This window comes from Paenibacillus pinisoli, from assembly GCF_003605435.1.
Taxonomy (GTDB): Bacteria; Bacillota; Bacilli; order Paenibacillales; family Paenibacillaceae; genus Pristimantibacillus; species Pristimantibacillus pinisoli.
The window spans coordinates 114,551-225,644 of sequence record NZ_QXQB01000008.1; the positions used below are offsets into that span (position 1 = coordinate 114,551).

Sequence of the window (111,094 nt, forward strand, 5' to 3'; positions counted from 1 at the left end):
ACTGGATTGTTGTCATCATGGTGCTTAGCAGCGTCATATCGTACTACTTCTACTTCGGACTGATCCGGCAGATGTTCATGCGAAGCAGCAACGGGCTATCCCCAGGTGCAGACTCGCTCGACTTCGATGCGGAGGAAGGATATCCTTCCCGCACACCCGGCTCTCCTTCGCCGCTGGCGCTGAAGGAGGCCGAGGCCGGGCAGATCGAGACAGCCGCGGCAGCTGAGCAAGCGAGCACAGAAGCAGCTGAGCCGGAAGCGGGAGCGTCCCCTTCCGCTCCTGTCTCTGGACTGGCGGACGGCGTCATACGGATCCCGTGGCCGACCGGCATAGTTATCGGCGTATGCGCGCTGCTCACGCTTGGACTGGGGATTATGCCCGGGCCGCTTATGGAGCTTATCCAGCAAGTATTCAGTTTCCCTCTGCCATCGCATTAATTCCTCATGATCTGCAAGCTCTGGCTCTGCGCTGCCCGGTTACCTGCCGGGCGGCAGCGAGGCGCCGGAGCTTTTTTTGTTTCATCCGGCGGCCAGCCGGGTAAGGAATATAGGGCGACGGACTTATATGGGAGACTTCTTGCGAATGGTATATCTATCCATAGCGCTGAGCCCTTCGGTATGCTTGCAGATCACCTGCGGGCAAGGGAGAGCTTTATGCGGGTATCGTCCGTTCTCTATGCCCTTTTTTATGACCAATAAGAAGGGAAAACGTATTCGTTCAACGAAATATTAATGAAATACGTTTCAAAGGCAGAATATAATGAACATAGACTACCAAAACGATGCAAAAAAGAAGCAGGATCAGCAGAACGCCAATCCTGCATCTCATATGAATGGCGCGGCTGCAGCGCGCGCCTGGCCCAAAGCGAAGCGCCTCGTCCGCGGAAGAGGCGCTGACTGTCTTGCGCTTCTGACGCGCAGAGGGCTGCGCCGCGCGTTCCTCGCGCTGCTGCTCGGGAGCATCGCGCTCTGGGGCTTATCCGCCCCAGGCGCCTCTGCTCCCGGAGGGGGCCCGCCGGCCGGCTACGCGCAGGCGTCCGGCGCGGCAGCGCTGGCAGAGCAGCCGCAGAGCTGGCTGCTCAAGTGGTCGAGCCCCGAGCTCGCGCATGAGCTGAGCGGGGTGGAGATTATCCGCCGCCAGAGCGAGGCGGCGGTGGATGTCGTGCGTCCCGCCAAGGATGCGGGCGGGGAGCTGGATGATTGGCTGCGCCGCGTAAGCAGCGCGCCGGGGGTCGAGTATGTGCACCCGAACCATAAGGTGCAGATGCTCTCCAATTCCGGGGACTCATCCGATTCAGAAGAGGATGAGAACCAGGAAGACCAGGACCAGCAAGTTGAGCAAGCTGCGAAGACTCCGGCGGAAGAGGAAGAGTATGCGGCCGTATCCAAGGATGCCGGCGCGAAGACCTCTTCTTCGCTTACGACAGAATCTCCGGCGGCCAACGAGCCGCAGGCTTCTGCCAAAGCTGCGCCAGTCAAGGCGAATGATCCGGAGCTGTCGAAGCAAAGCCATTTGGCGCAAATCGGTGCCCAGAAGGCTTGGGAGACGGTAAGAGAGCATACCGGAATTACAATTGCGTTAGTTGATACGGGTGTAGACCTGGATCATCCCGATCTGAAGGACAACTTGGTGCCCGGCGTCAACCTCGTCGATTCGAAGAAGCAGCCTGATGACGACAACGGTCACGGAACAAGTGTAGCAGGCGTCATTGCGGCGAAAGGAAATAACGGAATCGGAGTAGCGGGCATCCTCTGGAATGCCAAGATTATGCCGATCAAAGCGCTGGATGAATGGGGCGACGGAACGGAGCAGGATCTCGGCGAGGGCATTCTGTATGCGGTCCGCAACGGTGCGAAGGTGGTGGTGCTGTCTGTTGGCCTCCACCGGTATTCTCCCTATATGCAGGACATCGTGAATTATGCAGAAAATAACGGTGTGCTTCTGGTAGCAGCGGCAGGCAATGACGGCGTGACATTGGGAAGCAAGGCGCATGTCAAATATCCGGCTGCATACCCTACTGTGCTTGCAGTGGGCGGGGTGAAAGCTGACGGCCAGCCGGATCCGCGGTCCAATCCCGGTTCGGAGTTGGATCTTCTTGCGCCGTGGAACGTATATACCACTGGGGTGAACGGCACCTATAAGAAGGAAGAGGGTTCATCGATGGCGGCTCCGCAAGCCGCCGCCGCAGCGGCGCTCGTAATGGCTCAAAACCCTGATTTCAAGCCTTATCAAGTAAGAGAGCTGCTACGGCAGACGGCAAAGGATATCGGTCCCAAAGGAGCGGATTCCACCTCCGGATACGGCATCTTGCAGCTGGATAAGGCCGTTACGGCGGTCTTATCCAAGGATGGGCATGAACCCAACAACAGTATCGGAGCAGCTGCGACATTCCCCTTGATGAGCCAAATGATCGCGGAGCTTGAGTCGGCTAAAGATCAAGACTGGTATGTCATTGACGTGCCCTATGACGGAAAGCTTACGATTTACTACAAAGGAATGCCTGAATCGGGGCAGGCTGTGCCGGTTGTACGATTTACGCATTATGCAGGCGGCAAGCAGTTATCTAGCACCGATACGAAGCTGTCCACCAAAACGATGGACTTCGATGTGAAGAAAGGCAAGCAGTACATACAGGTGCAATACGGAAGTCCGGAGGAACGTAGGGCGCTTGCTTATTCCCTGATGTCCTCCTTCACGATGAGCCCGGATCCGTATGAGCCGAATGACCGCTTGGCGAATGCGTTCAAGCTGCAGGCGAAGTCGCAGACGATTACAGGCTCCTTCCACCAGACGGCTGACCGCGACTGGTTCGCCGTTACGTTCAAAGAAGACGGCAAGCTCCAGCTTACGCTGGAGGGAAGCACCGCCCGAATGGACCTTGGCCTCTCTATCCAGCGGGAAGGCGGATCGCTTACCTTGTATGACGAGAATGGGGAAGGCATGAATGAATGGACGCCAGTCATGTCGGTAACGCCCGGAACGTATTATATCAGGGTGCACAATGCAATATCGCTGGAAGCAAGTCCTACAGTAGGCACTTATAAGCTGAGACTTGATTACAAACCGGAGCTTACCGATCCCAATGAGCCCAATGACAAAAGCTACGAGGGGCTTCTCATGAATCCGGGAACGGAATACAAGGGTGTCATTCACAGTACATCAGACATTGACTGGTTCCAGTTCCGCATGCCCAGCTCCGGCATTGTCCGAATGAATGTCGGAGACGTACCGGCGGATGCTTCGCTGAAGCTGGAGCTGTATGACAAGCGAATGACCCGTGTAGCCCTTGGCACTACGGGCTCCGCTGGAAAGCTGCAGACGCAGGAGCAGGTGCTCCAGACTGGCGTGTATTATGTGAAGCTGACATCCAGCAAGGCATTCACGAACCAGTATTACCGTCTCTCCTACCAGTCGGAGGAGCTGATCTCCGGGTTCCGGGACATTAAAGGACACTGGGCAAGAGATGAAATTACTGCGATGGCGGGCAGCGGCATTGTGAACGGTACGGGCAACTACCGATTCCAGCCCGAGCGCAATATTACGAGAGCGGAAGCGGTAGCGATGATTGTCAAGGCTTATAAGCCGCTGACCGGCACTGTCGTGACCAAATCATTCTCGGATGTAAGCAGCAGCCATTGGGCTAACGATGCCATACGCAGGGCAGTTCAACAGGGTTGGGTGAACGGGTTCCCGGATGGAACCTTCAAGCCCGACAGGCCGGTCACGCGGGCGGAGATGGCTGTGATGATCGGGCATGCTGAGGGTATAGCCGCACGAATACCGACCTCCCGTCCGTTCCAGGACGTGTCGCAATACGAATGGTACTCCGCCATGCTTCATGCCATGAAGCTGGAGGGCAAGCTGAAGGGCGTCGAGCCGAACCGCTTCAAGCCTGAAGGCAATGCGAGCAGAGCCGAATTCACCGTATTGCTGTACCGTTATTACAAGGACTAGGACAGCATTAGCTGCTGCCTGAGGAGGAGCTATGGGAAACAACGATGTAATGGGCGATTTACTCCGGATAAACGGGTTAACGGGACTGTTTTCGATTGTGGTAGAGCTGCTCAGCATCCTGCTTGTATGGATGCTGATTCGGGAAGTGAAGTGGGAGACGTTTTTTCATTTTCCCAACAGCCGAAAAGCGCAGGTGCTGAAAATCGTGTTCACCGTTGTACTGGGGCATATGTTCGCTCAATTTATATTGCAATATTGGAATTACACTGTCATGCTGAAAACCTTTGTCGAATAACAACAGCGAAACATGTTAACAATGGGTAATACCATGCTGCGTATTTTGTAGAAATTCGTCGTCTAAAAGGGATGTTTCTGACCCATTGCAAGGATGAATTTTTCCTTAAAGTTCAAATACGCTGCAAGTTTCCGCCAATTAGGCATGAAAGAAAAAACTGGAAAGAATTTAACCCTTGTCGATTATTGCGGCATAATGTTAAGATGAAGGTTAGTAATGCGATCGAAAACTGTCTAATTATTGAAATTGCTATTCGCGGAGGGAACACAAAGATGACTAAAATTATCGTCCGCGGAGGCCAGCGTCTAACGGGCACGGTCCGCGTAAGCGGCGCCAAAAATGCAGTGCTCCCCATTCTTGCTGCCTCATTACTAGCGACGGAAGGAGACAGCGTCATCTGTGACGTTCCCCTCCTCGACGACGTTATGACGATTCAAGACGTGCTCGCTTCACTAGGAGCGCAAATTTCTTATAATAATGAAACCATGCGGGTATCCGCACCTCTAATTTCGTCCTTCGAAGCGCCTTACGAGCTCATTCGCAAGATGAGAGCTTCTTTCCTGGTTATGGGTCCATTGCTGGCCCGTATCGGAAGGGTAAGAATCTCGCTTCCAGGCGGCTGCGCCATCGGCACCAGACCGATTGACCAGCACTTGAAAGGCTTCGAAGCGATGGGCGCAGAGATTACACTCGGCCAAGGCTTTATTGAGGCGACTGCGCCGACAAGGCTGAAAGGCGCCAAAATTTATCTCGACGTGGCAAGCGTAGGCGCTACGGAGAACATTATGATGGCTGCTGCGCTGGCCAACGGCACGACAACGATCGAAAATGCGGCGAAGGAGCCGGAGATTGTGGATCTGGCCAATTACATCAATGCGATGGGCGGCAAGGTCCGCGGCGCAGGCACCGGCATGATCCGTATTGAAGGCGTCGAGCGCATGAAGGGCGCGAAGCACAATGTCATTCCTGACCGTGTAGAAGCGGGCACGTATATGATTGCTTCCGCGATTACAGGCGGAGATGTCTTCATTGAAGGAGCGATCGCCGATCATCTGACACCGGTCATCTCCAAGCTTCAGGAGATGGGTGTGGAGATTACCGAGAGCGACAGCGGCATCCGCGTGCGCTCCAGCCAATCCTTGAAAGCGGTAGACGTCAAGACGCTGCCGCATCCGGGCTTCCCGACAGACATGCAGTCCCAGATGATGGCGCTGCTTCTTGTATCGGAAGGTACGAGCGTTGTGACGGAGACAGTATTCGAGAATCGCTTTATGCATGTGGAGCAATTCCAGAAGATGAACGCGAGCATCAAGGTTGATGGACGCTCAGCGATTGTAACCGGCGGAGTGCCGCTTTCGGGAGCGAAAGTGTGCGCCACTGATCTTCGCGCCGGCGCGGCTCTGATCTGTGCCGCGCTTCGTGCAGACGGAGAGACGGAAGTAACTGGCTTGCATCATATCGATCGCGGGTATGTGGATATTACAGGCAAGCTGGCGTCGCTTGGCGCCAACATCTCTCGCGAGGAAGCGTCGGAGAGTGTAGCCGCTGCACAAGCGATCAGCAAATCAGCCGATTCCGCAGCTTACAAGCGAGAGAAGGAAGTTGCTGTACTGAAGGTTCAGCCGACTTGGGCTTAACAGACCGAATAGAAAATCAACACAAACGGGAGATTTCCTTATCGCCGGAAGGCGGAGGGAATCTTCCGTTTTTTTGCTGCGGAGAACTGCATAGTTCTTGGTCCCGTAAGCGGCATTCATTTAATAGGCCTGCCAAAAAGGAGATTAGAGAAGCCTCATTTTGCTTCTATCCTACTAGACATCTTCATAGACTGTACTATCAGGACGTGGACAAGAGACGTCCGTATAGAAGCGCGGGCAAGGAGCTACAAGGCTCCACGCGCAGGGATGGAGGGAGGTCGGCAGGCTAAGCATGGCAGCAGGAAAGCTTGCTAGAATCGGATTAAGTTTGCGTAGAAGCAAGGATTGGTGGATTGTATTTGGCATTGGTGTGCTGCTCGGATTTACGATATTCGGAATGAGAGGAATGATCATGGCTTCCAGCTCCGCGGCAATTGAGAGAGGCATGTCAGCCGAGATCCGGCTGCCGGGGGGGATTCCCGAATCGGTGGAGCCCGTTGCGCGTACAAGCCATAACGAAAAGCCTCGGCCTGCCGTACAACAGGTAGAGGAGGCGCCTCTTCCATCAGCTCCGGCTGCCCAGCCAGTACCGGCAGGTGAAACGAAGACGGATTCGGCAGAGCTGGCGGTTCCGGCCAAAGGGGTACTCGACCATCAGCGTGTACGAGTCTACCTGACGAATCGGAAGAAGGTAGAGAGCGTTCCGCTTGAGACTTATGTGACGGGCGTGCTCGCAGCAGAGATGCCGGTTGACTTCGAGCTGGAAGCGCTGAAGGCGCAAGCGATTGCGGCCCGCACTTATATTGTAAAGCGTTTATCCTCGGGGGAGACAGCTAGCGAAAGGGCCGATGTGCTGGATACGGTGCAGCATCAGGCGTATCTATCAAAGGACGAGCTGAACAAGCGCTGGAAGGGGCAAGAGAAAAGCGCCAATCTGGCGAAGCTCAAGCGGGCAATAGATGAGACGCGCGGGTTTATTCTAACCTATAAGGGCGAGCCGATCGAGGCGGCGTTTTTCTCTACCAGCAACGGATTCACAGAGAACTCGGAGGAATACTGGACACAGTCGCTCCCATACCTGCGCAGCGTGGCGAGCCCATGGGACGAGGCGATCTCTCCCCGTTATGAAGCGGAGACCTCCTTCTCCAAGAAGGAATTGCTCCGCGCCCTTGGACTTACGGGAAAGGCGGCGGGTTCCAAGCTCTCTATTAAGGTGACACAGCGTACCGAAGGCAACCGGATCAAAGAGGTCGTCGTCAATGGCCAATCTTTTAGCGGAAGGGAAGTAAGAGAGAAGCTTGGCCTTGCATCCTCCCACTTCAGCTGGAAGATCAAAGAAGACGAGATTGTGTTCGTCACTTACGGGCTCGGCCACGGCGTCGGCATGAGCCAATGGGGAGCCAACGGCATGGCGCAGGAAGGCAAGCTGGCGACCGAAATTCTGATGCATTATTATACCGGCACGAAAGTGGAACAAGCTTCGAAGCTTCCAATTCGGACAACCTCTTAAAATTTGATATGCCTCACGTATAAACCTAGCAGATGTGGCAACAATGGCTAGTGAGGTGATATCAATGAATGATCAAAACCACGACAAACAAAAGCAAAGACCAGAGGAAACTCCCAAAAACTCACTGGGAGGAGCGTCTGCCGCGAAATCTAGCAGCGGACTGAAGAAACTATTCGCAAAGCGTTGGGTTTCTCCAGCAATCTTCATGGCTGCGGCGGCAATTATCGTAACCTTAATGTGGATCTATCAGGGATCTGATCCGGCGAAACCGACAACGGGCCCGGACAACTCTACTGAGGTCGCACAAGGGGAGCAAGGCGAAGGTCAGGTTACGCCTGAGGATGACGTTGACGTCGTAGCTATCGCCGAGGATATGAAGTGGCCGGTGGCGAGCAAGCAAGGCCTGCAAGTGGAGACGAAGTTTTATGATGAGAAAGCTAGCGAGACCGACAAGGAAGCGGCGCTTATCCAGGTCGGAACCACGTACTCGCCGCATACGGGCATCGACTTCGCCGATCCGAACGGCCAGCCGTTCGACGTGCTGGCAGCGCTGGACGGCAAGGTAACGCGTGTGGAGCCGCATCCGCTGAATGGCAATATTATCGAGATCAGCCATGGCAACGGCCTCGTAACGGTGTATCAAAGCTTGACGGATGTTCAAGTGGAGGAAGGCGACGAGGTAACCCAAGGCGCGGTCATCGCTCAAGCGGGCCGCAGCGACCTGGAACGCGATCTCGGCATCCATCTGCACTTCGAGACCAGGCTGAACGGCAAGACGGTTAATCCGACCGAATACATTTCCGAATAATTCGGTGCGGCAGGCAAAAAAGCCGAAAGCTGCGACAGGCGGGGGACAATTCCCCCGCCTGTTTTGTTTTTTTCAAAAATTATTGCCTTTCGGGGCTTGTCACGCTTGGACATAAAGAATATCTACCCGCTCCACTCATATAATGTACCAAACTATCTCGAGTAGGGAGGCGGGAACGTGCACGATTACATCAAAGAGCGAACCATTAAAATAGGCCGTTGCATCGTGGAGACGAAGCATACGGTGCGAACGATCGCCAAAGAGTTCGGCGTGTCCAAAAGCACGGTGCATAAGGATTTGACCGAACGGTTGCCGGAGATTAACCCCGACCTGGCAGACCAGGTGAAGCACATTCTCGAATACCACAAGTCGATCAGACACCTCAGAGGAGGCGAAGCGACTAAAATTAAGTACAAGAAAACAAGCGCGAAGAAACGGGAGGTATTGGCTGCCGGGAAGGCTTGACGCCTCGGGGATGAATTCCTGATTTTTTTACAAAGCGTAGAGGATTTTTGTCCTTTTTGGCGAATAATGTTCGTTAGGGGTTTTTCCTGTTTTGGGAAAACAGTAATGGAACGTTATGATCATTATTATTCGTTGGGGGACTTAAGCCTTATGCTGAGCAAGGATATCGGAATTGATCTTGGGACAGCCAATGTGTCTATTCATGTGAAAGGGAAAGGCGTCGTGCTTGACGAGCCATCTGTTGTTGCCATTGAGAGCGACAGCAAGAAGGTGCTCGCTGTCGGCGAGGACGCGCATCGCATGGTCGGGCGTACACCCGGCAATATTGTGGCTATCCGGCCGCTGAGGGACGGCGTAATCGCCGATTTCGAGATTACGGAAATTATGTTGAAAGCGTTTATTGACCGCGTGGACGGCCGCAAGTGGTTCAGCCGTCCACGTATCCTCATCTGCGCCCCAACGAATATTACATCCGTGGAGCAGAAGGCGATTCGCGAGGCTGCCGAGCGCAGCGGCGCGAAGGAAGTCTATTTGGAAGAAGAGCCGAAGGCTGCTGCGATCGGAGCAGGCATGGACATCTTCCAGCCTAGCGGCAATATGGTCGTAGACATCGGCGGCGGCACGACAGACGTGGCCGTTTTGTCCATGGGCGACATTGTAACGGCATCTTCGATCAAAGTCGCGGGGGACAAGTTCGACGACGCTATCATGAAGTATATTAAGAACAAGTACAAGCTATTGATCGGTGAGCGGACAAGCGAGGATATTAAAATCAAGATCGGTACGGTATACGATAACGGGCGCCAGGAAGAGATGGACATAAGAGGCCGCGATATGGTATCCGGTCTTCCTCTGACGGTAACGATTCGTTCGAATGAAATCCGGGAAGCGCTATGGGATCCGGTCATGTCCATCGTGGCCGCAGCCAAATTCGTTCTGGAGCAGACACCGCCGGAGCTGTCGGCGGATATCATCGACAGAGGCGTCATTCTGACAGGCGGCGGAGCGCTGCTGGACGGGCTGGATGCACTGCTGGCGGACGAGCTGAAGGTGCCGGTGCTTATCGCTGAAGACCCGATGCATTGTGTCGTGAAAGGGACGGGCATCCTGCTCGACAACCTGGACAAGCTTAGAAAATAAGTCCCTATTTCAAAGGACAAGCTTTCGCAGGTAGGCCGCCATAGGGGGGCGGGCCGAGGCGGAAATGAGTCTAAGGTCATAGGCAAAGGCTATTCAGAGGGCTTCGCGTTCAACCGATAATAGAGGATAGAGATCACGTACCGGTATATACGAAGCCATGTTTACTATGTAAACATTAAGAATATGCTTTCGATGTCATGTTTGCTTCACAAACATTTTAGGAGGAACCATCATGCTAAGAGGACTATATACGGCAGCATCGGGCATGATTGCCCAGCAGCGCCGTCACGACACGGTGACGAATAACATCGCCAATATCCATACGCCCGGCTACAAGCAGACCAACGCGGTTACGCGCTCGTTCCCGGAGATGCTTCTGTCCTTGACAGGTGTGGATCAGGCGGAGCGTGCGACTGTCGGACGATGGACAAGCGGGGTATTCGCCGAGGAGAGTCTGTCGATCCACCTGCAGGGCGATCTGACGCAGACGAATCAGTCCTCCGATTTTGCATTGATTTCCAATATTGAAGTGGACGGACTTGCCTTTGACGCATCGGGCAAAGCGATTGGCCCTGATGGCGCGCCGGTATTTCAGCCGCAAGCTTTCTTTACTGTCCAGGATCCGAGTGGCGAGATCCGCTATACAAGAGGCGGCAAGTTCACAGTCACTGGTGACGGCTTCCTGATGACGAGCGACGGTTCGAATGTGCTCGGCACCAACGGAGCGCCTATTCAGCTTCCGGCGGGAGTAGGACTCGACAGTCTGATTCTGACGGACGGCCAGCGTTTTGTGGATAGCAACGGCAATGATATCGGAGCGCAGCTGCTGATTACCCGAATCGATAATCCGAACGACTTGGTGCGAGAAGGCAACGGCAACTTCCGCTTTGTGGATGGGAGAGGACAAGCCCAGCCAATCGCAGCGGATGAGCGTATTGAAGTCAGACAAGGCTATGTGGAGCGCTCCAATGTGGATTCCGCTCAGGCAGCTGTAGATCTGATGGCTGCACTTCGCGCCTATGAAGCCAATCAGAAGGTCATTCAGTTCTATGACCAGAGCTTGCAGAAAGCGGCTAATGAAGTAGGACGTGTAGGCTAGACCATCCGGACAAGCTAAGAGGAGGAACTGCGGAATGAATGCATCCATGATCAATGCAATGGTATCGATGAACGCGCTTCAGCAGAAGTTGGATATCATTGCTGACAATGTAGCTAACGTCAATACAGTAGGCTACAAGAAGAAGGAAGCGACCTTCGAGGATCTGCTTAATAATGTCAAGAGACAACCGGGTACATTTGATCAGCCGGGCCGGCTGACTCCGCTTAATTTCAATCAGGGCTGGGGCTCCAAGCTAACCATGATTCAGCCGAATTTGTCCCAGGGACCGATGAAAGAAACAGGCGTACCGACGGACCTCGCCATTGAAGGAAATGCGCTGTTCGAGGTGCAGGTTGACGGTGCGGGCAACCGCGCTTATACGCGCAGCGGGGCCTTCCAGTTGACGATGGCGGCAAACGGTGATACGATTTTGGCAACGGAAAATGGCTATCCGGTTATTGCAAATATCCCTGACGGCAACGGAAATATCGTCGAAGGGAATATTGTGTTGCCTGCCGGCTACAAACTCCGTGTCGATGCTGACGGCACTGTGCTTGGCGTATCTTCTGCCGGCACAATCAATCTGGGCAGCATCAAATTGCTTCAAGCAACCCGTCCGGCTGCGCTGACAGCAGTAGCGGATAATTTGTTCGCGATTGCGACGGGCATCAATGTAGACGATGTGGTACAGGAGATTGCTCCAACTCTGGATAATCGGGTCGCTTTGCGCCAAGGCTATCTGGAGCAGTCCAACGTCGAGTATGTGGATGAAGCGACGGAGCTTATCAATGTTCAGCGTGCTTATCAATTGGCAGCTAGAGCTTTATCATCCAGCGATACGATGATGGGCCTTGCGAACACGATGCGCGCGTAGGAACGAATGAAGGTGATAGGTATGGCCGATGATCGAATCCCCGCGAGCCGCAGAGATTTCGAGAACGGGTCCATGAGGAAAGAGGGCGACGAGGGAAGAACTTTGCGTTATGGCTCCATGAGCTCCACGCTTTCCCGTACGCAGCGGCATGGCGGCACTCCGCCCGGTTATTCGGGAGAGGCTGCAGATCCGATAAAGGAGAAAAGCCGCAAGCCCGCGCAAGAAGAGTTGGATGAGGAAGATGAAGAGAGGCACAGATTCCCGAAGTGGGCGAGAATTGTCTTCTGGATGCTGCGCAAAAGCATCGTGCCGGTCGTTATGATTGTCATGCTGCTTGTCGGACTGTATGTAGGCTTCGTTTATTTGGGCCATGGCTCCAAGAACGATGTATTCGAATGGACGACTTGGCGTCATCTCTATGACCTCATCTTCGCGGAATCCTAATCATATATGCTGATAGGCCAAGAGAGCTTGTTCAACCAGTATCTGCGCTGAGTGAACGGCTCTTTTTTGTTTGCGGCAAAGAAAAGAAGCCCCGATATCGGGGCTTCATTAAGTTGGTTGCTTGCATGCTTAGTAGTGATAAGGCATCATACTCGATTCGCCTTGGACAGCATCCTAAGCCTTTGGAGCGACGGAACTCTTGATGAAGAGTGACATGATCAGCGCAATAACGGCGAAGACCAAGCCAAGCTTGAAGGAACTGTTCACGCCGACGCTCAGCGAGTTGGCAAGCTCGACCTTGGACGTCGGATCGGCTACACCCGCCAGATAGTTCTTCTGGCTAGTGGTCATCACGCTGATGAAGAAGGCGATGCCGATGGCGCCGGAAATTTGCTGCAAGGTGTTCATAATAGCAGAGCCATGCGGGTAGAACTTAGGCGAAAGCTGGTTGAGGCCGTTCGTCTGAGCCGGCATCATGATCATGGACATGGCGATGCTCATCGTAACATGCAGCAGGATAAGGGTGCCTTTGCTGGTGTCGAGCGAGATCTGGGTAAAGAAGTACATGACCACGACAAGGATAGCAGCGCCTGGGATGACGAGCGCGCGCGGCCCGAATTTATCGAACAGCTTGCCTGTAATCGGGGACAGAAGCCCGTTGGCGATGCCGCCGGGCAGAAGGACAAGTCCCGCTGCGAATGCGGTCAGCAGCATCCCTTGCTGCATCAGGATAGGCAGCAACAGCAACGTCGAGAACAACGACATCATCACGATGATGATCAGCACAGTTGCGAAAGAGAACATAGGTGCCTTGAACGCCCGCAAGTCGAGCATCGGAACTTTCGACACCAGCTGTCTCCAGATGAACAGGATAAGAGCGACGCCGCCGATAATAACAGGCAGATACACACGCTCGCTGGACCAGCCGCCGTGGCCTTCACCGAGGCTGCTGAAGCCGAATACGAGTCCGCCGAATGCGACGGTCGACAGCAGAATGGATAGGATATCAACTTTTGGCTTCGTAATGGTGGACACGTTCTTCAGGAAGACTGCTGCGAACAGAATCGAGAAGACGGCAAAAGGCAGCACCAGATAGAACAGCCAGCGCCAATCCAGCGATTCAAGAATAAGTCCCGACAACGTAGGACCGATAGCCGGAGCAAACATAATAACGAGACCCATACTGCCCATTGCCGCACCGCGTTTCTCAGGCGGATAGAGCACGAGAATGGTGTTCATCATAACCGGAAGCATAAGCCCGGTACCGAGTGCTTGAATAATACGTCCGATCAGCAGCACATAGAACTCAGGCGCGAGTGCGCATACAAGCGTGCCGATCGAGAAAAGAGTCATTGCGCCTAAAAACATTTGTCTGGTCGTAAACCACTGCACCAAGAGTGCGGATACCGGAACCAGGATGCCGACTACGAGCAGATAACTGGTCGAGAGCCATTGAACCGTTGTGTAATCAACGTTGAAGTCGATGCTTAGATCTACGAAAGCGATGTTCAGCAGCGTTTCATTCAGAATGGAGAAGAACGCGCCGATAATCAGGGAGATCAGAATAGGCAACCGTTTAATATTGCCCAGATCTTGCGGTGCCGCGTTAGCTGCGGCTGCTGATGTATTCATAATTGCTTTAACCCTCCAAATCCATATCCATTTATTCTTTATTTAGTTTTTCCTCTAGTCCCTTGCTCTAATCCCGTAAAGTAAAGCGTCTAGCGCTACACGATAAAGCCGAATCGCTTCCTCGAGACTCAAATCGCGCGAGGAGTCGCCAAGCCCGCGGAACATGCCTTCCAAGATACGGCCAAGATCAGAGGTGTTAACCGGCCTGAATTCTCCAGATTCAACGCCCCGCTGAATCAAGCTTTGATAAAAAGCGCGATTCTCCCCCGTCTTGATGGCGATTTGGCGGCAGCCCTCTTCGCTCTTGCCCCAGGCTTCCTCAAAAAATTCTCTAGCCGCCCTGTTCAAGGGATGATGGAAGCCGCGTTCCAGTCCGGCTTCGATCATGCCGTTCAGCATATCCGTTGTGGAGTCGTATAGCTTCTCCTGTTCGGCCCATAGCGCTTTCCATTCCGCCTCGAATTGGTCCAGCAGCGTAAGGAATAATCCTTCCTTGCTTTTGAAGTGATAATAAATATTGGCCTTGCTCACTCCGGTAGCGGAAGCAATGTCTTCTATAGAAGCGGCATGGTAGCCCCGTTGCGAGAACAAGATGTTCGCAGCTTCTACAATTCGCGATTTCGTCTCTTCGCTTTGCGTTTTCTTTTTGTTCAAGACGCCTCTCCTTCCTTAGGATCTGACCGTTTGAAAAACATTAACTGAACGGTCAGTCAGTATTTTAGCACGGCGGTTCGTTTTGTGCAATTCCTTTCTTATCTCGGGCTCCAGGCGGTGTTTGTTTTCATTTTGGAATAGGTAGTTTATAATAGTTGGGAACCATGGTGGGACATTCCGCGGGACTAGGAGGATTGTGAACGTTGCGTTTGAATTTGCCCAATCTGCTGACATCATTGCGATTTGTGTTGATTCCTGTCTATATTGGTATATTTGTCAGCGGTCACATGATTCCGGCCTTTCTCGTCGTGGTCGCTGCCGGAGTGACGGATGTGCTGGACGGCTATATTGCCCGCAAGTACGGACAAGTAACGACGGTAGGCGAGATGCTTGACCCTCTGGCGGATAAGCTCATGCTGATTACCGTCATATTATCGCTGCTGCTGACAGGCCATATTTCATGGTGGGCCGCAGGAGCTATGTTTTTGCGCGATCTCGGGATGATCGCGGGAGGGCTGTTGACGCATTTTCGAGGAAAACGAACTGTGCCTGCCAATTGGATGGGCAAGCTGACGACAGTGATGTTTTATTTTGCGATCATGTTTATTTTCTTTCAAGCGCCATTCGCCCATACATACTTATGGATCGTCATTGCGTTTTCATTCGTAACATCTTTTGTGTATTTGGCGTCTTATAAGAAGCTGAACCGAGAGGTTGACACAACAACAAAGCAAGCCTAACAAACAGAAAGAGGCTTGATCCCGAACGCTTCAGGTCCGGTGGTCAAGCCCCCTTATCTTAACCTCCATAATCTGCAGTTTATGAAGGATAGGACTAGTTTCGCTTAGATAAGCCTGTTTTATACTTTGAAATATTGAAGGGAGTTTCTATGATGCTCGATATTAACCAAATTCAAGAAATTATTCCGCATAGACCGCCATTTTTGCTGATTGACCGGATATTAGAGGTTGAGCCTGGCGTTCGCGCAGTAGGGCTTAAGAACGTCACGATGAACGAACCGTTTTTTACCGGACATTTTCCAGGCTATCCGGTTATGCCGGGCGTCCTGATTGTAGAGGCGCTGGCTCAGGTTGGTTCCGTCGCCATGCTGATGGTGGAAGCGAACAAAGGAAAGCTGGGCTTTTTCGCAGGGATTGACGGTTTCCGTTTCAGAGATCAAGTGAAGCCAGGCGACACGCTTATTCTTGAAGTCGAAATTACGCGGCTCAAAGGGCCGATCGGCAAAGGTAAAGCCACTGCCAAGGTAGGGGACAAGGTCGTCGCTGAGGGCGAGCTTATGTTTGCGTTATCCGATCGTACATAATGCCGCAAGCTGAATAACGATAGAATCCACTGACAAGGGAGAGGTAGTCGAGGGTGAGCCAACTGACGAATGATGGCATCCAGGCTCGTTACGAGTCCTGGCTGAATGATCCTGTAATTGATTCGGCGACAAAGGAAGAGCTGCGGGCTATTGCAGGGGATGTGAAGGAACTGACCGACCGTTTTTATCGCGATCTGGAATTCGGCACAGGCGGGCTGCGCGGCGTAATGGGAGCCGGCACGAACCGGCTGAATGCTTATACGGTAGGCAAAGCGACGCAAGGGCTTGCGAACTGGCTGCTGGCTAATCGTACCGAGGGGAAAGAGCTATCGGTCGTGATCGCTTATGATTCCCGCAATAATTCCGCAGATTTTGCCCTGGACACGGCTCTTGTGCTTGCCGGCAACGGCATTAAAGCTTATCTGTTCAAGGAGCTGCGTCCTACGCCGCAGCTGTCCTTTGCTGTGCGCGATTTGCATGCTTCAAGCGGCATAGTCATTACGGCCAGCCATAATCCGCCTGAGTACAACGGCTACAAGGCGTATGGCGCAGACGGCTGTCAGCTGATCCCGGAGGATGCCGAGCAGGTCATTGCTTCCATTGCTGCCATTGACAGCTTTGGCGCAATTAAGCGAGCTGGCAGAGATGAGGCGGAATCGGGCGGCTTGCTCGTATGGCTGGGCGAAGATGCGGACCGCCGGTACACCGAGACGGTCGTAGGCGAGAGCCTGAACCGCGAGCTGCTCCAAGGAGAGCTGGGCGAGCGGTTTGGCATCGTGTTCACACCGCTGCACGGATCCGGCAACAAGCCTGTCCGCAGCGCGCTGGCGGGCGCCGGCTTCAGGAATGTGCTTGTCGTGAGTAGGCAGGAGCTGCCTGACGGCTACTTCAGCACGGTCAAATCGCCGAATCCGGAAGAACGCGAAGCGTTCGAGCTGGCTATGGCGCTGGCGAAGAAGGAAGCGGCGGATATCATCATCGGGACGGACCCTGACGCTGACCGGATGGGTGCGGTCGTCAAAGACGGCAATGGGGAATATGTCGTGCTGACGGGCAATCAATCTGGCGCTTTGATGGTGCATTACAAGCTCAGCACCTTGAAGGAGAGAGGATTGCTTCCGGATAACGGCGTCGTGATCAAGACGATTGTGACAAGCGATATGGGGGCGGATATTGCCCGTTCATATGGAATGAGCGTTGAGAGCACGCTAACCGGCTTCAAATATATCGGCGAGAAGATGACGGCTTACGAGAAGAGCGGAGAGCGCTCTTTCTTGTTCGGCTATGAAGAAAGCTACGGCTATCTCTCCGGCACATATGCGCGGGATAAGGATGCGGTTGTCGCTTCCATGCTGATTAGTGAAGCGGCCGCTTATTACAACAGCCAAGGAAAAACCTTGTATGACGTCCTGGAAGAGCTCTACGCAAAGTTCGGCTATTATTTGGAAGGACTTGAATCCCGCACGCTCAAAGGCTTCGACGGTGTGCAAAAGATTGGCGCAATTATGGGGGACTGGCGTGCTAACCCTCCTGAAGATATTAATGGGACTCGTATCGTATCGGTGCAGGATTACGGAATGGGCCTGGATGGACTCCGTCCTGAGAATGTGCTCAAATACAAGCTTGAGGACGGTTCTTGGTTCTGTCTGAGACCTTCCGGCACGGAGCCCAAAATCAAAATATACTTTGGCGTAAAGAAAGAGTCAGCGGATGCTTCCGCTTCGGCGCTTCAGCAATTGCGGCAGACGGTGATGTCCCGAGTGGACGGACTGGCTTAACAAGGAATAGAACGGAGGATTAACGTGCTCATGCGTTGGCAGCGTTGGAATCGGAAAGCGAAGCTGTGGCTGTGGGTCATTACGCTTATTGGCGTAGTGGCGGCGATGCCTCTTGGCATATCGCGTATGGCGATGGAAAACTCAGCGAATACGGTCGAATATGTATTTGATCATCGGGATATAGTGGAGGTTGCAGAGCTTCGTCCGAATCCCAAGCAATTTTTGAACGAGAAGGTGGATTTGCTCAAGGAATCGGGCATTACCACAATGTCCGTCTATGAGAGCTCGCTGAAGGAGCTCATGCAGGCAGGCAGACTGATGTACTACAATGAGAAGGACGCCGCTTTGCTGCAAGGCAAATTGCCGAATGAGCGGGTTAACTATACGTATGTCCTGTTTAACGGTCCCGAAGAGGAAGAGAAGATCGGTCCGCTTATCCGCGATGCATACGGCCGGATGCAAGTGCCGGTCCGCAATTGGTCGTTCGACGGACGGAACGGTCTGATTATCGAAGAATCGCTGACTGCGGCTCTGCTGAAAACGTTCGACTTCGATCCGATGACGATTGAGGAGCTTACGGGCAAGGGCTTCCACATCCTGCCTCGCTTCTCGGACCGCGTCGTGCCATACGATGCGGAGCGCACGGCGGCACAGCTGGAACGGCTTAAGTCGTACGGTGTGACTCGCGTGCTGTTCGATGGAGAGAAGGCGAAGGGCGTATCGGATCAATCGGCGCTGCACAGCCTGGAGAGCTTCGGCGAATTGCTCAAGCAGTACGACATCGGTCTGGTTGCCATCGAGAATTTGAAGAAGCCGCAGCAAGGCATAAATAAACTGGCTTATTTGACAAACTATAATGTGACCAGACTATATTCCTTATCTCCTGAAGACAGCATCGAGATGACGAAGGAAGGCATTGTTGACCGTTTCTTGCTTGCCGCAAAGGATCGCAATATTCGGATGTTCTTCCTGAATACGATGAATCAGGGCAGTGCGGATACAGGCTTGCTTAATCACTCGGTAGACAAGCTTGCCTCTGCGATGACGGGATCGAATGGCATAGTCGCACAGCTAGATGAAGCAGGTTTCCCGTCCGGACTTGCTCAGCAGTTCTCCTATGAGAAGCCTTCATGGGAGAAACCGGTTCGCGGCATTGTCGCTTTGGGTGCGATAGCGATCATTACATTGCTGGTTAGCGCATTTATCCCGCATGTATCGATTCTGGTCTTCCTCTTAGGCCTGATCGGCTCCGCCGGCTTGTTCGTGCTGAACAGCTCGCTTATGGAACAAGCGCTTGCGCTTGGCGCAGCAGTGAGCGGGCCGACTCTGGCGCTGATTTGGGTGATGAACCGGATTTATTCCCGTACAATTGGCGAGCGCCGCATGGTTGGCGGCGAAGAATGGACAGTCGGCAATGGCGGGCAGGAAGCGGAGACGCGGACGCAATGGGTATTCCCGAGCGTGTCGATCGGCCGCCGGATTGGCATTGCGCTGAACTGGTTCATTGTCGCAACCTGCATCTCGCTGACGGCAGTTCCGCTGGTGTTCGGCTTGCTGAACAATATTACGTACAGTCTGGTGCTGGAGCAATTCAGAGGCGTCAGCGTGCTCCATCTGGGGCCAATCGCACTGGTTGCGCTCTATATCTTGCTGTATGAAGGAAATGAGGGACGGGGCGTTATGGGACGCGCTGCCAAGCTGCTTCGCCAGCCGATTCTGGTCAGCTGGATCCTTATTGCGGCTGTCGTGGGCGCGATCGGCTTCTATTATCTGTCCCGTACTGGCAACTCAGGATCCGTATCCTGGATCGAGCTTATTATCCGCAATTGGCTGGAATCGACGTTCGGCGTCCGTCCGCGCTTCAAAGAGTTTATGCTCGGCCATCCGCCGCTTCTGCTTGGCCTGTTCCTCGCGATTCGTTATCGCGCGGCTTGGGTATTAATCATTGTGGGCGCGATCGGACAGCTGACGATGGTCAGCACGTTCACGCACATTCATACGCCGCTGTACATCTCGATTGTACGCACGCTGCTTGGCCTGGGCGCAGGTCTTATCATCGGCGCGATCTTCATCGCGGCTTGGATCGTATTGGAAGGAGCATGGCGCAAATGGCTGGCACCAATGATTCGCAAATATTCCGCATAGCCATATCCGGATATTACGGCTTCCGCAACAGCGGGGACGAGGCGGTGCTTCGTTCGATCCTGCTGGCGCTGAAGGAAGAAGGAGACAAGCAGGGCGTTACCGTCCAGCCGATCGTGCTTAGCGCCGATCCGGCATGGACGGCAGCGTTGTATGGCGTAGAGTCCTTCCACCGGATGAAGCCGGGCGAGGTGCTCCGCGCCCTCCGCAGCTGCGACGGTCTGATCAGCGGCGGAGGCAGCTTGCTTCAGGACGTGACGAGCGGAAAGACGATTCCGTATTACATCGGCATCATGAAGCTTGCCCAGTGGCTGGGCAAGCCGACCTTTGCCTATGCGCAAGGAATCGGACCGATCAACCGCCGCTCCATGGATTCGATGATCCGGAGCGCGATGCGCCGGAGCAAGTATGTGTCGGTGCGGGATGCCGAATCCGCCGCTTTGCTCGGGCGGATCGGCATGCCGCTGGACCGGATCGATGTCGTGCCCGATCCGGTTATGGGGCTGCCGCTGCCGGAGGGTTCACGTGCAGCGGAGCCTCGCGCAGACGGGACGCCGCCGGTTATCGGCGTCTCGCTGCGCCGCTGGCGCGAGGACGGCGCCGATATGGCGCGCGCCGCCGAGGCGCTGGCCGCGCTGTCGAAGCGCAGGCCGGTTAGGCTGCGCTTCTTGCCGTTCCATACCCCTTCCGACCGTGTAACGTCGGAAGAGGTGATGGAACGGCTGAGCGGCCGGCTCGGCGAAGGAAGCTCCGCCGAGCTGGCATCGCCCGGCGACGACCCCCAGGCGATGCTTCTGGAGGTCAGCCGCTGCGACGCTTTGTTCGGCATGCGCCTCCATGCGCTGATCTATGCCGCCAATCAGCAAGTACCGATGCTGGGGCTGTCGTACGATCCCAAGATCGATCAATTCATGAATCGATTGGAGCTGCGTCCGATCGGCACCACGGAATCGCTGGATGCCGAGGCGTTCGCTGATGCGGCGTGTGCCTTGCTCGACGCGCCGGAGGAGTGGCGCATCAAGCACGGACCGGCTATCGAGACTCTAAAGCAACAGGCAAAAAATCCCGCGCAACAAATCTTACAAATATTGCGTCAATATAGATCGAGGTGATTTCCTCATGTCGAAACAACTGCCAACCGTGCCGATATTCGGCGTGCCGTTCTCGAAAATGAGCATGGACGAGACGGTTCATTATCTTACAGAGGCTATTGAGGATGGGCGCTTGACGCATGTCATCACAGCGAATCCGATTATGGTCATGGAAGCTTTGGACAAACCAGAATTTGCTGCCGTGTTACGCAAGGCTGACCTGATCGTGCCGGATGGCGCGGGGGTTGTATGGGCTGCCAGGACGGGAGGCAATCCCGTCGCTGAGCGAGTGGCGGGCTTTGACCTGATGCACCGTCTCATGGAGCAAGGAGAGAAGCGGCGCTGGACCGCTTATTTGCTGGGGACAACCCAGGAAGTAATCGAGTCTGCTGCCGAGAAGCTGCAGCTGCAGTATCCGCAGGTGCGGATCGTGGGCTGCCGCAACGGATTTTTTGGCCCCGATCAAGATGAGGAGATTGTGGAGGAAATCCGCAAGCTGAAGCCTCATCTGCTGTTTGTTGCGCGCGGAATGGAGAAGGAAGCCTGGAACGCGCAATACAAGGAACGCCTTGGCGTGCCGTTTATTATGGGTGTCGGCGGAAGCTTTGACATCGTATCCGGCAAGCTGAAGCGTGCTCCGATCCTATTCCAGAAGCTTCGCCTCGAATGGCTGTATCGCTTATTTCAGGAGCCTTCCCGCTATAAGCGGATGCTTGCGCTGCCGAAATTCGTCGTGAAAGTGCTTCGCAACAAAGAAAACGTGACAAAACCTAGTCCTGAGGCGCAATAATGTCGGTATTTTCATGAAAATTGGTTGAAAACGGTGTTGGTAATTCTTTTTCGAACGGAGTATAATTCACTTCGGAGCAAATGGTTTGCTTAGAGGCGGCTGCTGCCGCCGAATAAGGCGCCGTTTCCCGGTGAAATATAAGCAGAGCACACGCGCATGGCGAAGTCTGCTTATGTTTTCAGAAAAGGAGAGTTGTACACATGCCAGTTGGCTTCTTGTATACGATGGGATTTATTATCGCTCTTTTATTAGCGCTTGCCATGACGCCGCTCGTGAAGAAATTTGCGTTCAAAGTGGGTGCCATTGACAAACCGAATCACAGAAAAGTACATACGCGCATTATGCCGCGTCTCGGAGGACTTGCCATTTATATCGCTTTTGTGGGGGCCTTCCTGGCGGTATCTCCATTCATTCCGGATGGACTGCTTCGCCCCCGCGATGTGAACATGATTAATGCCTTGCTTGTGGGCGGCACCATTATCATTATCCTTGGCGCGTTGGACGACCGCTTCGAGCTGTCGGCCAAGGTCAAGCTTCTCGGCCAAATCGCCGCTGCCTGCGTCGTCGTATTCGGCTTTGATGTACGGATCGATCTTGTGAACATTCCGTTCGGCGAGACGATGCAGCCAATCGCGGAGTGGATCGGCATCCCGCTGACGATTCTGTGGATTGTCGGCGTAACCAATGCCATCAACTTGATTGACGGCCTGGACGGACTCGCTGCAGGCGTATCCGGCATCTCCATCGCGACGATTGTTGTGATGGCTACTCTGATGGGCTTCCAGCCGGTTATCCTGCTGAGCACCTTGCTGCTTGGCGGCATTATCGGATTCCTGGTATTCAACTTCCACCCGGCGAAGATCTTCATGGGCGACTCTGGCTCGCTTTTCCTGGGCTTTAGCCTTGCGACCTTGTCCATGCTTGGCTTCAAGCAGGTTACGATCGTATCCTTCGTTACGCCGCTGCTCATTATCGGCGTACCGCTGTCGGACACCTTCTTCGCGATTGTGCGCCGCTGGGTGAACAAGAAGCCGATTTTTGCGCCGGACAAAGGACATCTGCATCACAGGCTGCAGGACCTTGGCTTCAGCCATCGCCGCACCGTTCTGATTATCTGGGGAGTAGCCGCCATCTTCGGCATCCTGGCTATTGTCCAATCCGCAGTCGTACAATCGAGCGCGGCTAACTGGATTACCTTTGCGGTCATATGCTTGCTCATGTTCTTCTTGCAGATTGGCGCCGAACTGACAGGCATTGTCGACAAGACGAGACGGCCGCTCATCAACTTCCTGGCCCGCATCGGCGTACGCATTGCGAAGGTCGATACCCAGCAATCACGCGGCAAGTAACAATTGCACTTATACGGTTAGAGCCCTGCCTCCTTCGGGATGCAGGGCTTTTTTTCCACAAGCGAATTTAAATTTCCGAGGGTATCGGAATTTAAATTCAATTTGGCGATAAAACCATCCTTTAAACGCGGTCGCTCATCCTGAATTGCCTCGATTGAGGTTTTCTCATGTGGCCCTGTACCCTCTCTCTAGGAGTATTAGCCTAATTGCGCCAGCAATTTACCAGTTCATATAAACATCTGCGTTTGGCCCGCCGATAAAAAACTTACAGAACTTTTCTTGGATCAGCGCGTCTATAACAGGAAGAGAGAATATCTGACTATGGAGGAAAAGGGAGGAACGAATATAAGTCAGTCATCATCCTTTGGACAAGCTATCCAATGACTATAGCCCTACTTCTGGCATGATCCAAGTAGTCCAGCTGACTTACCATGCAGCTTAAGAACAGATTCGCATAAAGGAGGAACACCGTTTTGAAAAGAGCATTATCACTAATCTTGACGTTTGCGCTTATCGTAACGATGCTGCCAACATACATGGCACCGCAAACGGCAAACGCTGCAGGAGCCTACTTCCTGTTCCCGAATGAGAATGACACAAGAGCCAACGCAAGAATCGTCTCTACCAAGACTATCCAAATCAACGGTACTATCAACGGCGTTGTCGGCAGCTCCATCAGCTACAATGTCAAGCAAGTAACGTCCACTGGACTAGAGGAAATTCTGAATACGACAGAAGAAATTACAACGGGGATCACAACAACTGGCGATAACCGTATCTCCATCAACAGCCTTATCCTATTTCCGGGCATGAACAAAATCACGCTGAAGGGCATCGCAGGTTCATCGATCGTTCAGGAATCGATCTATATCGAATACCGTGACAATCCGATGCTCTATGACCTGAAAGTCACGTTCGAGAATAAGGATTACGATATGAAGGAAACAGAGCCGACTATGCTCTATTCCACTACTCCGAATGTTACCCAGCAAGGCCAGATCGTCATTACTGGCCGCGCGCCTAACGCGACCAAGGTCACGATCGATATTAACGGCCGCAGCTACGACTTCAACGTGTCGACCGGCAACAACAACAACCGGTTCAGCACCTCGCAGCTGACGATTGACAAAGGCATCAATATCATCAAGTTCAAAGTGCATAACGGCGGCCAGATTGTAGAAACTACACGGCAAGTGGCGTTCTATAACGGAGAGGTTACCTATTACAACCTTAAGATTAGCAATGGCACGAAAGAATCCAATTTGCAAAACAATATGGATTTCTCGACAGGATCGGTTACGGGCATCAACATCTCCGGTACAGCTATTATCCCTTTGCCAATCTATGACTTAAACAACGTTCTTGATCCGAACAATACGATCACAGATAACCTCCAAGACGCACTGAAGGATCTGCTTAAGCTGGAAGTGCAGGGAGGAGCGATATTGGCTCCAGATGAAGTCTCTTATTCACCAACGGACATTGATGCCACGACTAAATTCATAACCGTTGATTTCAAGTATGAGAATATTGCTGGTTTGGCATTTGATACCAAGAAGAACATTCGCTTCAAAGCGCCTAATTTGAGGGTATTTGACTTATCTCCGTGGTACGGCTTTACGCTAAGGGACAACAATCTGGCGTATATCCAAGATATCAACTATTTGACGGGTTTCGATAGTTCAATGACCACGGCTGATGCTAGCAACAACGCTGTAGCTAGAAATAAGAGCCGCGTATTAAGCCTGCAAAGTACAGATATTCCTAGCGGTGGAGTAGATGTATACTCCGTTCCGATGGGTGTGGAATTATTGATTGGCAATTATGAAACCCTTGTTGACAGTAATTTGTCGAATCTTAATAATTTGATTGGCAAAATTAATGTGAATACGATTCCAGTGAACCCTACGAATCCAGTTGTGTATAAGCTCGTGATGGAGGAACTTGCGCCTAACTCGGTCACACCGCTGGCGCAGCTTGTGACTCAAAATGTAAATGGTGAGCAGGTTTCGTTCCTTCGCGTGTTTTTGGAGATTCAAAAATTGCCGAGCTCCGGCTCGAACACGATCACGTTCCAATTGACTGGAACGGGAGTTACGAATGAAATCAAAAGCGTTGTTGCACGTCTACTATATGGTCCTTATATGAAGTTCGATTCCATCGTGGACGGGATGGACGTGAAGTTTGATACAGTCAACGGCACGTCAACCAGCCTGTTAAGTCAGTTGGGGAACTTTAAAGGTCAATTGTTCAATGTCGTAAATGATAGCGAAATTAAATATTCAGGCGCGGGCCAATCTGTCTTCATGTATATTAATAATGTCGCTATAGATTTGGCAGCAGATACGACGACTCCAACCAAGTTCCAGGCTACTAATAGCGATGACTTTATTGCTGGAGTTTTGAACAAAGCAGGAAGCAATACGGTTAAATTTGTTTTTATTTCAAAAAACAACAACTATGAATATACGTTAAGGTTTAGTATTGTACCAACCAATCTGCCAACAATTCCGGCTCCTAATACAGACGGTGTGTACCCGTATACAAAGGGCCAGTGGCCTCCGGTTTCGACGGATGCCAGCTTTAATAAGCAAGGATCCGTGTATACAACACGGGAAGCTGATTTTGATGTATATGGCACATTTGGTTTTGTAGATTTGGGCTCGGTAGCTGGCAGCGTAGAGTCGAGATTAAGCGAAATAGGCAATCTTCAGGACTATATTGTCACCATTGATTCCCCTAACTGGAGCAGCCCTGTCACCTGGAATTTGGGTCAGGAATTTACTCTGGTAGACAAGAATAGAAAAACATTAACTAGGGATGGCAGTGACGGAGGACCGCCATACGTAATCAATTCAGGGAACAGACCGCCATCAGCGGATGCAAGAATATCCTTTTATTACGACATAGATGCACGAAGCTTTTTCTTTACCATTACGGGTCAAACGATGCCTTCTGACGGAAGTACGATGGTTTACGTAATGTCGGTTTTCAATGCTGGCGTCAACGGGCCTCGTGCAACGTATCGACTGGAAATCAATCCGATTTCGATTCCGTACAGCATCAAACTGCCTGTCAAGGAAGAAATGGTTACCAACCGTAACTTCGTAGAGGTTATCATTAGCTCGCCAGGAGCAGATTCCATGGTCATTGGAAAGCAAAAGGCGGAAAAAGTAACCTACATTGACTATGGAGCGAATGAGAATGATAAGATGCACGTTGAGGCTTTCAGAGCTGTGGTGAAAGACTTGCGTGCAGGACGGGAAACCAAGATTCCATTCACGATTACACGCGGCGACGATACGATCAAGCAAGAGCTGACTGTCAAATATGTGCCGACCAACATTCCTGGCGCTCAAATGATGGAAACCATGTCTTCATCGCATAAGCTGTTCAATAATGCGCTGACATTGACCTTCAGCAAAAACACGCAATTGATCAGACCTGACTATAATGCATCTACCGGTCATGCTACGCAAGTATACAATGGCAACGACCTTCTATTTGCAATAGCGAATCCGAATGACGGCATCGTGGACAGGCATCTGTACGAGGGCCAGGCGCCAAACTACTCTGCTACAAGCCAGGCAGCGGGTAATCTTCATATTGGCTACCGCTTCCAGGATGAAGCAAGACAATTCATTAAAGCAAGTCCGCTATTCTGGATTGATGGCGGCTTGGCTGATAATCCGGACCCAAGCAGTCCAGCGTTCGATCCGATTAAAACGGGCCAGGACCCATTCCCGTTCCCGAATATAATGAATAAGTATACCGATAACTTTGCGGCGCGCTGGGGGCAATTTGACCGTGAGTTGGTACCAAGTACTCCAGGCAAACTGACGCTTACTTATGACTCTAATGTCGTTCAAAGCGCAGGAACGACCATTACCGTATTCCGCTTTGATCCATATAACAGCAAGTGGGAGAACATTGGCGGGGTTGTAGACGAGAAGAAACGCACCATCACTGTTCCATTTACTAAGTTCGGTTACTACGTAGCTGTAAAGCTGACTCGCGGCTTCAACGATATTACGGACCATCCGTATGCCCGTGAAGCGATGGAAGCGATATTCTCGAAAGGTATTATGAATGCGATTGATCCCGTTGGCATGTTCGGCGGTGACCGCTATGTGACACGCGGCGAGTTTACGCGTATGATTGTAAGAGCGATGGACCTGCCGCTTAATTACAAAGGCGATCTGCATTTCTCTTACTACCCAGAGACGATCACCAATGCCAACCAGTCGAGCTCCATCTATGACTACCGTTATATTGAGACAGCTGCAAGGGCAGGTATCGTCAACGGCAAGCGTCCGGGCTTCTTCGATGAAGATGTGGAGCTGACGCGTCAGGAAGCGGCCGTGATACTCGCCAGAGCGCTTCAATTGAAACTGGAGCCTGATTCGACGAAAGCGAAAAAAGCATTGGACGGTATCTTCAAGGATTCCGGCACATTTGATTTCTATTCGATTCCGGCGGTTCTGGCCATCCAGAAGAAAAACTTTATTCAAGGCAAATTGATTAATCCAGCCAATCCGAAAGAAGGATCTGTATTCGATCCGAGAGCAAGGCTCCTTCGCAGTGATGCAGCCATTATTATGGCCCGCGTCATGAACGATATGAAGAAGCTGCCGAAGATATACAATTAATGACTGTGCTGGAAGAGGGGTTGGCGATACGCCAATCCCTCTTTTGTGCAAAGTTACGAAAATTTTCAGCAACCATGCGCTATAAAGCTTGTACGAGAATAATAGAGTGTAATTTTATCCATGGAAAATCTTTTGCATCGACTCTGAGAATAGAACAAGCTATACTTACAACGTGATAAGGACGCGGCTTGTATTAGAAAATACTCAGAAAAATTTTTCTTAACGAAACGCAACTTTTCACAACGACATACGTTTAAATACATGACGTTATCAAGAGGCCGCTGTTATTTTAAATGGAATGAATTCACAAGTTCCTCTTTACGGTACGGGTAGCCCATTGTATAATGTTATAGTGATGCAGCTAGTCTAGCATCTATTCTCTCATGGTTTACAAGTTTCTACGACATGAGATTACATAGGGTTGATCATGCGTAGACATCATTTATACAATTACTGCTCTACTCTGGGAAGGGGGTGACATCGGCTATGAGGGAAACGAGCAATTCACTATCCAAACAAAACTCTCAACAACCGAAGCAATTTAGAGGAGGAGAAAAAAAGGTTATGAAGAAAAGTTTATCCCTGTTAGTTGCGATCGCAATGGTATTCTCCATGTTCGCAGCTGTAGCATCCGCAGCAGAGAAACAAACTGCTGGTGAGTACCTGCAAGAAATCGGCGTTATCAAAGGTAACCTGGAAGGCAACCTTAACGAAGACAAAGAATGGAAACGCGAAGATTTGACAGTTCTGCTGTCCCGTCTTCTGGGTGTAGAGAAAGCAGCTTCCGAGCATGCTAACACTCACGAGTTCACAGATGTAACTAACTCGTTCTACGACGGTTACATTTCCTGGGCTAAAGAAGAGAAATTGATGGAAGGCAAAGGCAACGGCAAATTCGGTTACAACGATCCACTTACTAACCAACAATTTGCAGCAGTTGTTCTTCGCGCCCTGAAAGTCGAAGTTGAATACGCTGACGTTCCTAAAGTAGCTGTTGAAAGCAAACTGGTTGCTGAAGACACTGACTTCGCAGCTAACGCTCTTCGCGGCGTAACTTATGACGTTATCGTTAAAGCTCTGAACACAGAAGTTGCTGGCACTGGCAAGAAACTGGGCACAATCCTGGGCCTGAAAGGTTTCGAAGTAACTGACCTTAAACTGGTTAGCGCTTCTGCTGTAGTTGCTAGCGAAATCAAACTTAACTTCAACACTAAAGTAGCGGCTATCGACGCTAAAGACGTAGTTGTTACTGACAAAAACGGCGCTGAAGTGTTTGTAGAAGAGGCTAAAGCTGACGGTGAAACTGTAACTGTTAAACTGGCTGCTACTCTGACAAACGACGCTGAGTACACTGTACATGTTGCTACTGCAAAAAGCACTGAAGGCAGCGAAGTGAAGGATGCTTCCGCAACATTCACTTACAAGAAGTCTGCAATTGCTTCTGTAGCAATTAAAAACACTACAATCGCAAGAGGCGATGATGTAGAGTACATTGTTAAAGACACGGCTGGCAATGATATTACTAAAGATTTTCCTTTGAGCGCATTTGAAGTTAACTCTTCCGATCTTTCTGTTGTTAATGCTTCCCTTAATGGTGCCGGAATTGGCAAATCCATTGTTGTTATTTCTGTACCAGACAGCGCAATTACTACAGGTAACGTAGTAGTAACAGTTAATGAAGCTACTGCTTTGGTATTGGAAACTCTTCAAGTGAAAAATGCTGCCGATGAAACTGTAGCTGATAACACATTGTATACTAATACAAACGGTTATAAAGTAGTTGCAGAAGCTAAAAGACAAAATGGTTCTGCCGTTACTGGCGCAACTTATTCATTCGTTTCCAGAAACCCATCCATTGCGGTAGTTGATACAAACCATAATGGTACACGTGAAGCATCTATTATTCCAGTACAAGCAGGAACTGCAACAATTGTTGTAACTGCTACAGTTGACGGTGTAACAGTTTCTAAGACTCTTCTTGTTACTGTAAAAGCTGAAGCTAAACTGGCTGGTCTGAAAGTTGACAAAACTACAGTTGTTCTTAAAGACGCTAATGGTCTTCCTGACAGCGTAAATGTTACACTTCTTGATCAGTATAACGGAACATATAAAGGTGCTGCTAACAGTGTTGTGACGCTTGTTTATGACAAAGTAGATGCTCAACTTAATGCTACAGCAACTGGTGATGCTCCTGGTGCTGTACCAGTTGGTGGTACTAAGTACACTGTTGCTAAAACTGCAGTTGATGGCGTAGCTTCGTTCCAATTCACTGGCTTGGTAAAAGGCAACTTCACAGCAACAATTACTATCACATTGCCAAGTGGCGCTAAGCAAACTCAAAGAATCAGTGTAGTTGTTTCTGACCAAACTGTAACAAACGGCTATGTTGTTGAGGCTGTTGACGGCTTGAAACTTGATTCCGCTACACATACAGATCCAGGCAAACATTTTGGTAAAACTTCTACTGATGTAAAAGTATTTACTAAGAATGCTGCAGGCGCTAAAATCGCTGAAGTAACTCTTGGTGTTACTTTGAACTCGCAAAAAGCTCAAGACAGCATTCTGCAGTTCCCTACTACTGATTCCGTAGCTCCAATTCCTGGAAAAGTAGGTAAAGAGACTGTTAATGTAGCTGTAAACAATGTAGTTGTAGGAACATTGACATTCGAAGTTGATTATTCTTCTGCTACTATCATTAACAAGGTTCAAGTAAACAAAGCTTCCATCAGCCTTGCTAAGAATACCGACTTGATGAATGTTCTATTCAGCACAAGCACTACTAACGGTGCGATTTCTCTGATTGACAAATACGGAGCTATCATCACTGCAAATGCAGCTGTTGGTGGTAACGTTCAAATCCTGTCTTCTAATTCTACTATTGTAACTAACGATGGTAATCTGGTAGCTGGTGCAACAGGTAAAGTTGTATTGACTATCCAAATCGAAGGTAAGATTTACACAGTTAACGTTAACGTTACTGAGTAGTCTTCACCAAGAAGAGGCATCCTTCCTAACGGAAGGGTGCCTTTTTATTTTTATTCTTGCCAATTTGAACGAAACATTTTATAACCTCCATACGTCTTTATATATAATACATACCAGGAGGTTGGAAATGGTAACTAAGAGAGGCTTTAACACACGAATAATCGTGGTTTTTGTAGTGTTATCTTTAATGGTACAGTTGTTCTCATCCATGTCTGCACATGCAGCACCTAACGTATCAATTGATTTATCGAATAACGTAAAGGTTTCATTATTTGATGCTCAATTGGCGGCAACGGAGAATGGTCAAGTGGCCTCATTTACGTTGAAAATTGACAACAAGTCTAATTCCAGTCTGAATTTGCTGGACTATTGGGCGAGAATTAAGGGAACAGAGGGCAAAAAATATATCACTAAATTAGTAACGTCCGATGTAAAAAAACCAACTGTGCCAGCCAATAATTCAACCTATCTTACCTTCTATGCTCAAGTGGATAAGTCCGCCACGATTTCAACTCTATCCATCGATTTTCTGAAATGGGATTTCTCTAGACCCAATTATGAATCAGTTGTTGGCAACCTTAAGCCAGGCAACAATGGCACTATAACATTAGGCCAAACACAGAATTCACGTCTTAATCAAAACTTGTTGGGCATTAGCCTGAAAAAATACACGATGTACGAGGATAGCAAATATGCATATGTAAATATGGAGCTAAATATTACGAACTCGTCATCGCTTTTGTTGAAACTTGATGATTTGCAGTATCAGGTTACAACCAATTCAAAGCAAATCCTTAGCGGTACAGCGGGATATAAAGACTTGTCTTTAAAAGCTTTCGAAACAAAGCCTGTTACAGTGGGCGTTGCCATTCCTCGTGACAAATGGGATAACAATATGACGCTGCAAGTGCTTGGAAGCGAAGGCGGAGAGTCGAATATATTGTTGCCATTAGCGAACATTGTATTGACTAAGCTAAAAAGCACAGCCGCCCTTCCTGTGAACAAGCCTAATACTCTAAACATTAATGGAAATTCATTAACGATAGAAGCTGGCGAAAGCACGGTATCCGAGCTGGAAGGCAAAACAGAAATGACGAGTACGGTTACCATCGTCAATAATGAGCCTAATGCGATTACGCTTCCTTCTCTTTCTTTTTACGTGAAGACTAAAGAGGGACTGCTGTATCCATTGCAAATCGAGAAGACGGAAGACGTAACCTTCTTGCCAAAAATGAAGCAAGAGCTTAAACTAATTGGACAAATTCCGAACAAACAAGTGCTTGGAACCAGTCAATTGGTATACTTCTTGAAGAATGAAGAGACCAACATCAAGAGCTTCCTGGGCAACTTTGCAATTAAGCTGTCTAACGGAGATCAAGAAGAAAATACTTCTAATGCTTCTAAAGAAAAGATCTATAATGGTCTCAAAATTGAGCAATTGTCGATCCAAAGAACTCCAAATAATCTTAACGATCTTATCGTTGCGGAGTTTAAGGTGACCAATACGTCAAAAGTGGCTAAACCTATCTTGAATATTGAAGGCAACTTTGTACTGGACAAAGTTCAGCTCAAAGAAAACAGTAAAATCAAGTCGCTGGATTCCACTTTAGTATTAGCGCCAGGACAAAGCTACCGCTTTATCGCTTTTACCACTATTCCGTATACTCAAGTTGTTAAAAACTATGGTTTTAAAATGACAGAGGTTACGGCAGATTCGAAAAAGAACTCCATTCATACTTTCAGTGTAGATAATATTTATAATGCCAGATTATTAGCTGAAAATGAGGAGTATCAAATTGAAACAGTCGGCAAGCGCGGAAGTGTAAAGTTCTTGAATTCCAGCCTGTATGAGAGCAGCAGCACAAACTTAGTCTATGCTGAGCTTGAGTATGTGAACAATGAACAAAGAGCAAATGCGGTAACCTCATTAAATGGTTATTTGAGAAATAAAAAAGGCGATATTATTGATCTAAAATTTGAAAGCTACGAGCATCCAATATTGCCGAGCGACCAATTAATTATGGCAACTTATGCAACATTGCCGCGCAACTTCTCCATGGAAGGCTTGGAAATTTTCTTCGGAGAAGCAGTGACAGTAGCTGAAGGAATAACGGCAGCTGTTAGTCCAGTGTATACAGACAATGTGAAGTTGACTGCTGAACCGAAAAACAACTTTGTTTCGATTCCGATTCAACAGTACCAGCTGAGCATTAGAGATATTGGAGCTTATATCATGTCTTCGGACAGCTTCGCTGCAGATACCATTGAACTTCAATTTGAATATGATTTGCTGCTCAATGAAGGTGCTCCGAACTATACGACCGACCATACTATATTGGTTGAATTTGATGATATGAGCAATCCGCGTTTTAAATTCTCGCAAGAATTTAAATTAGGGGAACTTGAAAGTAAAGATGATAATCTTGTACTTGGCAAAGGCTTGGATAAAACATTCCGGTACAAAAATAATTCGATTGGCAGCAAGCAATTCGGTACGTTCCAATTGAACATTTATGATGTATATAAAGGTCATAAAAAACTCATCGCAAGACGAACTCTAGATATGGGAACTATAAATAAGTAGTCAACTCGTCTAGCATAGTCTTTATAATTCTAGTATCCTATGATTAGGATACTAGACATGAGGAGTTGTAAGCAGTGAACATGAAAGTGTTAAAGGTAACAGGTGCAGCGGTACTTATAGCGGCTGGAGTTGGAGTCGGCATGATTATGGCGAAGCCGCTTGAAGCAAACTCAGCCGTTACGCCAGGCACGATTGAAGATCCTGTCGTAACCAAGAGCTACGTAGACGAGCAGATTGCCAAGCTGAACGGCGGCGGCAATCCAGGCAATAATAACGGGAATTCCGGCGAGGCAGGCGCCAGCGTCAAGCTGGAGGTCGTAGAGGTGCCGGTAGGCAAGACGCTGATGGCTTCAGCCGGAGCCGAAGTGGTCGTGCGTGTAGGCAAAGCAGTCGCTTACAGCTCGGACACGAACGGAATCTCGGATCTGACCGGCGGTGTGGATATCAAGAGCGGCAAGGACGTGCCGACGAATCACTTGATATGGTTCCCTCGCGATGGACGCGGCATTAAAGGACATCCCGATGAGACGAATGTGCTGACCGTTCTGGTGAAGGGCAATTATACCATCAAATAATGAAGCAAGATCAGCAGGCTATTCCAAGCGATTGGGATAGCCTGTTTTGATATTAAGCCCAACATTTCTTCCTTACATGCTATAAATTTCTCCAAATTCCATAAGGTTATACGCTTGAAGCCATGAAGACGGATGCACAATAGAGGTGTAAACCATTCCTCACGGAGGTGCATATCGATGAGCCGTTCCAATAAAGTAGTTGTTCCCAACTGTAAAGCCGCACTTAACCAAATGAAATACGAAATAGCAGCAGAATTCGGGCTTATGTCCGGTGGATACTCGGCCAATGGGGCTGATACTGAATTTGCAGGCGAGCTGGGCGCTGTATCGGGCCAGAGCGGCAGCGTGCATTGGTCGGGCCTCTCCACTCGGCAAGCAGGTTCTGTCGGCGGAGAGATCACACGCCGTCTTGTCGCGCAGGCGGAGCAAGTGTTAAATGGAGGCTTCCAGCTATAATTGGCAAAGTAGGCGTCCATTGACACCAAGCGACATTTTCGGTATCATAAATTTTTAGAAGAAGAGTTGTCTAACAACCTTTTCCTTCGTGGAAAAGGTTCGTTTTTTGTGTAGAACAATCGCACTTATTCAATACTAAGGTTGTAGGAGGTTGATATGGATGTCGGTTAAAGGACGCCACTTATTCACATCTGAATCAGTTACGGAAGGGCACCCGGATAAGATTTGTGACCAAATCTCGGACGCCGTTCTGGACGCATTCCTGGAAGCAGATCCTAATGCGCGCGTAGCGTGCGAAGTTTCGGTAGCAACAGGTCTTGTACTTGTTATTGGCGAAATCAGCAGCCGTGCGGATTATATCGATATTTCGGCGATCGCACGCCGTACGATCAAGGAGATTGGCTACACGCGCGCGAAGTATGGCTTCGACTCCAGCACTTGCGCCGTTCTGACTTCCTTGAACGAACAATCCGCTGACATCGCTCAAGGCGTTAACGCAGCGCTTGAGACTCGCGACGGCAAAGACATGAAGCTAGAAAATGAAGATATCGGCGCAGGCGACCAAGGCCTGATGTTCGGCTTCGCGACTAACGAGACGCCTGAGCTTATGCCTCTTCCAATCGCTCTGTCGCACCGCATCGCTCGCCGCTTGTCCGAAGTGCGCAAGAACGAGACGCTTGCATACCTCCGTCCGGACGGCAAAACGCAAGTAACGATCGAATACGTAGACGGCAAGCCTGTTCGCGTAGACACGATCGTTGTATCGACTCAGCATGCGGAAGAAATCACGCTGGAGCAAATCCAAAGCGACATCATGGAGCATGTCATTAAACCGGTTGTTCCTGTTGAGTGGCTGGATGAGCAAACCAAATACTTTATCAACCCTACTGGCCGCTTCGTAATCGGCGGTCCTCAAGGCGATGCTGGTCTGACAGGCCGCAAAATCATCGTTGATACTTACGGCGGCTACGCTCGTCATGGCGGCGGCGCATTCTCCGGCAAGGATCCTACAAAGGTTGACCGTTCCGCGGCTTACGCTGCACGCTACGTTGCGAAAAACATCGTTGCGGCAGGCCTGGCTGACAAATGCGAGATCCAGCTTGCTTACGCCATTGGCGTTGCACAGCCGGTATCGGTCAATGTAGACACTTACGGCACAGGCAAAGTGTCCGAAGAGAAGCTGGTTGAGCTAATCACAAGCAACTTCGACCTTCGTCCTGCAGGCATCATCAAGATGCTTGACCTTCGCCGCCCTATCTACGCTCAAACAGCGGCTTACGGCCACTTCGGACGTACAGACGTGGATCTTCCATGGGAGCGCGTAGACAAAGCCGAGCTGCTGAAAGCAGGAGCTGGCCTGTAATACCGATTGGAAAATAGTAGGCGCTAATGCGCAACATATAAGCCGTTTCACCCGTCATTTTCTATTGATGGGCGAAACGGCTTTTCTTTATGGATTGACTATAGGGCTAACGGCACAAAAAACAGCCAGAACCTAACATTTTCATGCATCCGAACCGAAAAATAAGGTACGAGTGTATATTTGAGGAGTGAACATTATGTATCGTATGCGCAAGCTGTCCTTATTTCTATCTATCGCTATGCTGCTCCAATTCGCCTTGCCTGGCTGGTCGTCTTCAGAGACCGTTATGGCAGCGCCGGGAGGGCCGGTTGTAACAAGCTTCTTCCCTGCCAAAGATTTGGACAACGTGCCGCTGCGCACGAATTTGCGCTTGACCTTCGACGAAAATGTCAAATTGGGCGCATCTTCTACAAGCGTCTCTATATACAAAACGGAAAACAATGCGCTTGTTGAGAGAATGGGCGCTACGAGCGGCCGAGTGTCGGTTTCCGGCAATCAGGCTACGATTACCCCGACCAGCCGCTTAGAGCTGAACACGGAATATTATGTGCTTGTTGACCAAGGCACATTCGTCAATGTCTCCAATGGCGCGTCTTATACCGGCATTCAGAATGCGACGACTTGGCGTTTCCGTACGCTGCTCGCGGAGGACAACACAAGACCGCAATACATATCCCGCGCTCCGGAAGGCACTGACGTCTCCATTACGGAGCCGATTACAATCGTCTTCAGCAAGCCGGTCTATGCGGCAAGCGGCGACATTTTATTGCAATCGACAGAGGACAACCGCTATATCCCTGTGACCTCATCAAGTGTAACAGGAAGCGGAACATCCGTTATCACGATTATGCCTGACGGCGCTTTTATGCCGAATACGAATTATCGCGTGACGATTAGCGCCAGCAACTTCCAGGACCCGTCGGGCAATACCTTTGCCGGTATGAACTGGACGTTCACAACAGGCGCAGCGCCTGTCAATCTGGCAAGCAGCAACCCGTTTACGCCAGCGAAAAACGCTACGCTTGTGCCGACCACCACGGAGCTGACGATTCGCTTCGATCAACAGGTGCAAGCCAATGCGAACAAGTATATTGAGATTCGCAGAGTAAGCGACAACGTGGCTGTGCAGCGCATTCTGGCTACGTCGACCGCAGTTCAAGTGAGTGTGAACAGCGTAACGATCAGACCAACGGCCTTGGCGGCAAATACGCCTTATTATGTTTGGATTGAGCCGGGCGCTTTTTCGAGACCGAACCCGAATGCCAGCCAATGGTTCTATGGCATCAGCTCCGCAACGGTATGGAATTTCACGACAGGCTACGGCAATGATACGACGCCTCCGAGCGTAACGACTTATTCGCCGGTTCGAGGCGGATCATTGACGAATATGAATGGCAAGCTGACGTTAACCTTTAACAAAGAAGTTTATTTGAACAGCGGCGATATTGAGATTCGCCATTCTGCGAGCGGCACGCTCTTCCGTACGATCCCGATCACATCGACGCGTGTGAAGGGTGCCGGTACGAAGGAGCTGACCATTGACGCAACCAGCTATGTGTCCGCCAGCGATCCTGCCAAGTCGTTCGTCAACAACACGAGATATTATGTGACGATCGGCAACCGTGCGATTCGAGACGGCGCAGGCAATTTCTTCGGCGGCCTCTCCGGAACGGGCGGCTGGACGTTCATCGCGGCACAGGACGACAAGAAGCCGAATCTGGTGAGCTTGACGCCAGCAAATAATGCAAGTGTTGTAGAGGTTAATGCTGAATTCAAAGCTACATTCGACAAGCCTGTCATGGTTTCGACGGATCCGCTCAAGCAAATCAAATTTATAACGAAGGTTCCAGAAGGCTATCGCACGATCGTTGCTACTTACGACATTGATCCGAAGGACAATAAAAGCATTATTATTGATCCGGGCCGGTTCGCGCTTTCCTTGAATACCCGTTATTTCGTAAATATTGATGAAGGTGCTGTCACCGACCTGTCGGGCAATGATTTCGCAGGTATTCTGAATGAATATCAGTGGACCTTCCTGACAAGAGGGGCGGATACAACGCCGCCTGCAATCTCGAGATCAGAGGTTAGCGGTTCAAATATCCGTCTTGTGTATAACGAGCCATTGAAGGAAGACTTGAAGCCTTCTCCAGCCAGCTTCTACGTCACGGTGGCAGGACAGCCGCGCAACGTAACGGCTGTGAAGGTTGAAGGCAATATCGTCTTTGTGACATTGGCGAGCAATGTCAATATTAATCAAAAGGTGACACTATCGTATACGAAGCCTGGAAATCCGCAAATCCGGGATTTGTCGGATAATGCGGCAGATAGCCTAAATAATCTCAATATCTCGAATGGCGCTTCGAGCACGAATCCCGTCATCTCAAGCGCTACAGCTTCGGGAACGACAGTGACGCTCAAATTCAGCGAAGAGCTGACGAAGCCGCATGCTTATGCGTACAGCCAGTTCACAATCTCGGTAGGCGGCGTTAATTATAGCGCCAATACATTGACACAGAGCGGCAATACGATTACTTTGACCCTGTTCAGCTCGATTCCAAGCGGCCAACAGGTGTATATCTCTTATAGCCCGATCAGCTACCCGCTCGTGGGCGTATCCGGCAACAATGTGACAGCTTTCAGCAACTATCTGGCCAACGGAAGCGGCAGCGGCGGATCAGGAGGCACAACTGGCGCACCTCAGATACAGAGCGTTGCGGCTTCAGGCAATATGGTAACGATTCGTTACAATCGGGCGCTTAATACAACGACAACACCAGGTTCCTTCCAGTTCAGCGTGCAAGCGGACAGCCAAGCCAAATCGGTTACGAACGTATCGCTATCTGGAGATTCCGTTATCCTGATGCTGAGCTCCAGCATTTCGAGTCCGTCGACCATGCGGGTATCCTATTACGGGACAAGCACCACAACGAAGGATATCTACGGCAATGCCGCGGGATCGTTCAACAACCTGTCGATTTCGAGCGGAACAGGCGGGGGCAGTACGGACAGCATCTCCATGATCGGAGCTATTCTGAAGGGCAATCAGCTGACGATTTCCTTCAGCGAGGCGCTTGATCCATCGTTCGTGCCTTCGAATAACTTCTTTGTCGTCAGAGTCAAAGATTTGATTCGTGTCGTGACCGGCACTCGTGTGACCGGCAATACGGTCGTACTCACACTGGATTCTGCAGCTAAGGTGGGCGAAAAAGCGGAGGTTTCCTACCTGAGCAACTCGAATGGACTCCGGTCCATCACGGGTAAAACAGTCAATGTGTTCAACAACGCCAATGTGGCCAACCAGACGACGATTCTGGACAGCTTGACTGGCGATTATGAAGCTGCCGACGGCGGCGGTGTAGGCATCCTGCCGTCTGCATCTAATATCACCAGCGATATTTCTCCTGCGGGAGTATCGGCCAACCGCTATACGCTGGTCGGCGAGAAATTTATCGCAGCCGTTACGACGTCCAGAGACGCAGGCCTGACAGCTCCCCGGATTGTTTTCAAAGTGCCGGATTACGAGAATGCGGCGCTAGTAGCGCTGCCGGTTGTAGCGCTTGAGATGGCGAGCAGACAAGGCGGAGACGTTACCTTTGTGGTTCAGCATGGGGATGCAACGTATGAGCTTCCATTGAAGACGTTGAATTTTACTGAGCTATCGAGAGCCTTGAATGGCACTTCATCAACCAATCATCTGCTGCTTGCGATTGATAAAGGAAACTCATCCAAGACGCAGGCGTTGACTACAGCATTGAACAGCTCGAAAGCATCGATTATTGCGGGACCGCTCAACTTTGAAATTATGGTTGTGAACGGATCTAACAAGCAAGAGGTTACCAATTACAGCGGATATATCACGAGAACGCTCAAGACATCCTCCAGCGTGAATGAGAGCCTGTCGGCGGTTGTATGGCTAGACCCTGTTACAGGCACGCTATCGTATGTGCCGACTGTCTTCAAGCAAGAGAGCGGATATACCAAAGCGGTATTCAAGCGCAAAGGCAACAGCGCTTATGCGCTGGTAAGGAACGCTAGCAGCTTTAGCGATATGGGCAAGCATTGGTCCTCGGATACGGTTCAGATGATGGCGCGCAAGTTCATCGTGGAAGGCCGCACCGCTTCCGCTTATGATCCGGATAAGCCGATCACGCGCGGTGAATTTGCCACGTATATCGCAAAAGGCCTAGGTCTGGAAGGCAATCGCACAGCAGCGTCCAAGTTCAAGGATGTAAATGCGAATACGGTTATGGGCGCCTACATTGGCGCTGCGGCTTCGGCAGGCATCGTTAACGGTACAAGCAGCACCGCCTTCAAGCCAAACAGCTTCATTACGCGTCAGGAGATGGCCGCGATGATGATGCGTGCGGCGAAGGTGTCCGGCATGAGCGTTACTTTGCCAAGCTCGGCAGACTCCTATCTGCAGAAGTATACAGACCGCGGCAAAGTCAGCTCCTATGCGAAGACCAATATGGCGGAAGCTGTATACCTCGGCATCATCAACGGCAAAACAAATACGACGCTGAGCCCGACAACCAACGCTTCGAGAGCGGAGGGCGCAGTGATGATTATGCGTCTGCTGGAGAAAGCTGAGCTTTTGAGCCAATAAGTAAATGGAATAGGGCCTTTGCCTGAGGGACCACCCCCAAGCATAAGGCCCTATTATTATGGAGCCGCAAGGCTAATTAAAATCCTCTCACAATCGCGGACATAGCGATAATCTATCGCTTGGTAAAAAGTGATAGCAGTCTTTTATGAACGGAACTTTTATCCCATTCTTGTAGTCTATATTTAATAGTTACATAGAGATGGGAGAGTTGCTAGAATTATGAGCAAGCGATCAGACAGCATTGGTCGGCAGAAGAGTAGAGTAAGTAGACGAGTCGTTATTATTGCAGTAAGTGGAGTCCTGTTGGCGCAGCCTATTGCCGGATTGCTTCCGGGCAACGGCGCATCCTTTATCGTATCCCAGGCGGAAGCGGCAACCGCGGCGCCTGTTCTAAAGCTTAAGTCGTCGCAGATCGTTACTGCGGGAGCTAAGCGAATCGATTATGTATGGCATACGACCCGCAGCAATAAAGCTGTTAAGACTGATGTGCATGTTATCGAAATAGATCTTTCCAACCCGCATGTAACATTAAATGCCATGAGCGGCAGGAATAACAGCGTAGGACAGCGAAACAATATTTTGAACATGACAAAGGAAAGCGGAGCTGTCGCGGGGATTAACGGCGATGTGTTCGTGATGGCCAATGAGGGAGCCCCGCTCGGTGCTCAGATTACAAGCGGCACGCTCATGGTCAGCCCATCGAGATTGAACGGCATGTATGCGTTTGCGATGACGACCGACCGCAAGCCGATGATCGACGCCTTTACCTTCAGCGGCACGGTAACGGCCGAGAACGGCCAGACGTTCGCGATTGAAGGGCTCAACCAATCGACTTATACGCCGGAGATCGCAGGCGTGACTTATAGTCATGTGGACAACCTGTTCATCTACACCAGCGCTTGGGGCGGAGCGGAGCGTCCAAAAAATTCGGCAACGAAGCCAACCGAGGTCCTTGTTCGCAATGGCATTGTCGAGCAGATTAGCATCAATGAGCAGATAGCGGGATCAGTTCCGGCTGACGGATACATTCTGCGCGGACATGGCAAAGCCGCTGCCTTCATCAAAGATAATATTAAAGTAGGACAAGCGGTCACATCGGATTATTCCTTGGTATCGCAGACAACGAAGCAGCCGGTTGATACATCCACCCTGCAAATGCTGGTAGGCGGTCATACCTTGCTTGTCGACAACGGGGCGCCATCCGCATTCTCCAGAGATATTCAAGGTGTAAGCGGCTCATCCTTTACATCCCGGACCGGTATAGGCTATTCCAAGGATGGAACCAAGGTGTACATGATTACAAGCGAAAGATCCGGCAGCAATACCGGCTTAAGCTTGAGAGAGCTCCAGCAGATCATGGTTCAGCTTGGTGTACACAAAGGCGTCAATCTGGATGGCGGCGGCTCGACCACGATGACTGAGCGTCCGCTGGGCTCCACGAATCTGCAGCTGGCTCATCCGACGCAGGAAAGCTCGCAGCGCTCCGTATCGAACGGTATCGGCGTCTTCACTACCGCTCCTCAAGGGTCGGTCAGAGGCATGTCGGTCAATGGCACTAATGTTATGTTGCTCGGCCAGACTGCCAAATATTCGGTAAGTGCTTACGATACATACTACAATCCGCTTGCAGTGGATCCAACGACGCTTACTTGGTCGTCTTCCGCAGCGGTAGGCAAATTTGAGCAGAATGCATTTACAGCGAGCAAACTTGGCAAAACAACGATTGTAGCCAAATCCGGCAATGTGGAAGCCAAGTACGAAGTTGAAGTGATCGGCCAGAATGAGATCGCCTCGATGAAGATCAATGCATCCGCCGGCATGCTGACGCCAGGCAGCTCGGTAAGCGTACCGATCACAGTCAAGCTTAAGAACGGAAAGACTTATAATCTGACTGGAGATTCCTTGAAGTGGGAGTTTGTTGGCTTCGAGGGAACCTACGAGAACGGTTCGATTACCGTTAACAGCGTAGACAGTAAGACGACAACCGGTTATGCGGTTGGCAGCTATGACGGATACGGCACGATGATTCCGTTCGTCAAAGGAGAAGTAGCGACCGTGGTCGAAGATTTCGAAGTGTCCCGTTATGCGATCACCTCCCAAGTGACGCCTGCGGATACAACGAAGGGCGGCGTGAAGCTCATTAGCAATCTGCCGAATCAGACAAGCCGCGGCCTCCAGATCTCGTATGACTTCTCGGCAGGCACTGGTACAAGAGCCTCCTATGCCGTATTCGGCGCCAATGGCGTTACGCTGTCCGGCTCGCCGAGCACGATGACGATGGACGTATACAGCGACAACAGCAAAAACTGGGTACGCGCGGAAGTGGTTGATGCCAGCGGCAAGACTCATCTGCTGGACGTGGCCAAAGAGCTGAACTGGGACGGCTGGAAAAACGTCAAAATCGATGTGGGCGGCGCGGGCATTGCATTCCCGGCTAAGCTCAAGCGCGTATACGTCGTGACGATTGACCAGAACAGCGACAAGAAGGCGCCTTCCGGAGCGATTGCGATCGATAATATTGTGCTCCGCACAGCTGCAGTCGTGAAGGAGCCTGCGAGAGCCAAAATCAGCATGAACATCGGCAATACGAATGCATCTGTCAACGGCAAAGCGATCAAGCTGGAGGCGGCTCCGCTGATCCAGCAAGGCTCCACTTACGTTCCGCTGCGGTTCGTCTCGGAAGCGATGGGCGCTGAAGTGCTCTACAATGACAAGACGAGAAAAGTAACGGTCCTGCGCGGAAGCCAGATGATCGAGATGACCATCGGCCAGAAGGATTACATGCTGAATGGCGTTCGTTACACGTCAGATGTAGCGCCTTTCACCCGCAACGGCAGGACGCTGATTCCGGTGCGCCTGTTCTCGGAGAAGCTGGGCTTCAAGGTCGGTTATGATGAGAAGGTCAAAAAAGTTACCATAGAATAGCTAGACGGAGTATGGCTAAAGTGTGGTATGATAAAGAGGAATATCCTTTTTCGATGGGGAGTGCCTAGCTGCAGTGGATCACCTGACGGTCGATATTAATAGAGTTATCTCGAACGCGATTCAAGTCATGGAGGATAGCAAATATCAGATCTATGAAATATGCGAATCGGCACGAACGGAGCTGGAAGCTCTGGAGTCTGAGCTTGAGCAAGTGCTTCAGGAGACAGTCCGGACGATCGATAAGGTAGATCAATTGGAGCAGGAGTACCGTCGCGCGCGCATGCGTCTGACTGAGGTCAGCCGTGACTTCGTGCGGTATAAGGAAGAGGATATCAAGTCCGCCTATGAGAAGGCGACTCAGATCCAGCTCGACCTCATGGTCTACCGCGAGAAGGAGAACTACTTGAAGTCTCGCAGGGATGATCTTCAGAAGCGGGTTCGCAATGTCGAGAAGTCGATTGAGCGCGCAGAGATGATCGGCTCCCAGATCAATGTGGTGCTGGAATATCTCTCGGGGGATCTGAATCAGGTCACACGAATTATTGAATCAGCCAAGACCAGGCAGCTGCTGGGATTGAAAATTATATTGGCGCAGGAGGAGGAGCGCAAGCGTATTGCCAGGGAGATTCATGACGGCCCTGCGCAGTCGCTTGCAAACATCGTCCTGCGTACCGAGATTGCGGAGCGCATGCTGATCAAGCAGCAATTCGAATTGGTGCAGGATGAGCTGGTGGACCTGAAGGGCCAGGTGCGCTCCGGACTTGAGGAAATAAGAAAGATTATATTCAACCTTCGTCCGATGGCGCTGGACGATCTTGGTCTGGTGCCAACGCTTCGCAAATTCGCTCAGGACTTCGAGGAGAAGGCCAGGGTTCATACCGTATTCGAGCTGACGGGCAAGGAAATTCGGCTGCCTTCCGCGATGGAGGCAGCCATCTACCGGATGGTGCAGGAAGCGTTCTCCAATATATTGAAACATGCGAACGCTTCCCATGTATCTCTGGACATCTGCTATAGCCCGCAGCTTATTACGTTGACGATTCAGGATAACGGGAATGGCTTTCTGGTAGGCTTGGACGATCAGCCTACCAGCCGCAATTCCCATTTTGGCCTGGTTGGCATGAGGGAGCGCGTGGAATTGATCGAAGGAAGGATGGTAATAGACTCAAAACCTGGGCAGGGAACGAAAATTGTAATAGACATTCCAACAACTTCCGAACAAAGAAAGGAGAATGAGAATAATGAACCAGATATCGGCTAGCAGTTCCTCTAAGATTAAGATTCTATTGGCTGATGACCATCAGCTTTTTCGTGAAGGATTAAAGCGCATTCTTAATATGGAAAGCGATATAGAAGTAATAGGCGAATGCGGTGATGGGATTCAGGTACTGGAATTCTGCAATCATACTGTACCAGAAATCGTACTCATGGACATCAACATGCCGATTGAGACGGGAGTTGTGACAACAGAGCGTCTGAAAGGAATGTTCCCGGACGTAAAGGTTATTATCCTTTCGATTCATGATGATGAAAGCTATGTTTTTGAGACGCTTCGCAAAGGTGCCACAGGCTATCTGCTCAAGGACATGGAAGCTGAGTCGCTCATCAACGCGATCCGTTCCGTGCATCACGGGCATTCCTACATTCATCCGAAAGTAACAGGCAAGCTTATCAATCAGCTTCGCCGCATGACGTACCTGGATGAGATGGGTGTTGCCTCAGGCGCGGCTGCCGCGAAGGAGCCTGGCGTAAAATATATTGCTACAGAAGAGAGCCCGCTTACACGTCGCGAAGCGGAAGTGCTTCGTCTGATGGCGGAGGGCAAGAGCAATAAGATGATCGGCGAATATTTGTTTATTAGCGAGAAGACGGTCAAAAACCATGTCAGCAGCATTCTGCAGAAGATGGAAGTGGATGACCGCACGCAAGCCGTTATCAATTCCATTAAGTTTGGCTGGGTTACGCTTTAACAATAACTATGATTGATCTCCATATTCCAATGGCAACAAAGCCCTTGAGGCAAGCTTCGCTTGCTCCAAGGGCTTTGTTCGTTGTACTTGTTATGATGCATTGGACGTCAGGACTACTCTTGGCGGCGTCTCTTCCGTAAAGTGGCTACGCCCGTTACGAGGATGAAGGAACCTAGCAGGTAGTATGGAACAGGGCTGCTCTCGCCTGTTTTGGGCAGCTGGTCAATCGGGACGGATTCCTCCGGATGATTCTCATCCGTAGACTGATCGATGATTTCTTCTCCTTCATCTGTACCGCCGCCTATCGGCACTTCCTCTTCTTCAACCGTTATGATGGTTGGAGTTGGGGTTGTGGTTTCAACCGGTGTAGGCGTAGGTATTTCACTTGGTGTTGCGGTTGGAGTGCTCGTAGGTGTAGAGGTCGGTGTATTCGTTGGTGTTGGGGTTGGCGTGCTCACAGGTGTCGGAGTCGGCGTATTCCACGGTGTAGAAGTTGGCGTGCTCGTAGGTGTGGATGTCGGTGTATTCGTAGGAGTAGGCGTTGGTGTATTCGTCGGAGTAGGCGTTGGTGTATTCGTCGGAGTAGGCGTTGGTGTATTCGTCGGAGTAGGCGTTGGTGTCTCCGTAGGAGTAGGCGTTGGTGTCTCCGTAGGAGTAGGCGTCGGTGTCTCCGTAGGAGTAGGTGTTGGCGTCTCTGTAGGAGTAGGCGTCGGTGTCTCCGTAGGAGTAGGCGTTGGTGTCTCCGTAGGAGTAGGTGTCGGTGTCTCCGTAGGAGTAGGCGTTGGTGTCTCCGTAGGAGTAGGCGTTGGCGTCTCCGTAGGAGTAGGTGTTGGCGTCTCCGTCGGTGTTGGAGTTGGCTCCGGGCACTTCCCGGCATTGTGGAAGATATGATGCCTCAATGTCAGATGATCATGTCCGTAACCGGGGTTCAACGCCTGTTGAACGGGCCCCGCGTATAAATCCAATTGGCTCAGTCCGCACGTCGGCAATGAGATCGTAAGCGAATGGCTGCCGGCTTTATTGAGCTTTATGCTTTCACTGGAGAAATGCTTCTGATTCTCATAAGGCGTAGGCGAGCCTTCATACGTATAGGCCGAGAACGAGACTTCTACGCAGTCCTTATTTGTAGTAAATGAGGCTGTTGCCGTACCGTCCCCATTTATTTTAATGAACGGAACGCCTGGCTCTTGCTGGTCAATCGATCCAAAATGCTTGGAGTAGCTGTGGCATACCGGTGCTTCGTCTTCTGCTCGTGCGGTTTCTTGTGTGGGCTGCGAATCTAAGCTTGTTGCAGAGGCTTCCTGCTCATTCGCCTGTCCTTCCGCAAATACCAGGGAGCCGAGTGTTAAGGAAGAAATCATTAGCAACGCTAAAGCGACTGATAGATGCCTCTTCATTTTTTTCATCCATTCACTCTCCTTTTACCTCTATATTCATTGGGCCCGATTCGGGCTATATGAGCTGTTTCACTCCCCCTTCATTATGTAAGCCATCATATCCACAATATGAATATACGTGTACAAAAATGATAGCATATTATGGTAATTCAGCAAGAGTGTATTTTTGGTGAGAAGGCTCGTATTTTTGTCGAAATTTGTGCGCTTCCGCACATTATGCTTCACTTGTCCCTGAATGCCGTAACCGATGGGCGGTTAGCGGCATATAGTGTGGCAAGGGTATGCTGTTGAGATGGTTTTGTTGGAATGGCAAAACGATTAGGAGGTGCCGACATTGGAGCTTATCCTTCTTATCATAGGCTGTTACGCTGTAGCGGCGTTGTTCGTGCATCTGGCTTTTTGGATCGGGCAGAGACGGTCACGGGCGGAGAAGCATTATGTGCTGATAGCGGGTCAGGCAGGGAAAAATATGGAGTGGTATTTGCGCATGCTGCATGCCTTCTCCCGCTGGCTCGGCAGGGATATCCGCTTGACGGTGGTGAATGACGGCGCTTCGGAGGAAACGATGGCTATCGTGGAACGATGGAAGCGGGGTGGCAAACAGGTTCATGTTCATGCCATAGAGCCAGAGGAGCATGAGCAAGAAAGCGATGAAAGCAGTAAGCGCTCACAGCGCTCCAATACTTCAGCCGTGCATCTCATGTGGATGCTGCAGGCTGAAGGCATTGTATCGGAATCGGATCATGCGGTGCTTGTTGATTTGCAAAATCCGTCCGACTTGTCGAAGATGCCGTTTTGACTTATAATCCCAATATAGAGATGAATGATGAGTGAAGCACACTTGAGGCGCCTTTCGGGCGTGATCGGGTGTGCTTTTTTTGTTGATTTCATCGAGATTGGAGGCAAGCGATATGATGGCATGGGTATACATCGTACATACTGGAACTGATTGGGAAGCGAAAATGACGTTAGAGCCGCAAGTGGATTACTGGTATTGGTTCGAAGGGGGCGGCTGCACGGCATGGGCGGTTGCCGGATGGCTATGGAGCGAGCCATTGCCGCTTGGCTGGGCATGCGGAATTGCTGAAGGGTGGGATTATCGGGGGAAGGGAGGAGAGAAGCGTGCTCTGGGCAATGAAGCCGCCAAGAAGCCAGCCGATTCGCAAGAAGCATTAGCTCACTTGGTCCTGCGTATTGAACGGATGTATTCGTATGATCGTCCATCTGGCGACAGCAGAAGAGGGGTTCATCGGCTGGGCGGCAAGCGGGGATTGCGCGAGGCGGATAAAGGGGGGCTCCGCGGGCGAGCGGAGTATTGGCCGCGAGCCGGCCATAGCGGGCCGAGCGGAGGCGCAGCGGAGAGAGGCATGGAGATGGTGGCGGCGTCGGCGCGCATCGCCGCCGGGCTGCTGCAGGGACGCGCGCTGCTTAGCGGCGAAGCGCGCGCGCTGCTTGAGGGCGCCATCGCGCCCGTGGCCGGAGCCGGCTGGAGCGAAGCGGTGCAGCTGGCGGCGTTGCTCGGGCGCGTGCGCCTAAGCGGAGCGGTCGCCGCCGCTGACGGCGGGCGGGCGGACGCCCGGAGGCGCAGCCGCTGCTTGCGGTGCGGCAGCGGCGGGGAGAAGCTGGGCCGTACGAGCTGTGCGTCGTGCGGCAGGCTCTGTGCGTATTGCGAGGCTTGTCTCACAATGGGCAGAAGCCGGGAATGCGAGCTGCTGGTGCTCGGAAGGTATGAAGCCCCCGAGAGAATGGGCACCGGGGAGGAAGAGCTCTCTGTGAGAGAGCGGCTGGATAAATGGGGGCTAAGCACTGCCCAGCATGCCGCCGCGGGTGAGGCGCTGCGGTTTGTCGAAGCGCAGCCCTTATATAGCCGTGCAAGCGTTCTTCGTCATAATGCCCGTAGAGGTGCATGGAAAACTACGGCAGAGCAAGGTGTAGGCAGGGCATCCTGGCTAGGGCGAGCGGATGAATGGCGGAGACACTTTAAATCTTCTATATGGAACGGGCGGCTGGCTCGTATCTTGGCAAGGGGCTCGCAGTCTGCGTCTGAACGCACTGATATCCGTAATTTCTTATTATGGGCCGTTACAGGAGCAGGGAAGACCGAGATGATCTTCCCGCTCGTCGATTCCGTGATAAGCCGGGGAGGCAGAGCATTGATTGCTTCGCCAAGACGGGATGTTGTGCTTGAGCTGGATCCTCGCATACGGCGAGCGTTTCCAGATGCGCGAGTTGTGACGCTTTATGGGGGAAGCGAGCAAAGATGGGAGCGGGGGGAAATTACATTGTCGACTACGCACCAGCTGTTCCGCTTTCAAGAGGCCTTCGACCTTGTAGTGCTTGACGAGCTTGATGCGTTTCCTTATCACGGCGACCCTATGCTTAAGTATGCGGCGGACAAGAGCTGCCTCCCAGGCGCGCCGCGTCTGCTTCTGTCGGCTACTCCGCCAAGCGAGCTTCAGCGGGCGGCGCGCATCGGCAAGCTGGCGCATGCCCGTGTTCCTGTACGCTATCACCGGCATCCTCTGCCCGTACCGAGCCTTGTAAGCTCGCCTGCCGTGAAGGCCATGCTGGAAGAGGATAAGCTTCCTAAGGCGCTTGTGAAGGCTTTGCGAGATTCTCTTAATCGCGGGGCGCAGATCTTTGTATTCGTACAGCGCATCGCACAATCGGAGCCGCTGGCCGCGTTATTGCGGCGCAAGCTGCAATGTGCCCAGGTTGACGCTACCTCCTCACAGGATCCCAATCGGGCAGAGAAGGTGATGAGCTTCCGCAAAGGAGAAATCCGATTGCTTGTGACGACTACTATTCTAGAGAGAGGGGTTACGATCCCGAAAAGCGACGTCTATATTCTGGATGCTGACGGCAAGCTGTTCGACGAGGCTTCTCTCGTGCAGATGGCCGGCCGGGCGGGACGCTCTGCCGATGATCCTGGTGGCAAGGTCTATTTCTTCGGACCGGAACGCAATCAGTCCCAGCTGCAAGCAGTTAAGCATATCCGTTCGATGAACAAGATGGCGAGGGAGCGTGGGTATCTGCTGCCGAAATACGAGGGGAGGGGAGCACGCGCATGAGCGGTGTTGGGAAACTCAAATCGATTCTCCGGTCTGCGGGGGAGCGGCCTATGGAATGGCTGTCTCCAACTGTAACCGGATGTATGATATGCGGAAAAACGGTGCTGCCTCACCATGGCAGCTCATATCGTGAGCGAGGAATGGCTTCCTATCGGCTATTGCGGCAATGTTTGTGCGTAAGCTGCTTTGCCTCCATACCTTGGCTGGATCGTATCCAATGTGAGGTGTGCGGCCGGGGCGTTGACTGCGGGGATTGCATCCGGCGGCCGGAGCGGCATTTTGTATGCAACCGCAGTGCGGTTGGCTATAGCAGCGTCATGCGCGAATGGCTAGCCATGTATAAGTACCGAGGCCAGGAGAGCTTGGCCCCCATGCTGGCGGAGATGCTGGTGCCCAGCTTCCTGCGATTAACAGAGGAGCAATGGCTTCAAAGACCACAGCGGGGTGAAGCCCGGACTCACCATGGCCTTCATCGGTTAAAGGCATGGATGGATAGCTTCTGGCATCCTTATGCTGAGGCAGCCCGGCGCTGGGATGCCATTACGTACGTGCCGGTCAGCAGAGAGCGGGCGCAGGAGCGGGGCTTTAACCAGGCGCAGCAGGTGGCAGGCTTCTTGTCGGATAAGCTCGGGATTCCGGGCTACGACTTGTTAATCCGGGACCGGCATGCCGAGAAGATGAGCTTTAAGACTAGAGCCGAACGTCAGCGCGACTCCCGTACTCTTTTTACAGGGAATGAAGGGCAGATTAGAAGGCTCGAGAATCAATCGCACATGAGTAGCCGGGAGAGTCTTAGAATCTTGCTCATTGATGATATTTACACAACCGGAAGCACAGCCGAGGCTTGCGCTTCCGCTATTATTCAATTAGCTTCCCGACCTGTCCAACTATACATATTGACCTGGGCGAGATCGTAACGGGCATTCTTTTATGAAGAAATTACGAATCTATCTTTATGTAACTATAAAATTAATGAAAAACGCGCTGAAATCCGTTAATATAGATAGAAATGCCAAAGAGAAGATGAGGAGGGCCTGAGCGATGAATTTGGATAATTGTCCTCGTTGCGGAAAGCTGTTTGCTAAGAATTTCAGAGATGTGTGTCCGGTGTGCATACGCGATATAGATAAGGAGTATCAGCTTTGTGCCGATTACTTAAGAGAACATAAAGGTGCGATCATTAGCGAGCTGTCGGATCAGACAGGCGTGTCGATCAAGCAGATTACCAAATTTATTCGCGAGGGACGCATCTCGATGGTCAATGCTCCGAACATGTCTTATCCTTGCGAATCATGCGGGACGTTGATCCGGGAGAATCATCTTTGCGATAACTGCCGGACGAGACTCGTGAAGGATGCGCGGAGGATGGCGCAGGACGAGACCAGAAAGACAGAGCCGAACAATAGCAAGTCCATAGATGTGGCTTACCGCGGTCTGAATCAGTATAAGGACAGATAAATCAACGATACTATTAAATAATACTTGACTAGAGCCGATAACACTTGTATAAGGTCATCGGCTTTTTTAGTTCCTGTACATTAATGAGGTGGAGAATTTGAAAATAAACGAAACGAACCGAATCGGCGGCACCAATCCATACCAGAAGCAGTCGGAGTTCCGCTCAGACGCAGCCAAGAAGGCGCGTCAGAAGGATGAGGTCCAAATCTCGGCTGCAGCCAAAGAGATGCTCTCGACGAGCAAGCTCAGCAATGCTGAACGAGCAGAGCGCATTAACGAGCTTAAGCAATCCGTCGCATCCGGCACATATCATGTGGAAGCCGGCAAGATCGCAGAGAAGCTTCTGCCTTATCTCAACAACAATCGGCCAGAATAAGGGCGGGGGAATAACCGAATGTCGATCTCGAAGATAACGGAAATACTAGAGCAGCAATTGAATTTGTACGGACGGTTGTTGGAATGTGAAGAGAGCAAGACGGATTTAATCATGAAGAATGAAATTGTTCAATTGAACGTAGTTACCCAAAAGGAAAAGCTGCTTACTGCTCAAGCGGATGAACTCGAGACGGCCCGGTTATTGACGACGGCGAGATATTTCAAGGAAATCGGCTTTCGGATGCGCTCGGGCGTTCTCTCCGATCTCATCAAATCCGTTAATAATCCCGAGGAAAAGCTGCAGCTTACACGGTTATATGAAGAATTGACGGACATTCTGAAGCGGCTAAAGCAAGTGAATGAGTCGAATCAGCAGCTCATTCAGCAGTCGCTTGACTTCATTAACTTTTCAATCGGGTTAATGGTTGAGGATCCTAATGAAGATGTCGTGTACCAGCATCCTATGAATCAAATAGCAGCAAACAAACGAAATACTTGGTTCGACTCAAAGGCATAGGGAGATGAGAGCATGAGGTCTACGTTCCACTCGCTGGAGACGGCGAAACGCGGCATTTTCACACAACAAGCAGCGATCAATACGGTCGGTCACAATATATCGAACGCCAATACAGAGGGTTACTCCAGGCAAAGAGTTAACATGGTTACCGCTCGGCCGATTGAGGCGTATGGCATGAATCGCTCGAATGTTCCGGGGCAGCTAGGTACGGGTGTCGAATTCACTTCAATCGTACGTATCCGCAATGCTTTTCTGGATCAGCAGTATCGGGAACAAAGCCAAGGCGTTGGAAGTCTGGAGATTCAGACTGACACGCTTAGCAAGCTTGAGGGTTATGTTAACGAGCCATCCGATTTTGGTATCCGCGCAGTCGTAGAGAAGTTTTGGGGCGCCTGGTCCGATCTGAGTAAAGACCCAGAGAATGTAACAGGCCGGGAGATATTGCAGGAAACGTCGAAGGCATTAATGGATACCTTTAACGAATTCAATCGTCAATTAACAGGTCTTCATGCAGATTTGACATCGAATATTGAGGTAAAGGCAACTGAGGCCAATTCATTGCTCTCTACAATCAGTTCCTTGAATAGAGAAATAGGCAGAATTGAGTCATTAGGCGACGATGCCAACGATCTCCGTGATCAACGTGATCTCATGACAGATAAGTTATCCAAAATCGTGAATATTACAGTGTCTGAGACGGATCAAGGCTATTCGATTAATATGGGAACTGCCAACCTTCTTGACGGAACCACTGTGACACCTGTCACTTCACAGTCGCTAGAGGCTGCTTATGCGACCGGCCAACTGCAAGGCGGCGAGGTTCATGGCATGATTGTGTCTCGTGATAAGTATGTGACCGAATTTGCCAATCAATTGCATACTCTTGCGAATACAATCGCAAACGGAGAAATTCAGATAACGATTCCTAAGGGATCGGTACTTCCTGGTACAACAGTGCCTCTTGCTACAGATCAGACCATTACAGTTAATGGTATAAACGGTCTCCATCAGCTTGGCTATACCTTGGAGAACCCGGCAACTGCCGGGGAGGCATTCTTTAATTTTACTGCCGATCCGGACAGTCTGACGGGGTGGAAGTACAGTCTTAATGCCGGAATTGCGGCTGACGCCAACAAAATTGCAACTTCGCTCCGCACGATTACTGATGCAAGCGGAACTAGCGTTGTGAAAGGCAATAACGGACTTGCGCTTCTTATGTCTGAATTAAAAAATGCGAAATTCGCATTTGACGAGACAGCTACTGGCGGAGGAATTACACAGGCAACGGTTAATGATTTCTATGGCGCTGTAGTTGGCGCACTTGGTGTACAGAGCCAAGAAGCCAAAAGGCTGCACAACAACTCGCAAGTGCAGTTAGACCAGGTTCAGGGCAACAGGCTATCGGTCAGCGGCGTGTCGCTAGACGAAGAGATGTCTGATTTGATCAAATTCCAATATGCTTATAGCGCATCAGCAAGGTTTATGACGACATTTGATCAAATGCTTGAAAAACTGATCAACGGAACGGGCATGGTAGGACGGTAGTTTGCATGATTGAAGCTGAAGGAGGAGGGAACTTATGACGTTGCGTGTTACTCAGAGTATGATGCATCTACAATTGTCGCGAAACTTAAATCGTAATATGTCCCAAATGGAGCAAATACAGCAACAAACGACTACGGGCCGTAAGATTAATAAAGCATCGGATGATCCGGTTGGTATTACATATTCCTTGCGATACCGTACGGAACTTGCAGCAAATGAACAGTACAAGGAAAATGTAGACTCTGCTATTTCATGGCTGGATTTTAATGATACCGTTCTTGGACAAGCGGGAGAGGTATTGAAGCGGATTAAAGATTTGACAGTGCAAGGGTCAAACGGTACAAATCCTGGCGTTGCGCTCGAGAATGTAAAAAATGAGATCGAGCAATTAAAAACACAGCTGATTGAAATAGGAAATAGCAAAATGAACGGTAAGTATGTTTTTAACGGCGAGCAGTTTGATAAAGCTCTGTTTGATAAAAATGCAGCTGGTTTTGACGCAAAGGCAGTCGGCGGCGACCAAGGTATTATTAATTATGCGATTAGCGCCAATATGAACATTGATATTAACTTTTCGTCATCGCAGGTTTTTGGAGATGCTGACCCGGCAGGCACAACGAACAATGTGTTTTCGGTACTTGATCGAGTCATAGCAGGACTATCTGCTGGAGACTATCAAGCAGTAAGTGCAGAATTGCCTAATATTGATGCAAGTATGGACCGGGTACTTAATGTACGTGCCGAGGTGGGTGCGAGAATCAATAGGCTCGAGTTAATGGAAAACAGATTGACCGATCTTTCTATCAATTTGACGGACATGAAATCAAAAACGGAAGATGCGGATTATGAATTGTTATTGATTAATGCCCAAATTAATGAAAATATTTACCAAGCTACACTGTCTGTGGGAGCCAAAGTCATAAGCAAATCCTTAGTTGACTTCCTGAGGTAAAGATGAGAGTTCCTCAGCTTGATATCAGGTCGACCCCTGCTCGACTGGATATCTCTACCCAGCTTGGGCGGTATGACATTCGTCAGAAGATGGCTACTATGGATATTCGGACAACGCAAGCTACTATTGAAGTAAAAACGGAACTGCCAGTCGTCAAAGCCGATATGACCAAGACGTGGGATGCTTTGGATGGCGGAGGTACGCTTTCTTTTATGAGCAGGATTTACAATCAGTTTGGTCAATTCGTCAACGAGGCGATCGTGAATACGGTTCAAGAATACGACCAAATCGGTGACGCCACACTGGACTATGACCCGATTCCTGAGCTTGCAAAGCAAAGCATGCAGCGGAAACCGCCTAAGCTGCAATTGTATGGCGAAGCTTCCCCGCTTAATTTAACATTTGACGTTCAGATTACGGATCCTGAAATTAATATAACGCCAGGAGGGACGGAGATATCTGTCATTCCGAATAGACCGGAGATTAACTACCAAAGAGGCGGGGTCAAAATTTCTATGGCTCAATATCCAAGTGTACAAATAACGCCTCCTCAAATTGATTTGACTCGTTAACCGTGCCATAATAAATGGACAAATAAATGAAGCTATGGAATCCAATGCGATATCATGGCTTTTTTTATTGAGCTCGAATCGGATAGAGTATTATTCATTAACTCATATTGGAGCGTGGAATTATGTTGGTGCAGACTACAAGGTTTGGCGAGATTGAAGTATTGGAAGAAGAAGTATTTTATTTTAAGCAGGGCATACCAGGCTTTAAAGAGGTTCACCGATTTGTATTAATTGAAGTAGATGATAGTCCTTTTCAATACTTGCAATCGATAGACCATGGTGAAGTAGCTTTTATTGTAGCTTCGCCGTTTGACTTCTTTGATAGCTATGCATTTACACTGTCTGCAGACATACAGAATGCATTAGGTTTAGAAAACGAGGAACATGTAAAAGTTATTAATATTATTTCAATACGCACTGACCTTGCATCAGCGACCATTAATTTGGGTGCTCCAATTATATTAAATACACAAGACAGAGTAGGGATTCAGTATATATTAACGGATGGCAAATATTCTATCCATCAACCGTTGTTTGCAAGTGAAGCCATGCCCAAAGGGGGAAAATAGGATGCTGGTACTGAGCAGAAAAAATGGCGAATCGTTGATGATCAACGGTGATATAGAAGTGACTATTCTGGATGTGTCCAACGATGTGGTGAAAATAGGAATAAAGGCGCCTAAAGAGGTTGAAATTTTACGCAAGGAATTATATGCGGAAGTGGAACAGATGAATATGTCAGCAGAGGGATCGGCGATTTCAACAGAGGATTTATTAATACAGCTTAATGAAATAAAAAAAATAAAAAAGCTATAAAAGATCGGGCATGAGCTGTCGATATAGTACTTAGGACTGATAAGGGCGGCCGACCTGAATCAGTCTACCACATGGATGTGGGCTAATTCATTTATTTCAGGGAGGAACAATCAAATGCGTATTAATCACAACATTACTGCTTTGAACAACCACCGCAACATGAGCTTGAACAACGTTGCAACTGGCAAAAACATGGAGAAACTTTCTTCCGGTCTTAAGATCAACCGTGCTGGCGACGATGCTGCAGGCTTGGCTGTATCCGAGAAAATGCGTGGACAAATCCGCGGTCTTGAGCAAGCTCAACGTAACGTACAAGACGGTATCTCCTTCGTACAAACAGCAGAGGGCGCAATGAACGAAGTTAGTGCCATGCTGACTCGTATGAAAGAGCTGAACGTACAAAAAGCGAACGGCACATACTCGACTCAAGATAAAAACAACATCAAAGAAGAGCTTCAAGCTCTGGGAACACAAATTTCCTCGATTATGTCTGATACTAAGTTCAACGGTATCAACATTACAAGCTCTGTTACGATCCAATCGGACGATAATGCACAGCAAATCGTAATCACAGCAATCACAGCTACAAGCTTCAACTCGCTGACTAGCGCATCGACACTTGGTGCAATCGAGAAAGCAATCGAAGCTGTATCCACTGAGCGCGCTAAACTGGGTGCGTTCCAAAACCGTTTGGAATACACTTCCAACAACTTGGGTACAACGGTTGAGAACTTGACTGCTGCTGAATCCCGTATCCGTGATACGGATATGGCGAAGGAAATGGTTGAGCTTACTAAGAACCAAATCCTGCTGCAATCTTCCCAAGCTATGTTGGCGCAAGCTAACTCGGCTCCACAAGGCGTTCTGTCCTTGCTGCGTTAATATTAGCAAAAAGAAGAGGCCCCAAGAAATTGGGGCCTCTTCTTTTTGCTAAACTTTTCTTACAATTATGCCGATATAAGTATAAACAAGGTCAGAGCGGAGTGATATGATGAATATTGAATCATCAAGTATCAGAGGACAAATTCCCTCCAATTACTCAAATTCTCGGATTACTAATGAAGCGGCAGTTAGTAAAGATTCGCTGGCCAAAATGGCCAAAAGCTCCAAGGATGCAAGAAATCTTGAGCTTCAAGGTGTTCATATCTCCGTAGGAGAGGGTCAATTGATTAAAGCCATTGACCGTGCCATTAAAGCCCTTGAGGGTCCCGATACCATGTTCGAGATGAAAGTTCATAAAGAAACGAATGCTATTATTGTTAAAGTACTTAATAAGGAAACCGGGGAAACGATAAGAGAGATTCCACCTGAGAAAACGTTGGATCTTGTCGTTAAGATGATGGAATTTGCAGGCATATTAATAGATGAGAAGGTATAGGAGGGGAAACAATGAGAATTTCTGGACTTGTATCAGGACTTGATATTGACGCAATGGTAAGCAAGCTCATGGAGGCTGAACGGGCACCGCTTAACCGGTTGAATCAAAAGAAAACAACTTTGGAATGGAAAAGGGAACAGTATCGTGATTTAAATATAAAGATGGTCGATATGAGAAGCAATAAGCTATTTAATTATGGATTGTCGACTTCCATTAATGCCAAGAAGGCTACGATTACGGGCAATACCTCGGCAGTTAGTGCTAAGGCTACATCTGTGGCTAATGTAGGCAACATGACCATAGAAGTAGAAAAGCTGGCAACTGCCGCTATATTAAAGAGCGGCAATGCTTCTACTGATGGAATAGGTGCGGTGGATGCAAGCAAAACATTAGCAGATTTAAAAGCTGAAGGAAAGCTCAATTATACTACTGGCGACGGTACGATCTCCTTTAAGCTGCAAAACGGATCTGCGGCGGAAACTACGATTACAGTTAATGAGACCGATTCACTTGCATCAGTTGTAACCGCAATTAACAAGAGCGGCGCAAACGTAGGAGCATTTTTAGATAGCGCTTCAGGGAAGCTTTCCATAACATCTAAGACTACAGGTCTTGCCAGCTTGGCCGTTACTGGGGATAGTGCGGGTTTCTTGGCTAACTTCAATTTAGCCGGAGAAGATGGCGCAGATGCATCGGTTATAATAAATGGGATTAAAACAACTAGATCCTCGAATACGTTCCAGGAAAGTGGAATTGACATTACTCTAAATGCTGAGTCGCTTGGAACTGTAAGCAGGATTGCTGTCGGAACAGACACGGATCATATTGTAAATACGATCAAATCCTTTATTACTGATTATAATGACTTGCTGGATTCTGTGAATAAAAAGCTGAATGAAGAAACTTACCGAAATTATAATCCCCTTACTTCTGAGCAAAAGGAAGCGATGAAGGAAAAGGAAATTGAGCTTTGGGAGGAAAGAGCGAAGAGCGGCCTCCTTCGCAGAGACTCTACATTAACGACAATGGTAGATAATATTAGGCTGGCGACCATTTCCGATGTAAAAATCAATGGGGAAAGTGTCAATTTGACTTCCTTGGGTATAGGGACTGGAAAATGGTATGAGAAGGGCAAGCTGGTTATTGAAAGTGAGGAGAAGCTTCGCGCTGCTATTGAAGCTGATCCTGATAAAGTTATGGCGCTTTTTACACAAAAATCAGCTGAGACGGACGCAAAACAAAAAAATCTCCCTACAACTCCTGACAGCGGTCTATTTCAAAGATTGTCTAACGTATTGAATAGTTCAATCGAAGATTTAGCCAAGAAAACCGGTACATCCCGTTATTCCATTGAGAAGACGGAGTCTTTTAATGCGTCAAGCTTAATGGGTGAGGAGCTAAGGCTCTTAAATATGAAAATTTCAGATATGAATAGCCGGCTTGTTTTAAAAGAGAATCGGTATTACAAACAATTTACGGCCATGGAAAAAGCAATGAATCGCTATAGTGCCCAATCATCTTCATTGTTTGGTAACATGTAAGTGAATGGAATAATAAAAGCGAGGAATTTAGGGGTGAGGACATGATATCGAATCCGTATCAAAAATATCAACAATCTTCTGTGCAGACGGCTTCGCCGGAACAACTCATTCTGATGCTGTATGATGGAGCAATCCGATTTACCAGAACCTCTATAGAAGCAATTGAGCAGCATGATTTTACTAAGGCCAATCAAAATCTGCAAAAGGCCCAAAGAATTATTAATGAGCTTATTGCTTCACTTGATTTCCAATTTGAGGTATCGAATAAATTAATGAGTATTTATGAATATATGCTGCATCAGCTTATTCAGGCTAATATTCAGAAGCAAAAGGCTCCGGCATCCGAAGTGCTTGCTCATCTGATTGACTTAAAGGAAACATGGTCGAGGGCAATGCTCATGCAGAAAGCTGGCACTGCGAATAATGCTAATGGATGAGCTCATACAACAAGTTCTGAGTGAAGTGATGAGACTTGCCGACCCAAACTCAGAATATGATTATGAAGAATACGAGCAGCTTACGGAGTTGCGACAAAAGCTCGTCGACGCTATCGAGAGTAAGAGCCAACCCCTAAATGATCAACAAAAGCAACAAGTGCTAAAGATTCTTTCCTATGATGATCCAATCATGTCCCGTATGGGGGCTTTGCTTAAGGAAGCTGAGAGAGAGTTAAGAAGCGTTCATGTAGCAAAAAAACAGCAGGTTGCTTACAACTATAGTGGTATGAGTGAAGGATTTATGTTCGATAAAAAAAAATAACGAAAAAAAGAGCTATCTCAGAAGTCTTGGACTTAGAGATAGCTCTTTCATTTCCCTATTAATTAAAGTGCAATGAAAGGGGGGAGATTTTTATAGTTGGAGTCTAACCGAATGAGCTGTTCTTTCTTTATCCGTTTTTCTGCAGGGTCATTTGATAGCAGACAGAACTGAATAAATAGCTGTTTTTGACTCGGGTCTTGTTTAATAGCTAACTCTAGGTAACGAAGAGCCTGGCCCGTGTTTTTTAAGTTGGTGTGATGAGAGGCAAGATTACAACAGCTTGAGTACTCTAATGCGTTATTAGCATCTAAATAAGAATAGCATTGTAAAGCAGCATCGTCATGATGAATGGTATACAGCATGTTAGCTAAGCTGTTAATGACTGCAGGAGACTCAACTTGATCCAGTATCTTATCGAACATATCCAAGTAATTGGTCGTATATAGGCCACCCAAAAGAGTGAATAGATAACCCTCATTTTTGATCATGCCTGAAGAATTACCTAGAAGCAAGCCCTCAATTGCTTGCATATAACTAGTTTCTTCTTTAGTGTTGTTCGACCATTGAATCCACTCAGGCTTATTCCAGACTAAAGCTGCTAATGCCAGATGGTTTAGGGATGCCGGATCTTCTTGTTCTGACGGCAATCCGGTGAACCATATCTGCTTGAAATCTTCTTCTTGGTTCATTAATAATGCATATCTTAATCGATCTGCAAGTGATAGCACCTCAGTTGCTGACAACTGCTGATAGTAGTGGTCGGCCAGATCGCGAAGTCCTAGAGAAATAGAGATCTTGCATAACAAAGGAGCTCTTAACTCATCTTTCATATGGCTTAATAGATGATCGAGGAATCCGGAAATCTGCTTAGCATTGTCTTTCAGGGCCAGTATGCGCACCATGCGGGTCAAAGCATCTCCATCATTAAAAACTCGCAAATATTTCGTTAGAAAATAAACGGAGCTGCTTAATTCCTTTTCTTGCTCACAAATCAAAGCAAGATATTTTAATGGCAGTCGTACTCCTAGGTCAGGGCTGGATATGGAAATGGGTTTATTTTGGGCCGCTAAAAGCTCAGCATTCTCGACACATGTGAGAAGAGTTTTCTTTGCATCCTGTGTAAATCCAAGATGATAATAAATAATGCCTCGAAGAGCGAGAATATCAGGATAGTTCTTCTCGTAATCAACTAAATGCTCGTCCATAAAATTCCAAGCCTCGATAAGGTTGTTCGTATTCATATAAACGTTCATCATAGTGAATAAAACCTGTTTGTAAGCTGTCCCCAACTCGCGCTTTTTACTCAAGGCTAGTTGAAGATATTCAAGTCCTTCTTCATAATTGCCCATCATGACCTGTTGATTGCCCAACATTAGATTGTCATATGCGCTGAGACGGGATTGATTCTTCATTTTATTAAAGATGGACAGGTTTCGCTCATGCTTGTTTTTGTTTGAAATGGTTTCCTGGGTATAGCCCGAATGAAATACACGGCAAGGCATATTTATACTTTTCAGCTCGAGTTTTTTAGTTGAAACAATCTGCTCATGAATAGGGCGAGCGTACTGCAAGTGACAATGATTAGGGAATGCCCGAATGACAAGCCCCTCGTTAACGCTATAGGACCTCTCTTGACCTAGAAAACTTAGAATGGAAACACTATATACTCTATCCTCTGATGGAGTTTCTTTGGACAGAAAATCACGGAGCAGCTTGGCATCATGTGCCTCCATATATTCATCTGCATCCATAACAAAAATCCATTTGCCGGTTGCATGCTGAATAGATTGATTCCGGGCAGCTGCAAAATCGTCTACCCATTCATAATCGAACACTTTGTCAGTATAACGATATGCAATATCTTTAGTGGAATCGGTTGAGCCTGTATCCACAATAATAATTTCATCCATAATATCTTTGACACTATTAAGGCAACGATCAAGAACATCATCTTCATTCTTGACAATCATACAGAGTGAGATCAGTTTAGACATATTCAGACTCCTTCTATTTCGAGATGTTCTAGTTGTACTTGTAATGCGTTCCTATCTACATTATCGGCGTTATTCGTTCAATTGAATAGTGTTGCCGTTAAATGATGAAGACCATACCGTCAGCTATGGATGACTTGAAGGTGTTTTTATGTTGGAAACATGGCAGGCGCAATGATGAGTTGATTGCTCTAAGAGCTATAGAGGCTACGTCCTTCTAACCATTTGTAATTGATATCCAGTAATCATTTGATTTTATTTTCCGATAAATAATGTAGGGGCATATAGCTGAATATGAATATGTGGGTTTATTACTTCCAATTCATATCTTAGAGAGGAACTAGGGGACATGAGAATAAATCAAAAACGTAAGATATTGGATCTTATGACGACTATAGAAGAAGGATTCGAATATGCGCGTAATAGTGAAGCAGATAACGCAGCTAGAATGCTAAAAGATTGTATGGATGGACTGTCGTTCTTAACTTCATTATTGAGCGATGAGCCAGTGATAAGCGGGCGCCTTCAAGATGCAATTCATGATGTTCATTTTATATTACGTGAGACATTAGAATACGATGAGTTTATTTCTTATCTGAACAAAATACACGGAATAATGAACGAGGCTCGGTCTAATGTTATCTATGATATAAGAACAGAATTAGAAATTGCGTTTATGCCATACAAGTCATCGATGTGGGATTCGTTAGAGAGTATTTATAACGCCGCGGAAAAAGATCCTCATTGCACTTGTTATGTCGTTCCTATTCCATACTATGAGAAGAATGCAGAGGGACAAATCATTCGGTTTTGCTACGAAGGCAATGAATTTCCAGAACATTTAAAAACTATTCCATTTGAATTGTATGATTTTGAGAATAGAGAGCCAGACATCATTTATATCCATAATCCATTTGATCACTATAATAAGCTTACCGTAGTTAATCCTAGATTCTATTCTGAGAATCTTGCTAAATACACGGAAATGTTAGTATATGTACCATATTATGTGGCTGGAAGTACAGAAAAGCCGGGAATTGATTTTCTGCCTTCTTTTAATAATATGGACAAAATCATTGTTCAATCCCAAAACCTTAAGGACGCTTATGTACAGAGTGGGGTTGATTCCAATAAATTATTGAACTTAGGATCTCCTAAGCTTGATGCAATGCTTACAGTCGTTCGAGAACCGCTAGAGCTTTCTACACAGTGGGAATCGGTATTAAGAGATAGAACGGTTATTTTGTTTAATACCGGTATAGCCGATCTGTTGTCTGTCCAGACTTGGCTGGAACAAATAGTGGAAGTTATAAATTGTTTTATTGAGCATCGGCAGCTGGCTTTAATTTGGCGTCCTCATCCGCTTACCGAAATTACAATTAAAACGATGAGACCCCAAGTAGCTCAAGCGTACGAACAAATCAAAGAAGCAATAAGAAAAGCGAATAATATTATCGTGGATACCAGCAGTGATATCTATCCGGCAGTTTCGGCATCTGATGGGATCATTAGCGATTATAGCTCAGTCATGATGCAGTATATTGTGACGGAAAAGCCTGTATTAGGGCTTCTAAGCAAAAAAATGCTAGAAGAGAATAGATCGTATTACTCCGATTATCTAGGCTGTTACTTTACGAATCAAGATGTAACTGTACCGGATTTTATTGAGATCGTAGAAAGAAAAGAGGACTTCAAAAAAGAAGAACGCATTAGCAGACTGAGAAATAGTATAAGCAATTCGGACGGTACATGCGGTGAGAAAGTTCATTATTCCATAAAGGATGAAGTGATCAAATTCTAGTTATTAATTTGAATCAGCATTGTGCAATGGATCGGAGGAGACTATGTTAAATTTTTCTTTGGGACCAGTGATGATGGAACAGGAAATCAGAGAGATCGGTTCCGAGCAAATTCCATACTTCCGAACGGATGAGTTTTCCAAATTAATGCTTGAAAATGAGGAGCTCTTAAAAAAATGCATAGGCGCAACGGGAACAAGCCGTGTCATTTTTCTCACTGGATCAGGGACTGCAGCAATGGAAGCCACAATAATGAATCTGTTTCATGAAAGGGATAAATTGCTTATCGTCAACGGAGGCAGCTTTGGTGCCAGGTTCAAAGAAATTTGTAATATTCATGGGCTGCATTCCGAGGAAATTCATTTAGAATATGGTGAAGATTTAACAGAACGTCATTTGGAAAAATATGACGGACAAGGATTTACAGGTTTCTTAATCAACGTTCATGAAACATCGACCGGAGTTCTGTACGATATGGATATTGTAAAGAGCTTCTGTGAAAGAAATCAATTGTTAGTCGTCGTCGATGCCATTAGTTCTTTTTTAGCTGATCGTTATGACATGAGTGAGTTTAATATTAACGCCACAATACTAAGCTCACAAAAGGCAATGGCATTGCCTCCAGGCATTTCATTTGTTGTATTGGATGAAAAGTCCCAAGAGAGAGTGTTACACAACTCAGTAAAAAGCCTCTATTTTAATTTTAAAAGTTATTTAAATGATGGACGGAGAGGGCAAACGCCTTACACTCCAGCTGTGAGTATATTACTTCAACTAAGAAAAAAATTACAGCTCGTTGACGAAAATGGTGTAAGTGAAGTAATAGCTAACGTTAGTTCCATTGCCCGAGATTTTAGAATGAAAATTAAAGGTTTGCCGCTAGAGATAGCAGCAAGTTCACTTTCTAACGCAGTCACGCCTTTAAAACCAACGGGGAAAATGGCTGCTGACGAGATCTTCACCTATTTGAAGGATAATCACGACATATATGTGTGTCCGAATGGAGGATCCCTTAGAAGAGTATTATTCAGGGTTGGTCATATAGGAGCCATAACTGAGTCAGATAACAATGAGTTGATTAAGGCATTGCTATCTATGAAAGAGAAAAGCATTTTGTAATCCTGCTTGTTTTACATATTTTAATGTATTGAATTACGCAGCGGAGGGATGAAATCATGAAAGCTATTTTATTGGCAGCAGGTAGAGGAACAAGGATATCGAGAATGATAGAGGAAATCCCCAAATGTGTATTGCCAGTTGATGGAGTCCCGCTGATAAGAAGAACTGTCATGATGCTCATTAAGAGAAATATTCAGCCAATTGTATGTGTTGGGTATTGTAAAAACAAAATTTTTGAAGCGTTAGAAGGGCTGAATGTCACTTATTATTACAATCCATTCTATGATGTAACGAATAGTATCGCTTCTTTTTGGTTTGCGAGGGAAGAGTTAACGGAAGATATGCTTATTATGAATGGCGATGTTTATATTGATGATGAAATATTGAATTTGATCATAGAGACGAAACAAGAATGCGCATTAATGGTAGATACGGGGAGGACAGTAGAAGGCGATTATTTTTTAAAGCTGATCAATGGATTCATTAAAGATTATGGCAAAGACCTGCCCCTAAAAGAAAGAACCTGCGAATATGTCGGAATTGGAAAAGTCGGGAGGAGTTTCTTAGACAGATTTAACAACAAGCTTGAAGCTTTAATGAATAGCCAGCAGCATCAGCTCTGGTGGGAAAATATACTTTATTCAATAGCGGAAGAAGAAAACATAGGTACGATTGACATTAAGGGACTTTTTTGGTCGGAAATAGACTATTTTGACGATTATGAAAGAATATTGGCTCACACAAGCAGAGATGTCAAATCAGAAAGACTAGGGTGTGAAATGTGAAACCAGGAATAGATTATATAAAACTAGATGATGAGCAATTAAAAAAATTACAGAATGAAATGCTTCAGCTGCTTGTGGAAGTTGATAGAATTTGCAGAAAAAATAATATTCAATATTTCTTATCGCATGGAACATTACTTGGAGCCGTTAGGCATAAAGGCTATATTCCATGGGATGATGATGTCGATATTGAGATGCTGAGAGAAGATTATGAGAGGTTTTGCAAAGCTTGCGAAAGCGATCTAAACACTTCGAAATTTTTTCTTCAAAATCAACAAAAGGATAAGAATTACAATTGGGTTTATGGAAAGCTGAAACTACAGAATACATCGTATGTCCGAGCTGGACAAGAGCATCTGAAATTAAAAGATGGAATTTTCCTGGATATATTTCCTCTCGATCATATTTCGCCTAGTATGAGTAAACAAAAGTTTGTTTTATTTATGTGCAAAATGTTCAGGAAAATATTATGGGCACCTGTAGGAAAGAAAACTTTAGAAAACAAATACAGCAGGATGCTGTTTAAAGTTTTATCTTTTATACCACGTTCCATGACCATTCGAATGAATGACTTCATTACTAGACTAGATAATAAAAAAAATACTCCTTTTCTAATTAGTAATAATTTATTTGACGGCCATGTATACAAGCGCGAGTGGTATACGGAAAGTATAGATGTAGATTTTGAGGGGCATACATTCATGGCTTCAAAGGAGTATCATCATATACTTACTTTGCTTTATGGAGATTATATGAAGTTGCCTCCCGTAGAGAAACGAGAGGGTCATTGTTACCCGACCCAAATTAAATTTACGGATGGATATGAGATGAAACTATTAAAATAGTCAGTTGGAGAGGGAGATGAATTTGAAGAGAATTTATGCAGAAAACGTACATATTGATCAAAATAGTTTGCAAGAATTTTATAAAAAAAGAGCGGTAGAAAAAGTTCAAATCGATGTTGATGCACCAGTCATTCTATTTGCAGATAAAGATAAAGATAAAATTGAGGCATGGACAAGGTTCGAAGTTGAACACAGATTACCTCTTCTAAACCTGGATCGCAACTGCAGTGTACTTGAGGTTGGCTGTGGGACTGGTCGGATATCTAAGTACATTACTTCAATTGTGGATACATATGTCGGTGTCGATTATGTAAAAGAGTTTATTGAATTAATACAAAAACGTGAAGATGTTGTAAAGAATGAAAATACTCATTTTCTTCATGCATCCATCCAAGAATTAAGCAATGAGACCGTGCAGTATCCAACAGACAAAAAATTTAACCGCTTTATTATATCAGGCGGAGTACTCATGTACATAAATGACGATGCTGTAAAAGAAGCATTCAGTAAACTGACTGAAAAGCTCGAAGAAGAATGCATAATCTACTTGTCAGAGCCTATTGCTTTGGAAGAGAGACTAACTTTAAATAAATTTTATTCTGATGCTCTTGAAAGCGAGTATAGTGCTATTTATAGAACGGAGGAACAGTACAAAGAAATATTTAATATTCTGTACGATGTAGGATTCGAATTAAAGGTAAGTGAAGAATTTTTCTTCGAGGATATTAAAAATCAAAAAGAAACGAAACAATGGATCTTTATCTTGCAAAGAAGCAAGAATCAATCACAGGCAGCGAGAGGAAGTATTTGATGGATAATACATATTGGGATAATTATTATTCGACAATGAATGAATGGATAGAGCCATCTCAATTCGCAAAAGATATCTTGCCGATTGCAGATAAAGGGAAAGTATTAATTGAGCTTGGATGCGGGAATGGAAGAGACGCATTATTTTTTGCTAAGAATGGCTTGAAAGTCGTTGCTGTCGATCAATCCAAGATTGCAATCTCAAAATTACAGTCTACCTATGCGAATGAAAATATTGAGTTTATTGCGGATGATTTTGTACATTCAAATGTGTTAGGATCTGATAGTTTTAATTATGCTTATAGTCGCTTTACCATGCATTCTATTACAGAGGAAGAGCAGGATATCCTGCTTCAAAAGGTATATGATTCTCTGAAGATAAACGGCAAGCTGTTTATTGAAGTTAGAAGTGTAAAAGATGATATTTATGGCTTGGGTGAAGAAGTGGGAAGAAATGCGTACTATTATAACGAGCATTATAGAAGGTTTATCGTGCTGGAAGAGCTGACCCAAAAACTGCAGTCGATTGGGTTCCAAATCAACAAGGCAGTAGAGGCTAACAACTTTGCTATTTATAAAGATGAGAATCCAATAGTTATCCGAGTAATAGCGCAAAAGTCGTAATAGCAGCTCTTATAGTTAGGGAAACTTTCGAGAGAATATACCGTCTGTATCCGCTTACAAGAAATTGTTTGACAATTCCAACCATGCGGTGGTATAGTCGAATTGTGGGCCAGACGTATGAATGCCTCACAGTATTTGAAGATGAAGGGAATGTTTGCACATGCAAGGTAAAGTTAAATGGTTTAACGCAGAGAAGGGTTATGGATTCATCGAGACTGAGCAAGGCGGCGACGTATTTGTTCACTTCTCCGCAATCCAATCCGAAGGCTTCAAAACACTCGAAGAAGGCCAAGCGGTTGAATTCGACATTGTAGAAGGCGCACGCGGTCCACAAGCTGCAAACGTAGTCAAACTGTAATCATCCGGCTATCATAGCCACTGTATAGATGGTTCGATTGACAGTGCCTATTACACTCAAAGCTCCGGGAAACCGGAGCTTTTTTCTGTGTTTAGTATTTGAACTATCAATGAATAATAATTACTTAATAGAGCCTATTATAGCGGCAGTGTGAGTTGACGATATACTATAGAATGAAATCGCGAAATGGCAGGTGAATAACTTGAAGTCACTTTCATTGGTTATGATCGTTAAGAATGAGCAGGCAGTGTTGGGAAGGTGTCTAAATAGCGTTAAAGATTTGGTTGAGGAAATGATTGTAGTCGATACGGGCTCCACAGATCGAACGGTTGAGATTGCACATTCCTACAATGCTAAAGTTTTTAATTATGCATGGAACCATGATTTTGCTGCAGCCCGTAATTATGCACTGGATCAATCGAGTGGGGACTGGAATCTTATTCTTGATGCAGATGAATATTTTATTAGTGATTGTTCGGCAGAGCTTAGAAAGTTTATGGAACTTGGAAATCATATCGGTCGATTAAAGATAATTAATAAATTCAGAGACAAAGATGGCGAGGCCTTCGCCCAGTCCTATATATCTCGACTGTTCCCCAAAGGTGTGCGATATGAGGGACGCATACATGAACAGGTAGTATCCGACCTCCCGCGGGTAAAGCTCGGCGTCGAAGTCGGTCATGACGGCTATTATGAGGCCTCAAGATCTGATCGAAACATCCCTTTGCTCCAAATGGAGATTGATGCCGAGCCGGATAATCCCTATTATCACTATCAAATAGCCAAAGAGTATAATGGCATCGAAAATTATAGCCAGGCTTATTTCCATTTGAAGAAGGCGTACACCGGCCTTTCGAAAAAAGAGATGTATTATCCGAATACCGTAGTGGATTATTTATATGCGATGATTTCCTCTAAACAATTAGATGATGGACTTGGGGTCATCCAAAGTGAAGCGGCGCGACTCGACGACTTTCCCGATTTCCATTTTGTCTGCGGCCAGTATTACCTGGATCTCATCCTGAGCGATACGGCCAAGTACGTTCATCTGTTGGCGCAGATTGAGCAATCTTATCTCAAATGCTTGGAGCTCGGCGAGACGGATCGATATGATAGCGTAATAGGCACAGGAAGCTTTTCGGCGCTGCACAATCTGGGCGTATATCATGAAGTGACTGGGAATGTACAGAAGGCAGCTGCTTATTATCGGGAAGCTGCTGCATATCCATATGCTCCCTCGGAACAAAGGCTTCAGCTGTTAGGTCACATGTGACATTTTTCTGAAAATTCCAAATACACTAAAAACTCTTTTGAAATAGGCTCCTGCATATGATATAATAAGAGCATGTAAAGGAGGAGTGCCCCATGAATTACAACATTCGAGGTCAACGCTTTCAGGTGACAGAAGCTTTGAGAGATTACACCGAGAAGAAATTAAGCCGGTTGGAGAAGTACTTTGATGCCCCAATCGCCTCCGAAATCACGGTAACCCTGTCCGTAACGAAAGGACAGCACACAGTAGAGGTTACCATTCCGCTAGTCGGTGTCATGCTCAGAGCCGAGGAGAAGAGTGCAGACATGTACGCTTCGATCGATCTTGTCGTCGATAAGCTGGAGCGTCAGATCCGCAAGCACAAAACCAAAGTCAATCGCAAATTCAGACAGGGCAGCGGAGTGAGAGCCCTGTTCCGTGAAGAAGGCTCCGCAGTTAGCGTACTGGAGGAAGAGGATGATCTGGAGCTTGTTCGCACCAAGCGGTTTACACTGAAGCCGATGGATGTGGAGGAAGCGATTCTTCAAATGAACATGATCGGCCACAACTTCTTCGTCTTCGCCAATGCCGACAGCAAGGAAGTCAATGTCGTGTATAAGCGCGATGACGGAAAGTACGGATTGATCGAACAAAGCTAAGTCCCTTCCGCGAACAACTATACATTGAATAATGACAGCCCCGCCCCCACAAGGAGCGGGGCTTTATATGTCCCATCATAATTAAGAAAGGGATCGAACCTTATGGGCATATTTGAGCCAATACAGTATGACCCCGGAGACGGTCAAGCTGGATATTTACGAAATCGACGTTCACTCGTTCGACAAGGGCGTCCGGTATGTGCCGGATGCATTGGCGTGGCTGTTCGGTAATTAGCCTTTCTTATTCCGCTTGCTTGCGTTTATGGGGTACATTGCGGCAGGGTCTACAAACTGTTACAATTTAAAACAAATAGACCTACTACCGAAAGAGGGGAAAACCATGCTCGGACTGGTTAAGAAAATATTCGGAGACGCGAATGAACGCGAAGTCAAACGCATTCAACGCACAGTTGATGAAATTAATAGCATGGAATCAAAGTTCACGGCGCTGACAGATGAGCAGCTGCGCGCGAAGACGGATGAATTCAAAGCTCGCCTGGAGAAGGGCGAGGAGATTGACGCTTTGTTGCCGGAGGCTTTTGCGACCGTACGTGAAGCATCGAAGCGTACGCTTGGCATGCGCCATTTTGACGTACAGCTGATCGGCGGCATGGTGCTCCATGAAGGCAAGATTGCCGAGATGAAGACTGGTGAGGGCAAGACGCTCGTAGCGACGCTGCCGGTATACCTGAACGCTTTGCTTGGCAAAGGCGTTCATGTCGTTACAGTCAACGGATACCTGGCACAGCGCGACAGCGAGATTATGGGCCAGCTGTATACCTTCCTTGGCATGACTGTAGGCTGCAACCTGCATGGCCTGTCCCATTCGGAGAAGCAGGAAGCTTATGCTTGCGATATCACATACGGTACGAACAACGAATTCGGGTTCGACTACCTGCGCGATAATATGGTGCTGTACAAGGAACAAATGGTACAACGCCCTCTATACTATGCCATCATTGACGAAGTGGACTCCATTCTCGTGGACGAGGCGCGGACGCCGCTTATTATTTCGGGACAAGCTGCGAAGTCGACGGAGCTGTACCATGCAGCGGACCGTTTTGTGAGCCGGCTGAAAATCAACGAGGACTTCACGATTGACGTGAAGCTTCGCAACACGATTCTGACGGAATCCGGCGTGGAGAAGGCAGAGCGCGCCTTCGGCATCGAGAACTTGTTCGACCATGCCAACGTAACGGTCAACCATCACATTCAGCAAGCGCTGAAAGCGAACTTTATTATGAAACGCGATGTTGACTACGTCGTGCAAGAAGACGAAGTTGTTATCGTCGATGAATTTACAGGCCGTCTGATGTCCGGCCGCCGCTACAGCGATGGCTTGCATCAAGCGATCGAGGCGAAGGAGCAGCTGAAGGTTCAGAATGAGAGCATGACGCTTGCTACTATTACGTTCCAGAACTACTTCCGTATGTACCGCAAGCTGGCAGGTATGACCGGTACGGCGAAGACAGAGGAAGAAGAGTTCCGCCGCATCTATGGCCTGGACGTTATTCAAGTGCCGACGAACCGTTCCATGATCCGTAAGGATATGCCGGACGTCGTCTACAAATCCGAAAACGGCAAATTCAAAGCCGTTGTAGAAGAAATCGTAAAACGCCATGCGAACAAGCAGCCGGTGCTTGTCGGTACGATCTCTATCGAGAATTCCGAGAGACTGTCCGAGATGCTGAAGCGCAGAGGCGTAGCCCATAAAGTTCTCAACGCCAAATTCCATGCTGAAGAAGCGGAGATCATCTCCCGCGCAGGCCAATCCGGTTCCGTCACGATTGCGACGAACATGGCAGGCCGCGGTACGGATATTTTGCTGGGCGATTCCGTTGGCGAGGTTGGCGGACTTCATATCATCGGTACGGAGCGCCACGAGAGCAGACGGATCGACAACCAGCTTCGCGGCCGTGCCGGCCGTCAAGGCGATCCGGGCTCCTCGCAATTCTATCTGTCGCTTGAAGATGAGCTGATGCGTCGTTTTGGCGCCGAGAATATTATGGCGATGATGGACCGTCTCGGTCTGGAGGAAGACCAGCCGATCGAGAGCCGTATGATTTCGAGAGCTGTAGAATCCGCTCAGAAGCGGGTTGAGGGCAGCAACTTCGATACGCGGAAAGTGGTCCTGCAATATGACGACGTGATGAACCAGCAGCGTGAGGTTATCTATAAGCAGCGCCGCGACATTCTGGAATCAGCAGATATTCGCAGCGAAGTTATGGATATGATCAAGCCGGTTGTTGAGCGTATCGTAGAAGCTCATTGCGCCGAAGAAATTCCGGAGGAGTGGGATCTGCAGGCGATCGTGGATTATGTCCACGCGAATCTGCTTGAGGAAGACTCCCTGAAGAAGGAAGATATCTGGGGCAAGGAGAAGGAAGAAATTATCGAATTCCTGCTGGAGAAGGTCGTTGCGCTGTACGATGAGCGCGAAGCGACGCTCGGGCCGGAGACGATGCGCGAGTTCGAGAAGGTTGTCGTGCTCCGTGCGGTAGACAGCAAGTGGATGGACCATATCGATGCGATGGATCAGCTGCGTCAAGGCATTCACCTGCGTGCATACGGCGGTACCGATCCACTTCGCGAATATCAATTCGAAGGCTTCGAGATGTTCAAGGAAATGATCGAGACGATCCAAGAGGAAGTCGCGAAATATATTATGAAGGCGCGCGTCGAGAGCAACCTGGAGCGTCAAGAGGTTGTGAAGGGCCAGACGACGTCGACAAGCGGCGGCGGCGAGACGCAGGAGAAGCGTCCGGCGAAGCGCGAAGAGCGCGCAGGACGGAACGATCCTTGTCCTTGCGGCAGCGGCAAAAAATATAAGCAGTGCCACGGCAAGTAATCTAATTTGAGGTGAAGCGAGAAGCCATGATAGACATTACAGTCAAACAGGATTTGCGTGAAATGGCGAAGCGTCTCCAAGAACTTAGGGGGTCTCTTTGACTTAGACCTGAAGCAGGAGATGATCGCCAACTTCGAGGAGAAAATGTCGATGCCTGATTTCTGGGACGACAATGAACGGGCCCAGGGCCTTATTTCCGAATTGAATGCGGTCAAGTCGGTTGTCGAGCAGTATGCGAAGCTGAACGAAGATCACGAAGAGCTCCAGATGATGCTGGAGCTTGCCGAGGAAGAAGAAGACGAGTCTATGGAGCGGGAGCTCGCGGAAGGCGTCGAGAAGCTTCTCACTCGTGTTAGTGACTTTGAGCTTCAGCTGCTGCTGAATCAGCCTTATGACAAGCTGAATGCGATCGTTGAGCTGCATCCCGGAGCGGGAGGCACAGAGTCCCAGGATTGGGGCATGATGCTTTACAGGATGTACACCCGCTGGTCCGAGAAGCGGGGCTTCAAGGTCGAGGTGCTGGACTATCAGGACGGCGACGAAGCCGGAATCAAGAGTGTCACGATGCTGATCAAAGGCTACAATGCATATGGATATCTGAAGGCGGAGAAGGGCGTGCATCGCCTCGTCCGCATCTCGCCATTCGATTCCGCGGGACGCCGGCATACCTCTTTTGTTTCCTGCGACGTTATGCCGGAGATCGATGATACCATCGAGATCGAAGTGCGTTCGGAAGATCTGAAGGTCGACACGTACCGCGCGAGCGGCGCCGGCGGGCAGCACGTCAATAAGACGGAATCGGCGATTCGGATTACCCATATGCCGACAGGCATCGTGGTAGCTTGCCAGCAAGAACGCTCCCAGATCGCGAACCGCGACCGGGCGATGAAGATGCTGAAGTCGAAGCTCTACGAGCGCAAGATCGAAGAGCAGATGAAGGAGCTGGCCGAGATTCGCGGCGTGCAATCCGACATTGCTTGGGGCAGCCAGATCCGTTCGTACGTCTTCCATCCTTACAGCATGGTCAAGGATCATCGTACGTCGGTTGAGACCGGCAATGTGGGCGCTGTAATGGACGGCGACCTTGATGCGTTCATCGACGGATACCTGCGCAGTCAGATACGTCACGACGCATAAGGCCTGTTCGCCAAAGATATACTTGTTTTGCATAGCATATAGGAAGAGTTCCAACACTGTAACGGTGAGGGAACTCTTCTTTTTGGAATAAGGAGATGATACGAGTGGAAGTGGGAAAGATGAGACGCGGTGACATAGTAAAGCGAAGAAACCCGCAAGCGCAAATGGTATGGAATATTTTTCAGTTATTGCTTGGTGCAATGATTGTGGCGCTGAGCTTCAACATGTTTTTGGTGCCGAACGGCATTGCATCCGGGGGTGTATCCGGCATCTCGATTTTGGTGCAGAAGCTAACGGGTATTATCCCTGCGCTTACGCAATGGGCGATTAATATTCCGTTGTTCATTACGGGCCTGCTGCTCCTCGGACGGAAGTTTGGCGCCAAGACGCTGCTCGGCACATTATTGCTTCCGTTATTCGTCCTGTTGACGGCTTCTGTGCCTGCTCCGACAGATAATCCGATCCTGGCTGCTATCTATGGCGGCATCGGAGTTGGCCTTGGCCTTGGCTTGGTATTCCGCGGAGGCGGCTCTACAGGCGGTCTGGACCTGGCAGCACAGCTGCTTCATCGCTATACCGGTCTGCCATACAGCCTAGCTGTCGTGTGCTTCGACGGCTGCGTCATTATAGCGGCGGGATTCATCTTTTCGCCGGAGACTTCGCTTTACGCGCTGATCGGATTATTTGTAACCAGCAAAACGATCGATTTTGTGCAAAATGGCCTGCAGCTCTCCAAGGTGGCGTTCATCATTAGCGACCATACGGAGGAGGTGGCCAAAGCGATTCTGGATGATCTGGACCGGGGGCTTACCCGCTTGGATGGCCATGGCGGCTATACAGGTGCGGGCCGTACGGTGCTGATGGTTGTGGTGGGGCAGAATGAGGTTCCGAAATTGAAGCAGCTGGTACGGGACATTGATTCGGGCGCATTTGTGATTATTAGTAATACAGCAGAGGTGCTTGGACAGGGCTTTAAGCTGGAAAGCTGACAAGCGGATGAATATCGCCTTCCACTCTCTGACAACAAGCGAATCCTTCTCTGGAATGGCAGAAAAAGACGGCGAATTGGCGTTGTATTAATATTAGCATCGCTGTATAATAATACACGACGAACTTATATTTCCACGAACTTCTGAATGATGTACAATAAGAAGTTGTAGATAAAAAACCAAGCTTTTCCTTCGGGATTGCGGATGAATACTTATTCGCAGGCACGCGGGGAAGAGCGCTATACATAGAGCCGAGGCCCTGCGAGGATGCTGCTGGAAATCGGCTTTGCCAAGATTAGAACCGCATTCTGAGCTGACGGGTCCTCTGCCCGGGTCCAGCAGCGGTTCGCAAGTGGGGAGAGATGCATGATGAGCAAGAAGATGGGTGTAGCGATTGTTGGTTCAACCGGTTATGGCGGAGTAGAATTGATGCGTTTATTGGAGTCGCATCCTTATGCGGAAGTAACCTCGGTTATTTCCTCCTCCAGCGCGGGAACGCCGATTGCGGAAGGATATCCGCATCTGACGGGCATCCGCGAAGAGCTGCTGGATGGCGTAGATGCTGGGGCTATCAAGGCTAAGGCGGATGTTGTTTTCCTGGCTACGCCTGCGGGCGTGGCATCCAAGCTGGCTCCGGAGTATTTGGAAGCCGGTCTGAAAGTGATTGATTTGTCCGGCGACTTCCGTCTGAAGTCTCCTGCGTTGTACGAGCAATGGTACAAGAAGCCTGCTGCGGACGAAGCGTATTTGCAGAAGGCGGTATTCGGCCTTGCGGAGATCTATGGCGAGAACGTGAGAGGCGCCGACTTCATCTCCAATCCGGGCTGCTATCCGACAGCGACTTTGCTGGGACTCGTGCCAGCGATCAGAGCAGGCTTTATCGATCCGGCTTCGATTATTATCGATGCTAAGTCCGGCATCTCCGGCGCAGGCCGCGGGGCATCCCTGGGCACGCATTATTCGGAATTGAACGAGAATTTCAAGGCTTACAAGGTGAATCAGCATCAGCATATTCCTGAGATCGAGATGGTCTTGTCCGATGCGGCGGGTGCGCCGGTTGTGACGACCTTTACGACTCATTTGGTGCCAATGACGCGCGGCATTATGTCGACGATGTATGCAACCGTTAAGGATAACAGAAGCCTTGGCGATTTTATTGAATTGTATAAAGAGTTTTATGAAGGCCGCCGCTTCGTGCGCATTCGTCCTGAAGGGCAGTGGCCGGCGACGAAGGAAGTATGGGGCTCCAACTACTGCGATATCGGTTTTGCGGTTGATGCGCGCACGAACCGGGTTACGATTGTTTCGGTTATCGACAATCTGGTGAAGGGCGCGGCAGGTCAAGCGATCCAGAACTTAAATCTATTGATGGGCTGGGATGAGGCGTCAGGTCTGCAATTCGTTCCTGCTTATCCGTAATTATACTACCTAATGGTAAAGGGAGAAACGATCCACGATGGGACAGGATACTGCGTCAACTCCGTTCACAATAGTAGCGGACGGTTCGATTACAACGCCTAAAGGCTTTCGGGCCGGAGGACTTCATTGCGGTTTGAAAAAAACAACACGCCACGACCTGGGCGCGATCGTCTGCGAAGTGCCGGCGACGGCGGCAGGCGTCTATACGACGAACGTATTCCAGGCTGCTCCGCTGCAAGTGACCAGGGAAAGCATCGCAGCCGAGGGTCTGCTCCAAGCGGTGCTTGTGAATAGCGGCAATGCCAATGCTTGCACAGGCGAGCAAGGCGACGCGGATGCCTATGAGATGCGCGCGAGATTCGCGGAAGCGATCGGTGTGCCGGCTGATCATGTCGCGGTAGCATCGACGGGCGTCATCGGCGAGAATTTGAAGATGGACAAAGTCCGCAGCGGCATTGACGCGCTGCCTTCCCAGCTGGACGGCGGCCAAGCAGGCGCGGACGGCTTCTGCCAAGCGATTCTGACGACCGATCTGGTACAGAAGATGGTGTGCGTCGAGCTTGAGCTGGACGGCCAGACTGTAACGGTTGCTGGCGCGGCCAAAGGCTCCGGCATGATCCATCCGAATATGGCTACGATGCTGGGCTTCGTGACAACGGATGCGAAGATCGGCAGCGAAGCGCTGCAAACTCTGTTGCGCCAGGCGACGGACCTGACGTTCAATATGATTACGGTGGATGGCGATACAAGCACAAACGATATGCTTGTGGCTATGGCAAGCGGCTTGGTCGATCACACCGAGCTGACGCCTGCGCATGAAGGCTGGGCGGCATTCGCTGCTGCGCTCCGTTATGTCTGCGAAGTGCTGGCGAAAGCGATCGCCAGAGACGGCGAGGGCGCTACGAAGCTGGTAGAGGTTCAAGTGCATGGTGCGGTCAGCGACGATTCGGCAGCGGCTATTGCGAAGACGGTTATCGGCTCCTCGCTGGTGAAGTCGGCCGTATTCGGTGCAGATGCGAACTGGGGCCGGATTATCGCCGCAGTTGGGCGCGCGGGACAGCCGGTTAACCCGGCCACCGTCGACATTCGCTTGGGCGATATCGTGACGCTTGCGCAATCCCGTCCGGTCGCATTTGATGAAGATGCTGCGCTGGAATATTTGAAGGGCGATACAGTGGTGATCGTTGTAGAGCTTCATAACGGGGAAGGCTCGGCGACAGCTTGGGGCTGTGACCTGACATATGATTACGTCCGCATCAATGCGGCATATCGGACTTAAGGGGCCAATAAGGCTGCAGGGTGGAGGAAGAAGCATAATGGAACAGCGGTTTGTGATGAAATGCGGCGGAAGCACGCTTGCGGCTTTGCCGGATGACTTTTTTGGAGAGCTGCGGGAGCTGCAGCAATCCGGCGTGAAGCCGGTCATCGTGCATGGAGGCGGACCTGCCATCTCGGAGACGTTGACCAAGCTTGGCATTGAGACGGAATTCGTGAACGGCCTGCGCAAGACAAACGACGATGTGCTGGATGTCGTGGAGATGGTGCTTGCCGGCCGAATCAATAAAGAAATTGTGCGCAAAATCGGAACAAACGGCGCGCAAGCGCTGGGCTTGTCTGGCGTGGACGGCGGGTTGATCCAAGCACGTCCGGTTGCCAATGCGTCCGAAATCGGTTTTGTAGGCGATGTGACAGACGTGAAGTCGAGCATCATCGAAGGCATTATGGATATGGACTATATTCCGGTCATTGCGCCAATCGGGATCGATGCAAACGGACAGCGCTACAACATCAACGCCGATACAGCGGCGGGTGCAGTCGCTTCCCGCCTGGGCGTAGAGCGGATGATTGTGGTGACGGATGTGCCGGGCATCTTGAAGACGGTGAACGGGGAGAAGCAAGTGCTTCCTACCGTAACCGTTGAAGAGATCGAAGAGATGATCGCAAGCGGCGAAATATACGGCGGCATGATTCCGAAGGTTCGTGCAGCTATTCAGTGCATTCAAGGACGCGTGCGGGAGGTTGTCATCGTAAGCGGCCAAGAGGCTGGCGTATTGACCCGCGCAGTGCGCGAGGGCGGCGTCGGCACAAGCATCGTACAAAGCACGGAAGGGCAGGTGTAATGATAGATGAGCGATAATAATACGGCTGTAGCCGGAGCATCTTTGCTTCCTACATACGCGCGCTATCCCCTCACTCTGGTCAAGGGCGAAGGAAGCTGGCTGTGGGATGATGCCGGGAACCGCTATCTGGACTTTATGAGCGGCATTGCCGTAACGAATTTGGGCCATGCGCCGGCGCGGATCAAAGAAGCGCTCCTCCAGCAGCTTGACCAACTGTGGCATGTATCCAACCTGTTTCACATTCCGAATCAAGCGGATGCGGCTAAGCTGCTGACGGACAATAGCTGCGGCGACGCCGTATTCTTCTGCAACTCGGGCGCAGAGGCGAACGAAGCGGCGATTAAGCTGGCCCGCCGTTATCAGCAGCTGGTGCAGAACAACGGCCGTTATGAAATCATAACGTTCGAGCAGTCGTTCCATGGACGTACGCTGGCGACGCTGACGGCAACAGGGCAAGCGAAAGTGAAGGAAGGTTTTGCTCCGCTGCCGGAAGGCTTCAAGTATATTGCTTACAACGACATTGCAGCGCTGGAGACGGCGGTTAGCGACAAGACGGCTGCCATCATGCTGGAGCTGGTTCAAGCGGAAGGCGGTATTCACCCGGTTGACCAGACTTACATTCAGCAAGTTGCCGATCTGTGCCAGCGCGAAGGCATTCTGCTCATCGTCGACGAGATTCAGACGGGCATCGGCCGTACAGGCAAGCTGTTCGCTTATGAGCATTTTGGCATCGAGCCGGATATCTTCACGTTGGCCAAAGGTCTCGGAAGCGGCTTCCCGGTCGGCGCTATGGTAGCGAAGGAGAAGCTGCGCGAAGGCTTCGGCGCAGGCAGCCACGGCTCCACCTTCGGCGGTACGCCGATTGCTACAGCAGTCGTGAAAGCGACGCTGGAGACTATCGTAGGCGACGGCCTGTCTGACAGAGCGGCAGCGCAAGGCGAATATCTCATGTCGCAGCTTCGCGAGAAGCTGTCCGGTGCAAGCTTTGTGAAGGAAGTTCGCGGTCTTGGCTTGTTGGTCGGCATTGAATGCACAGGTCCGGTAGCGGATGTGATCACAGAAGCGCAGAAGCGCGGTTTGCTCGTCATTACGGCTGGACCGAATGTCGTTCGCCTGCTGCCTAACTTGCTGGTCACGAACGAAGAGATTGATGAAGCTGTAGCTATCTTGGCGGAGCTTTTGAGCGCTAGATAAGGTTTTAAGAGGTTTTTTAATTATTCTTTTATACCAAGGGCAGCGGAAAGAAACAATTATTATGGAGAAACGAAGTGTTCGCCTTTGCAGTCGGCAGGTTACCTTAGCAACTCCAATTCAAAAACCTGCTGACTGGAACAGCGATCGGAATAATAATTGGTTCTAGCAGCGTATGTCTTGGCTAATATTGTGCTTACGAAGTGGTTTTGCATACGCAAAACCTAAGTATCGCTTACGAAGTAAGGTTTGCTCCGCAAACCTTAGCTTATGCTTACGAAGTGGTTTTGCTCCGCAAAACCTTTAGGAGGGAACATCATGCAAGCAGTGAACGAAGAAATGGCCCATAGCTTGAAAGGGCGCGACTTTTTGATGCTGGTTGATTTTACGAAAGAAGAGCTGCACTACCTGATCAACCTGGCTATCGATCTGAAACAAAAGCAAAAAGCAGGCGAAACCCATCACATTCTGAAGGGCAAAACGCTGGGTATGATTTTCGAGAAATCGTCGACGCGCACGCGCGTTTCGTTCGAAGTCGGTATGTACCAGCTCGGCGGACAAGGCTTGTTCCTGAGCAGCAACGATCTGCAGATCGGCCGCGGCGAGACCATCTGGGATACAGCGCAGACGCTGTCCCGTTACCTGGACGGCATCATGATCCGTACGTTCGCGCACCGCAAAGTGGTAGAGCTGGCTAGAGGCGCGACGATTCCGGTTATCAACGGTCTGACGGATCTGTCCCACCCATGCCAGGCGCTGGCTGACTTCCAGACTATTTATGAGAAGAAGGGAACGCTTGAAGGTCTGAAAATGGCTTACATTGGCGACGGCAACAATATGGCGCATTCCCTGATGATGGGCGCAGCCAAGCTTGGCATGCACATGTCCATCGCAACTCCGGAAGGCTACGAGCCGGATTCCGATCTTGTCCGCCAGACGCAAGCGAATGCGGCTGAGACAGGCTCCCGCCTTGTGATCTGCCACGATCCGAAGGAAGCTGTTGCTGATGCCGATATCATTTATACGGACGTGTGGGCAAGCATGGGCCAAGAAGCGGAGCAGAAGGAGCGCGAAGTCGCGTTTGCGAACTTCCAGGTGAACGACGAGCTGGCGAAGTACGCGAAGAAGGACTTCCAATTCATGCACTGTCTTCCGGCGCATCGCGGCGAAGAAGTGAGCGAAAGCGTCATCGACGGCGCGCAATCCATTATTTTCGACCAGGCAGAGAACCGTCTCCATGCGCAAAAAGCGATCATGGCGGCAATCATGTCCTAATTGCATAGATATATTTTATAAGTGAAGGGATGTAAGAGGAGATCATGGCAAAAGAAAAAATCGTGTTGGCTTATTCCGGCGGCTTGGATACTTCCGTTATTCTGAAATGGCTCAAGGAAACTTACGACGCCGAAATTATCGCTTTTACAGCAGATATCGGCCAAAAGGATGAACTCGACGGACTGGAAGAAAAAGCGCTGGCGACAGGCGCTTCCAAAGTCTACATCGACGATCTTCGCGCTGAATTCGCAAAAGACTTCATCTACCCGATGTTCCAAGCGGGAACGCTTTATGAAGGTCAATACCTGCTCGGCACATCCATTGCACGTCCGCTGATCGCGAAGCGCATGGTGGATATCGCCCGCGCAGAAGGCGCAACGGCTATCGCTCACGGCGCTACTGGCAAAGGCAACGACCAGGTTCGCTTCGAGCTGACAGCTGCAGCTTTGGCTCCTGAGATCGGCGTTATCGCTCCTTGGAGACTGGAAGCATTCCGCGAACAGTTCCCTGGACGCGCTGAGATGATCGCTTACGCTGAGAAGCACGGCATTCCGGTCACAGCATCGGCTGCGAAGCCATACTCCACGGACCGCAACCTGCTGCATATCAGCTTCGAGAGCGGCATGCTGGAGGATCCTTGGTTCGATCCAAGCGCCGAAGAGAACGAAGACATGTACGTGCTGAGCGTATCGCCGGAACGCGCGCCGGATCAAGCAGAATATGTGGAATTGACATTCGAAAAAGGCGACTGCGTAGCGCTGAACGGTGAGGCTCTGAGCCCGCTTGAAGTGATGGAGCGCCTGAATGAGCTGGGCGGCAAGCATGGCATTGGCCGTGTCGACATGGTTGAGAACCGTTTCGTCGGCATGAAGAGCCGCGGCGTATACGAGACGCCAGGCGGCACCATTCTGTTCACCGCTCACCGCAAAATGGAATCCCTGACGATGGACCGCGAAGTCATGCATCTTCGCGACTCCCTGATCGCCAAATACAGCCAGCTCGTATACAACGGCTTCTGGTTCGCTCCTGAGCGCCTTGCTTTGCAAGCACTCGTGGCAGAATCGCAGAAGAACGTAAGCGGCGTTGTACGCCTCAAGCTGTACAAAGGCAACGTAATCGGCGCTGGCGTGAAGAGCCCGGTCAGCTTGTACAATCCGGATATTGCTACGATGGAAGCAGATCCGTCGCAAGCATACGATCAAGGCGATGCAACAGGCTTTATCCGCCTGAATGCGCTTCGTCTGAAAGTTTCCTCTGGCGTAGAGCAAAGCAAAAACTAATAGCCGGATAAGGGCGGAAGCTAGTGAAGCATAGAGCCGAGATTGCGAACAGTCTCGGCAGAGGACTTGGAGGGGAGCAGCAGATCGCTGTATATCCTCAGTCTGAAACTATGCGGAGCGGCTTCCGTTCCCTTGCATTCGGAAGGGAGTGCTGGATACAGTGAGCAAACTATGGGGCGGTCGTTTTACGAAAAAGACAGACCAGCTGGTAGAGGAATATACAGCTTCGATCATGTTCGACAAAGAGCTGGCCGAGGAAGACATTGAGGGCAGCCTTGCGCATGTTACCATGCTGGGCAAGCAGGGCATTCTGCCTGCTGATGATGTAGAGAAAATCAAGGATGGCCTTCACCGCGTGCTTCAGCGCATTAAGCGCGACGACATCGAATTCTCCATTGGCGACGAAGACATCCATATGAATATCGAAAAAACGTTGATCGACGATGTAGGCTCCGTAGGCGGCAAGCTGCATACAGGCCGCAGCCGCAACGACCAGGTTGCGACGGACATGCACCTGTGGCTCCGCAAGCGCGTTGTGGAATTCGTAGATATGCTGCAGAAGCTGCAATCCGCGTTAGTTGAGCAAGCGAAGGCGAATACCGACACGATCCTGCCGGGCTACACGCACTTGCAGCGTGCGCAGCCGATCTTGTTCGCTCATCATTTGATGGCGTACGTGTCCATGTTCGGCCGCGATATTGAGCGTCTGCAGGACAGCTACAAGCGCATCAACGTATTGCCGCTCGGTGCAGGTGCGCTCGCTGGCACGACATTCCCGATCGATCGTCATTTTGTGGCAAGCCAACTGAAGTTCGATCGCGTGTATGAGAACAGTCTGGATGCGGTAAGCGACCGCGATTTCATTTTGGAATTCCTGTCGCATGCCTCCATCATCATGATGCACTTGTCCCGTCTGAGCGAAGAGCTGATTATGTGGTCCAGCACGGAGTTCCACTTCGTCGAGCTGGATGATGCCTTCTGTACAGGCAGCAGCATCATGCCGCAGAAGAAGAACCCGGACGTGCCGGAACTTGTGCGCGGCAAGACCGGCCGCGTCTACGGCAACTTGGTCGGCTTGCTGACCGTGCTGAAGTCGCTTCCGCTTGCGTACAACAAGGATATGCAGGAAGACAAAGAAGGCATGTTCGATACAGTGAAGACGCTGCAAGGCGCGCTTCAATTGTTTGCGCCGATGATCGCGACGATGAAGGTCAATACAGACCGGATGCGCCAAGCGGTCAACCAGGACTTCTCCAATGCAACAGACATCGCCGACTTCCTCGTGGGCAAAGGCATGCCGTTCCGCCAAGCGCATGAAGTCATCGGCAAGACTGTTCTGTATTGCATCGAGCAGAACAAGTATTTGCTTGATCTGACTATCGAAGAATTCAAGCAGTTCTCCAGCTTGTTCGACGACCGCATCTATGCGGTGCTTCAGCCGGAGCAAGTCGTCAACGCCCGCAATGTATACGGCGGCACTGCGAAGCAGCAAGTCGAGGCGGCTATTGGCCGCGCCGACGCAGCGCTCGCAGAGACGGCAGCTTGGGTTGCTGAATATTTGGAGCGCAGCAGATAAAAAGCGGACTTTAGGACTTGCCGCAATCAACAGTACCCTGTTCATGGGGACTGATGGGCACGGGCAGGGACAAGAGAGCCGCTGCGATACAGAAAAGACGGGGCATTCGCCCCGTCTTTTTTTACCACAATAGAATTTATAAGTTTTCGAGCATTCGGAAACCGAAATTCTATTTGGCGATAAAACCCACTTCTAAACGCGGTCGCTCATCATTGAGAGTCCTCGATAAAGGTTTTCTCACAGCTCAACCTCCGAGCAACCTACAGCCCATCCTCAATGACATCGCTCGGCGATGGCGTTGCTTGCGGGGACGGTGTCGCGTTTAAAGAAGCCGGTCCAGTCTCGATCAGCGTAGGCTGAGCGCGATAAGTGTCCTTGGAGACGCGCTCGCGTGAGACCACTTTGCCATCCCGCAGATGCGTGCGGTAGGTCTCCACAACGTAGCCGGGTTTTCCTTTGTCCACGACCACCGTTTTGCCGACGGGAAGAGCGGGATTGACCGACTGCTGCGTTTTGGGCTGGATGGTATCCAGCGTGACGGATTCGATCTCGTAGCTTTCGTTGCCGGGCATTGTGCCGAACAGCTTAATCGTCAGTTTTTTATTTTCGACGGAAGTGCGAATGATCAGGCTTTTTCCGGTGGTATTGCGGAATTTGAAGTCGATCGCATCCGTTGCATAGGTTGCATCATGGCCAAGCGGGAGATAGGCGACAGGCAGCGAATGATTGCGCCGCTCTTCAATGCCAAGACCTGCGCGCAGCACGGCTTGATAGAGAGTACTGGACACTTGGCAGATGCCGCCGCCGATGCCGGGCACGAATTTGCCGTTCAGAATAACGGGGGCTTCGCGATAGGTATGCTCCTTCTCGGCTTTGGCGATCAACTCGCTATACGCGAATACTTCATCCGGCCCCAGATACCAGTCATTCAGCGACTGGGCGGTTACGCTCACATTATGCGCGCGTCCCTCTGCGCTTGAGCTGAAATCGGTCGTGAAGGTCATGATGAGCCGGTCGATTCCTTCCTTTTTCAGCTTCTCTAATGTAACCTCCGGATGTATGGTGCGGATAGGGAGTTCAGCAACCAATGCCCCGCGCTCCCCCGCAACTTCTTCTCCAACCTGATTATCCTCCAGCACCATCCACTGTTCAGCCTTATCCGCCAGTGCAGCCAGATCTAACCGATAGGCATCGGTATGAGGCGTATAAATCACTTCGTCCTGCTTTGTTATTTCACGCGTGGCGTTCTGCGGGGCGTTGTTCTCCACCCAGCTCCATTGCTTGCGCAGGGCGGCCTCGAAGGCGCTTTTCTCCCAGCTTTGCGACAATGCATAATGGCTCGGGAAATGGTAGCGATAGCGCGCGCGTTCCCACAGACTGCCTCTTCTTAATTTCAGAAGCGCTTCGCGTGCCCCGGTAAACTCCGCCCGATAGCCAAAGTCGGATACCACCCAGCTTGCGCTGTCATTCGCAGCTTCATTCGCCTGCACAGTGATGCTGCGCTTCTCTAATGCCTTCTCGTATTTCTCCAGCAGGGCAACAGCGTCGTCAATATACATGCCTCCGAGTTGAAGCTTGCCTGCGGTCACGCCATCAGGCACCACATCCTGATTGGCATACTTCCATACGGCAACAAATCCTGCCGCAGCTGCAAGCAGCACGACAGCAAGCAGTCCCCCTAATACCCATTGCAGCTTTCTCATGTTAAGCACCCTTCCCCGTATATGCGCATTCCTACATCTTTATGCAAGGCTGTTGCGCTTCATGACGGAGAATATGGCATATCCTGTCAGACTGTTTAGGGAGATTTTTCAACAAACAGACTCTGCCATGTTTCCTCTGACTGCATTTCCTTCAGAAAATCAAATCCATATTGTCCTCGCATTAAGGTTCATGCGCATCTAAGGTTTTACAGGAACTGGAGTGATTTTCGACATCTCCTTCGATAATGAGAATCATGAAAAAAGCGGAAACCTCGCTTCTATTGAAGGAATTAGCTATAAGTTGTCGAAATACTAGAACTGACTACATACAGGATGTGATACCGTGATCGAAATGCACGACATTTGGAAGACCTACGCCGACGGAACGAATGCACTTCGTGGCGTATCTGTTCGAATAGATCGAAATGAGTTTGTTTATGTCGTTGGCCCCTCTGGAGCCGGCAAATCTACATTCATGAAGCTGATTTACCGCGAAGAGGTGCCGACCAAAGGCCAGCTCTCGGTAAACGGGTTTAATATCGGCAAGCTGAAGCCTCGCAAAATCCCATACGTACGCCGAAACATCGGTGTGATATTCCAGGATTTTAGGCTGCTGCCGAAGCTGACGATCTACGAAAATGTTGCATTTGCAATGGAGGTTATCGAAGCGCCTCGCAGAGTCATCAAGAAGCGCACGATGGAAGTGCTGGAGCTTGTCGGATTGAAGCATAAGCACAACGCCTTGCCTTCCCAATTATCAGGCGGAGAGCAGCAAAGGGTGTCGATTGCCCGGGCAATAGTCAACAATCCGTCGGTAATTGTAGCGGACGAGCCTACCGGAAACTTGGATCCGGAGACCTCGGCCGGAATCATGAATTTATTGGAAGAAATTAACTTCAGAGGCTCGACTATTATAATGGCGACACACAACAAGGATATCGTGAACAACATGCGCAAACGGGTAATTGCCATAGAGAATGGCCTGATCGTCCGTGACGAGGCGAGAGGGGAGTACGGCTATGAAATTTAGCACCATCCTTCGGCATCTGCGCGAGGGCGCCAAAAACATCGTCCGCAACGGCTGGATGTCGTTCGCATCGATGAGCTCGATTTTTATTTCGTTGTTTATACTGGGTGTTTTTGTCCTGCTTGCGCTGAACGTCAACTCGATGGCGGATCAGATAGAGAGCAGAGTTCAAATAAGAGTGTTCTTGCAGACCGATGTCGAGCAAGCGAAAGTAACCGAGCTGCAGAACAAAATCGGCAATTTGGAAGAAGTCAGCAAAGTGAAGATAGTCTCCAAGGAAGAAGGGCTTCAGATTCTGAAGGACTCCATGGGCACCGAGAATGGGGACTGGCTGGAAGGCTACAACAACGAAAACAATCCGCTACCGATTTCTTATACAGTAGAAGTTTATGACCCGCAGACGGTAGAAACGGTGGCAACGAAGATTGACAGCATCAATAAAGCAGACGAGACCAATCCGATCAATCAGATCAAATACGGCCAAGGCACGATTGAGACATTGTTTAAAGTGACCAATGCCGTCCGCAACATCGGATTTGTCATTGTTATCGGCTTGGGGGTCACGGCCATGCTGCTGATTTCCAACACGATTAAAATGACGATTATCGCCAGACGCAGAGAGATTGGCATCATGAAGCTGGTCGGGGCTACGAATGCATTTATCCGCTGGCCGTTCTTTATTGAAGGCGCGCTGATTGGATTCGTCAGCTCGGTGCTGACGACGGCAGCTGTCCTCGGCAGCTACGCGCAAATTATTAAACTTACGAAGCTAGACTTGTCGTTGATGATGGTCAACCTCATTCCGCTGAAGGAAGCGGGCATGAACACAGCGCTATTAATTATCGCGATCGGCACCTTGATCGGCATTTGGGGCAGCACCATTTCGGTACGAAAGTATTTGAAAGTGTAGGTGAAGGGTTTAATTATGAAAAAGATAAGCGCGTTTATCGTAGCAGTGGTTATACTCGCCGTATTCGTTCTGCAGCCACAAGGCGGCAGCGAGGTCAAGGCAGCTTCGCTTTCTCAGATTGAGAAGGATATTAAAGCGGCTAACCAGGCCATTAAGGAAGCTGAGCGGAAGCAAGCTAATGCGGCTAAGGATGCCAAAAACGCAGAAGCGCAGAAGGCAACGATTACGACGAAGAAAGACAACCTTCAGAAGGAAATCCAATCTCTGAATAAAGAAATCGATCTGGTAGCGATTGCTTTGACGAAGAAGCAAAAGGAGAAGGAAGAGAAGCAGCAAGAGCTGGTGCAGACCGGCGTTGAGCTGGAAGAGGCGATCAAGCGGGTCGAAGAGCGCGAAGCGCTGCTTGAGACGCGCATGCGCATGATGTATTCCAACGGCTTCGTATCGTATATGGATGTCTTGTTCAGCGCTACGAGCTTTACGGATTTCCTCGATCGGTTCGATGCGCTGCAGACGATCCTGAGCTCGGACCGGGACATTCTGAGCGCCCATAAGAAAGACCAGGCGCTCGTGGAAGAGAAGAAGGCGGATATCGAGGAGCAGTATGCGGACCTTGAAGCGCTCTATCATGAGCTGGAGCTTCAACAAGCGGATCTTGTGAAGAAGGAAGCAGAGAAGGAAGTATTGGTTGCTTCCTACAATCAGAACCTGGAGCAGTTGTCGGATACGCTGGAACAGCTTGAAGTCATCAGCGAGGAGCAGGAGAAGCTGCTCGTCGAGCTGGCTGCGAAAGTTTCGAAGCTGAATGCTGAGAAAAACCGCATCAAAAACCCGTATACCGGCGGCAAGCTTGGCATGCCGATCAAAGGCAACATTCGCGTAACCTCTAATTTTGGCACGCGTACCCATCCGATTACCGGACAGAAGCACACGCATACCGGCATTGACTTCGGAGCGCCGCAAGGCACGGCGATCTATGCTGCAGAATCTGGCGTCGTCCTTATCTCGCAGCTATGGAGCGGCTATGGCAACTGTATTATTATCGACCACGGCAACGGTCTGTGGACGCTGTACGGGCATATCCGCAACGGCGGCTTGCTTGTCGACGCAGGCGATCAGATCAAGAAAGGCCAGAAGATCGCGGAAGTTGGCAGCACAGGTAACTCCACTGGCCCTCACCTTCATTTTGAAGTACGCAAAAACGAAGTGCCTGTTAACCCAAGCGGTTATTTGAAATAAGCACTCATCATAATCATCAGCAAGCGGCAGCCCAATACTGGGCTGCCCTTATTATTCAGTAAGCAAGAAGTTTGAAATGGCATTGCCGCAAATAATTGCCTTCCGCTTGTCATATACTATTGGGGTCATGTAAGGTGGAAAACAATGAAGGTGGTGTACCGAGGTGCATTTCAAGGGACGTACGGTTTTTGCATTTGTCATGGTGGCGGTGATCGCCTCCGTACTGGTGACGATGACGCTTGCCGATCAATGGCAGCATGGGGATCATCGGGCATCATCTGCTGTAGCGGCCGCCGCCGCGGCTGATGAGCCGGGAAGCTACCGGCTGAATGCGGACGAGCTTGCCAAGCTGAATGCTGTGCTGGAGCTGATTGAGACCAAATATTATGAGGATGTCGAGCGCGAGGAATTGCTGGATGGTGCCGTTAGCGGAATGATGAAGGCGCTGGATGATCCTTATTCCGTCTATATGGAGAAGGAAGTCGCCCAGCATTTCTCGGAGTCGATTGAAGGTTCTTTCACGGGAATAGGCGCAGAGGTAACGACTGAGGATGGAAAGATTATTGTCGTATCTCCAATCAAGGGCTCGCCTGCCGAGCGTTCCGGCCTGCTGGCCAAGGACGTGCTGATCTCGGTCAATGGCGTCAGCCTGAACGGCCTTAGCCTGCAGGAAGCAGTCGCCAAGATCCGCGGCCCAAAAGGAACAAAAGCTAAAATTGCCGTGCAGCGCACCGGATTCTCGGAGCCGATTCAGCTTGTGCTGGTTCGCGATGATATTGATGTGGAGACCGTCTACAGCACCTTAAGACCGGACGGCATAGGCGTCATCGAGATTCGCCAGTTCTCGCTCAACACCGCCAAGCGGTTCAAGGAAGAGCTGGAGAAGCTGGAGGGAGAGGGGCTGAAAGGCCTCGTTCTGGATGTGCGCAACAATCCAGGCGGCGTTCTTCCCATTGTCGTCGAAATCTCGCAGCTTATGATGAAGGAAGGCTCTACCGTCGTACAGGTCGAGTACCGTGACGGAAAGCGGGAGAAGACGCTGGCGAAGGGCGGCTCGCAGAAGGGATATCCGATTGCCGTTCTTACGAACAAAGGTAGCGCAAGCGCTTCGGAGATTCTGGCCGGCGCATTGCAGGAAGCGGCCGGGGCAACGGTTATTGGCGAGCAATCCTTCGGCAAGGGGACGGTTCAGGTCAGCTACAACAAGGCGCTTGGCGACGGAAGCCTGCTGAAGATGACGGTTGCCAAGTGGCTGACGCCAAGCGGCAACTGGATCCATCAGAAGGGCATTACGCCGAATCAGCTCGTCGAGCCGCCGGATATGTACACGGTAGCCCGAATGAACGTGAATAAGCCGCTGAAGGCTGACACCTTGAGCGAGCAGGTCCGCAGCGCGCAGATTATGCTGCATGGACTTGGCTTTGAGCCTTCCCGGGAGGATGGCTACTTCGACGAAGAAACCGTGGATGCGGTGAAAAAGTTCCAGACTCAGCATCAGCTGCCGTCTACCGGCGAGATCGACGCGAAGACCGCGGCTGTGCTGGAGCAAGCCGTTGTGAAGTGGATTCAGAATAAAGAAAATGATACACAGCTTCTGGAAGCGGTAAAAGCTGTCAGCAGGAAATAGGATAGCCCGCGTCGAATGAATATAAGGTTGGCTTCGCGTAGTCGAAGCCAGCCTTTTTCATTGGAAATCGCAGGGATGGGGAGTGTTCGCTTGGAAACGGTGCTGGCTATGCTGCAATTGCTTGCGGAATCCGCTTTGCAGCTGCTGATACAACCTTTTTATTATATCGCGGTACTCTTTATCGCATTGCAATACAGCAGACAGATGAGGATGGAGCGGCAGCTGTTCGCCGTCAAGCTTCACAGCTGGATTAATCTGACCGCCAAGGCGATGCTGACCGGACTGCTGGCGGGGCTTGCAGTCTCGGTCGCCGGTGCTTTCATCGGCTCGACGCTGACGCCAACTGCTGTGCTATGGCTCTGGGCTGTAGCGGCGATCCTGATGCTGATTCGCATCCGGTATCTATGCTTCGCGTATAGCGCAGGCATCATTATTCTTGCACAGTGGGGAGTATCCTTCACGCCGCTCGCGGAACGTTCCGATTGGCTCGGCAGCATGGCACTTTCGCTGGCTCGTGTCGATGCGGCCGGGCTGCTGCTGCTTGTAGCGCTGCTGCATCTTGCGGAAGCCATTCTGGTCAGGCTGCAGGGCGATCGGCTCTCGACGCCGCTATTCCTTGAAGGCAAGCGGGGCAAGCTGGTCGGCGGTTATATGCTGCAAGGCTTCTGGCCTGTTCCGCTCTTCCTGCTAGTGCCGGCAGCTGATTCCGCGACAGGCGGAGTCTCAACAACCAGCTTGCCATGGACTCCGCTCTTCGGCGCGGACTGGTCGCAGGGCTGGACGTTCGTTGCGCTGCCGATGATTATCGGCTTTACGGAGATGACGAAGACGATGCTGCCTCAGGCCAAGGCGAAACACGCCGCCGGGGGGCTTTTGATCTACAGCCTGCTGCTTGCCGGTGCGGCGATTGCGGCTTGGTGGCAGCCGGTCCTGCTGCCGCTTGCAGCGCTGGTCTCCATCCTGCTGCATGAGGCGATCGTCTGGCGCAGCAAGCTTGCGGAGTCGAAGCGGACGCCGCTGTATGTGCATGACGCGCGCGGACTGCGCATTCTCGGGATTGTGCCTGGAACGCCGGCGGAAGCGATGGGCCTTGCCGCAGGCGAGATTTTGCACAAGGTCAACGGCACGCGCGTCTTCACAAAGGAAGAGCTGTACAGCGCGCTTGCGATCAACTCTGCTTTCTGTAAGCTGGAGGTCTACAATATAGAGGGCGAGCTGAAGTTCGCTCAGCGTGCGAGATTCGCCGGAGAGCATCATCAGCTGGGGGTTATTCTCGCTCCCGATGAGCAGGCCAATTATTATGCGGCGAGCGGGCCTGCTTCCTTGATTGGCCTTGTCCGCGGCATGCGGGCGGCGAACCGCAGAGGGACGGGAGAGGCGCGCGACAATAATATGTAAGCAGATAAATGACATAACAGAGCTGTTCGTGAGTGTACGGGCGGCTCTGTTGCTATTTCCGGCAACTGCCAGCAAGGCTGGCAAGAAAAACGCAAGGATTGCGTTGCGCGAATAAAAGGTAAGAGCTATAATAAATGGGAACACATATTCTTATGAAGTGTCGTGCCTGATTTTAGCAGAGGGCATTTGACTATACTGATAGATAGAGAAGGTCAGGAGGACAAGGAGTGACGGAGAAGGCGATGAGCGACCGATTATTTGAGATCAAGTCCGAGTATAAGCCTCAAGGCGACCAGCCGAAGGCGATCCAGGAGCTGGTGAAGGGCATTAAGGAAGGCAAGCGGCATCAGACGCTGCTTGGCGCGACAGGCACTGGCAAGACGTATACGATTGCCAATGTCATCGAGGAGCTGAACAGGCCGACGCTCGTCATTGCGCATAACAAGACGCTGGCCGCGCAGCTCTGCAGCGAGTTCAAAACCTTTTTCCCCGACAATGCTGTTGAATATTTCGTCAGCTACTACGACTACTACCAGCCAGAAGCCTACATCCCATCCACCGACACCTTCATCGAGAAGGATTCCAGCATCAATGATGAAATCGACAAGCTGCGCCACTCCGCTACGAGTGCTCTGTTCGACCGGAGAGATGTCATTATCGTAGCCAGTGTATCTTGTATTTACGGCCTCGGTTCGCCGACGGAGTATGGCAGCCTTGTGCTGTCGCTTCGCGTCGGCATGGAGAAGTCCCGTGACCAGATTCTGCACAAGCTTGTCGATATTCAATATGCAAGAAACGATATCAGCTTCACGCGGGGGACATTCCGGGTAAGAGGGGATATCATTGAAATTTTCCCTGTTGCCAACAATGAGCGTGCTCTTCGCGTGGAGCTGTTCGGCGACGAGATCGAGCGGATCTCCGAGATTGATGTGCTGACAGGCGAGATTATAGGGGAACGCGAGCATATCGCCATCTTCCCGGCCTCTCACTTCGTCACGCAGGAAGAGACCATGAAGCTGGCCCTCGTCAATATTGAGCGCGAGCTGGAGGAGCGGCTGGCCGAGCTTCGCGAAGCGGGCAAGCTGCTCGAAGCTCAGCGGCTGGAGCAGCGGACCAGGTACGATCTGGAGATGATGGCGGAGATGGGCTTCTGCTCCGGCATCGAGAACTATTCGGGACCGCTCACATTCAGGGAGCGCGGAGCAACGCCCTATACGCTGCTTGATTACTTCCCTGATGATATGCTGGTCGTGATTGACGAGTCCCACGTCTCGCTGCCGCAGATTCGCGCGATGTTCAATGGAGACCGGGCGCGCAAGGAGATGCTGGTGAATCACGGCTTCCGTCTGCCGTCCGCGATGGATAACCGTCCGCTGCGGTTCGAGGAGTTCGAAGGCAAGACGAATCAGCTGATTTACGTATCCGCGACGCCGGGGCCTTATGAGCTGGAGCATTGCCCGACGATGACGGAGCAGATTATTCGGCCGACAGGCTTGCTGGATCCGATTATCGAGGTGCGTCCGACGAAGGGCCAGATCGATAATCTGCTGGAGGAGATTCGGGACCGGATTGCGAAGGACGAGCGCGTCCTGGTGACGACGCTCACGAAGAAGATGGCGGAAGACCTTACCGACTATCTGAAGGAAGTCGGCATCAAGGTCCGTTATTTGCACTCGGATATCAAGACGCTGGAGCGGCTGGCGATTCTGCGCGACTTGCGTCTGGGCGTCTTCCATGTGCTGGTGGGCATTAACCTGCTTCGCGAGGGGCTCGATCTTCCGGAAGTATCGCTTGTCACGATTCTGGACGCCGACAAGGAAGGCTTCCTGCGCTCCGACAGATCGCTGATCCAGACGATCGGACGGGCGGCGCGCAACAGCGAAGGCCGGGTTATTATGTACGCTGACAAGATGACGGATTCCATGGACCGCGCCATTAAGGAGACGGAGCGCCGCCGCGCGATCCAGATTGCCTTCAATGAAGCGCATGGCATCCAGCCGCAGACGATTCGCAAGCGGGTTCACGATGTGATCGAAGCGACCAAGGTTGCCGAGCAGAAGGCCGATTATCTGGCTGGAGCGGGCACGGACAAAATGTCGAAGAAAGACCGCCAGTCGCTGATCGAGCGTCTGGAGAGCGAGATGAAGGAAGCGGCCAAGAGCCTGCAGTTCGAGCGAGCAGCCGAGCTTCGTGACGCGCTGCTTGAGCTTCGCGCCGAGATGGGATAGTAGGAGGAGAAACCAGTGGCAAGTGACAAAATCGTAGTAAAGGGCGCGCGCGCCCATAATTTGAAAAATATAGACGTAACGATTCCCCGCGACAAATTTGTGGTATTGACCGGGCTAAGCGGCTCGGGCAAATCCTCGCTTGCTTTCGATACGATCTATGCGGAAGGTCAACGCCGCTATGTGGAATCGTTAAGCGCGTATGCCCGCCAGTTCCTGGGGCAGATGGAGAAGCCTGATGTCGATTCCATCGACGGGCTGTCTCCCGCTATATCGATCGACCAGAAGACGACAAGCCGCAACCCGCGTTCCACAGTAGGTACGGTAACGGAGATATATGACTATCTGCGTCTCTTGTTTGCCCGTATCGGACGCCCCCACTGTCCGGAGCATGGCGTGGAGATTACATCGCAGACCGTTCAGCAGATGGTCGACCGGATTATGGAGTATCCGGAGCGTACCAAGCTGCAGATCATGGCGCCGCTTGTATCAGGCCGCAAAGGTGAGCATGCGAAGCTGCTGGCGGATGTGCAGAAGCAAGGCTTTGTGCGCGTGCGTGTGAACGGCGAGCTGCGCGAGCTAAGCGAGAAGATCGAGCTGGAGAAGAACAAGAAGCATACGATCGAAGTCGTGGTAGACCGGATCGTCGTGAAGCCCGACATCCATGCGCGCTTGGCCGACTCGCTGGAGACCGCGCTTAAGCTGGCGGATGGCCGTGTGCTTGTAGACGTAATGGAGAAGGAGGAGCTGCTGTTCAGCTCCAACCTGGCTTGTCCGGAGTGCGGGTTCAGCATCGAAGAGCTGGCGCCGCGCATGTTCTCCTTCAACAGCCCGTACGGCGCATGTCCGGACTGTGACGGTCTTGGCGCCAAGATGATCGTCGACCCTGATCTTCTTGTGCCGGACAACAGCAAGACGATTGAAGAAGGGGCCTTCCTGGCATGGGCAGGCAGCACATCGAACTACTACCCGCAGTTCCTGAGCGCGGTATGCGTGCATTACGGCATTCCTCAGAATGTGCCGCTGTCAGAGCTGACGGCGGATCAGATGAAGAAGCTGCTGTACGGTACGGGCGGAGAGCGCGTCCGCTTCCTGTATGAGAATGACTTCGGCCATCGGAAGGAAGCGTTCGTTCCGTTCGAGGGTATTGTGAACAATCTGGAGCGCCGCTACCGCGATACAGCCTCTGACATGATGCGCGAGCATATCGAGAATTATATGAGCGCGAAGCCGTGCAGCGGCTGCAAGGGGCAGCGCCTGCGCAAGGAGACGCTTGCGGTTACGATCGGCACGCAGAACATTGCTCATGTAACCGAGCTGTCTATCGGAGAGGCGCAGCGTTACTTCGACGGATTGTCGCTTACGGAGAAGGAGCAGACTATTGCTCATCTGATTATGAAAGAAATCAACAGCCGGCTAGGCTTCCTGGTCAATGTCGGCCTGGAATATTTGACGCTGAGCCGTGCAGCGGGCACCTTGTCCGGCGGAGAAGCGCAGCGGATCAGATTGGCTACGCAGATCGGATCCAGTCTGATGGGCGTCCTGTATATTCTCGACGAGCCGAGTATCGGCTTGCATCAGCGTGACAATGACCGCTTGATTCAGACGCTGGAGCATATGCGCAATCTGGGCAATACGCTTATCGTTGTCGAGCATGACGAAGATACAATGATGGCGGCTGATTATATCATTGATATCGGACCAGGAGCGGGTATCCATGGCGGCCAGATTATCGCCCAAGGCACGCCAAAGGAAATCATGGAGGACGACAATTCGCTAACCGGCCAATACCTGAGCGGGCGGAAGTTCATCGAGGTTCCTCTGAAGCGCCGTGCTACAGGCGACAAATGGATCGAGGTACGGGGCGCGAAGGAGAACAACCTGCGCAACGTGAACGTGAAGATTCCGCTGGGCGTATTCTCGGCTGTAACCGGCGTCTCGGGCTCCGGCAAGTCAACCTTCGTGAATGAGATTTTGTATAAGACACTGGCGCGCGACTTGAACAAAGCGACGAAGGTGCGTCCGGGTCAATACAAGGAGATCAGAGGCATCGAGAATCTGGAGAAGGTCATCGATATTGACCAGTCTCCAATCGGACGTACGCCGCGCTCTAATCCAGCGACGTATACAGGCGTGTTCGACGATATCCGCGATCTGTACGCCAGCACGAACGAAGCGAAGGTTCGCGGCTACAAGAAAGGCCGCTTCAGCTTCAACGTCAAGGGCGGCCGCTGCGAAGCTTGCCGCGGCGACGGGATCATCAAGATCGAGATGCACTTTCTGCCAGACGTATACGTGCCATGCGAGATTTGCAAAGGCAAACGCTATAACCGCGAGACATTGGAAGTGAAGTACAAAGGCAAGAATATCTCCGAGGTTCTGGAGATGACGATCGAAGACGGCTGCTCCTTCTTCGAGAATATTCCGCGTATTCATCGCAAGGTTCAGACGCTGCTGGATGTAGGTCTTGGCTACATGAAGCTGGGCCAGCCAGCGACAACACTATCAGGCGGCGAAGCGCAGCGCGTTAAGCTGGCGGCAGAGCTCTACCGCCGCAGCACGGGCAAGACGCTGTATATTCTCGATGAGCCGACAACAGGCCTTCATGTTGATGATATTGACCGCTTGCTTACAGTACTGCATCGTCTGGTCGACTCCGGAGAATCCGTGCTTGTCATTGAGCACAATCTGGATGTCATCAAGACAGCGGACTATCTGATCGATCTTGGTCCGGAAGGCGGCAACGGCGGCGGCACTATCGTAGCGACAGGTACGCCGGAACAGGTTGTGAAGGTAGAGCAGTCTTATACGGGCCGTTATTTGAAGCCGATCCTGGATCGGGACAGAACTCGCACCGAGCAGCGTTACAACAATAAGGAACGGGTAGGCGCAGGGGCGGCTGAGTAGGTTATATTCGCCGCACAAGACTTGTGACTGAACGTAGTCCAAGGTTGCATTTAGTTAAATATTGGGCTGTGGACAGGAAGGGATATCCTTTCTGTTCATGGCTTATTTTATGAAATCGGACTGTCGATTAATGTTGAAAATATGCAAAAAGAGTAAGCCGCATGAAAAACATCCCGAATTCGGTAATAGTTATAGGAAGAGATGGACAATTTAAAAAAGCGGGAAAAGTGATGTTCTGAGTGTAAGGACATGGAAAACTACATATGTGAATAAATCGTGACAAACTTGTTACAAAGTTGATTCAGACTTGCATCGGGAGCGTAGAGAGGCTAACATAGATTAATATTAGGTTACGTGTGACTAAAGGAGGTCCCCTTATGTTTCTGGCGGAAGAAGCGGTAGAAGCTGTCAAAGGATTCGAACCGTTCGATTACTTTATGCTTGCCTTTACAGTAATCATTGCGATCGGGTTCGTGCGACTTCTGATGGCGCGTCCAAGAAAAAACTTGTTCGCCATCGGCTTCACGGCTGTAGCGCTCGGATTGTTCCTGTTTATTGACTATGTGATGATCTTTAAGATCGGTCTGTACCGCGTCATTGGCTAATGACAGGAAACAGAAAGCACCGCCGGATTAATCCGGCGGTGCTTTTTGTTTGAACTATATAGAGCTTTGCTTACACCCACCACATGTCGCCCAGCGGCTCGCGGATGAGCACCTGCTGCAGGTTTTGTACGGCTTTTGTGAAGCCTTCGTCGATGGACATCAGGCCGTCTTCATGCTCGATGCTGACCACATAGTCGTAGCCAACGAGGCGAAGGGCGCTGATAATGTCCGCCCATACCTTCAGGTCATGGCCGAAGCCTACTGTGCGGAACTGCCAAGCGCGGTCCAGCATGAGCGAATACGATTGCATATCCGTTATGCCATGACGGTTGACGTTGATTGGATCAATGGTCGTGTCTTTGGCATGGAAGTGATGGATCGCATTCTCGCGGCCTAGAATTTGAACGGCCTGTACCGGATCAATGCCTTGCCACCACATATGGCTCGGATCAAGGTTCGCGCCGATTGCATTGCCGGCAGCCTCGCGCAGGCGAAGCAATGTTCCAGGGCTGTGAACCGAGAAGCCGCCGTGGAGCTCAAGACCAATTTTGACACCTGCATCTGTAGCGATTGAACCGATCTCAGACCAATATGGAATAACTTTTTGCTCCCATTGCCATTTCAAAATTTCCTGATATTCATTCGGCCAAGGAGCGACTGGCCAGTTCGGATATTTGGCATCCTCATGGTCGCCAGGGCAGCCGGAGAAGGTGTTGACGACTTCAACCTCAAGACGGTTCGCCAGCTCGATCGTTTTGCGGATCAGCTCGTCATGCTCCTTGGCGATGTCCTTCTGCGGATGAAGCGGATTGCCGTGGCAGCTCAGTGCGCTGATCATCAGTCCGCGCGATTCTACCGCGTGTTTAAACGCTTTCAGCTTGCCTGCGTCAGCCAGTAATGTGTCAGGGTCGCAATGGGCGTTGCCCGGATATCCGCCTGTCCCGATTTCAACAGCCTCAAGTCCTTTGGACGCGATATAATCGAGCGCATCATCCAAAGTCCGTCCTGAAAACAGTACACTAAATACGCCTAATTTCATAAATGATTAACCTCCCGAATCCATGGGTATGGATTGAATTCAAAGTCAGGTATAGTATAGCATTTCCCATTGTGCATGGGATGTGTGCAACTTCATATTTGGCAAAATAGCATAATAACTGGGCAAAAGTGATGTGAGCTTTGAGCTGGCAGCAATGTGTTGTGGAATCAAAAGGCGCTGTTTGTTAGAATAGTAGGAGCAAATGGCTATAATGATAGATGAAAGAATTGGCGCAAGTAACGCTAATCTTGCGATGAGAGGAATCGAATAGATGATAACAAGATCGGATATAGAGCTGCTGGCTCCTGCCGGCGACTGGGAATGTATGCGGGCGGCTGTTGCCAATGGCGCGGACGCGATATTTTTTGGCGTGGAGAAGTTTAATGCGAGAGCTCGGGCGAACAACTTCCGTTCGGAAGAATTGCCCGAGATTATGTCGTTCCTTCATACGTATGGGGTAAAGGGATTCTTGACCTTTAACATTCTCGTGTTCGAGGATGAGCTGCGCGATGCGCAGAAGCTGATTGAGATGTGTATCGATGCTGGCGTTGATGCGGTTATCGTACAGGATTTGGGGCTGGTGAAGCTGATTCGCGAGCTGTCGCCGGACTTCCCAATTCATGGCTCTACCCAGATGACGATTACTTCGCCGGAAGCGGTGGAGTTCACGAAGCCATTCGATATGGAGCGCGTTGTCCTGGGACGGGAGAATAACCTGAAGCAAATTCGCAAAATCGGCGAGCAGGCGAAGCTTCCTATGGAAGTGTTCGTGCACGGCGCATTATGCGTATCGTATTCCGGCCAATGCTTGACCTCGGAGATGTGGGGCGGCCGCTCCGCCAACCGCGGCGAATGTGCGCAGGCCTGCCGGCTGCCGTATGACTTGATGGTCGACGGCGAGCACAAGCCGATGGGCGATGTCGCTTATCTGCTGTCGCCGAAGGATCTGGCAGCGATTGATCTGGTGCCGGAACTGATTGAAGCGGGCGTAACCTCCTTTAAGATTGAAGGAAGGCTGAAAAGCCCTGAATATGTAGCGAATGTCGTAAGCAAATATCGCGCTGCGATTGACAAATATTTTGACGGCGATCTATCGAAGCCGTCGAAGGAAGAAGTGCGCGAGCTGCAGCAAAGCTTCTCCCGCGGCTTCACGCATGGCTTCCTGGATGGAACGAACAACAAGCAGCTGGTGGAAGGGACATTCCCGAAGAGCCGCGGCGTCTATCTCGGCAAGGTCGAGCGCGTAATGCGCGACGCTGTTACCATCCGTCTGGATGCGCCAACCAAGCGCGGCGACGGCATCGTCTTCGATGCGGGCGATCCGACGAAGAAGGAGGAGGGCGGCCGCATCTACGACTTGCGCCGTCATGGCGTGAAGCTGGAGGGCGAAGCGCCTGAAGGAGCATTGATCGAGATTGTGCCGGGACGCAATGACGTGGATCTGCGCAAAGTGCATGTCGGCGACCGCGTGTGGAAGACAAGCGACCCTGCGCTCGACAGACGTCTAAGAGCTACGTTCGAGACGGAGAAGCCATACCGGGTATTCCCGCTGCATGTGCGCGTGACGGGTGTCGCAGGCGAACCGCTCCACACCGCTTGGACGGATGTGCAGAAAGGCACGACGATTGAAGTCGTCTCTGAGATGCCGCTTGAAGTGGCGCAGAAGCGTCCGATGGATGCGGCCCTGCTGGAAGAACAGCTAGGGCGTCTGGGCGGAACGGTCTATCAGCTGGACGCGCTTGAAGTAGCGCTTCAAGGCGATGTGATCGTGCCGGTGCGCGAGCTGAACCGCATCCGCCGCGAAGCGGTGGAGCAGCTGGCGGGTGAACGTCCGAAGCCGCCAAGATATATCAAGCATGAGGTGGACGCTTTTGCGGATGCGCATCTGAATAGCGAAGCTTCGCTTGTCGCTTCCCGCAGCGGGAAGGATGCTCAGCTGACGGCACTGTGCCGCAGTCTGGAGCAAGTAGAGGCGGCTATTCGCGCAGGCGTGTCGTATATTTACGCCGACTTCGAGTTCATTAAGCAATTCCCGGCTGCAGTGGAAGCGGCGCGCAAAGCCGGTACACCGATCGCGCTGGCCACGCCGCGCATTCATATGCCGGGCGAGAACGGCTACCATGCCAATATTCTGAAGCTGCAGCCGGATGCGGTGCTGATCCGCAATACGGGCGCGCTCTATTATTACTTGCGCGCACGCGCGATGAACCCGGATCAGCCCTTCCCTAAGCTGATCGGCGATTTCTCGCTTAATGTGGCGAATCATAAAGCGGTTAAACTATTTGCCGAAGCGGGACTTGATCTGATTACGCCTTCGTATGACCTTAATATTCAGCAAATGGTCGATTTGCTGGAACGCTCGGATACCTCCATGCTGGATGTTGTCATTCATCAGCATCTGCCGATGTTCCATACGGAGCATTGCGTCTATTGCACGTTTATGAGTGAAGGCACAGACTTTACGAACTGCGGCAGACCTTGCGAAGAGCATCGCGCTTCGCTGCAGGACCGCATCGGCATGTCCCATCCGGTACGCGTGGATGAAGGCTGCCGTAATACGGTATACAACGCGATTGAACAGTCCGGTGCGGAATATCTCCGCAACTTCATCGAGCTTGGCGTCAAGCACTTCCGCGTCGAGTTCCTGGAGGAGACGGCCGATAAGGTAAGCGAGGTATTGTCGCTCTACCGCGATGCGCTCGACGGACGGATTAGCGGAACGCAAGTATGGCGCAGCCTGAAAGCGACGAACCAGCTTGGCGTAACGCGCGGACAACTGGTGAAATAAAATTATGTGGAAGCCTTCCGGTGGCGGAAGGCTTCTTTTTTTGTTTGGGAAACCATGCCAATACGTCGAAAGGAGAGCTCTTAACTGCAAAAGCCTGCTTAAAGTTGGCTACTGCGCGTCCTGAAGCTAGGTAAGTTGTTTTGGAAATTAGGCAAGTTGTTTTTTGAAATTCGTAAGGGAACTACGAGACGCTATTTGCCGGTTTTTCTACCATTTTCAATCGGTAAAGGAACAGAGAGCCCTTATTTGTCCTAAATGAACCGAAATACGGGCCGGATGATGCAAATAAGGCATCCTGCTTCCGTTAGACGTGATAAACGTAAAATAATCGATGCATAGGGTCTTTCAGTTCCGTTAGGAGGCGGGAACAGGAAGAGGCGGGATCAGGAGGAGGCAGAATCAGGATCAGGTGGAGGCAGGATCAGGATCAGATCGAACACTTGTGACTTTTAATCACCCGCAGGGTGAGTTAGTTTTTCGCAAGGACAGATTTGGCGCAGCCTTGCACATCCGCATAAGCTTTATATTTGGATGCAACCTGAAGGCAGCTTAACCGCATCGTATACAATAGAGAGACATTAGAGCATTCTTTTAGCTTAATTAATGATTGATATCATAAGGGTTCTATGGACAGGGCCGACGGGGCAGGTGACAGGGTGGAAGAGGAACGTCAGCGGATCGAACAATTGAAGAGAGGCGAGGAAGCCGCATTGGCTTGGCTGATGGAACGCTATGGCAGCGACGTTCTCCGGACGGCCGCCTTGCTGCTGAAGGATCGCTACCTGGCTGAGGATGTAAGCCAGGAGACCTTCCTGACCGCCTTCCGGAAGGCGGATCAATACCGGGGAGACGGTGCCTTGAGGGGCTGGCTGCTTCGCATTGCGATCAACTTGTGCAGAAGCCGGATGCGGCGCGCGTCCTGGCAGCGGCTTTTTTTTAGAGAACGGATGGATTTGGATCAAGAGGCTGACGGTTGGTCTGGATGGCCGGGCAGCGCGGAGCCTGGCACGACGGATTGGATGAACCGGATGAGCCTACGCGAGGAGATTGGGAAATTGCCACTGCTCTATCGCGAAGTGATCGTACTTTATTATTTTCATGAGATGCAGACCGCAGAGATCGCAGCTATCTTGCAGGAGTCGGAAGGTACGGTGAAGAGCAAGCTGCATCGGGCGAGAAAAAAATTAAAGCAGCAATTGGAGGAAGGAGGTTGGGAATATGAATCAAGCTGGGGAGGATAAGGAGCTCCGAGATCAGCTTCGCAGGGAGATGGAGCCGGTGGTCTTCAGCGAAGAGATGCAGACGGCCGTCTTGAGGCATGCGTCTGCGCCTAAGCCTTCTTGGTGGAATCGGGAAATCCGCATTCCAGTGCCGGTCATGGCGGCTATCCTGGTGCTCATCATCGCCGCGCCCGTATACGGCTGGCAGCAAGCCCATTCTATGAAGACGAATATAGTAGCGAAAAATACAAGCAAGGACGCGGAGCGGCAGGAGCGGATTATCGTGTCGGCGGCAGGCGTATTCTATGCCTCGCAATTGGAAGGGGAGAAACGTTAATGAGGCTAAAGGTAAGAACATTGGCTGGCATACTCGCTGCGCTGCTGCTGCTGGGATGGTTCGGTTACCGGGAGCTGCCGTCATTCCTATACCATCAAGGCTATTACCAGGCGCTGCTGCAATGGTTCCCTGGCCATGATTACGCGAGACCTGCGATTAACCGGCTTGCGATGGATATTACGCACGAGACGGGAATGGGGGAGTCGGGCTATATTTTCATCCAATCATCCGGCGGCGCATCATCCGGCGGCAGCGGCAATACGAAGCTTGATCGGGAGGAACGAGCCGCAATCATCAATAAGCTGGAAGAGCTGCTTGCGCAGTATGGTCATACGGAGCAGATGTCCAGCGTCGCCTATAACCTGGCTTTGATGCATTTTTGGATGGGCAACTGGGACCGCTCGGAGAGCCTGCTGCAAGAGGTTGAACGGCTAGGAGGAGAAGGGTGGATATCCCGTGAGGAGCAGGCGGCATATCTCGCAATACTGGAGTCCAGACATAAGCAGGAAGGAGTGCCTTCATTGGAAGGAGTAGTTCGAATTGGCGACAAGCCCGTTCCGAATGCATTTGTCATGGTTCAGCGTGCAGATGATTCAACTTACTATTCGCCGCCGCTCACTCATTATCCGGCAACGATTACGGATGAGAACGGGAGGTATCGTTTTTACGATATAGACCCCGGCGAGTACGATGTAGCCGTAGGGATGCCAATGGAGAAGATCAGCGGCTACTATATGACGGAATCCGAATCGAAGACAGCCCTCATCGACGGGAAGTCGGCAGCGGTGCAGAATATGCAATTTGTGCCGCAAGTCATAGCAGTGTCGCCGGGGCGCAATGAGCTTATTCAAGGAGATGAACTGACGCTGCAATGGAAGCCTTATGAAGGAGCCGCATATTACAAGCTGAATCTCTCTTATATGTATCGTGATCGGGACGGCAAGTATAGAGGCGCAACAACAATTGGGCTTACGGATGAACGATACACAGGCGATCAAGCTGCCTTCTCCATCCGCGAGCTTAACCGCAACTATAATATGAATGGCAAGAGCTATAGTCAGAGTGAAGGAGTGGTGCTTAATACGGCGGGGCTGCTTGGCATGCTGTTCCCTGGCGGGGAGTTCGCATGGTCAGTAGACGCTTACGACGAGCATGACCGCAAGCTGTCGAGCTCTGCTGGATACTTCCTGCTTGAAGACGCAGTTACACCGATTTTCCGTACGGCAGAAGAAGGTCTGTCCGAAGGAGATCGTCTTGTGATAGCCGCGCGGTATGAAGAAGCGGTTGAGGCCTACAAGCGCGAAGGCGATAATGACCATGCACTCCGTGTGTTGGCTCGCCTTGCAGACCAGGGCATTGGGCAAGGGGATGGCGATCCTGCGGAAGCGCTGGCCTATATGGAACGCATTCAAGAACCTGGGGGCTCGGATGCGGAGTTTATCGAGTCTCTGCGCGAACGCATTCAGAGGAAGAAGCAGGTTTGACAGACTTCATGCCCTGACTTAGCATAGAGGAATACGGCTGCCGTACAGGCTCGCACCGTTTGGAGCGGGGTACGAACAGCGTTATTTCCGATTGGATAAGAAGCGAGGCGTACAGATAGATGAAGGAAGAATGGTTTGGGAAGTGGCGGCATGCCTTTAAGCTTGATCCCGACAAGACAATATCGGATGAGGCACTCGACGCAATCTGCACGTCCGGCACAGATGCCATTATTATCGGCGGGTCCAGCGGCGTAACCTTTGAGAATACGGTAGACTTGATGTCCCGCGTACGCCGCTACGAGCTGGACTGTGCATTGGAGGTATCTACGATGGATGGAGCGGTACCGGGTTTTGACGGATACTTCGTTCCTATCGTGCTGAATACGGATCGCCCGGAATGGATTATCGGCAAGCAAATCGAGGGCTTGAAGGAATACGGCACGTTCGTCCCATGGGAGGAGACGGCCGCGCAAGGATATATCATCCTGAATGATGGCGCTACGGCTGCCAAGCTGACCGGGGCCAAGACCGATCTGGATGCCGATGAATTGATTGCCCATATCCGAATGGCGGTCCAGCTTATGCGATTGCCCGTCGTCTATATCGAATACAGCGGCCGCTTCGGGGACATGGAGATGCTGCGCAGCGCCAGAAACGTAAGCGGGGGAGCAAGGCTCTTCTATGGCGGCGGCATTGATTGTGCCGAAAAGGCGCGTCAAGCGGCGGAGTGGGCGGATACGATTGTTGTAGGGAATATCATCTACACCAATCTGGAAGCCGCATTGTCCACAGTTCTTGCAGCAGATCGCGTGCCTCAATAAATAGACCTTTGCCAGCGGTCCGATTCGTCTCTTCCGGCTATAATGAATAGGGAAGCGAAGGGACGGGAAGAGATGAGCGCAGTGGTTGCCAGACTTTCGAAGTGTCGGCGAAGACCGTTTCCGCGGGCTGCTGACCGGAAGAGAACATGCCGGAAAAAACGGAGGAAGCTTCGTCTATCCAGAAGGCTGCGCGTCTATTATTATTACGCGCAAGGTGACAGCGTGAAGCGGACGTATCGCGAGGAAGATGCGATTCCGGGATATACGAGCCGCATTCCGCGTAAAGGAAAGATTCTGCTTGCGAATGTTTTTGTCGACGGCATGCTGCAAGCGCCGGAATTGTACCGGACGGCGCAGGGAGAGCTTCATTTTCTGTCCGATCAGCCGCCGCCGGCTGAATCGCGCATTATTGCCCAATTCATTGTCATTAGACCATAAAGAACCGAACACCTTGCAGCAAAGCGCTGCGGGAGGTGTTCGGTTTTTTGCATGATGCGATTAAGAGTAAGTGGTGACAACCTGGAAGATGGTGAAGACGATGCGGGCTTCCCCTGGAATGGTGGCAGCTGTCGCAGATGTAATCGATAGCACGGTATCCGATACCGTAGTTACGAGCCCTTCCTCTTGTACCTGGCCGTCTACAATGAGCTGGTAGGCATATTCCGTTCCGGGAGGAGGGGTGCTGACGTTAACTGCGAATTGGGTTATGGCAGTGCCAGTGTCGTCAACCCAGGATTCCTCGGCAGGGCCAATATCCGTCGCGGTATTGGCAGCAAGCGCGATGCCGCCAACAGGGGCCGTCATGAAGTAGTTCAATATGGAATAGTCGACGGCAACCGAAATCGAGCGAGGCAGAATCAAACTAGCCATACAATCACCTCCTTTCCCACTAGTAGATGCGGCATTCGGACAACCCGCAACGGACAGATGCTCTCCGGCAGCTGTCAGCAAATAAGAAATGCAGAATTTCCAGCGATAATCGGAAAGCACAAATTGACACGCATGGGGTCCTTGTCTAAACTGAAATAAGGCGAACAAATGGCGAACAAAGGAGTTAGAAGCATGTTCAATATGTTCAATAAAATCGGGATCGAAGAAGCTGTACAGAAGCTTAATCCGCCGCAGCGCGAAGCCGTGCAGACCACGGACGGTCCTTTGCTTATTATGGCGGGAGCGGGCAGCGGCAAGACTCGCGTGCTTACGCACCGCATTGCTTATTTAATCGAGAAGAAGCGGGTAGCGCCGTGGAGCATCCTGGCGATCACATTTACGAATAAAGCATCGAGAGAAATGCAGGACCGGGTCAGTGCGCTTGTCGGGCCTTCCGGCCGGGATATCTGGGTTTCCACCTTCCACTCCATGTGCGTGCGTATTCTGCGCAAGGATATCGACCGCATCGGCTTCACCTCCAATTTCTCAATTCTGGACTCATCGGATCAATTGTCTGTTATTCGCAACTGTATGAAGGATTTGAATATCGATACAAAGAAGATCGAGCCGAAAGCCGTTCAAGCTTCTTTGAGCAGCGCCAAAAACGAGCTGATCTCGCCTGAGCGTTATGAGGAGAAGGTTGGCGATTATTTCGAAGGCATCGTAGCGAAGGTCTATACGATGTATCAGAAGCGTCTGAAGAGCAACAACTCGCTGGACTTCGACGATCTTATTATGAAGACGATTCAGCTGTTCAAAGAAATGCCTGAGGTGCTGGAGTTCTATCAGAACAAGTTCCGTTATATTCACGTGGACGAATATCAGGATACGAACCGCGCCCAATACATGCTGTGCCGCATGCTGGCGGACAAGCATCACAACATTTGCGTCGTTGGCGATAGCGATCAATCGATCTACCGCTGGCGCGGCGCGGATATTACGAATATCTTGAACTTCGAAAGCGATTATCCGGAAGCCCGTTCTATTATGCTGGAGCAGAACTATCGTTCAAGCTCCAATATATTGGATGCGGCGAATGCCGTCATTAAGCGGAATACCGGACGCAAGCCCAAGAAGTTGTGGACAGATCAAGGGCCTGGCGACCGGATTGCCTTGTATCAAGCCGATTCCGAGCATGATGAGGGCTATTATGTGACCGGCGAAATCCGCAAAAATGTGAATAAAGGACGCCGTTTCTCCGATCATGCCATCTTGTACCGTACCAATGCGCAGTCGCGGGTAATCGAGGAAATTTTGATCAAATCAGATATTCCATATCAAATCGTAGGCGGCATTAAGTTCTACGACAGGAAAGAGATTAAGGATCTGCTTGCCTATTTGCGGCTGATCTCCAATCCGGACGATGACATCAGCTTGACGCGCATTATCAATGTGCCGAAGCGGGGCATCGGCGATACAACAGTCGGCAAGCTGGCTGACGAGGCAGCTCGGCGGGGAACGTCGATCTACCAGGTGCTGGCGGATATGGGCGATTTGGATGTGAACGGCCGCACGCGTACGCTGCTGGGCGAGTTCTATGGCTTAATCTATAACTTGACGGCTATGGTCGATTATTTGACCGTTACCGAGTTGACGGAGAAGGTGCTGGAGCTTTCTCAATACCGAATTGAGCTTCAGCGCGAGAATACGCTGGAATCCAAGGCTCGCGTGGAGAACATCGACGAGTTCCTGTCGGTGACGATGGACTTTGAGCAGCGCAATGAAGACAAGTCCCTTGTCGCGTTTCTGACTGACCTGGCTTTGATTGCGGACATCGACTCTATGAACAAAGATGAAGAAGAGGCAGATAAGGCCGCCGATTCTGTCATTCTGATGACGATGCATAGCGCCAAAGGTCTTGAGTTTCCGATGGTATTCATCATTGGCATGGAGGAATCAGTATTCCCGCATAGCCGTGCATTGACCGACAATGAAGAATTGGAAGAAGAGAGACGGCTAGCCTATGTAGGAATTACACGCGCCGAGGAAAAGCTGTACCTGACATGTGCCCGGATGCGTACGCTGTTCGGCCGTACAGGCATGAATATGCCTTCGCGCTTCCTGGAGGAGATTCCGGATGAAGTGAAGGAAGGCGTGTCAACCAGCATTGGCGGCAGCGGGTACGCACGTTCCGGCGGCAGAGTCGGAATGAGTGCGCCGTCGCCTTCCAGCACGACTCGCTCGCCTGGATTCGGAGCGGGCAGCACACGTTCGCCGGGAACGCCGGGAGCGGGAGTTCGCGTGACAACTTCATTGGATGCTGCGCGGGGAGGCAGCGGCAAGGCTGCGCCTGCTGCGGGAGCTGCGTCGTCTGATTTTGCGGCGGGCGACCGTGTCGCGCATGGCAAGTGGGGCGAGGGCACCATCGTGTCGGTGAAGGGAACCGGCAACGATATGGAGCTGCAGATCGCTTTTCCTGCACCTGTCGGCATCAAGCGTCTGCTGGCTGCTTTTGCCCCGCTGACAAAATTATAATTTGCATATGCCTGGCAAGAGGAATGAAGCCAAGCCGCGTTGAACATAATCGAGAAAGACGATGGATGAAGGAGGCTTGCATGTGAACGCAGGCATGGAACGGATGAAGGAGCTCGTCGCTCTTATTACGGAGCACAATTATTACTATTATACGCTGGACGAACCGAAGCTGAACGACGCGGATTACGACAAGCTCTATGATGAGCTGGTTGCGCTGGAGCGCTCGCTTGGCGTGACGCTGCCGGAGTCTCCGACGCTGCGCGTTGGCGGGGAGCTGCTGAAGGGCTTTGAGCCCCACCGCCATAGAGCGCGTCTGTGGAGCCTCGACAAAGCGCAGGATCAAGAGGATCTGCTTGCCTGGAATGCGCGCATGCTTCGTGCGGTTGCGGATTACAACGCCAAAAATCCGGATAAGGAGCCGCTGCCTCAGCCTAGCTATGTCATCGAATTGAAATTCGACGGCCTAACGCTGAATTTGACTTATGAGAACGGGGAGCTGGTGCAGGCGTCCACACGCGGTAACGGCACCATTGGCGAAGGCATATTGTCCCAAGTGCGTACGATTCGTTCCGTTCCGCTCACGATTCCATTCACAGATGGCATTATTGAGGTGCAGGGCGAAGGCATTATGGGCTTGTCTGTTCTTGCCAAATATAATGAGACGGCGGCCGAGCCGCTCAAGAATGCGCGCAATGCAGCGGCAGGAGCGCTTCGCAACCTGAATCCTGCTGTGACGGCAGAACGGAAGCTGGATGCTTTTATTTATAATGTTGGTTTTGCCGAAGGCGTTTCCTTTGCGGATCATCAGGAGATGCAGCAGTTTCTGAAGAATAACCGGTTTAAGGTGAACCCTTATGTGAAATACTGCGATTCCATTGAAGACGTCGCTGCGGAGCTTGTCCAGATTGCAGCGCGCAGAGAATCATTTGACTTTCTGATTGACGGGGCTGTAGTGAAGCTGACCGATATGCGGACGAGAGAAGCGCTTGGCTATACGGATAAGTTCCCGCGCTGGGCAGTCGCGTTCAAATTCGAAGCGGAAGAAACGACTACCGTGCTGGAGTCTGTCTCGTGGGAGGTTGGCCGTACAGGCAAAATCACGCCGGTAGCCCGTGTTGAAGCTGTTGACCTGGCGGGAGTTACGGTTCAGAATTGTACGCTGAACAATATCGGTGATATTGAGCGGAAGAACTTGAAGCATGCTCTTGGCACGCTGGTAACGATCCGACGTTCGAACGATGTTATTCCGGAGATTTTGGGCAAAGCGGACGATCAACCGGGTGTGGAGATCGTTTATCCTGTCGTCTGTCCTTCATGCGGCATGGAACTGGAGCAGCGGGGAGCGCACTTGTTCTGCAACAACAAGCTGGGCTGCCGTCCGCAAATTATCGGGCGCATTACGCATTTTGCTTCCAGAGATGCAATGGATATCGAATCGTTCAGCGTTATGACGGCGGAGCAGCTTTATTCGGATTGCGAAGTGAGGGATCCGGCGGATCTTTACGTGCTGACCTTTGAAGATCTGATCAAGCTGGATCGTTTCGGGGAGAAGAAGGCGCAGAAGCTTCTGGATGCGCTGGAGAAGTCGAAAGGACGCGACCTCGCGGCGTTCCTGTTCGCGCTCGGTATACCCAATACAGGTAAAGCGACTACCAAAATGCTGGCCGATCATTATCGCGATCTGAATGCTGTTATGGGGGCGACCGCCGAGGAGCTGGTCTCGCTGCCTGATATCGGAGGCATAGTAGCCGATAGTATAGTTGGATTCTTTAATGACCCGATTATTATCGATAGCATCAATCGGATGCGGTCAGCAGGAATTAAAGCGGAGGCGGAGAAGCTGCCTGAAGTGCGTACGGATAGTGTGTTCAGCGGCAAGACCGTTGTGCTTACAGGAACTTTGCCAACGATGTCCCGTGATGAAGCGGCGAAGAAGCTGGAAGCCCAGGGTGCAAAAATATCGGGCAGCGTTTCAAAGAAAACGGATTTCGTTATAGCCGGAGAAAGCGCAGGCAGCAAGCTGACCAAAGCGCGCGATCTGGGAGTGACTGTTATTGATGATGAGGCGGAACTGCTTCGTTTGCTTGGTGAATAACAAGAAGGAAGCCAGCCCTAGCGGGTTGGCTTTTTTCTTTCAATACTATTTGTAAGAAACTACAAGTTGTATTTTGTTTTTCGATGTGGTACATTATTTCTTGTCGCTTCTGAGACATCGCGTCAGCCGAATGAGCCACAACAAAATGTGAAACAAACGCTTGACACGAAGAACGGAAGCTGGTAACATAACATCTTGTCACGGTGAACGTGCGTGACGCAAGTTCTTTGAAAACTGAACAAATGGATCACGTCAAAATCCAAACAACAATCGGATGGATTCCAATTGGAAGACATCTTAGCTAGTAACGAATTGAGCAAGTCAAACACCTTGAAGCTTTTCTCATTGGCTTAGCCAAGTAAGAAAACTTCTTTTATGGAGAGTTTGATCCTGGCTCAGGACGAACGCTGGCGGCGTGCCTAATACATGCAAGTCGAGCGGACTTGATGGAGTGCTTGCACTCCTGATAGTTAGCGGCGGACGGGTGAGTAACACGTAGGTAACCTGCCTGTAAGACTGGGATAACATTCGGAAACGAATGCTAATACCGGATACGCGAATTGGTCGCATGGCCGATTCGGGAAAGACGGAGCAATCTGTCACTTACAGATGGACCTGCGGCGCATTAGCTAGTTGGTGAGGTAACGGCTCACCAAGGCGACGATGCGTAGCCGACCTGAGAGGGTGATCGGCCACACTGGGAC

The 111,094-nt window shown here is 50.3% G+C and carries 86 protein-coding genes and 1 rRNA gene (1 of these 87 only partly in view); 80 read left to right on the forward strand and 7 right to left on the reverse strand.

From position 1 onward, the window contains the following. From D3P09_RS25730 to D3P09_RS25780, 11 genes are all read left to right on the forward strand, one after another. Nucleotides 1–437, forward strand: the end of a protein-coding gene (locus tag D3P09_RS25730; RefSeq protein WP_120114306.1) for an NADH-quinone oxidoreductase subunit N. It extends 1,300 nt beyond the left edge of the window; the window shows 437 of its 1,737 coding nt (coding positions 1,301–1,737); its start codon lies beyond the left edge, outside the window; the stop codon is at nt 435–437. A 322-nt stretch (nt 438–759) separates the two neighbouring features. Then, nucleotides 760–3,954, forward strand: coding sequence for a S8 family serine peptidase (locus D3P09_RS25735; protein WP_120114307.1), 3,195 nt, complete (start codon nt 760–762; stop codon nt 3,952–3,954). A 31-nt stretch (nt 3,955–3,985) separates the two neighbouring features. Beyond that, on the forward strand, nt 3,986–4,249 hold the full coding sequence (locus tag D3P09_RS25740) for a DUF1146 domain-containing protein (protein WP_120114308.1): 264 nt from the start codon (nt 3,986–3,988) through the stop codon (nt 4,247–4,249). A gap of 272 nt (nt 4,250–4,521) precedes the next feature. Beyond that, nucleotides 4,522–5,886: a UDP-N-acetylglucosamine 1-carboxyvinyltransferase gene (murA, locus tag D3P09_RS25745; RefSeq protein WP_120114309.1), complete on the forward strand. Its 1,365-nt coding sequence runs from the start codon at nt 4,522–4,524 to the stop codon at nt 5,884–5,886. A 292-nt stretch (nt 5,887–6,178) separates the two neighbouring features. Further along, nucleotides 6,179–7,396 carry a stage II sporulation protein D gene (gene spoIID, locus D3P09_RS25750; protein WP_243644504.1) on the forward strand — a complete coding sequence of 406 codons (1,218 nt, stop codon included), beginning with the start codon at nt 6,179–6,181 and terminating at the stop codon, nt 7,394–7,396. Nucleotides 7,397–7,460: 64 nt separating this feature from the next. Further along, on the forward strand, nt 7,461–8,204 hold the full coding sequence (locus tag D3P09_RS25755) for a M23 family metallopeptidase (RefSeq protein ID WP_120114310.1): 744 nt from the start codon (nt 7,461–7,463) through the stop codon (nt 8,202–8,204). 177 nt (nt 8,205–8,381) lie between these two features. Further along, nucleotides 8,382–8,669 (forward strand): sporulation transcriptional regulator SpoIIID, encoded by a 288-nt coding sequence (gene spoIIID, locus D3P09_RS25760; RefSeq protein ID WP_119802150.1) that lies wholly within the window; start codon nt 8,382–8,384, stop codon nt 8,667–8,669. Nucleotides 8,670–8,819: 150 nt separating this feature from the next. Then, a complete protein-coding gene (gene mreB, locus D3P09_RS25765; protein WP_120114311.1) occupies nt 8,820–9,809 on the forward strand; it encodes a rod shape-determining protein MreB in 990 nt (329 codons plus the stop codon). Nucleotides 9,810–10,041: 232 nt separating this feature from the next. Next, a complete protein-coding gene (locus D3P09_RS25770; RefSeq protein ID WP_120114312.1) occupies nt 10,042–10,908 on the forward strand; it encodes a flagellar hook-basal body protein in 867 nt (288 codons plus the stop codon). A gap of 34 nt (nt 10,909–10,942) precedes the next feature. Then, nucleotides 10,943–11,782 (forward strand): flagellar hook-basal body protein, encoded by an 840-nt coding sequence (locus D3P09_RS25775; RefSeq protein ID WP_120114313.1) that lies wholly within the window; start codon nt 10,943–10,945, stop codon nt 11,780–11,782. 21 nt (nt 11,783–11,803) lie between these two features. Beyond that, the gene (locus D3P09_RS25780; RefSeq protein WP_165867588.1) at nt 11,804–12,226 is read left to right on the forward strand and encodes a DNA-directed RNA polymerase subunit beta; all 423 of its coding nucleotides are present in this window, start codon (nt 11,804–11,806) and stop codon (nt 12,224–12,226) included. 174 nt (nt 12,227–12,400) lie between these two features. Here the strand turns inward: D3P09_RS25780 and D3P09_RS25785 are convergent, their stop codons facing one another. Together D3P09_RS25785 and D3P09_RS25790 are read right to left on the reverse strand one after the other, a co-directional pair. Next, a complete protein-coding gene (locus tag D3P09_RS25785; protein ID WP_120114315.1) occupies nt 12,401–13,858 on the reverse strand; it encodes an MDR family MFS transporter in 1,458 nt (485 codons plus the stop codon). Between the two features lie 54 nt (nt 13,859–13,912). After that, nucleotides 13,913–14,512 carry a TetR/AcrR family transcriptional regulator gene (locus D3P09_RS25790; protein ID WP_120114316.1) on the reverse strand — a complete coding sequence of 200 codons (600 nt, stop codon included), beginning with the start codon at nt 14,510–14,512 and terminating at the stop codon, nt 13,913–13,915. Between the two features lie 209 nt (nt 14,513–14,721). Here D3P09_RS25790 and D3P09_RS25795 point away from each other — a divergent pair, with 209 nt between their 5' ends. From D3P09_RS25795 to D3P09_RS25875, 17 genes are all read left to right on the forward strand, one after another. Continuing rightward, on the forward strand, nt 14,722–15,252 hold the full coding sequence (locus tag D3P09_RS25795; protein WP_120114383.1) for a CDP-alcohol phosphatidyltransferase family protein: 531 nt from the start codon (nt 14,722–14,724) through the stop codon (nt 15,250–15,252). Between the two features lie 152 nt (nt 15,253–15,404). Then, nucleotides 15,405–15,836 carry a 3-hydroxyacyl-ACP dehydratase FabZ gene (gene fabZ, locus D3P09_RS25800; RefSeq protein WP_120114384.1) on the forward strand — a complete coding sequence of 144 codons (432 nt, stop codon included), beginning with the start codon at nt 15,405–15,407 and terminating at the stop codon, nt 15,834–15,836. 53 nt (nt 15,837–15,889) lie between these two features. Continuing rightward, nucleotides 15,890–17,614, forward strand: coding sequence for a phospho-sugar mutase (locus tag D3P09_RS25805; RefSeq protein WP_243644505.1), 1,725 nt, complete (start codon nt 15,890–15,892; stop codon nt 17,612–17,614). A 30-nt stretch (nt 17,615–17,644) separates the two neighbouring features. Then, nucleotides 17,645–19,759 (forward strand): DUF5693 family protein, encoded by a 2,115-nt coding sequence (locus D3P09_RS25810; RefSeq protein WP_243644508.1) that lies wholly within the window; start codon nt 17,645–17,647, stop codon nt 19,757–19,759. After that, nucleotides 19,723–20,868 (forward strand): polysaccharide pyruvyl transferase CsaB, encoded by a 1,146-nt coding sequence (csaB, locus tag D3P09_RS25815; protein ID WP_120114386.1) that lies wholly within the window; start codon nt 19,723–19,725, stop codon nt 20,866–20,868. The genes D3P09_RS25810 and csaB overlap by 37 nt, the downstream gene beginning before the upstream one ends. A 7-nt stretch (nt 20,869–20,875) precedes the next feature. After that, nucleotides 20,876–21,637, forward strand: a complete 762-nt coding sequence (locus tag D3P09_RS25820) for a WecB/TagA/CpsF family glycosyltransferase (protein WP_120114318.1) — start codon at nt 20,876–20,878, stop codon at nt 21,635–21,637. Between the two features lie 200 nt (nt 21,638–21,837). Beyond that, the gene (locus tag D3P09_RS25825) at nt 21,838–22,986 is read left to right on the forward strand and encodes a glycosyltransferase family 4 protein (RefSeq protein ID WP_120114319.1); all 1,149 of its coding nucleotides are present in this window, start codon (nt 21,838–21,840) and stop codon (nt 22,984–22,986) included. Between the two features lie 473 nt (nt 22,987–23,459). After that, nucleotides 23,460–27,635, forward strand: coding sequence for an S-layer homology domain-containing protein (locus D3P09_RS25830; protein WP_120114320.1), 4,176 nt, complete (start codon nt 23,460–23,462; stop codon nt 27,633–27,635). Nucleotides 27,636–28,121: 486 nt separating this feature from the next. Further along, nucleotides 28,122–30,620 (forward strand): S-layer homology domain-containing protein, encoded by a 2,499-nt coding sequence (locus D3P09_RS25835; protein ID WP_120114321.1) that lies wholly within the window; start codon nt 28,122–28,124, stop codon nt 30,618–30,620. A gap of 127 nt (nt 30,621–30,747) precedes the next feature. Next, nucleotides 30,748–33,204, forward strand: coding sequence for a hypothetical protein (locus tag D3P09_RS25840; RefSeq protein WP_133305060.1), 2,457 nt, complete (start codon nt 30,748–30,750; stop codon nt 33,202–33,204). Between the two features lie 80 nt (nt 33,205–33,284). Further along, nucleotides 33,285–33,779 carry a hypothetical protein gene (locus tag D3P09_RS25845; RefSeq protein WP_120114387.1) on the forward strand — a complete coding sequence of 165 codons (495 nt, stop codon included), beginning with the start codon at nt 33,285–33,287 and terminating at the stop codon, nt 33,777–33,779. Between the two features lie 177 nt (nt 33,780–33,956). Then, nucleotides 33,957–34,235 (forward strand): alpha/beta-type small acid-soluble spore protein, encoded by a 279-nt coding sequence (locus tag D3P09_RS25850; protein ID WP_133305061.1) that lies wholly within the window; start codon nt 33,957–33,959, stop codon nt 34,233–34,235. Between the two features lie 160 nt (nt 34,236–34,395). Then, a complete protein-coding gene (gene metK, locus D3P09_RS25855) occupies nt 34,396–35,598 on the forward strand; it encodes a methionine adenosyltransferase (protein ID WP_120114323.1) in 1,203 nt (400 codons plus the stop codon). A 196-nt stretch (nt 35,599–35,794) separates the two neighbouring features. Further along, the gene (locus D3P09_RS25860) at nt 35,795–40,207 is read left to right on the forward strand and encodes an Ig-like domain-containing protein (protein ID WP_120114324.1); all 4,413 of its coding nucleotides are present in this window, start codon (nt 35,795–35,797) and stop codon (nt 40,205–40,207) included. A gap of 219 nt (nt 40,208–40,426) precedes the next feature. After that, on the forward strand, nt 40,427–43,132 hold the full coding sequence (locus D3P09_RS25865) for a stalk domain-containing protein (RefSeq protein ID WP_120114325.1): 2,706 nt from the start codon (nt 40,427–40,429) through the stop codon (nt 43,130–43,132). A gap of 73 nt (nt 43,133–43,205) precedes the next feature. Continuing rightward, nucleotides 43,206–44,393: a sensor histidine kinase gene (locus D3P09_RS25870; RefSeq protein ID WP_120114326.1), complete on the forward strand. Its 1,188-nt coding sequence runs from the start codon at nt 43,206–43,208 to the stop codon at nt 44,391–44,393. Beyond that, the gene (locus D3P09_RS25875; RefSeq protein ID WP_120114327.1) at nt 44,374–45,102 is read left to right on the forward strand and encodes a response regulator; all 729 of its coding nucleotides are present in this window, start codon (nt 44,374–44,376) and stop codon (nt 45,100–45,102) included. The genes D3P09_RS25870 and D3P09_RS25875 overlap by 20 nt, the downstream gene beginning before the upstream one ends. 113 nt (nt 45,103–45,215) lie before the next feature. Here the strand turns inward: D3P09_RS25875 and D3P09_RS25880 are convergent, their stop codons facing one another. Further along, nucleotides 45,216–46,508: an LPXTG cell wall anchor domain-containing protein gene (locus tag D3P09_RS25880; RefSeq protein ID WP_120114328.1), complete on the reverse strand. Its 1,293-nt coding sequence runs from the start codon at nt 46,506–46,508 to the stop codon at nt 45,216–45,218. Nucleotides 46,509–46,833: 325 nt separating this feature from the next. On the opposite strand from D3P09_RS25880, the gene D3P09_RS25885 reads away from it, so the two are divergent. The 16 genes from D3P09_RS25885 (at nt 46,834) to fliT (ending at nt 59,483) form a co-directional block, all read left to right on the forward strand. Continuing rightward, nucleotides 46,834–47,298, forward strand: a complete 465-nt coding sequence (locus D3P09_RS25885) for a hypothetical protein (protein ID WP_120114329.1) — start codon at nt 46,834–46,836, stop codon at nt 47,296–47,298. A gap of 112 nt (nt 47,299–47,410) precedes the next feature. Then, nucleotides 47,411–49,570, forward strand: coding sequence for an ATP-dependent helicase ComFA (locus tag D3P09_RS25890; protein ID WP_120114330.1), 2,160 nt, complete (start codon nt 47,411–47,413; stop codon nt 49,568–49,570). Further along, a complete protein-coding gene (locus tag D3P09_RS27450) occupies nt 49,567–50,487 on the forward strand; it encodes a ComF family protein (RefSeq protein WP_133305062.1) in 921 nt (306 codons plus the stop codon). Before D3P09_RS25890 ends, D3P09_RS27450 begins: the two co-directional genes overlap by 4 nt. 124 nt (nt 50,488–50,611) lie before the next feature. Then, nucleotides 50,612–51,028, forward strand: a complete 417-nt coding sequence (locus tag D3P09_RS25900) for a TIGR03826 family flagellar region protein (RefSeq protein ID WP_120114332.1) — start codon at nt 50,612–50,614, stop codon at nt 51,026–51,028. Between the two features lie 79 nt (nt 51,029–51,107). Next, nucleotides 51,108–51,404, forward strand: a complete 297-nt coding sequence (flgM, locus tag D3P09_RS25905; protein ID WP_279387150.1) for a flagellar biosynthesis anti-sigma factor FlgM — start codon at nt 51,108–51,110, stop codon at nt 51,402–51,404. An 18-nt stretch (nt 51,405–51,422) separates the two neighbouring features. Next, on the forward strand, nt 51,423–51,920 hold the full coding sequence (locus D3P09_RS25910) for a flagellar protein FlgN (protein ID WP_120114334.1): 498 nt from the start codon (nt 51,423–51,425) through the stop codon (nt 51,918–51,920). Between the two features lie 12 nt (nt 51,921–51,932). After that, entirely contained in the window at nt 51,933–53,465 is a 1,533-nt protein-coding gene (flgK, locus tag D3P09_RS25915) for a flagellar hook-associated protein FlgK (protein ID WP_120114335.1), read from the forward strand. Between the two features lie 34 nt (nt 53,466–53,499). Beyond that, nucleotides 53,500–54,417 (forward strand): flagellar hook-associated protein FlgL, encoded by a 918-nt coding sequence (gene flgL / locus D3P09_RS25920; protein ID WP_207892555.1) that lies wholly within the window; start codon nt 53,500–53,502, stop codon nt 54,415–54,417. A 2-nt stretch (nt 54,418–54,419) separates the two neighbouring features. After that, entirely contained in the window at nt 54,420–54,989 is a 570-nt protein-coding gene (locus tag D3P09_RS25925) for a DUF6470 family protein (RefSeq protein WP_243644510.1), read from the forward strand. 122 nt (nt 54,990–55,111) lie between these two features. Continuing rightward, nucleotides 55,112–55,558 (forward strand): flagellar assembly protein FliW, encoded by a 447-nt coding sequence (fliW, locus tag D3P09_RS25930; protein WP_120114337.1) that lies wholly within the window; start codon nt 55,112–55,114, stop codon nt 55,556–55,558. Nucleotide 55,559: 1 nt separating this feature from the next. Next, nucleotides 55,560–55,805 (forward strand): carbon storage regulator CsrA, encoded by a 246-nt coding sequence (csrA, locus tag D3P09_RS25935; protein WP_120114338.1) that lies wholly within the window; start codon nt 55,560–55,562, stop codon nt 55,803–55,805. A 114-nt stretch (nt 55,806–55,919) separates the two neighbouring features. Further along, complete coding sequence (locus D3P09_RS25940; protein WP_120114339.1) at nt 55,920–56,687, forward strand: flagellin N-terminal helical domain-containing protein; 768 nt, start codon at nt 55,920–55,922, stop codon at nt 56,685–56,687. Nucleotides 56,688–56,793: 106 nt separating this feature from the next. Next, the gene (locus tag D3P09_RS25945) at nt 56,794–57,183 is read left to right on the forward strand and encodes a flagellar protein FlaG (protein WP_243644512.1); all 390 of its coding nucleotides are present in this window, start codon (nt 56,794–56,796) and stop codon (nt 57,181–57,183) included. An 11-nt stretch (nt 57,184–57,194) separates the two neighbouring features. Continuing rightward, nucleotides 57,195–58,724 carry a flagellar filament capping protein FliD gene (gene fliD / locus D3P09_RS25950; RefSeq protein ID WP_120114340.1) on the forward strand — a complete coding sequence of 510 codons (1,530 nt, stop codon included), beginning with the start codon at nt 57,195–57,197 and terminating at the stop codon, nt 58,722–58,724. A gap of 41 nt (nt 58,725–58,765) precedes the next feature. After that, nucleotides 58,766–59,161, forward strand: a complete 396-nt coding sequence (gene fliS / locus D3P09_RS25955) for a flagellar export chaperone FliS (RefSeq protein ID WP_120114341.1) — start codon at nt 58,766–58,768, stop codon at nt 59,159–59,161. Next, on the forward strand, nt 59,154–59,483 hold the full coding sequence (gene fliT / locus D3P09_RS25960) for a flagellar protein FliT (RefSeq protein WP_133305063.1): 330 nt from the start codon (nt 59,154–59,156) through the stop codon (nt 59,481–59,483). Before fliS ends, fliT begins: the two co-directional genes overlap by 8 nt. A 62-nt stretch (nt 59,484–59,545) precedes the next feature. Here the strand turns inward: fliT and D3P09_RS25965 are convergent, their stop codons facing one another. Next, on the reverse strand, nt 59,546–61,477 hold the full coding sequence (locus D3P09_RS25965) for a glycosyltransferase family 2 protein (protein ID WP_120114343.1): 1,932 nt from the start codon (nt 61,475–61,477) through the stop codon (nt 59,546–59,548). Nucleotides 61,478–61,823: 346 nt separating this feature from the next. On the opposite strand from D3P09_RS25965, the gene D3P09_RS25970 reads away from it, so the two are divergent. From D3P09_RS25970 to argH, 19 genes are all read left to right on the forward strand, one after another. After that, entirely contained in the window at nt 61,824–63,275 is a 1,452-nt protein-coding gene (locus tag D3P09_RS25970; protein ID WP_120114344.1) for a CDP-glycerol glycerophosphotransferase family protein, read from the forward strand. 43 nt (nt 63,276–63,318) lie between these two features. Beyond that, nucleotides 63,319–64,392, forward strand: a complete 1,074-nt coding sequence (locus tag D3P09_RS25975) for a pyridoxal-phosphate-dependent aminotransferase family protein (RefSeq protein ID WP_120114345.1) — start codon at nt 63,319–63,321, stop codon at nt 64,390–64,392. Between the two features lie 56 nt (nt 64,393–64,448). After that, nucleotides 64,449–65,177, forward strand: coding sequence for a phosphocholine cytidylyltransferase family protein (locus D3P09_RS25980; protein ID WP_120114346.1), 729 nt, complete (start codon nt 64,449–64,451; stop codon nt 65,175–65,177). After that, nucleotides 65,174–66,022: a LicD family protein gene (locus D3P09_RS25985; RefSeq protein WP_120114347.1), complete on the forward strand. Its 849-nt coding sequence runs from the start codon at nt 65,174–65,176 to the stop codon at nt 66,020–66,022. Before D3P09_RS25980 ends, D3P09_RS25985 begins: the two co-directional genes overlap by 4 nt. Nucleotides 66,023–66,038: 16 nt before the next feature. Next, the gene (locus D3P09_RS25990; protein ID WP_120114348.1) at nt 66,039–66,833 is read left to right on the forward strand and encodes a class I SAM-dependent methyltransferase; all 795 of its coding nucleotides are present in this window, start codon (nt 66,039–66,041) and stop codon (nt 66,831–66,833) included. After that, nucleotides 66,833–67,456 carry a class I SAM-dependent methyltransferase gene (locus tag D3P09_RS25995; protein ID WP_165867589.1) on the forward strand — a complete coding sequence of 208 codons (624 nt, stop codon included), beginning with the start codon at nt 66,833–66,835 and terminating at the stop codon, nt 67,454–67,456. Before D3P09_RS25990 ends, D3P09_RS25995 begins: the two co-directional genes overlap by 1 nt. A 160-nt stretch (nt 67,457–67,616) precedes the next feature. After that, nucleotides 67,617–67,814 (forward strand): cold shock domain-containing protein, encoded by a 198-nt coding sequence (locus D3P09_RS26000; protein WP_087569424.1) that lies wholly within the window; start codon nt 67,617–67,619, stop codon nt 67,812–67,814. A 202-nt stretch (nt 67,815–68,016) separates the two neighbouring features. After that, nucleotides 68,017–69,087, forward strand: a complete 1,071-nt coding sequence (locus tag D3P09_RS26005) for a glycosyltransferase family 2 protein (protein WP_243644514.1) — start codon at nt 68,017–68,019, stop codon at nt 69,085–69,087. A gap of 92 nt (nt 69,088–69,179) precedes the next feature. Next, nucleotides 69,180–69,725: a ribosome hibernation-promoting factor, HPF/YfiA family gene (gene hpf, locus D3P09_RS26010; protein ID WP_120114350.1), complete on the forward strand. Its 546-nt coding sequence runs from the start codon at nt 69,180–69,182 to the stop codon at nt 69,723–69,725. 340 nt (nt 69,726–70,065) lie between these two features. Continuing rightward, on the forward strand, nt 70,066–72,573 hold the full coding sequence (secA, locus tag D3P09_RS26015) for a preprotein translocase subunit SecA (protein ID WP_120114351.1): 2,508 nt from the start codon (nt 70,066–70,068) through the stop codon (nt 72,571–72,573). 26 nt (nt 72,574–72,599) lie between these two features. After that, nucleotides 72,600–73,710, forward strand: a protein-coding gene (gene prfB, locus D3P09_RS26020) for a peptide chain release factor 2 (RefSeq protein ID WP_120114352.1) whose coding sequence is annotated in 2 segments (ribosomal slippage) — nt 72,600–72,671 and nt 72,673–73,710 — 1,110 coding nt in all. Because the reading frame shifts where the segments join, the coding sequence is not laid out codon by codon here. Nucleotides 73,711–73,874: 164 nt separating this feature from the next. Beyond that, entirely contained in the window at nt 73,875–74,699 is an 825-nt protein-coding gene (locus D3P09_RS26025; protein ID WP_243644526.1) for a YitT family protein, read from the forward strand. A gap of 369 nt (nt 74,700–75,068) precedes the next feature. Continuing rightward, the gene (argC, locus tag D3P09_RS26030) at nt 75,069–76,118 is read left to right on the forward strand and encodes an N-acetyl-gamma-glutamyl-phosphate reductase (protein WP_120114354.1); all 1,050 of its coding nucleotides are present in this window, start codon (nt 75,069–75,071) and stop codon (nt 76,116–76,118) included. A gap of 37 nt (nt 76,119–76,155) precedes the next feature. After that, nucleotides 76,156–77,397, forward strand: coding sequence for a bifunctional ornithine acetyltransferase/N-acetylglutamate synthase (argJ, locus tag D3P09_RS26035; protein ID WP_120114355.1), 1,242 nt, complete (start codon nt 76,156–76,158; stop codon nt 77,395–77,397). Nucleotides 77,398–77,434: 37 nt separating this feature from the next. Then, complete coding sequence (gene argB, locus D3P09_RS26040; RefSeq protein WP_120114356.1) at nt 77,435–78,238, forward strand: acetylglutamate kinase; 804 nt, start codon at nt 77,435–77,437, stop codon at nt 78,236–78,238. A gap of 6 nt (nt 78,239–78,244) precedes the next feature. Beyond that, on the forward strand, nt 78,245–79,432 hold the full coding sequence (locus tag D3P09_RS26045; RefSeq protein WP_120114357.1) for an acetylornithine transaminase: 1,188 nt from the start codon (nt 78,245–78,247) through the stop codon (nt 79,430–79,432). 315 nt (nt 79,433–79,747) lie between these two features. Further along, nucleotides 79,748–80,704, forward strand: coding sequence for an ornithine carbamoyltransferase (gene argF / locus D3P09_RS26050; RefSeq protein WP_120114358.1), 957 nt, complete (start codon nt 79,748–79,750; stop codon nt 80,702–80,704). A 44-nt stretch (nt 80,705–80,748) separates the two neighbouring features. After that, complete coding sequence (locus tag D3P09_RS26055; RefSeq protein ID WP_120114359.1) at nt 80,749–81,984, forward strand: argininosuccinate synthase; 1,236 nt, start codon at nt 80,749–80,751, stop codon at nt 81,982–81,984. A 160-nt stretch (nt 81,985–82,144) separates the two neighbouring features. Then, nucleotides 82,145–83,560 carry an argininosuccinate lyase gene (argH, locus tag D3P09_RS26060; RefSeq protein WP_120114360.1) on the forward strand — a complete coding sequence of 472 codons (1,416 nt, stop codon included), beginning with the start codon at nt 82,145–82,147 and terminating at the stop codon, nt 83,558–83,560. Nucleotides 83,561–83,820: 260 nt separating this feature from the next. On the opposite strand, the gene D3P09_RS26065 is transcribed toward argH, so the two are convergent. Then, a complete protein-coding gene (locus D3P09_RS26065; protein ID WP_120114361.1) occupies nt 83,821–85,263 on the reverse strand; it encodes a VanW family protein in 1,443 nt (480 codons plus the stop codon). A 343-nt stretch (nt 85,264–85,606) separates the two neighbouring features. Here D3P09_RS26065 and ftsE point away from each other — a divergent pair, with 343 nt between their 5' ends. The 8 genes from ftsE to D3P09_RS26105 all read left to right on the forward strand — a co-directional run bounded on the left by ftsE (nt 85,607) and on the right by D3P09_RS26105 (nt 97,201). Then, complete coding sequence (ftsE, locus tag D3P09_RS26070) at nt 85,607–86,293, forward strand: cell division ATP-binding protein FtsE (protein WP_120114362.1); 687 nt, start codon at nt 85,607–85,609, stop codon at nt 86,291–86,293. After that, nucleotides 86,283–87,200 carry a permease-like cell division protein FtsX gene (gene ftsX, locus D3P09_RS26075; protein ID WP_120114363.1) on the forward strand — a complete coding sequence of 306 codons (918 nt, stop codon included), beginning with the start codon at nt 86,283–86,285 and terminating at the stop codon, nt 87,198–87,200. Before ftsE ends, ftsX begins: the two co-directional genes overlap by 11 nt. 15 nt (nt 87,201–87,215) lie before the next feature. Then, nucleotides 87,216–88,439 (forward strand): murein hydrolase activator EnvC family protein, encoded by a 1,224-nt coding sequence (locus D3P09_RS26080; protein WP_120114364.1) that lies wholly within the window; start codon nt 87,216–87,218, stop codon nt 88,437–88,439. A 163-nt stretch (nt 88,440–88,602) separates the two neighbouring features. After that, entirely contained in the window at nt 88,603–90,066 is a 1,464-nt protein-coding gene (locus D3P09_RS26085; RefSeq protein WP_341538307.1) for a S41 family peptidase, read from the forward strand. 99 nt (nt 90,067–90,165) lie between these two features. Continuing rightward, a complete protein-coding gene (locus D3P09_RS26090) occupies nt 90,166–91,464 on the forward strand; it encodes a PDZ domain-containing protein (protein ID WP_243644528.1) in 1,299 nt (432 codons plus the stop codon). 242 nt (nt 91,465–91,706) lie between these two features. After that, complete coding sequence (uvrB, locus tag D3P09_RS26095) at nt 91,707–93,692, forward strand: excinuclease ABC subunit UvrB (RefSeq protein ID WP_133305065.1); 1,986 nt, start codon at nt 91,707–91,709, stop codon at nt 93,690–93,692. Between the two features lie 15 nt (nt 93,693–93,707). Beyond that, nucleotides 93,708–96,596: an excinuclease ABC subunit UvrA gene (uvrA, locus tag D3P09_RS26100; protein WP_120114367.1), complete on the forward strand. Its 2,889-nt coding sequence runs from the start codon at nt 93,708–93,710 to the stop codon at nt 96,594–96,596. Nucleotides 96,597–96,973: 377 nt separating this feature from the next. Then, a complete protein-coding gene (locus D3P09_RS26105; protein ID WP_120114368.1) occupies nt 96,974–97,201 on the forward strand; it encodes a hypothetical protein in 228 nt (75 codons plus the stop codon). Nucleotides 97,202–97,271: 70 nt separating this feature from the next. On the opposite strand, the gene D3P09_RS26110 is transcribed toward D3P09_RS26105, so the two are convergent. Next, a complete protein-coding gene (locus D3P09_RS26110) occupies nt 97,272–98,240 on the reverse strand; it encodes a sugar phosphate isomerase/epimerase family protein (RefSeq protein ID WP_120114369.1) in 969 nt (322 codons plus the stop codon). A gap of 271 nt (nt 98,241–98,511) precedes the next feature. Here D3P09_RS26110 and D3P09_RS26115 point away from each other — a divergent pair, with 271 nt between their 5' ends. From D3P09_RS26115 to D3P09_RS27455, 6 genes are all read left to right on the forward strand, one after another. Next, on the forward strand, nt 98,512–101,028 hold the full coding sequence (locus D3P09_RS26115) for a U32 family peptidase (RefSeq protein ID WP_120114370.1): 2,517 nt from the start codon (nt 98,512–98,514) through the stop codon (nt 101,026–101,028). A 656-nt stretch (nt 101,029–101,684) separates the two neighbouring features. Continuing rightward, complete coding sequence (locus D3P09_RS26120) at nt 101,685–102,269, forward strand: RNA polymerase sigma factor (RefSeq protein WP_165867590.1); 585 nt, start codon at nt 101,685–101,687, stop codon at nt 102,267–102,269. Beyond that, complete coding sequence (locus D3P09_RS26125; RefSeq protein WP_120114372.1) at nt 102,247–102,585, forward strand: hypothetical protein; 339 nt, start codon at nt 102,247–102,249, stop codon at nt 102,583–102,585. Before D3P09_RS26120 ends, D3P09_RS26125 begins: the two co-directional genes overlap by 23 nt. Then, the gene (locus tag D3P09_RS26130) at nt 102,585–104,069 is read left to right on the forward strand and encodes a carboxypeptidase-like regulatory domain-containing protein (protein WP_120114373.1); all 1,485 of its coding nucleotides are present in this window, start codon (nt 102,585–102,587) and stop codon (nt 104,067–104,069) included. The genes D3P09_RS26125 and D3P09_RS26130 overlap by 1 nt, the downstream gene beginning before the upstream one ends. Before the next feature lie 119 nt (nt 104,070–104,188). After that, nucleotides 104,189–104,890, forward strand: a complete 702-nt coding sequence (gene pcrB, locus D3P09_RS26135) for a heptaprenylglyceryl phosphate synthase (protein WP_120114374.1) — start codon at nt 104,189–104,191, stop codon at nt 104,888–104,890. A gap of 72 nt (nt 104,891–104,962) precedes the next feature. Continuing rightward, on the forward strand, nt 104,963–105,328 hold the full coding sequence (locus tag D3P09_RS27455) for a DUF4183 domain-containing protein (RefSeq protein WP_133305064.1): 366 nt from the start codon (nt 104,963–104,965) through the stop codon (nt 105,326–105,328). Between the two features lie 60 nt (nt 105,329–105,388). Here D3P09_RS27455 and D3P09_RS26145 read toward each other — a convergent pair whose 3' ends face one another. Continuing rightward, on the reverse strand, nt 105,389–105,760 hold the full coding sequence (locus tag D3P09_RS26145; protein ID WP_120114376.1) for a hypothetical protein: 372 nt from the start codon (nt 105,758–105,760) through the stop codon (nt 105,389–105,391). A 201-nt stretch (nt 105,761–105,961) separates the two neighbouring features. Here D3P09_RS26145 and pcrA point away from each other — a divergent pair, with 201 nt between their 5' ends. From pcrA to D3P09_RS26160, 3 genes are all read left to right on the forward strand, one after another. Then, a complete protein-coding gene (gene pcrA / locus D3P09_RS26150) occupies nt 105,962–108,295 on the forward strand; it encodes a DNA helicase PcrA (RefSeq protein WP_120114393.1) in 2,334 nt (777 codons plus the stop codon). A 94-nt stretch (nt 108,296–108,389) separates the two neighbouring features. Continuing rightward, nucleotides 108,390–110,390, forward strand: a complete 2,001-nt coding sequence (ligA, locus tag D3P09_RS26155) for an NAD-dependent DNA ligase LigA (protein ID WP_120114394.1) — start codon at nt 108,390–108,392, stop codon at nt 110,388–110,390. A gap of 372 nt (nt 110,391–110,762) precedes the next feature. Further along, nucleotides 110,763–111,094 (forward strand): 16S ribosomal RNA (locus D3P09_RS26160); the annotation flags it as partial.

Excerpts from the sequence above, each read along its gene's own strand:
- D3P09_RS27450 (WP_133305062.1), top strand. The coding sequence starts at position 49,567 with ATGAGCGGTGTTGGGAAACTCAAATCGATTCTCCGGTCTGCGGGGGAG.
- uvrB (WP_133305065.1), top strand. The coding sequence starts at position 91,707 with ATGAGCGACCGATTATTTGAGATCAAGTCCGAGTATAAGCCTCAAGGC.
- fliD (WP_120114340.1), top strand. The coding sequence starts at position 57,195 with ATGAGAATTTCTGGACTTGTATCAGGACTTGATATTGACGCAATGGTA.
- D3P09_RS25810 (WP_243644508.1), top strand. The coding sequence starts at position 17,645 with ATGCGTTGGCAGCGTTGGAATCGGAAAGCGAAGCTGTGGCTGTGGGTC.
- fabZ (WP_120114384.1), top strand. The coding sequence starts at position 15,405 with ATGCTCGATATTAACCAAATTCAAGAAATTATTCCGCATAGACCGCCA.
- spoIID (WP_243644504.1), top strand. The coding sequence starts at position 6,179 with ATGGCAGCAGGAAAGCTTGCTAGAATCGGATTAAGTTTGCGTAGAAGC.
- secA (WP_120114351.1), top strand. The coding sequence starts at position 70,066 with ATGCTCGGACTGGTTAAGAAAATATTCGGAGACGCGAATGAACGCGAA.
- D3P09_RS25845 (WP_120114387.1), top strand. The coding sequence starts at position 33,285 with ATGAAAGTGTTAAAGGTAACAGGTGCAGCGGTACTTATAGCGGCTGGA.
- D3P09_RS26110 (WP_120114369.1), bottom strand. The coding sequence starts at position 98,240 with ATGAAATTAGGCGTATTTAGTGTACTGTTTTCAGGACGGACTTTGGAT.
- argF (WP_120114358.1), top strand. The coding sequence starts at position 79,748 with ATGCAAGCAGTGAACGAAGAAATGGCCCATAGCTTGAAAGGGCGCGAC.
- D3P09_RS25890 (WP_120114330.1), top strand. The coding sequence starts at position 47,411 with ATGATGGCATGGGTATACATCGTACATACTGGAACTGATTGGGAAGCG.
- D3P09_RS26080 (WP_120114364.1), top strand. The coding sequence starts at position 87,216 with ATGAAAAAGATAAGCGCGTTTATCGTAGCAGTGGTTATACTCGCCGTA.
- D3P09_RS25900 (WP_120114332.1), top strand. The coding sequence starts at position 50,612 with ATGAATTTGGATAATTGTCCTCGTTGCGGAAAGCTGTTTGCTAAGAAT.
- D3P09_RS26115 (WP_120114370.1), top strand. The coding sequence starts at position 98,512 with ATGATAACAAGATCGGATATAGAGCTGCTGGCTCCTGCCGGCGACTGG.
- ftsX (WP_120114363.1), top strand. The coding sequence starts at position 86,283 with ATGAAATTTAGCACCATCCTTCGGCATCTGCGCGAGGGCGCCAAAAAC.
- D3P09_RS26045 (WP_120114357.1), top strand. The coding sequence starts at position 78,245 with ATGAGCGATAATAATACGGCTGTAGCCGGAGCATCTTTGCTTCCTACA.
- D3P09_RS25975 (WP_120114345.1), top strand. The coding sequence starts at position 63,319 with ATGTTAAATTTTTCTTTGGGACCAGTGATGATGGAACAGGAAATCAGA.
- D3P09_RS25825 (WP_120114319.1), top strand. The coding sequence starts at position 21,838 with ATGCCAGTTGGCTTCTTGTATACGATGGGATTTATTATCGCTCTTTTA.
- D3P09_RS26145 (WP_120114376.1), bottom strand. The coding sequence starts at position 105,760 with ATGGCTAGTTTGATTCTGCCTCGCTCGATTTCGGTTGCCGTCGACTAT.
- D3P09_RS25735 (WP_120114307.1), top strand. The coding sequence starts at position 760 with ATGAACATAGACTACCAAAACGATGCAAAAAAGAAGCAGGATCAGCAG.
- D3P09_RS25965 (WP_120114343.1), bottom strand. The coding sequence starts at position 61,477 with ATGTCTAAACTGATCTCACTCTGTATGATTGTCAAGAATGAAGATGAT.
- D3P09_RS25865 (WP_120114325.1), top strand. The coding sequence starts at position 40,427 with ATGAGCAAGCGATCAGACAGCATTGGTCGGCAGAAGAGTAGAGTAAGT.
- D3P09_RS25785 (WP_120114315.1), bottom strand. The coding sequence starts at position 13,858 with ATGAATACATCAGCAGCCGCAGCTAACGCGGCACCGCAAGATCTGGGC.
- D3P09_RS25910 (WP_120114334.1), top strand. The coding sequence starts at position 51,423 with ATGTCGATCTCGAAGATAACGGAAATACTAGAGCAGCAATTGAATTTG.
- D3P09_RS25840 (WP_133305060.1), top strand. The coding sequence starts at position 30,748 with ATGGTAACTAAGAGAGGCTTTAACACACGAATAATCGTGGTTTTTGTA.
- argJ (WP_120114355.1), top strand. The coding sequence starts at position 76,156 with ATGGGACAGGATACTGCGTCAACTCCGTTCACAATAGTAGCGGACGGT.
- D3P09_RS25860 (WP_120114324.1), top strand. The coding sequence starts at position 35,795 with ATGTATCGTATGCGCAAGCTGTCCTTATTTCTATCTATCGCTATGCTG.
- fliW (WP_120114337.1), top strand. The coding sequence starts at position 55,112 with ATGTTGGTGCAGACTACAAGGTTTGGCGAGATTGAAGTATTGGAAGAA.
- D3P09_RS25850 (WP_133305061.1), top strand. The coding sequence starts at position 33,957 with ATGAGCCGTTCCAATAAAGTAGTTGTTCCCAACTGTAAAGCCGCACTT.
- D3P09_RS25880 (WP_120114328.1), bottom strand. The coding sequence starts at position 46,508 with ATGAAAAAAATGAAGAGGCATCTATCAGTCGCTTTAGCGTTGCTAATG.
- pcrB (WP_120114374.1), top strand. The coding sequence starts at position 104,189 with ATGAAGGAAGAATGGTTTGGGAAGTGGCGGCATGCCTTTAAGCTTGAT.
- D3P09_RS25995 (WP_165867589.1), top strand. The coding sequence starts at position 66,833 with ATGGATAATACATATTGGGATAATTATTATTCGACAATGAATGAATGG.
- csaB (WP_120114386.1), top strand. The coding sequence starts at position 19,723 with ATGGCTGGCACCAATGATTCGCAAATATTCCGCATAGCCATATCCGGA.
- D3P09_RS26105 (WP_120114368.1), top strand. The coding sequence starts at position 96,974 with ATGTTTCTGGCGGAAGAAGCGGTAGAAGCTGTCAAAGGATTCGAACCG.
- mreB (WP_120114311.1), top strand. The coding sequence starts at position 8,820 with ATGCTGAGCAAGGATATCGGAATTGATCTTGGGACAGCCAATGTGTCT.
- D3P09_RS25755 (WP_120114310.1), top strand. The coding sequence starts at position 7,461 with ATGAATGATCAAAACCACGACAAACAAAAGCAAAGACCAGAGGAAACT.
- fliT (WP_133305063.1), top strand. The coding sequence starts at position 59,154 with ATGGATGAGCTCATACAACAAGTTCTGAGTGAAGTGATGAGACTTGCC.
- D3P09_RS25820 (WP_120114318.1), top strand. The coding sequence starts at position 20,876 with ATGTCGAAACAACTGCCAACCGTGCCGATATTCGGCGTGCCGTTCTCG.
- ligA (WP_120114394.1), top strand. The coding sequence starts at position 108,390 with ATGGAACGGATGAAGGAGCTCGTCGCTCTTATTACGGAGCACAATTAT.
- D3P09_RS26130 (WP_120114373.1), top strand. The coding sequence starts at position 102,585 with ATGAGGCTAAAGGTAAGAACATTGGCTGGCATACTCGCTGCGCTGCTG.
- D3P09_RS25835 (WP_120114321.1), top strand. The coding sequence starts at position 28,122 with ATGAGGGAAACGAGCAATTCACTATCCAAACAAAACTCTCAACAACCG.
- metK (WP_120114323.1), top strand. The coding sequence starts at position 34,396 with ATGTCGGTTAAAGGACGCCACTTATTCACATCTGAATCAGTTACGGAA.
- D3P09_RS25990 (WP_120114348.1), top strand. The coding sequence starts at position 66,039 with ATGAATTTGAAGAGAATTTATGCAGAAAACGTACATATTGATCAAAAT.
- D3P09_RS26025 (WP_243644526.1), top strand. The coding sequence starts at position 73,875 with ATGGTATGGAATATTTTTCAGTTATTGCTTGGTGCAATGATTGTGGCG.
- murA (WP_120114309.1), top strand. The coding sequence starts at position 4,522 with ATGACTAAAATTATCGTCCGCGGAGGCCAGCGTCTAACGGGCACGGTC.
- D3P09_RS26125 (WP_120114372.1), top strand. The coding sequence starts at position 102,247 with ATGAATCAAGCTGGGGAGGATAAGGAGCTCCGAGATCAGCTTCGCAGG.
- D3P09_RS27455 (WP_133305064.1), top strand. The coding sequence starts at position 104,963 with ATGAGCGCAGTGGTTGCCAGACTTTCGAAGTGTCGGCGAAGACCGTTT.
- fliS (WP_120114341.1), top strand. The coding sequence starts at position 58,766 with ATGATATCGAATCCGTATCAAAAATATCAACAATCTTCTGTGCAGACG.
- D3P09_RS25970 (WP_120114344.1), top strand. The coding sequence starts at position 61,824 with ATGAGAATAAATCAAAAACGTAAGATATTGGATCTTATGACGACTATA.
- D3P09_RS26055 (WP_120114359.1), top strand. The coding sequence starts at position 80,749 with ATGGCAAAAGAAAAAATCGTGTTGGCTTATTCCGGCGGCTTGGATACT.
- D3P09_RS25945 (WP_243644512.1), top strand. The coding sequence starts at position 56,794 with ATGATGAATATTGAATCATCAAGTATCAGAGGACAAATTCCCTCCAAT.
- hpf (WP_120114350.1), top strand. The coding sequence starts at position 69,180 with ATGAATTACAACATTCGAGGTCAACGCTTTCAGGTGACAGAAGCTTTG.
- D3P09_RS25740 (WP_120114308.1), top strand. The coding sequence starts at position 3,986 with ATGGGAAACAACGATGTAATGGGCGATTTACTCCGGATAAACGGGTTA.
- argC (WP_120114354.1), top strand. The coding sequence starts at position 75,069 with ATGAGCAAGAAGATGGGTGTAGCGATTGTTGGTTCAACCGGTTATGGC.
- flgK (WP_120114335.1), top strand. The coding sequence starts at position 51,933 with ATGAGGTCTACGTTCCACTCGCTGGAGACGGCGAAACGCGGCATTTTC.
- flgL (WP_207892555.1), top strand. The coding sequence starts at position 53,500 with ATGACGTTGCGTGTTACTCAGAGTATGATGCATCTACAATTGTCGCGA.
- csrA (WP_120114338.1), top strand. The coding sequence starts at position 55,560 with ATGCTGGTACTGAGCAGAAAAAATGGCGAATCGTTGATGATCAACGGT.
- D3P09_RS25940 (WP_120114339.1), top strand. The coding sequence starts at position 55,920 with ATGCGTATTAATCACAACATTACTGCTTTGAACAACCACCGCAACATG.
- argB (WP_120114356.1), top strand. The coding sequence starts at position 77,435 with ATGGAACAGCGGTTTGTGATGAAATGCGGCGGAAGCACGCTTGCGGCT.
- D3P09_RS25780 (WP_165867588.1), top strand. The coding sequence starts at position 11,804 with ATGGCCGATGATCGAATCCCCGCGAGCCGCAGAGATTTCGAGAACGGG.
- D3P09_RS25925 (WP_243644510.1), top strand. The coding sequence starts at position 54,420 with ATGAGAGTTCCTCAGCTTGATATCAGGTCGACCCCTGCTCGACTGGAT.
- D3P09_RS25775 (WP_120114313.1), top strand. The coding sequence starts at position 10,943 with ATGAATGCATCCATGATCAATGCAATGGTATCGATGAACGCGCTTCAG.
- D3P09_RS25980 (WP_120114346.1), top strand. The coding sequence starts at position 64,449 with ATGAAAGCTATTTTATTGGCAGCAGGTAGAGGAACAAGGATATCGAGA.
- pcrA (WP_120114393.1), top strand. The coding sequence starts at position 105,962 with ATGTTCAATAAAATCGGGATCGAAGAAGCTGTACAGAAGCTTAATCCG.
- D3P09_RS25770 (WP_120114312.1), top strand. The coding sequence starts at position 10,042 with ATGCTAAGAGGACTATATACGGCAGCATCGGGCATGATTGCCCAGCAG.
- D3P09_RS26065 (WP_120114361.1), bottom strand. The coding sequence starts at position 85,263 with ATGAGAAAGCTGCAATGGGTATTAGGGGGACTGCTTGCTGTCGTGCTG.
- D3P09_RS25875 (WP_120114327.1), top strand. The coding sequence starts at position 44,374 with ATGAACCAGATATCGGCTAGCAGTTCCTCTAAGATTAAGATTCTATTG.
- D3P09_RS26000 (WP_087569424.1), top strand. The coding sequence starts at position 67,617 with ATGCAAGGTAAAGTTAAATGGTTTAACGCAGAGAAGGGTTATGGATTC.